This window comes from Arthrobacter mangrovi, from assembly GCF_026011795.1.
Classification (GTDB): domain Bacteria; phylum Actinomycetota; class Actinomycetes; order Actinomycetales; family Micrococcaceae; genus Crystallibacter; species Crystallibacter mangrovi.
This window is the reverse complement of sequence record NZ_BRVS01000026.1, coordinates 1-111,334: the sequence shown is the minus strand read 5'-3', so window position 1 is coordinate 111,334 and position 111,334 is coordinate 1. Positions and strand designations below refer to the sequence as shown.

General features: G+C 68.3%; 107 protein-coding genes and 1 pseudogene (1 of these 108 cut by a window edge). 53 read left to right on the top strand and 55 right to left on the bottom strand.

The annotated features are described in order from the left end of the window. Positions 1-438, bottom strand: the beginning of a protein-coding gene (locus AHIS1636_RS17335) for a thiamine pyrophosphate-binding protein (RefSeq protein ID WP_264797095.1). 1,308 nt of this gene lie to the left of the window's left edge; 438 of the gene's 1,746 nt are visible here — the first part of the coding sequence; it begins with the start codon at positions 436-438; the stop codon falls past the left edge of the window. 71 nt (positions 439-509) lie between these two features. Beyond that, positions 510-959, bottom strand: coding sequence for an acyl-CoA thioesterase (locus AHIS1636_RS17330; protein ID WP_264797094.1), 450 nt, complete (start codon positions 957-959; stop codon positions 510-512). 211 nt (positions 960-1,170) lie between these two features. Between AHIS1636_RS17330 and AHIS1636_RS17325 the strand changes: the two genes are divergently transcribed. Beyond that, the gene (locus AHIS1636_RS17325) at positions 1,171-1,986 is read left to right on the top strand and encodes a cyclase family protein (protein WP_264797093.1); all 816 of its coding nucleotides are present in this window, start codon (positions 1,171-1,173) and stop codon (positions 1,984-1,986) included. A 141-nt stretch (positions 1,987-2,127) separates the two neighbouring features. Here AHIS1636_RS17325 and AHIS1636_RS17320 read toward each other — a convergent pair whose 3' ends face one another. Together AHIS1636_RS17320 and AHIS1636_RS17315 are read right to left on the bottom strand one after the other, a co-directional pair. Beyond that, positions 2,128-3,582 carry an MFS transporter gene (locus AHIS1636_RS17320; RefSeq protein ID WP_264797092.1) on the bottom strand — a complete coding sequence of 485 codons (1,455 nt, stop codon included), beginning with the start codon at positions 3,580-3,582 and terminating at the stop codon, positions 2,128-2,130. Next, on the bottom strand, positions 3,579-4,634 hold the full coding sequence (locus AHIS1636_RS17315) for an MBL fold metallo-hydrolase (RefSeq protein ID WP_264797091.1): 1,056 nt from the start codon (positions 4,632-4,634) through the stop codon (positions 3,579-3,581). The genes AHIS1636_RS17320 and AHIS1636_RS17315 overlap by 4 nt, the downstream gene beginning before the upstream one ends. A gap of 205 nt (positions 4,635-4,839) precedes the next feature. Between AHIS1636_RS17315 and AHIS1636_RS17310 the strand changes: the two genes are divergently transcribed. Both AHIS1636_RS17310 and AHIS1636_RS17305 read left to right on the top strand, forming a co-directional pair. Then, a complete protein-coding gene (locus AHIS1636_RS17310) occupies positions 4,840-5,325 on the top strand; it encodes a cupin domain-containing protein (protein WP_264797090.1) in 486 nt (161 codons plus the stop codon). A gap of 90 nt (positions 5,326-5,415) precedes the next feature. Next, positions 5,416-6,165 carry an alpha/beta hydrolase family protein gene (locus AHIS1636_RS17305; protein WP_309298629.1) on the top strand — a complete coding sequence of 250 codons (750 nt, stop codon included), beginning with the start codon at positions 5,416-5,418 and terminating at the stop codon, positions 6,163-6,165. On the opposite strand, the gene AHIS1636_RS17300 is transcribed toward AHIS1636_RS17305, so the two are convergent. After that, entirely contained in the window at positions 6,135-6,986 is an 852-nt protein-coding gene (locus tag AHIS1636_RS17300) for a PaaX family transcriptional regulator (RefSeq protein ID WP_264797089.1), read from the bottom strand. The two genes, AHIS1636_RS17305 and AHIS1636_RS17300, sit on opposite strands and share 31 nt — an antisense overlap. 138 nt (positions 6,987-7,124) lie before the next feature. On the opposite strand from AHIS1636_RS17300, the gene AHIS1636_RS17295 reads away from it, so the two are divergent. Continuing rightward, positions 7,125-7,718 (top strand): TMEM175 family protein, encoded by a 594-nt coding sequence (locus AHIS1636_RS17295; RefSeq protein ID WP_264797088.1) that lies wholly within the window; start codon positions 7,125-7,127, stop codon positions 7,716-7,718. 99 nt (positions 7,719-7,817) lie between these two features. On the opposite strand, the gene AHIS1636_RS17290 is transcribed toward AHIS1636_RS17295, so the two are convergent. From AHIS1636_RS17290 to AHIS1636_RS17280, 3 genes are all read right to left on the bottom strand, one after another. Further along, the gene (locus AHIS1636_RS17290) at positions 7,818-8,273 is read right to left on the bottom strand and encodes a DoxX family protein (protein ID WP_264797087.1); all 456 of its coding nucleotides are present in this window, start codon (positions 8,271-8,273) and stop codon (positions 7,818-7,820) included. Between the two features lie 117 nt (positions 8,274-8,390). Then, positions 8,391-9,749, bottom strand: coding sequence for an MFS transporter (locus AHIS1636_RS17285; protein ID WP_264797086.1), 1,359 nt, complete (start codon positions 9,747-9,749; stop codon positions 8,391-8,393). Continuing rightward, positions 9,746-10,711 (bottom strand): zinc-binding dehydrogenase, encoded by a 966-nt coding sequence (locus AHIS1636_RS17280; protein ID WP_264797085.1) that lies wholly within the window; start codon positions 10,709-10,711, stop codon positions 9,746-9,748. The genes AHIS1636_RS17285 and AHIS1636_RS17280 overlap by 4 nt, the downstream gene beginning before the upstream one ends. Positions 10,712-10,834: 123 nt before the next feature. On the opposite strand from AHIS1636_RS17280, the gene soxR reads away from it, so the two are divergent. Then, positions 10,835-11,305, top strand: a complete 471-nt coding sequence (gene soxR, locus AHIS1636_RS17275) for a redox-sensitive transcriptional activator SoxR (RefSeq protein ID WP_264797084.1) — start codon at positions 10,835-10,837, stop codon at positions 11,303-11,305. 75 nt (positions 11,306-11,380) lie between these two features. Next, positions 11,381-11,968: a phosphatase PAP2 family protein gene (locus AHIS1636_RS17270; RefSeq protein WP_264797083.1), complete on the top strand. Its 588-nt coding sequence runs from the start codon at positions 11,381-11,383 to the stop codon at positions 11,966-11,968. A 99-nt stretch (positions 11,969-12,067) separates the two neighbouring features. On the opposite strand, the gene AHIS1636_RS17265 is transcribed toward AHIS1636_RS17270, so the two are convergent. From AHIS1636_RS17265 to AHIS1636_RS17240, 6 genes are all read right to left on the bottom strand, one after another. Further along, positions 12,068-12,211 carry a hypothetical protein gene (locus tag AHIS1636_RS17265; RefSeq protein ID WP_264797082.1) on the bottom strand — a complete coding sequence of 48 codons (144 nt, stop codon included), beginning with the start codon at positions 12,209-12,211 and terminating at the stop codon, positions 12,068-12,070. A gap of 98 nt (positions 12,212-12,309) precedes the next feature. Beyond that, on the bottom strand, positions 12,310-12,771 hold the full coding sequence (locus AHIS1636_RS17260) for a hypothetical protein (RefSeq protein WP_264797081.1): 462 nt from the start codon (positions 12,769-12,771) through the stop codon (positions 12,310-12,312). Continuing rightward, a complete protein-coding gene (locus AHIS1636_RS17255; protein ID WP_264797080.1) occupies positions 12,768-15,203 on the bottom strand; it encodes a molybdopterin oxidoreductase family protein in 2,436 nt (811 codons plus the stop codon). Before AHIS1636_RS17255 ends, AHIS1636_RS17260 begins: the two co-directional genes overlap by 4 nt. A gap of 147 nt (positions 15,204-15,350) precedes the next feature. Continuing rightward, the gene (locus AHIS1636_RS17250) at positions 15,351-16,439 is read right to left on the bottom strand and encodes an ABC transporter substrate-binding protein (RefSeq protein ID WP_264797079.1); all 1,089 of its coding nucleotides are present in this window, start codon (positions 16,437-16,439) and stop codon (positions 15,351-15,353) included. 55 nt (positions 16,440-16,494) lie between these two features. Further along, a complete protein-coding gene (locus AHIS1636_RS17245) occupies positions 16,495-17,343 on the bottom strand; it encodes an ABC transporter permease (RefSeq protein ID WP_264797078.1) in 849 nt (282 codons plus the stop codon). Further along, positions 17,340-18,182 carry an ABC transporter ATP-binding protein gene (locus AHIS1636_RS17240; protein WP_264797077.1) on the bottom strand — a complete coding sequence of 281 codons (843 nt, stop codon included), beginning with the start codon at positions 18,180-18,182 and terminating at the stop codon, positions 17,340-17,342. The genes AHIS1636_RS17245 and AHIS1636_RS17240 overlap by 4 nt, the downstream gene beginning before the upstream one ends. A 243-nt stretch (positions 18,183-18,425) precedes the next feature. Here AHIS1636_RS17240 and AHIS1636_RS17235 point away from each other — a divergent pair, with 243 nt between their 5' ends. Next, positions 18,426-19,223, top strand: coding sequence for an IclR family transcriptional regulator (locus AHIS1636_RS17235; RefSeq protein ID WP_264797076.1), 798 nt, complete (start codon positions 18,426-18,428; stop codon positions 19,221-19,223). An 8-nt stretch (positions 19,224-19,231) separates the two neighbouring features. On the opposite strand, the gene AHIS1636_RS17230 is transcribed toward AHIS1636_RS17235, so the two are convergent. The 3 genes from AHIS1636_RS17230 to AHIS1636_RS17220 are packed head-to-tail and all read right to left on the bottom strand — an operon-like array spanning position 19,232 to position 22,941. Further along, positions 19,232-20,194, bottom strand: coding sequence for a hydroxymethylglutaryl-CoA lyase-like TIM-barrel protein (locus tag AHIS1636_RS17230; RefSeq protein ID WP_264797075.1), 963 nt, complete (start codon positions 20,192-20,194; stop codon positions 19,232-19,234). Continuing rightward, positions 20,191-21,441 carry a CaiB/BaiF CoA transferase family protein gene (locus tag AHIS1636_RS17225; RefSeq protein ID WP_264797074.1) on the bottom strand — a complete coding sequence of 417 codons (1,251 nt, stop codon included), beginning with the start codon at positions 21,439-21,441 and terminating at the stop codon, positions 20,191-20,193. Before AHIS1636_RS17225 ends, AHIS1636_RS17230 begins: the two co-directional genes overlap by 4 nt. Before the next feature lie 39 nt (positions 21,442-21,480). Continuing rightward, on the bottom strand, positions 21,481-22,941 hold the full coding sequence (locus AHIS1636_RS17220) for a GntP family permease (RefSeq protein ID WP_264797073.1): 1,461 nt from the start codon (positions 22,939-22,941) through the stop codon (positions 21,481-21,483). 165 nt (positions 22,942-23,106) lie between these two features. On the opposite strand from AHIS1636_RS17220, the gene AHIS1636_RS17215 reads away from it, so the two are divergent. Next, positions 23,107-23,685 (top strand): hemerythrin domain-containing protein, encoded by a 579-nt coding sequence (locus tag AHIS1636_RS17215; RefSeq protein WP_264797072.1) that lies wholly within the window; start codon positions 23,107-23,109, stop codon positions 23,683-23,685. Between the two features lie 9 nt (positions 23,686-23,694). Here AHIS1636_RS17215 and AHIS1636_RS17210 read toward each other — a convergent pair whose 3' ends face one another. The 5 genes from AHIS1636_RS17210 to AHIS1636_RS17190 all read right to left on the bottom strand — a co-directional run bounded on the left by AHIS1636_RS17210 (position 23,695) and on the right by AHIS1636_RS17190 (position 28,752). After that, entirely contained in the window at positions 23,695-24,819 is a 1,125-nt protein-coding gene (locus tag AHIS1636_RS17210) for a DNA alkylation repair protein (RefSeq protein WP_264797071.1), read from the bottom strand. A 68-nt stretch (positions 24,820-24,887) separates the two neighbouring features. Further along, on the bottom strand, positions 24,888-25,640 hold the full coding sequence (locus AHIS1636_RS17205; RefSeq protein WP_264797070.1) for a nuclear transport factor 2 family protein: 753 nt from the start codon (positions 25,638-25,640) through the stop codon (positions 24,888-24,890). 162 nt (positions 25,641-25,802) lie between these two features. After that, positions 25,803-26,261 (bottom strand): TetR family transcriptional regulator, encoded by a 459-nt coding sequence (locus AHIS1636_RS17200; protein WP_264797069.1) that lies wholly within the window; start codon positions 26,259-26,261, stop codon positions 25,803-25,805. A 299-nt stretch (positions 26,262-26,560) separates the two neighbouring features. Beyond that, positions 26,561-27,658, bottom strand: coding sequence for an MBL fold metallo-hydrolase (locus AHIS1636_RS17195; RefSeq protein WP_264797068.1), 1,098 nt, complete (start codon positions 27,656-27,658; stop codon positions 26,561-26,563). A gap of 80 nt (positions 27,659-27,738) precedes the next feature. Next, complete coding sequence (locus tag AHIS1636_RS17190) at positions 27,739-28,752, bottom strand: alpha/beta hydrolase (RefSeq protein WP_264797067.1); 1,014 nt, start codon at positions 28,750-28,752, stop codon at positions 27,739-27,741. Between the two features lie 244 nt (positions 28,753-28,996). Here AHIS1636_RS17190 and AHIS1636_RS17185 point away from each other — a divergent pair, with 244 nt between their 5' ends. The 4 genes from AHIS1636_RS17185 (at position 28,997) to AHIS1636_RS17170 (ending at position 33,200) form a co-directional block, all read left to right on the top strand. Then, positions 28,997-30,112, top strand: a complete 1,116-nt coding sequence (locus AHIS1636_RS17185; protein WP_264797066.1) for an NAD(P)-dependent alcohol dehydrogenase — start codon at positions 28,997-28,999, stop codon at positions 30,110-30,112. Positions 30,113-30,150: 38 nt separating this feature from the next. Then, positions 30,151-31,608 (top strand): benzaldehyde dehydrogenase, encoded by a 1,458-nt coding sequence (locus AHIS1636_RS17180; protein WP_264797065.1) that lies wholly within the window; start codon positions 30,151-30,153, stop codon positions 31,606-31,608. A gap of 335 nt (positions 31,609-31,943) precedes the next feature. Beyond that, positions 31,944-32,198 (top strand): hypothetical protein, encoded by a 255-nt coding sequence (locus tag AHIS1636_RS17175; protein WP_264797064.1) that lies wholly within the window; start codon positions 31,944-31,946, stop codon positions 32,196-32,198. A gap of 723 nt (positions 32,199-32,921) precedes the next feature. Beyond that, complete coding sequence (locus tag AHIS1636_RS17170) at positions 32,922-33,200, top strand: YciI family protein (protein ID WP_264797063.1); 279 nt, start codon at positions 32,922-32,924, stop codon at positions 33,198-33,200. Between the two features lie 531 nt (positions 33,201-33,731). On the opposite strand, the gene AHIS1636_RS17165 is transcribed toward AHIS1636_RS17170, so the two are convergent. The 3 genes from AHIS1636_RS17165 to AHIS1636_RS17155 form a co-directional block, all read right to left on the bottom strand. Further along, positions 33,732-34,907: a zinc-dependent alcohol dehydrogenase gene (locus tag AHIS1636_RS17165; RefSeq protein WP_264797062.1), complete on the bottom strand. Its 1,176-nt coding sequence runs from the start codon at positions 34,905-34,907 to the stop codon at positions 33,732-33,734. Positions 34,908-35,136: 229 nt separating this feature from the next. Next, positions 35,137-36,873: a coiled-coil domain-containing protein gene (locus tag AHIS1636_RS17160; protein ID WP_264797061.1), complete on the bottom strand. Its 1,737-nt coding sequence runs from the start codon at positions 36,871-36,873 to the stop codon at positions 35,137-35,139. 128 nt (positions 36,874-37,001) lie between these two features. Continuing rightward, entirely contained in the window at positions 37,002-37,289 is a 288-nt protein-coding gene (locus tag AHIS1636_RS17155) for a hypothetical protein (RefSeq protein WP_264797060.1), read from the bottom strand. 235 nt (positions 37,290-37,524) lie between these two features. Here AHIS1636_RS17155 and AHIS1636_RS17150 point away from each other — a divergent pair, with 235 nt between their 5' ends. From AHIS1636_RS17150 to AHIS1636_RS17135, 4 genes are read left to right on the top strand one after another with little or no spacing between them, the layout of a single operon-like run. Beyond that, positions 37,525-38,187 carry a DUF8548 family protein gene (locus AHIS1636_RS17150; RefSeq protein WP_264797059.1) on the top strand — a complete coding sequence of 221 codons (663 nt, stop codon included), beginning with the start codon at positions 37,525-37,527 and terminating at the stop codon, positions 38,185-38,187. 7 nt (positions 38,188-38,194) lie between these two features. Further along, a complete protein-coding gene (locus AHIS1636_RS17145; protein ID WP_264797058.1) occupies positions 38,195-39,406 on the top strand; it encodes a DUF6361 family protein in 1,212 nt (403 codons plus the stop codon). Next, positions 39,399-41,309 (top strand): phospholipase D family protein, encoded by a 1,911-nt coding sequence (locus AHIS1636_RS17140; protein ID WP_264797057.1) that lies wholly within the window; start codon positions 39,399-39,401, stop codon positions 41,307-41,309. Before AHIS1636_RS17145 ends, AHIS1636_RS17140 begins: the two co-directional genes overlap by 8 nt. Then, positions 41,299-44,448 (top strand): helicase-related protein, encoded by a 3,150-nt coding sequence (locus AHIS1636_RS17135; protein WP_264797056.1) that lies wholly within the window; start codon positions 41,299-41,301, stop codon positions 44,446-44,448. The genes AHIS1636_RS17140 and AHIS1636_RS17135 overlap by 11 nt, the downstream gene beginning before the upstream one ends. 19 nt (positions 44,449-44,467) lie before the next feature. Here the strand turns inward: AHIS1636_RS17135 and AHIS1636_RS17130 are convergent, their stop codons facing one another. Continuing rightward, on the bottom strand, positions 44,468-44,902 hold the full coding sequence (locus AHIS1636_RS17130) for a hypothetical protein (protein WP_264797055.1): 435 nt from the start codon (positions 44,900-44,902) through the stop codon (positions 44,468-44,470). A 251-nt stretch (positions 44,903-45,153) separates the two neighbouring features. Between AHIS1636_RS17130 and AHIS1636_RS17125 the strand changes: the two genes are divergently transcribed. Both AHIS1636_RS17125 and AHIS1636_RS17120 read left to right on the top strand, forming a co-directional pair. Further along, positions 45,154-45,993, top strand: a complete 840-nt coding sequence (locus tag AHIS1636_RS17125; protein ID WP_264797054.1) for an EcsC family protein — start codon at positions 45,154-45,156, stop codon at positions 45,991-45,993. Positions 45,994-46,357: 364 nt separating this feature from the next. Continuing rightward, complete coding sequence (locus AHIS1636_RS17120) at positions 46,358-46,600, top strand: hypothetical protein (RefSeq protein WP_264797053.1); 243 nt, start codon at positions 46,358-46,360, stop codon at positions 46,598-46,600. Between the two features lie 238 nt (positions 46,601-46,838). Here the strand turns inward: AHIS1636_RS17120 and AHIS1636_RS17115 are convergent, their stop codons facing one another. From AHIS1636_RS17115 to AHIS1636_RS17100, 4 genes and pseudogenes are all read right to left on the bottom strand, one after another. Next, positions 46,839-47,321, bottom strand: coding sequence for a TspO/MBR family protein (locus tag AHIS1636_RS17115; RefSeq protein ID WP_264797052.1), 483 nt, complete (start codon positions 47,319-47,321; stop codon positions 46,839-46,841). 46 nt (positions 47,322-47,367) lie between these two features. After that, complete coding sequence (locus AHIS1636_RS17110; protein ID WP_264797051.1) at positions 47,368-48,324, bottom strand: EamA family transporter; 957 nt, start codon at positions 48,322-48,324, stop codon at positions 47,368-47,370. Beyond that, a complete protein-coding gene (locus AHIS1636_RS17105; protein WP_264797050.1) occupies positions 48,321-48,926 on the bottom strand; it encodes a TetR/AcrR family transcriptional regulator in 606 nt (201 codons plus the stop codon). The genes AHIS1636_RS17110 and AHIS1636_RS17105 overlap by 4 nt, the downstream gene beginning before the upstream one ends. Before the next feature lie 158 nt (positions 48,927-49,084). Then, positions 49,085-49,225 (bottom strand): annotated as a pseudogene (locus AHIS1636_RS17100) (AI-2E family transporter); the annotation flags it as partial. Between the two features lie 234 nt (positions 49,226-49,459). Between AHIS1636_RS17100 and AHIS1636_RS17095 the strand changes: the two are divergent. Continuing rightward, positions 49,460-49,816: a hypothetical protein gene (locus AHIS1636_RS17095; RefSeq protein WP_264797049.1), complete on the top strand. Its 357-nt coding sequence runs from the start codon at positions 49,460-49,462 to the stop codon at positions 49,814-49,816. A gap of 25 nt (positions 49,817-49,841) precedes the next feature. Here the strand turns inward: AHIS1636_RS17095 and AHIS1636_RS17090 are convergent, their stop codons facing one another. From AHIS1636_RS17090 to AHIS1636_RS17070, 5 genes are read right to left on the bottom strand one after another with little or no spacing between them, the layout of a single operon-like run. Continuing rightward, positions 49,842-50,531, bottom strand: a complete 690-nt coding sequence (locus AHIS1636_RS17090) for a FadR/GntR family transcriptional regulator (protein WP_264797048.1) — start codon at positions 50,529-50,531, stop codon at positions 49,842-49,844. Continuing rightward, entirely contained in the window at positions 50,528-51,775 is a 1,248-nt protein-coding gene (locus AHIS1636_RS17085; protein WP_264797047.1) for an MFS transporter, read from the bottom strand. Before AHIS1636_RS17085 ends, AHIS1636_RS17090 begins: the two co-directional genes overlap by 4 nt. Before the next feature lie 43 nt (positions 51,776-51,818). Further along, positions 51,819-52,685 carry an ABC transporter permease gene (locus AHIS1636_RS17080; protein ID WP_264797046.1) on the bottom strand — a complete coding sequence of 289 codons (867 nt, stop codon included), beginning with the start codon at positions 52,683-52,685 and terminating at the stop codon, positions 51,819-51,821. After that, positions 52,675-53,619 carry an ABC transporter ATP-binding protein gene (locus tag AHIS1636_RS17075; RefSeq protein WP_264797045.1) on the bottom strand — a complete coding sequence of 315 codons (945 nt, stop codon included), beginning with the start codon at positions 53,617-53,619 and terminating at the stop codon, positions 52,675-52,677. Before AHIS1636_RS17075 ends, AHIS1636_RS17080 begins: the two co-directional genes overlap by 11 nt. Then, on the bottom strand, positions 53,616-54,737 hold the full coding sequence (locus AHIS1636_RS17070) for a LolA family protein (RefSeq protein WP_264797044.1): 1,122 nt from the start codon (positions 54,735-54,737) through the stop codon (positions 53,616-53,618). Before AHIS1636_RS17070 ends, AHIS1636_RS17075 begins: the two co-directional genes overlap by 4 nt. On the opposite strand from AHIS1636_RS17070, the gene AHIS1636_RS17065 reads away from it, so the two are divergent. From AHIS1636_RS17065 to AHIS1636_RS17055, 3 genes are all read left to right on the top strand, one after another. Then, positions 54,736-54,933, top strand: a complete 198-nt coding sequence (locus AHIS1636_RS17065; protein WP_264797043.1) for a hypothetical protein — start codon at positions 54,736-54,738, stop codon at positions 54,931-54,933. The two genes, AHIS1636_RS17070 and AHIS1636_RS17065, sit on opposite strands and share 2 nt — an antisense overlap. 60 nt (positions 54,934-54,993) lie before the next feature. Then, a complete protein-coding gene (locus tag AHIS1636_RS17060) occupies positions 54,994-56,136 on the top strand; it encodes an acyl-CoA dehydrogenase family protein (RefSeq protein WP_264797042.1) in 1,143 nt (380 codons plus the stop codon). Positions 56,137-56,238: 102 nt separating this feature from the next. Beyond that, positions 56,239-56,865 carry a uracil-DNA glycosylase family protein gene (locus AHIS1636_RS17055; protein ID WP_264797041.1) on the top strand — a complete coding sequence of 209 codons (627 nt, stop codon included), beginning with the start codon at positions 56,239-56,241 and terminating at the stop codon, positions 56,863-56,865. Between the two features lie 25 nt (positions 56,866-56,890). On the opposite strand, the gene AHIS1636_RS17050 is transcribed toward AHIS1636_RS17055, so the two are convergent. After that, the gene (locus tag AHIS1636_RS17050) at positions 56,891-57,163 is read right to left on the bottom strand and encodes a hypothetical protein (protein ID WP_264797040.1); all 273 of its coding nucleotides are present in this window, start codon (positions 57,161-57,163) and stop codon (positions 56,891-56,893) included. A gap of 190 nt (positions 57,164-57,353) precedes the next feature. Beyond that, positions 57,354-57,740, bottom strand: coding sequence for a winged helix-turn-helix transcriptional regulator (locus AHIS1636_RS17045; protein WP_264797039.1), 387 nt, complete (start codon positions 57,738-57,740; stop codon positions 57,354-57,356). 91 nt (positions 57,741-57,831) lie between these two features. On the opposite strand from AHIS1636_RS17045, the gene AHIS1636_RS17040 reads away from it, so the two are divergent. The 3 genes from AHIS1636_RS17040 to AHIS1636_RS17030 all read left to right on the top strand — a co-directional run bounded on the left by AHIS1636_RS17040 (position 57,832) and on the right by AHIS1636_RS17030 (position 60,174). Continuing rightward, the gene (locus AHIS1636_RS17040; protein WP_264797038.1) at positions 57,832-58,434 is read left to right on the top strand and encodes an NAD(P)-dependent oxidoreductase; all 603 of its coding nucleotides are present in this window, start codon (positions 57,832-57,834) and stop codon (positions 58,432-58,434) included. 197 nt (positions 58,435-58,631) lie between these two features. Beyond that, the gene (locus tag AHIS1636_RS17035) at positions 58,632-59,048 is read left to right on the top strand and encodes a ChaB family protein (protein ID WP_264797037.1); all 417 of its coding nucleotides are present in this window, start codon (positions 58,632-58,634) and stop codon (positions 59,046-59,048) included. A 142-nt stretch (positions 59,049-59,190) separates the two neighbouring features. Beyond that, positions 59,191-60,174, top strand: coding sequence for a S1C family serine protease (locus AHIS1636_RS17030; RefSeq protein ID WP_264797036.1), 984 nt, complete (start codon positions 59,191-59,193; stop codon positions 60,172-60,174). 6 nt (positions 60,175-60,180) lie between these two features. On the opposite strand, the gene AHIS1636_RS17025 is transcribed toward AHIS1636_RS17030, so the two are convergent. Beyond that, positions 60,181-60,966, bottom strand: coding sequence for a DUF2637 domain-containing protein (locus AHIS1636_RS17025; RefSeq protein ID WP_264797035.1), 786 nt, complete (start codon positions 60,964-60,966; stop codon positions 60,181-60,183). Between the two features lie 201 nt (positions 60,967-61,167). On the opposite strand from AHIS1636_RS17025, the gene AHIS1636_RS17020 reads away from it, so the two are divergent. From AHIS1636_RS17020 to AHIS1636_RS17010, 3 genes are all read left to right on the top strand, one after another. Next, the gene (locus AHIS1636_RS17020) at positions 61,168-62,598 is read left to right on the top strand and encodes a DUF5129 domain-containing protein (RefSeq protein ID WP_264797034.1); all 1,431 of its coding nucleotides are present in this window, start codon (positions 61,168-61,170) and stop codon (positions 62,596-62,598) included. A gap of 188 nt (positions 62,599-62,786) precedes the next feature. Next, positions 62,787-63,719 carry a cytochrome b/b6 domain-containing protein gene (locus AHIS1636_RS17015; RefSeq protein WP_264797033.1) on the top strand — a complete coding sequence of 311 codons (933 nt, stop codon included), beginning with the start codon at positions 62,787-62,789 and terminating at the stop codon, positions 63,717-63,719. Positions 63,720-63,741: 22 nt separating this feature from the next. Further along, positions 63,742-64,737, top strand: coding sequence for an adenosine deaminase (locus tag AHIS1636_RS17010; protein ID WP_264797032.1), 996 nt, complete (start codon positions 63,742-63,744; stop codon positions 64,735-64,737). A gap of 80 nt (positions 64,738-64,817) precedes the next feature. On the opposite strand, the gene AHIS1636_RS17005 is transcribed toward AHIS1636_RS17010, so the two are convergent. Beyond that, positions 64,818-65,021 (bottom strand): cold-shock protein, encoded by a 204-nt coding sequence (locus AHIS1636_RS17005; RefSeq protein WP_264797031.1) that lies wholly within the window; start codon positions 65,019-65,021, stop codon positions 64,818-64,820. A 116-nt stretch (positions 65,022-65,137) separates the two neighbouring features. After that, a complete protein-coding gene (locus tag AHIS1636_RS17000) occupies positions 65,138-66,181 on the bottom strand; it encodes an NAD(P)-dependent alcohol dehydrogenase (RefSeq protein ID WP_264797030.1) in 1,044 nt (347 codons plus the stop codon). A 233-nt stretch (positions 66,182-66,414) separates the two neighbouring features. Here AHIS1636_RS17000 and AHIS1636_RS16995 point away from each other — a divergent pair, with 233 nt between their 5' ends. After that, positions 66,415-67,278 (top strand): phosphatidylinositol-specific phospholipase C/glycerophosphodiester phosphodiesterase family protein, encoded by an 864-nt coding sequence (locus tag AHIS1636_RS16995; RefSeq protein WP_264797029.1) that lies wholly within the window; start codon positions 66,415-66,417, stop codon positions 67,276-67,278. 103 nt (positions 67,279-67,381) lie between these two features. Here the strand turns inward: AHIS1636_RS16995 and AHIS1636_RS16990 are convergent, their stop codons facing one another. Then, positions 67,382-67,561: a YegP family protein gene (locus AHIS1636_RS16990; RefSeq protein ID WP_264797028.1), complete on the bottom strand. Its 180-nt coding sequence runs from the start codon at positions 67,559-67,561 to the stop codon at positions 67,382-67,384. Between the two features lie 280 nt (positions 67,562-67,841). Between AHIS1636_RS16990 and AHIS1636_RS16985 the strand changes: the two genes are divergently transcribed. Both AHIS1636_RS16985 and AHIS1636_RS16980 read left to right on the top strand, forming a co-directional pair. Next, positions 67,842-69,035 (top strand): alcohol dehydrogenase catalytic domain-containing protein, encoded by a 1,194-nt coding sequence (locus AHIS1636_RS16985; protein ID WP_264797027.1) that lies wholly within the window; start codon positions 67,842-67,844, stop codon positions 69,033-69,035. 57 nt (positions 69,036-69,092) lie between these two features. Continuing rightward, positions 69,093-69,866 carry an ArsR/SmtB family transcription factor gene (locus tag AHIS1636_RS16980; protein WP_264797026.1) on the top strand — a complete coding sequence of 258 codons (774 nt, stop codon included), beginning with the start codon at positions 69,093-69,095 and terminating at the stop codon, positions 69,864-69,866. An 84-nt stretch (positions 69,867-69,950) separates the two neighbouring features. On the opposite strand, the gene AHIS1636_RS16975 is transcribed toward AHIS1636_RS16980, so the two are convergent. Genes AHIS1636_RS16975 through AHIS1636_RS16965 form a run of 3 tightly spaced genes read right to left on the bottom strand, consistent with a single transcriptional unit; the run spans position 69,951 to position 72,817 of the window. Beyond that, on the bottom strand, positions 69,951-70,637 hold the full coding sequence (locus AHIS1636_RS16975; protein WP_264797025.1) for a uracil-DNA glycosylase: 687 nt from the start codon (positions 70,635-70,637) through the stop codon (positions 69,951-69,953). Between the two features lie 9 nt (positions 70,638-70,646). Then, entirely contained in the window at positions 70,647-72,098 is a 1,452-nt protein-coding gene (locus AHIS1636_RS16970; RefSeq protein ID WP_264797024.1) for an MFS transporter, read from the bottom strand. A gap of 44 nt (positions 72,099-72,142) precedes the next feature. Continuing rightward, positions 72,143-72,817, bottom strand: a complete 675-nt coding sequence (locus tag AHIS1636_RS16965) for a GntR family transcriptional regulator (RefSeq protein WP_264797023.1) — start codon at positions 72,815-72,817, stop codon at positions 72,143-72,145. Between the two features lie 173 nt (positions 72,818-72,990). Here AHIS1636_RS16965 and AHIS1636_RS16960 point away from each other — a divergent pair, with 173 nt between their 5' ends. The 5 genes from AHIS1636_RS16960 to AHIS1636_RS16940 all read left to right on the top strand — a co-directional run bounded on the left by AHIS1636_RS16960 (position 72,991) and on the right by AHIS1636_RS16940 (position 77,348). After that, positions 72,991-73,947 (top strand): alpha/beta hydrolase, encoded by a 957-nt coding sequence (locus tag AHIS1636_RS16960; protein WP_264797022.1) that lies wholly within the window; start codon positions 72,991-72,993, stop codon positions 73,945-73,947. After that, the gene (locus AHIS1636_RS16955) at positions 73,944-75,554 is read left to right on the top strand and encodes a flavin-containing monooxygenase (RefSeq protein WP_264797021.1); all 1,611 of its coding nucleotides are present in this window, start codon (positions 73,944-73,946) and stop codon (positions 75,552-75,554) included. The genes AHIS1636_RS16960 and AHIS1636_RS16955 overlap by 4 nt, the downstream gene beginning before the upstream one ends. A gap of 153 nt (positions 75,555-75,707) precedes the next feature. Next, entirely contained in the window at positions 75,708-75,983 is a 276-nt protein-coding gene (locus tag AHIS1636_RS16950) for a hypothetical protein (protein ID WP_264797020.1), read from the top strand. A 116-nt stretch (positions 75,984-76,099) separates the two neighbouring features. Next, positions 76,100-76,588 (top strand): hypothetical protein, encoded by a 489-nt coding sequence (locus AHIS1636_RS16945; protein ID WP_264797019.1) that lies wholly within the window; start codon positions 76,100-76,102, stop codon positions 76,586-76,588. 121 nt (positions 76,589-76,709) lie between these two features. After that, positions 76,710-77,348, top strand: coding sequence for an NADPH-dependent F420 reductase (locus AHIS1636_RS16940; protein WP_264797018.1), 639 nt, complete (start codon positions 76,710-76,712; stop codon positions 77,346-77,348). Between the two features lie 37 nt (positions 77,349-77,385). Here the strand turns inward: AHIS1636_RS16940 and AHIS1636_RS16935 are convergent, their stop codons facing one another. Then, positions 77,386-77,658: a DUF3040 domain-containing protein gene (locus tag AHIS1636_RS16935; RefSeq protein WP_264797017.1), complete on the bottom strand. Its 273-nt coding sequence runs from the start codon at positions 77,656-77,658 to the stop codon at positions 77,386-77,388. 216 nt (positions 77,659-77,874) lie between these two features. Here AHIS1636_RS16935 and ubiG point away from each other — a divergent pair, with 216 nt between their 5' ends. The 7 genes from ubiG (at position 77,875) to AHIS1636_RS16900 (ending at position 87,104) form a co-directional block, all read left to right on the top strand. Next, positions 77,875-78,654 (top strand): bifunctional 2-polyprenyl-6-hydroxyphenol methylase/3-demethylubiquinol 3-O-methyltransferase UbiG, encoded by a 780-nt coding sequence (ubiG, locus tag AHIS1636_RS16930; protein WP_264797016.1) that lies wholly within the window; start codon positions 77,875-77,877, stop codon positions 78,652-78,654. Positions 78,655-79,038: 384 nt separating this feature from the next. Continuing rightward, the gene (locus AHIS1636_RS16925; protein ID WP_264797015.1) at positions 79,039-80,670 is read left to right on the top strand and encodes an ABC transporter substrate-binding protein; all 1,632 of its coding nucleotides are present in this window, start codon (positions 79,039-79,041) and stop codon (positions 80,668-80,670) included. Next, on the top strand, positions 80,667-81,668 hold the full coding sequence (locus AHIS1636_RS16920) for an ABC transporter permease (protein ID WP_264797014.1): 1,002 nt from the start codon (positions 80,667-80,669) through the stop codon (positions 81,666-81,668). Before AHIS1636_RS16925 ends, AHIS1636_RS16920 begins: the two co-directional genes overlap by 4 nt. Further along, the gene (locus AHIS1636_RS16915) at positions 81,665-82,579 is read left to right on the top strand and encodes an ABC transporter permease (RefSeq protein WP_264797012.1); all 915 of its coding nucleotides are present in this window, start codon (positions 81,665-81,667) and stop codon (positions 82,577-82,579) included. The genes AHIS1636_RS16920 and AHIS1636_RS16915 overlap by 4 nt, the downstream gene beginning before the upstream one ends. Positions 82,580-82,582: 3 nt before the next feature. After that, on the top strand, positions 82,583-84,289 hold the full coding sequence (locus AHIS1636_RS16910) for a dipeptide ABC transporter ATP-binding protein (protein WP_264797011.1): 1,707 nt from the start codon (positions 82,583-82,585) through the stop codon (positions 84,287-84,289). A 44-nt stretch (positions 84,290-84,333) separates the two neighbouring features. Then, the gene (locus AHIS1636_RS16905) at positions 84,334-85,608 is read left to right on the top strand and encodes an acyl-CoA dehydrogenase family protein (RefSeq protein WP_264797010.1); all 1,275 of its coding nucleotides are present in this window, start codon (positions 84,334-84,336) and stop codon (positions 85,606-85,608) included. Positions 85,609-85,700: 92 nt separating this feature from the next. Beyond that, the gene (locus tag AHIS1636_RS16900) at positions 85,701-87,104 is read left to right on the top strand and encodes an LLM class flavin-dependent oxidoreductase (RefSeq protein ID WP_264797009.1); all 1,404 of its coding nucleotides are present in this window, start codon (positions 85,701-85,703) and stop codon (positions 87,102-87,104) included. A 2-nt stretch (positions 87,105-87,106) separates the two neighbouring features. Here AHIS1636_RS16900 and AHIS1636_RS16895 read toward each other — a convergent pair whose 3' ends face one another. The 6 genes from AHIS1636_RS16895 to AHIS1636_RS16870 all read right to left on the bottom strand — a co-directional run bounded on the left by AHIS1636_RS16895 (position 87,107) and on the right by AHIS1636_RS16870 (position 92,372). Next, the gene (locus AHIS1636_RS16895) at positions 87,107-88,282 is read right to left on the bottom strand and encodes a GDSL-type esterase/lipase family protein (RefSeq protein ID WP_264797008.1); all 1,176 of its coding nucleotides are present in this window, start codon (positions 88,280-88,282) and stop codon (positions 87,107-87,109) included. Between the two features lie 10 nt (positions 88,283-88,292). After that, positions 88,293-89,285, bottom strand: a complete 993-nt coding sequence (locus tag AHIS1636_RS16890) for a D-2-hydroxyacid dehydrogenase (protein WP_264797007.1) — start codon at positions 89,283-89,285, stop codon at positions 88,293-88,295. 154 nt (positions 89,286-89,439) lie between these two features. Then, positions 89,440-89,745, bottom strand: coding sequence for an EthD family reductase (locus AHIS1636_RS16885; protein WP_264797006.1), 306 nt, complete (start codon positions 89,743-89,745; stop codon positions 89,440-89,442). Further along, entirely contained in the window at positions 89,738-91,069 is a 1,332-nt protein-coding gene (locus AHIS1636_RS16880; protein WP_264797005.1) for an MFS transporter, read from the bottom strand. Before AHIS1636_RS16880 ends, AHIS1636_RS16885 begins: the two co-directional genes overlap by 8 nt. A 9-nt stretch (positions 91,070-91,078) precedes the next feature. After that, positions 91,079-91,987 (bottom strand): NAD(P)-dependent oxidoreductase, encoded by a 909-nt coding sequence (locus tag AHIS1636_RS16875; protein ID WP_264797004.1) that lies wholly within the window; start codon positions 91,985-91,987, stop codon positions 91,079-91,081. Next, positions 91,980-92,372, bottom strand: coding sequence for a carboxymuconolactone decarboxylase family protein (locus tag AHIS1636_RS16870; protein WP_264797003.1), 393 nt, complete (start codon positions 92,370-92,372; stop codon positions 91,980-91,982). Before AHIS1636_RS16870 ends, AHIS1636_RS16875 begins: the two co-directional genes overlap by 8 nt. Before the next feature lie 283 nt (positions 92,373-92,655). Here AHIS1636_RS16870 and AHIS1636_RS16865 point away from each other — a divergent pair, with 283 nt between their 5' ends. The 9 genes from AHIS1636_RS16865 (at position 92,656) to AHIS1636_RS16825 (ending at position 105,880) form a co-directional block, all read left to right on the top strand. After that, the gene (locus AHIS1636_RS16865; RefSeq protein ID WP_264797002.1) at positions 92,656-93,618 is read left to right on the top strand and encodes an AraC-like ligand-binding domain-containing protein; all 963 of its coding nucleotides are present in this window, start codon (positions 92,656-92,658) and stop codon (positions 93,616-93,618) included. A gap of 129 nt (positions 93,619-93,747) precedes the next feature. Beyond that, the gene (locus AHIS1636_RS16860) at positions 93,748-95,028 is read left to right on the top strand and encodes an aspartate aminotransferase family protein (protein WP_264797001.1); all 1,281 of its coding nucleotides are present in this window, start codon (positions 93,748-93,750) and stop codon (positions 95,026-95,028) included. An 8-nt stretch (positions 95,029-95,036) separates the two neighbouring features. Then, the gene (locus tag AHIS1636_RS16855) at positions 95,037-98,105 is read left to right on the top strand and encodes an FAD-binding and (Fe-S)-binding domain-containing protein (RefSeq protein ID WP_264797000.1); all 3,069 of its coding nucleotides are present in this window, start codon (positions 95,037-95,039) and stop codon (positions 98,103-98,105) included. Beyond that, complete coding sequence (locus AHIS1636_RS16850) at positions 98,102-99,619, top strand: NAD-dependent succinate-semialdehyde dehydrogenase (RefSeq protein ID WP_264796999.1); 1,518 nt, start codon at positions 98,102-98,104, stop codon at positions 99,617-99,619. The genes AHIS1636_RS16855 and AHIS1636_RS16850 overlap by 4 nt, the downstream gene beginning before the upstream one ends. 145 nt (positions 99,620-99,764) lie before the next feature. Continuing rightward, positions 99,765-100,970 carry a M24 family metallopeptidase gene (locus AHIS1636_RS16845; protein WP_373875871.1) on the top strand — a complete coding sequence of 402 codons (1,206 nt, stop codon included), beginning with the start codon at positions 99,765-99,767 and terminating at the stop codon, positions 100,968-100,970. A gap of 8 nt (positions 100,971-100,978) precedes the next feature. After that, a complete protein-coding gene (locus AHIS1636_RS16840) occupies positions 100,979-102,223 on the top strand; it encodes an aminotransferase-like domain-containing protein (protein WP_264796998.1) in 1,245 nt (414 codons plus the stop codon). Then, positions 102,224-103,471: a M20 family metallopeptidase gene (locus tag AHIS1636_RS16835; RefSeq protein ID WP_264796997.1), complete on the top strand. Its 1,248-nt coding sequence runs from the start codon at positions 102,224-102,226 to the stop codon at positions 103,469-103,471. Between the two features lie 116 nt (positions 103,472-103,587). Beyond that, positions 103,588-105,045 carry an MFS transporter gene (locus AHIS1636_RS16830; protein WP_264796996.1) on the top strand — a complete coding sequence of 486 codons (1,458 nt, stop codon included), beginning with the start codon at positions 103,588-103,590 and terminating at the stop codon, positions 105,043-105,045. 262 nt (positions 105,046-105,307) lie between these two features. Then, positions 105,308-105,880, top strand: a complete 573-nt coding sequence (locus tag AHIS1636_RS16825) for an MOSC domain-containing protein (protein ID WP_264796995.1) — start codon at positions 105,308-105,310, stop codon at positions 105,878-105,880. A gap of 118 nt (positions 105,881-105,998) precedes the next feature. On the opposite strand, the gene AHIS1636_RS16820 is transcribed toward AHIS1636_RS16825, so the two are convergent. The 3 genes from AHIS1636_RS16820 to ald all read right to left on the bottom strand — a co-directional run bounded on the left by AHIS1636_RS16820 (position 105,999) and on the right by ald (position 109,026). Then, the gene (locus AHIS1636_RS16820) at positions 105,999-106,604 is read right to left on the bottom strand and encodes a DnaJ family domain-containing protein (RefSeq protein WP_264796994.1); all 606 of its coding nucleotides are present in this window, start codon (positions 106,602-106,604) and stop codon (positions 105,999-106,001) included. Between the two features lie 170 nt (positions 106,605-106,774). After that, the gene (locus tag AHIS1636_RS16815; RefSeq protein ID WP_309298626.1) at positions 106,775-107,635 is read right to left on the bottom strand and encodes a GntR family transcriptional regulator; all 861 of its coding nucleotides are present in this window, start codon (positions 107,633-107,635) and stop codon (positions 106,775-106,777) included. A gap of 272 nt (positions 107,636-107,907) precedes the next feature. Then, a complete protein-coding gene (gene ald, locus AHIS1636_RS16810; protein WP_264796993.1) occupies positions 107,908-109,026 on the bottom strand; it encodes an alanine dehydrogenase in 1,119 nt (372 codons plus the stop codon). Between the two features lie 380 nt (positions 109,027-109,406). Between ald and AHIS1636_RS16805 the strand changes: the two genes are divergently transcribed. Continuing rightward, positions 109,407-110,633: a PucR family transcriptional regulator gene (locus AHIS1636_RS16805; protein ID WP_264796992.1), complete on the top strand. Its 1,227-nt coding sequence runs from the start codon at positions 109,407-109,409 to the stop codon at positions 110,631-110,633. Positions 110,634-111,029: 396 nt separating this feature from the next. Here AHIS1636_RS16805 and AHIS1636_RS16800 read toward each other — a convergent pair. After that, on the bottom strand, positions 111,030-111,334 hold a 305-nt coding region (locus AHIS1636_RS16800; protein WP_264796991.1), incomplete at its 5' end, for an HNH endonuclease signature motif containing protein.

The window sequence follows — 111,334 nt, the reverse complement described above, 5'->3', positions numbered from 1 at the left end:
GCCGTCCTGGTCGATCTTGAAATTCGACCGAATGGCGGAGGCAGCGGTATCCGCCGTCAGTACGATCATCGGCGTGCGGCTCTTGGCCGCCTCCCCGATCCCAGTGGCCGCGTTCGTCAGGCCGCAGCCCTGATGGGTGGAGACGACGCCGACCTTGCCGGACATCCGCCCGTACGCGTCGGCCATGGTCGCCGCACCGCCCTCGTGCCGGGCAGCGGTGAACGGCACCCCGTGCCGCCGCAAGGCGTTAGTCACCACGAAGTTCCCGCTGCCGACGACGCCGAAGACGTGGCCAACCCCGAGCTGCGCCAGGGTGTAACCGACGAGTTCCGCAACGTTGGCGGCCGGGCGGGGCTCCGGGCGGGAGTGCAGAGCCCCTTCGGCAGCTCCGGTCGCGGCTGCGCCGCTCTGCGCGGCTTGGGTGCTGGTAGCAGTCATGAAAGCCTCCTCCTGGGAAAGCGTCTGGAAAACAGTCTGAATCGTCTGTCGACGTGGAACCTGTGGCCCGTTCAGGCCGGGACGGAAGTTCCGCGGGCGAGAGCGGCACGGATGTGTTCCGGCCAGGGCGCTGCCCGGTCGGCACCCTCGGGGACGTAGGCCGTAGTGAAGGTGCCGTACGCCGCGAGCCCGCCGGACGACTTTTCGTGCGGCTGGCCATGCACCTCGAAGGCGAAGGTCAGCGAGGTCCGGCCCACGTTCCGGACATGCAGGGTTGCCGTGACGCGCTGGCCGAACCACAGTTTTGCCTGATAGTTGATGACCTGCTGGACCCGAGGAGCGCAGGGAAAATAGTCCGGCAAGTCCAACCTGCGGAACAGCTCGGCCTCGGCCGCCTCGACCCAGCGCATGATCGCTGAGTTGTGCTGGTGCCCCGCAGCATCGGTATCGGCCCACTCGACGGTCCGCTCGATGCTGGCCCCGGTGCACTCCGCCTGCTGCTCATTCACCTGCGCGTCCATGGTTTCTCCTCTCCCGGGGGCATCCTCCCCGTTCGGGGAAGCCTTCCGGGTTCTGGCTACCATCGTATGTCGAAAAATTGACGATCGTCTAGCCGGAGCAATAGAAGTCGTGCGGGAACCTGGAAACGGCCGCACTTCGGTGATAGACATGGACGACCGCCGTCGCTCTGTGACCGGGGCCATGCCATCCCACGATCCGAAAGCTGGATGAATGTCTTCCGAAACCACCAATACCGTATCCCACCGTACCGGCGGCCCTCTGGTCGGTCTCCTCGACGCTCTGGCGGGCCATGACGTCGAAATCGTCGACCTCACTAACCGCCTCAGCCATGAGACCCCGACACTCCGGCTACCGGAGCCGTTCGCGAACCTCATCGATTTCAGCCTGGAGACCGTGAGCGAGTACGACGAGCCGGGTCCGTTCTGGAAGCACCAGAATATCCACACCGGCGAACATATCGGCACGCACATCGATGCCCCCATCCACTGGGTGACCGGGCGTCACAGCCACGACGTAGCGGACATTCCGCTCCCCCGCCTCATCGGCCCCGCCGTCGTCCTCGATTTCACGGCCGAAGCCGCCGCCGACCCGGACTTCCTGCTCGAGGTCGAACACATCCAGGCCTGGGAAGAACAGCATGGGCCCCTGCCCGAAGGCGGCTGGGTGTTGTACCGCACCGGTTGGGACGCCTTCGCCCGGGACCGCGAAAGGTTCCTCAACGCTGACGAGTCCGGCTCCCACACTCCCGGGGCCTCGGCCGCATGCGCCCAGTGGCTCTCGCGGACCGGCATTGCAGGTTTCGGAGTCGAGACCGTGGGAATCGACGCCGGCAAGGCAGGGACGCTGGAGCCGATCTTCCCCATGCATTACTACCTGCTCGGTGCGGACAAGTACGGCCTAACCTCCCTGCAGAACCTCGCCCAGCTGCCTCCGCGCGGGGCGATGCTGATCGTGGCTCCGCTGCCGATTGTTGGCGGAACCGGCAGCCCCGCGAGGGTGCTCGCCCTCGTGCCGCGCAGTTCCTGAGCCTGTCTGACCCAGAGCGCAGAAGGACCGGCGTCGTAACGACGCCGGTCCTTCTGTTGTCCGCGAAACCCCGTATTCCTCCGGAAGGGGCGGCATCGGAGCTTGCGTAACCCCGATGCCGCACCCCCGGCGGAGGTTCCATCAGCCGTTGTAGACGAACTTTTCCTGCAACCTGCTGGCCGTGCGGTCGGGGTTGAGCAGCAGGACGCTGCCCACTCCGACGACAATCAGGTAGATGCCGATCATCCAGAACGCCGAGTTCATGCCCTCGGCGAGCAGGGCCGCCATCTCGGCGGTTTCCCGCACCCCCTTCGGCGCCGGCACGTACCCGGCGCTGTCCATGAGCGATCCCACCATTGCCGGAGCTATGACCCCTCCCAAAGATGCCAACCCCGTCAGCGTTGCCATGACTGCTGCGCGCTGCTTGGAACAGACGGCGAAGGCCACTGCGGTAGGCGCCAGCGGGTAGGTCATTGCCAGACCGGCACCTAGGGTGACCACGATGACAGCGGGCGTGCCGCCGAGTCCGGGCAGCAGCAGGAAGCAGATTCCGGAGCACAGCAAGGTGGCTCCGAACAACGCACCGAGCGCCCACCGGACCGTAACCCCGCGACGCATCAGGAAGCGGGATCCATATCCTAGGGCCAGTAGAGCCAGAGCCCCGAGGATCCACGGGAAGGTCGAGAAAAGCCCGATCATTTCCGGCGGAAGCGCCACCACCGAGGCCAAATATTTCGGCGACCAGGTGGTCAGGAACCCCTGGGCCCAAAAGCAGCCTGCGCCGGCCAGCACCGCAGCGACGAACATGCGCGTGCCAAGGATTCTGCGGATGGGCACAATCTTTAGCAAGTCGGCTCTGTCGGCGATGCTGTTTCCCGTGCCGGCACGAGCCTCCGAGCCCGGGAGAGGCCCCGGCTTCGTCTCTTCCGCCGCAGGCTCTGCACCCTCCTCCTGCTTCCTGGTGTGGCTGTAGGGCCCGTCCCGTCCGACCACCAGCCAGCACAGGGACCACAGCAGGCCGACAATGCCCAGGAAGCCGAAGGCCCAGCGCCAGCCAAGGGCAGGGTTGGCGATAATCCACGCCAGCACCGGCGCAGCAACAATTGGCCCCAGAGTCGAGCCGATGGCGACCAGGCTGCTCGGCAGGCCCCGCTCCTTGGCGGGGAACCAGCCGTGGACGTGCTGCAGGCTGATCGGCGTCGCCGGCCCTTCCGCTGCTCCCAGCAGGATGCGGGTGACCAGTAGGACAGCGGCACCCCCGCCGAAGAGCATCGGGAACTGCAGGACTGCCCAGGAGATGCCCATCGTGAGGATGATCCAGCGGGTGGGGACCTTGCCGGCCAGGAAACCGACGGCAACGGCAGAAACCGCGAAGAGGAAGAAGAAGGCGCTTCCTATGAAACCGAATTCGCCTGCCGTCAGCCCCAGGTCCCGCATCGCTGGATCTGCGACGAGGCCAATGACCGCTTTGTCGGCGAAATTGATGATCTGGAAGACCACCAGGGCTCCGGTCACCAGCCACGCGCGCCGGTTCATCCGGCCGTGTACGACGGCGGCACGCAGGGTATGTGCCGGGATTTGGCTCTGCGTGGTCATGCCATGACCTCCGCTTCCTCACGCGGGGCGGACAGCGAAGGCGTCGATGCGATGATGAAGCAGTCATTGTCTTCCGCAACCTGCACCGGGCCAGAAAAATCCTTCGCGGCCCCCGCCTTGATCTTCTGCAGGTCTGCAGCACCAGGGGTATTCGGCACAATATGGTGCAGGACCAGCCTTCCCGCACCGGCCGCCTGGGCGACCTTGCCCACTTCCTCGAAAGACGTGTGGGATTCCCTCAGGTGGATCTCGATGCCGTCACGGGTGGGCCCATCAGGGAAGGTAGCCAGGATGGCGTCCAGGTCCATGACTTCGTGCAGGAGCAGATCCGCCCCGCGGGCAAGGCGGATGCAGTTCTCCGAGTAAGCGGTGTCGCCGGAGACCACCACCGAACCGTAGGCGGAATCCACGCGGAAGGCAAAGGCTGGATAACAGAGCCGGTGGTCTACCAGGATCGCCGTGATCGTCACCAGCTCGTCCTTATAGATCTCGAACGGGTCCATTGCCGGGTGGCGCGCTTCGACGGGATCCGCTGGCACTGAATCCGGGATCGCGATGTCGTGGGCTACCACCCAATTGTGCGGCTCTTCACGACCTTCATCTGCCATGCGGATGCAAATATCCGAGGCAAAAACCCGGTCCAGCAGCGCGTCGACCACCTCAACCGTACCCGCCATGGTCCTTCCGGCTGTCCGTTCATCAACCTGCGCGGCATGCTCTTGGTCCAACGCAGGAATCCGCTGCGGCCTGCCCGGCCCGAACACATGGATGGGGCGGCTGAAGGACTCCCCGGGGACTTGCCAGCCTGTGACCAGGAACGAGCCGAGGTCGTAGACGTGGTCTGAGTGGTGGTGGGTGAGGAAAATTCCTCGGAGATCCGACCATGCGCAGCTCGACCGGTAGTTGCGGATGCTGCCCATGCCGCAGTCGATGACATAAGCCGCACCGTCGACGCAAACCACGGTGCTTGTGCCGGCGCGGCTGCTGGAAACGATCGGGCCGCCGCCGGTGCCTAGTGTGTGGACGGACATTCCTGGTGCTGAATTGCTCATAAGTGCCCCTCGTCTTCCTTGATGGGTGGGCGGATACCGCGGCTGTCAGCGCAGCTGGCGGTTTGCAAGATTCACTGAGCCGGACCGGGCCGGCAGGAACGTGACACACATCATATGTAGTACTTTTTGCGATCGCAATAGCCATTGCATATCGATGGATCCTCTGCCATGCTGGCCGCACCGATGCTCGACGAAAGGATCTGTCATGGAAATGCAGCAAGAAACGGAAATTGTGCTGGGCGATCTGCCGAAAGGCATTACGCTCGCAAGCGAGGCCATGGGAAACAAGACCTGGAACGTGCTCGGCCACACGTACTTGGCGAAGGTCGAGAGCGCCTCCAGCTTCGCATGGCTGTCCCTGGATCCGACCGGCACCGGAGTTCCCCCGCATGTCCATCCGACGCAGGACGAGCACATATACGTGATGGAGGGCGTCTATACGCTCTACCTCGACGGCGAGTGGACGACGGCTGGACCTGGTGACACTGTGCGCATGCCCAAGGGCCTTCCCCACGCCTACTACAACAAGGGCGAAACTCCGGGAAAGTCGCTGTTCTGGGTCAGTCCGGCCGGCCGGCTCTCCCAGCTCTTCGACCAGCTGCATGATCTGGACGATCCGGAGGAAGTCGTCCGGCGTTCTGCATTGCACGACGTGGATTTCCTCCCGCCGGGCGCTGTCCCCGGAGCCTGACAGAAACCCGCCTCCGGTGCCCGGCTCGTCTACGTCGGGCACCGGACAACAGCAAAGGACAACATCTTGGAACCAGATCCTGCCACGCCAGTGCTGACGCTCAGCTACGGCCCTCATGCCCCGCAGACTATTCAATGCTGGGATTCTGCCGTACCCGGATCTTCCCGGGGCGTGGTTGTCTTGGTGCACGGCGGCTATTGGCGTGCCAGGTTCGATGCTTCACTCATGGTTCCCCTGGCGCGGGATCTGGTCCGGCAAGGCTGGGCAGTAGCCAACGTCGAATACCGGCGCGGAGGCAACGGCGGCGGCTGGCCCGAGACCGGTCAGGACGTGCGCTCGTCCGTCTCCGCCATCGCTGCTTCTGCCTGGCGCCGAGCCGCACCCGGCCCGCTGGTCGGCGTCGGGCATTCGGTAGGCGGGCAGCTGGCCTTGCTGGCCGCAGACCAACTGGATGCCGTCGTGGCCCTCGCTCCTGTCACCGACGCCGCGCGCACGCACAGGGAAGGCCTCGGCGAGAACGCTGCCGCGGAATTCTTCGGCGCATCGCCGGAGCAGGCCCCTGGGATCTATGCAGGCGCTTCCCCTGTCAGGCAGCTGCCGCTGGGTACGCCGGCGTTGGTGGTCCATGGCGCCGTGGACCAGCGGGTGCCGGTTGAGCACTCATTGGACTTCATTGCCCGGGCCCGGATGGCAGGCGACCGCATCGACTTCGTCTCTCCCTATGGCCTGGACCACTTGGACGCAATCGATCCGGCCTCGCCTACATGGCCATTCGTGCGCGGATGGATGGACAAGGTACCGGCCCAGGTTCACCGCGTCCGAAGCAGCTCATCTGCATGATCCTCCGCCGGCGCCCGAAGGATGCCGTGCAGCGTCAGGAACGCCTGCTTCGCGCGTGGCGCCTGCCAGCCCGCGGGCAGATATTCCAGAGGCAAGTTCGGATCCCGGTAGGGAAACTTCCGCCACAGGGTCAGCATCGGCACATAGGTTTGGAAGGCTTCCAACCGGTCAGCGCCGGACGGCAATTTCCCCGCTTGGACACGTTCCTGCCAAAGTCGGGCCAGGGATTCGTAGCTGTCGATGAAGGCCGAGTACTGCCTGTCGAGCAACTCCAGGTCCCACCATCGCGGGACCTGCGCCCTGATATCCCCGCCCTTCAGATAATCGCCCGAGAAATACTCCGTATATCGGTCCAGCCCCCGCGCGGCGAGCCGTTCCATGGCCTGGTCCATCACCATACTTGGCGCGATCGCGACACCTGCGGCCACGAATCCGAAGCCCAAGCTGGTCAGCTCCGACCGGAGTTCATAACGCCGGTTACGTTCTGCCTCCGGCACCGAGAAAACCACCAACGCCCATGGATCTTCAGGCCTGGACCGCTCCGGGGCGAAAATGCGCTGGTCGTCGGCATTGAATATGTCCAAGACATCGCCTGACAGGACGTAGCGTGCCACGCCGTCATCACGCCGGCTGAGCAGAGTACCTTTGGCCTTCAGCCTGGAGACCGTGGATCGCGCTGACTGTTCATCCACGCCCAAATCGGCGAGCATCGCGACAAGCGCTGCGACCCGGAAGGACCCTCCTGCCTTCCCTGCATACAACCCGTACAGCGTGACGACCAGCTGCTGGTGGAGTGGCCGCTGGGTGCGGGGCGGCGGCATGGCGTATGGCTCCTCGGTGTCGACTGCGGGGTTACGGCCATCATATGGGCATTCGCTGGAGCCGTTGGTGACCGTTCCAAGTGCCTGCTTCCCAAACGGGCCGGGCGGTGACCATGATTCATGCATGAAGGACCAAACATGAACAGGAACCGGCTGGAGGCCTTCAGCGACGGCGTCCTGGCCATCATCATCACGATCATGGTGCTCGAACTCCGTGTGCCTGAGGAGCCCACATGGACCGGCCTGGCGCAGGAGTTGCCGGGCTTTTACAGCTATTTGCTGAGCTTCGTGTACGTGGGCATCTACTGGAACAACCACCACCACATGCTCCATCTGGCGGGGAAGATCAACGGCACGATCCTGTGGGCGAACCTGCACCTGTTGTTTTGGCTCTCGCTCTTTCCGTTCACCACGCGCTGGATGGACGAATCCGGCTTTCCGCAGGTCCCCGTGCTCGTGTACGGGATCAACCTGCTGCTGGCGGCGGTTGCCTATTACCTGCTGGAATCGGCGCTCATCCGGCAGCAGGGGCGGGACGGTCCGCTGGCACGGGCCACGGGGCGGGACTGGAAGGGGAAGGTCTCGCCGGCCATCTACCTCGTCGGGATCGGGCTGTCGTTCGTCAATCCCCTGCTGGCCGTGGCCGCCTACACCGTGGTCGCCGCGATCTGGCTGATTCCGGACCGCCGGGTGGAGCGGTTCCTGGCCGCCGAGGCGGACCGGAAGGGCTGAAGACGGCAGAAGCGGGAGCCTGGAACCAGGCTCCCGCCATCCACCCGGGCTCCGCCGGCGTTATGGCCATGACCGGTATTTTCCGGCCATGGCCGGCATTCAGGCCAGGACCGAGGCCCTGGATTCCGTCCGGCCGAAGAGGTAGCGGTCCACCGAGTACGGGCCGGGCCCGATCAGCGCGATGGCCAGCGATGCGGTGCCGAGGAGCAGCACCTGCGAGTAGCCGCCGTTCTCCACATAGAAGCCGGAGGGCAGGTGGGCGAAGATCGCCGCGCCGATCATGTCGCAGACGAACAACAGCGCCAGCGGCCGGGTGAGCAGGCCAAGGATCAGTGCGGCGCCGCCGAGCAACTCAAGGTAGGCAATGAAGGGAGCCATCAGCTCGGGCAGGGGCACGCCGATCGAGGTGAAGTAGCCGGTGACGCCGGCGATCGTATTGGTGCTGATCTTCTGCCAGCCGTAGGCGACGAAGACCAGGCCAACGACGACGCGCAGCAGGGTAATGGCAATGTTCGAAACGGATCTGGTGGTGCTGGTGCTGGTAGGGATGGACATGGGACTCTCCTTATGGACAGAGCGGACCAGCGTCGTCAAAAGTTGACGCGTCCAGCATCTTCCGGAGGGTTGCAGAAACCTTGGGTCCCGGGAAGAGCTCCGGCACCTGTCCCCGGATCACCCCCGCCCAGGCGCTCCTGCCAGCCGGCGGGTCAGCAGCAGCGCCAGCAGGGCGATCGCGAAGGAGCCGCCGAAGGCCGTGATGAAGCCCCAGAGCGGCGCCACCGGCAGGAGGGCGGCAAAGGCGATGCTGCCCAGCGCCAGGTAGAGCGACTGCACCACCGCATCGTTGATCTGCAGCGCCGAACTGTTGCTGCCTTCTTCGCCGTCCGCCGAGTGGTCCAGCAGCAGCACCGACAGCGTGGAGAACGCCATGCCGATGCCCAGGCCTGCCATCGCCCAGCCAACAACAACGACGGCGACCGGCACCTGGGCGTCCAGGCTAAGGACCGCGAGGCCTACTCCGGCCGTGACCAGCCCGGTGCCCAGCCGCACCCGCATGACCTTGCCGGCGAGGAACGGCAGGTTGGCCGCCAGCCAGGACCCCGAGAACCAGGCGACCGCCGAGGTAGTCAGCAGCAGGCCGGCTTCGGTGGGCGTGAAGCCCCGGTGTTCCACCAGCGCCAGCGGCAGGTAGACCTCTGCACCGAAAAAGCCGGCTCCGATCAAACCGCGGACCGAGATCACCGCGGGCAGGCCGCGCCGGAACAGCCACGTTCCTTTGGGGAGCAGCCGGGGTGCGGCCAGCAGCACGGCCGCCACCGCCGCGACGGCGAGCACGATCCACCAGTCCAGGCTGCGCTGCCCGGCGAACCCCACGCCGAGGATCCCGGCGGCGACTATCGCCGCCCATGCCGTGCGCCCGCCGTCGTTCTTCCACACCCCTTCCTGCCGGGTGGTGCTCAGGGCCGGGGCGAGGGCAAGATAGGCGACGACGGCGAACAGCGGGGCGCCGCCGAAGACCCACCGCCAGCCCGCCAAGTGGTTGATCAGCCCCGCGATCGCCGGCCCCGCAAGCGCCGGCAGCACCCAGCCGCTGGTCAGCACGGTGAAGGCGCGGGCGCGCATGCCCTCGGGGTACGCCTTCGCGATCAGCACGTACAGCCCCACGCCCGCCAGCCCGGAGCCGAAGCCCTGGACCCCGCGGCCCACCAGGAAGACCGGCATGCTGGGCGCGAACGCCGCGGCGATGAGCCCGGCGACGAAGAGCCCCACGCCCGTGCGCAGCGCCGGGCCGGGGCCGCGCGCGTCGATCCAGCCGCCGGCCATCGCGGTGGCGATGACGCCGACGGCCAGGGGCGCGGAAAAGGCAATGGCGTACAGCGACAGGCCGTCCAGTTCGCGGCCGACCACCGGCATGACGGTCGCGACGGCGATCGCCTCGAAGGCGAAGAGGAAGGCGAGCGCGAAGATTCCGGCGGTGGTGGCGCGGTAGGTTTTGGACAGCAGCGGCGCCGGCGCCAGCTCCACGGTCATGCCAGGTCTCCTTCGGTCAGAAGCACTATTTTGCCGTATGTTTCCCTAGCCTCGAGCGCGCGGTGGGCCTCGGCGGCCGAGGCCAGCGGAAAGCTGCTGCCGACCAGCGGAACCCGCGATCCGTCCGCCGCGCGGGCCAGGGCCTCCGCCTCCAGTGCGCGGAGCCGCTCTGCGTTGACCGGCCCCAGCAGGCTGGCCGTGGTCTTGGCCGGATGCGAGTAGTCGTTCCGTCCACCCGAGGACCAGCCGAACACCAGTTGCCGCCCGCCCTCTGCCAGCAACTCGAAGGCAACCCGGCCCACGTGCCCGCCCACGCCGTCGAACACCAGCGTAGGCCGCGGCAGCCGTTCCAATTCTTCCGCCCAGCCGGGGCTGCGGTAGTTAACAACGACGTCGGCGCCTGCATTCCGCGCGATACGCACCTTTTCGTCCGACCCCGCGAGGCCCGCTATCCATGCGCCGGCGGCCTTGGCTGCCTGGACCAGCAGCACGCCCAGTCCCCCGGCGGCAGAGGGCACCAGCACGATGTCATCGGGCCGGATCTCCACCTGTTCCACGATGAGCGCGGCCGTCCGGCCGGTACCAATCGCCGCAACCGCCGTTGCCGCGTCCAACCCCTCCGGTACGGCGTGCAGCGAGGCCGCGGCGGCTAGGGCCTGCTCCGCATAACCGCCGCTGGCGGCGCCCAGATGCGCCACCACCGGGCGGCCCAGCCAGGCCGGGTCCACGCCCCCACCCACGGCATCCACGCGGCCGGCCACCTCGCGGCCGGGGACCATGGGCAGCTCCGGCTTGGGCAGCGCGCCGAAGCTGGTGCCGCTGCGGATACCGGCGTCCAGCAGGTGCACGCCGCTGGCCAGCACGGCGATCCGGGCCTGGCCCGGTGCGGACTGCAGCTCCGGCCGCTCCTCGAAGCGCAGGACGTCCGGACCGCCGAAGGCCCGCTGGATGATTCCGTGCATATTCTGCTCCGCTGTATCGATGGAACCGGGCCTTTAGCCGGCCGGTGGCCCGGCCGGATTCGGCCGCGTCTTGACCAGCCAACAACCTCAAGTACGCTTGAGGTCAAGCAGGAAGGGGCCGCGGTGGAGAAACCCGATTCCGGGCACAAGGAGCTCACCCCGGGAGAATTGTCCGAACGCACCGGCGCGGCGGTGTCCGCCCTGCACTTCTACGAGAAGGAAGGCCTCATCTCCAGCCGCCGCACGGGCGGAAACCAGCGGCGCTACCGGCGGGACATGCTGCGCCGGGTGTCCTTTATCCGGGTCTCCCAACAGCTCGGCATACCGCTGCGGGACATTAAGGCCGCGCTGGACACCCTGCCGCAGGACAAGGCGCCGACCAAGGCGGACTGGAAGCGGCTCTCCGCCGGCTGGCGCGAGCAGCTGGACGCCAGGATCGACCAGCTCCAGCGGCTGCGCGACGATCTCACCGGCTGCATCGGCTGCGGCTGCCTCTCGCTCCGGAGCTGCAAGCTCTACAATCCGTCCGACATCCTCGGCGACGCCGGGCCCGGCCCGCGGCGGCTGCTGCCCCCGGCCCGTCCAGCCGACTGAGCAGGGAAGCACAAGCACCGGCGTCGGCCGGCTCCGTCCGGCTCCATCCGGCGGCCGCGGCGCTACGCTGGAAAAGTGCCAGAGCAGCCGACGCGGCGCCACAGGACGGCGCGCTTCATCACCGAGGCCTTCGCGCCCACGGTGCTGGTCACACTCGTGCTGGCCGCGTCGCCGCTGATCCTGCCGGAGGTCACCCTGGCCGAGGTGGCCGTGGCCATCCTCTTCGTCACCGCGCTGCCCTTCGCCACCGTCTACGTGCTGGCGCGGCACGGGACGCTCAGCGACCACCATATTGGCAACCGGAGCCAGCGCGGACCGGTCATGGCCTTCACCGGCGTCTCGATCATCGTGGGCCTCTGGATCCTGTCCCTGATGGACGCGGCGCTGGCCTTCCACCGGCTGATCTTCACGGTGCTGCTCGGGCTCGCGCTCTCGATGGCGGTCAACCTGGTCTGGAAACTCTCGGTCCACGCCGCCGTCGCCGCGTTCTTCGCCGCCGTGCTCGCCTCCGCCTCCATGCCGCTGGGGGTGCTCTGGAGCGTGCTGCCGCTTGCCGTCGGCTGGTCCCGGGTCCAGCTCGGGGACCACTCGTGGGCGCAGGTGCTGGCCGGCTGGGCCTCAGGCCTGGCCATCTTCGCGGTGTACATGCTGTTCCTGCGCTGAGCTGTTCCTGCGCTGAGCCGCCGGGGCGCGCGACGGCTACGGACTAAGAAACAAGCATGGAAACGGCCGGCCCCGCCGCCGGGACCGGCCGCCTGCGCGTCAGCCGCGCTTCTTGATGTGGGCCACGGGATCCGCGGGACCTTCGACAATATGTTTAGCCCGCTTCTCGGCGCGCTTCTGCTTGATCGTTGCGCCCTTGGCCTGCTTCTTGGGTTCGTGCTTATGCGGTGACTTGTCCGGCATGGTCTCCTCCTCGAGTACCGACAGACCGGTGATCTGCTCCCCCAATCGGAAGGATACGCCCGCGCACGGCGGTTGGAAACGCCGTCGTTAGCGCAATTTCAGGACGCGGCGATCAGGGCTTGCGGAGCCGCCTGCTTCATCCGGGTTTTCAGCCAGTGCAGCTGGACCTCGGTCTCGCCGTCGCACCGGGCGATCACGTCCAGCAGTTCCGCGTCCTGCAGCCCCTGCGCGGCCTGCTTCACCATGGTCCAGGTGATATCCACGAGGTTGGCCATCAGGTACAGGTCCTGCAGGTCCCGCAGCAGTCCCACCGGGCCGGAGCGGGTTTTGGAGAGGCCCTCGTGGTGCAGCCGCTCGGGCTCGTCGTCTTCGGTGCATTCGCCGTAGCGCCCGATGATGGGCGCCAGCGCGTCCTGGTGGGCGTCGCACTGGCGGGCCAGCGTCAGGCAGAGGAAGTGGACATCGGGCTCTTCCCCGTGGCCTTCCGCCACCTGCCGGTAGGACTCGGCCAGGGTTGCTTCGGACTGGTGCAGCAGGCCGAGGTAGACGGGCAGTTTCATGCTGGTTCCTCCCTCGCCTCGGCGGCGGCCCCGCCGATCGTGGCGGGCACCGTCCCGGGCTGCGCCGGCCGCGACGCGGTGGTGGTCGGGGCCGGCGCCGGCCCGCTCCCGGCCGCAGCCTTTTCCAGCCGGACGGCGGCGGTCTTGAAGATCGGCTGCTTCGACACCGCGTCCCATTCGGTCATGGTCAGCTCGTTGGCCGCGCGGGGGTGGTCGTCCGGCGAGCCGCCCGTGTCCCAGTAGCCGAAGTGGAACGGCGCGAACACCGTGCCCTCGCGGACGTCGCCGATCCGCACCGGGGCGGTGATCCGTCCGCGGGCGGAACTCACGACGGCGATGTCGCCTTCGCCGATCCCGTACCGCTGGGCGTCGGCGGCGGAGAGCTCGATCCACATGCCCGGCGCGGCCGCGTTCAGCTGGGGTGCCCGGCCCGTCTTGGTGCGCGTGTGGAAGTGGTAGGCCGTCCGGCCGGTGGTGTAGCGCAGCGGGTACTCATCGCTGGGTTCCTCCGGCGGCGGCGAGTACGGCGCCGTCTTGAACAGCGCCCGGCCCGCCGGAGCCATCGCCCGGTAGGCGGTCGGTCCGACCGTGGCCCCGGTGGTCAGGTCATGGCCGTAGGTTTCGCAGTAAGCCGCATCGGTGGAGAAGGTCCCGTCCGTGTAGAGCCGATCCAGTCCGTCCGGGTGCTCGTCGTTGCAGGGCCACTGGATGCCGCCGCGTTCCCGGAGCATGGCGTAGGACATGCCGGAGTAGTCGCAGGGACGGCCGCGGCTGCATTCCTGCCATGCCCGGAAGGCGTCCTCGGGGCCGGTCCAGTCCAGCAGCGGAGAGCCGTCGTTGCGGGCGAAGCCCATGCGGCGCGAGTAGTCGAGGAAGATGTCCAGGTCGCTGCGGGCCTGCCCCGGCGGCTCGACGGCCTGGTCCGAGAGGTGCACGGTGCGGTCGACGTTGGTGAAGGTGCCGGTCTTCTCGCCCCACGCCGCCGCCGGCAGCACTACGTCCGCGTACTGCGCCGTCTCCGTCAGGTACAGGTCCTGCACCACCAGGAACAGCTCGGGCTTGGCCAGGATCCGGCGCATCCGCGGCAGCTCGGGCATGGACACCGCCGGATTGGTCGCCGAGATCCATAGGAACCCGATGGACCCCTGCTCGGCGTAGCGGAAGATCTGGGCCGCGTGGGTCGGCGACGCCCAGTGCGGGATCTTCAGCTCGTCGACGCCCCACAGCTCCGCCAGCTCGCGGACATGCTTCGGGTTTTCCCAGTTGCGGAAGCCCGGCAGGTCGCCGTCGGCCCCGCATTCGCGGTTGTTCTGCGCCGTCGGCTGGCCGTTCATCTGCAGCAGGCCGCAGCCGGGCCGGCCCAGCATGCCGCGCAGCAGGTGCAGGTTGTTGACCTGGCAGGAGGACGCCGTCGCCTGCCACGACTGGTAGAAGCCCTGCAGCACGGTCGAGAGCACCCGCTGCGAGGTGCCGAAAATTTCCGCCGCCCGGCGCACGTCCGCCGCCGCCACTCCGCAGGTTTCGGCCACGGCCTCGGGTGTCCACGGTTCCACCGCGGCGAGCAGGTCGCCGAACCGCTGCGTGTGCCCGGCGACGTAGTCCTCGTCGACCCAGCCGTTCGCGACCACCTCGCGGACCAGGCCGTGCATCAGCGCGAGGTTGGTCCCGGGCCGCACCGGCAGGTGGACGTCGGCGTGCCGGGCAACCTCGGTGTCGCGGGGATCCACGCACACGACCCGCGGCCGGTCCGGCCCGGCGATCCGGTCCAGCACCCGGGCCCACAGCACCGTCTGGGTCTCGGCCATGTTGTGCCCGTACAGGAAGATGGCGTCGCACTCGTCGATGTCGGTGTAGCTGCCGGGCTGCCCGTCCGCGCCGAAGGACTCCTTGAGCGATGCCGCCGCCGTCGCGGTGCAGAGCCGGGTGTTGCCGTCCATGTGCGGCGTGCCGATTCCGGCCTTGCCCAGCACGGCGAGCGCGTAGTACTCCTCGAGGAACAGCTGGCCGCTGGTGTAGAAGCCGTGCGACAGCGGCCCCTTCTCCTCCAGCAGCGCGCGGCTGCGCTCGGCGATCCGCCCCATCGCGGTGTCCCAGTCCGCCTCCACGAGGCGCCCGTCCTCGCGGACCAGGGGCACGGTAAGCCGGTCCCGGTTGTCCACCCCCTGCCAGCTGGCGAACAGCCCCTTGGGTCCCAGCCGCCCGTGGTTGACCCGGTCCTCCGCGCGGCCCCGGATGCCGACCATGCGGCCGTCCTTGACCGCGATGTCGCAGCCGCAGCCGTTGCTGCAGAGCAGGCAGGCGGACTTCACCCAGCGGTCGACGTCCGCCTTGGCGACGCCGTCGGCCAGCTTCGTGTCCACCCTCACCGGCCAGTTCCCGCCCTGTCCATAAGGGGTGCGGGTTCCCCAGATATCCGCGATTCGATCCGGCACGGGACACCTCACTGCACTCGGGAAACGGCGGCCACGCTCAGGCTATACCTGCCTATTTGTGCTGGCCAGAGGCAGGGCAGCCTTGTTTTCCTTAACGACGCCGACCGCCCCCTCGGGCGGGAGCGGCCGGCGTGCGGGCGGGGAGGATTACTGCACGAACTCGTTGGTGTAGGTCGTCGACAGGTCGATCTCCTTGTCGCCCACCTCGGGGTTGGCGATCCGCTGCGTCTTGAGCACGGCCTCGGCGCCCTCTTCGGTGAAGGCCCCGTCCTTGCTGAGGGTTGCCTTCAGCTCCTCGATCACCGCGGCGTACTGGTCGACGTCGCCGCCGGCGTACTTCTCCGGCATTTCGGCCGCGATCTCCTTGCCGGAGTGCGTCTGGATGTACTCCAGCGTGCGCTTGATCGCGCTGGCCAGCTTCTTGGCGTCCTCCGGATTCTGCTCGAGCCAGTCGGTCTTCGCGTAGAGGCTGGAGGACGGCCAGGCTTCGGTGCCGAAGACGGCCTTCAGGCCGTCCAGGGTGCGGACGTCCTGGATGATGACCGGGTCCTTGCCCAGGCGCTTGGCCAGCACGGTGACATCCGGTTCGAGCATGACGGCGGCGTCCACCTGCCCGTTTTCGACGGCGGCAACCGCGGAGGAGCCGGCGCCGATCGCAGAGACGGAAGCGTCCTCCTTCTTCATGCCGTTCTCCGCCAGCAGGTACTTGACGAACATGTCTGTCGAGGAGCCCGGCGAGGTGACGCCGACGTTCTTGCCCTTCAGGTCCGCGATGGACTTGATGCTGCCTTCCTGGTCCGGCGCCACCACGAGGGCGAGGCCGGAGGACAGGCCCATGTCGACGAAGGCCTTGATCGGCTGGTTCTTGGCCTGCATCTGGATGGTGTGCTCGTAGTAGCCGCTGGTCACGTCGGTGCTGCCGCCGAGCATGGCGGTCAGGGCCTTGGAGCCGCCCTGCAGGTCCTGCAGCTCGACATTAAGGCCCTCGTCCTCGTAGTAGCCGAGTTCCTGCGCGAGCGTGGTCGGCATGTAGGTCAGCAGGGTCTGCCCGCCGACGCCGATGACGATCTTGTCGCCGCCGGCGGCCCCGTCCTGGGCCTCGCCGCTGCCCTGCTGCCCGGGCGGAGCCGAGGCCGGCGCGCCGCAGGCGGCCAGCGCGAGGACGAGGGCCGCGGCGGCGGCCAGGGGCTTGAAACGGCGGAGCCGGCGGCTGCGGCGGTTCTCCGGATGGTTCATGGGATAGGTCCCTTCAGGAATGCGTGAGCGGAATGGTAGGGAATGCTAGGGATGGTCAGGAAGACTGGACCGGGCGCCACCGGAGCAGGTACCTCTCCAGCCGGTTGACCAGCAGGTCGATGATCAGCACCACGATCATGAGGATGAACATGCCGGCGAACACGCCCTGGGTGTCGAAGACGCCCTGGGCCTGGGCGATCGCGTAGCCCACGCCCGCCGAGGCGCCGAGGTATTCCCCGACCACCGCGCCGGTGATGGCGAAGCCGACGCTGATGTGCAGGCTTGAGAAGATCCAGGTCAGGGCGCTGGGAATGAAAACGTGGCGCAGCAGCTGCTTCTCCGAGGCGCCGAGCATCCTGGCATTGTCCACCAGCACGCGGTCCACGTTCTTCACGCCCTCGAGGGTGTTGAAGAAGACGATGAAGAACACCAGGGTGAAGCCGAAGGCCACCTTGGACCAGATGCCGAGGCCGAACCAGAGCAGGAAAATCGGCGCCAGCACCACGCGCGGCAGCGCATTGAACATCTGCAGGAACGGGTCGAAGAGCCGCTCCAGGAAGCGCACCCGCGCGAGCAGGAAGCCCAGGAACAACCCGGCGGCGGTACCGACCGCGAAGGCCAGCAGCGCTTCCTGCATCGTGATCCACAGGTGCGGGAAGACGTAGCCGGTGGAGATCCAGGACCAGACGGTGGCCAGGATGTCCGAGGGTAGCGGGAAGAAGAACTCGTCGATGATCCCCGCACGGCCGAGCAGTTCCCAGGCGCCGAGCACGACGGCGGCCAGGACCAGCTGGTACACCCGCATCATGCCGTCGGAGGTGCCGTTGCGCCGCCGCGCGCGGGCGGCAGTGGTGCCCTCGCCGGGAGCAGGCTTGAGGGCCTTGCGGCTGTTCAGGACGGTCACGCCACTTCACCTTCTTCCGCACGGGCGGCCTCGTAGGTCTTGGAAACTTCGATCTTCAGCCGGCCCCAGATTTCGCGGTGCAGTTCCACGAACTTCGGGTCGTCCCGGATGTCGAGCAGGTCGCGGGGGCGCGGGATCGTGATCTCGTAATTGCCGACGACGGTGCTCCCCGGCCCTGCGCCCAGGATGACCACTTCGTCGGAGAGCGCGATTGCCTCGTCCAGGTCATGGGTGATGAAGACCACCGCCTTGCCGGATTCCTGCCAGAGCGCCAGCAGCTCGTTCTCCATGATCTGGCGCGTCTGCACGTCCAGCGCTGAGAACGGCTCGTCCATCAGGAGGATGTCCGGATTGACGATCCAGGCCTGGGCCACCGCGGTGCGCTTGCGCATCCCGCCGCTGAGCTGGTGCGGATACCGGTCCGCGAAGTTCTTCAGGCCGACCTTCTCCAGCCAGCGCTGCGCCTCGGAATGGGCTTCGGCCTTGCCGACGCCGGCCATGGTCAGCCCGAGGCTGACGTTCTCGATCACGGTCTTCCACGGCAGCAGGGCATCCTGCTGGAACATGTAGGAGGCGCGGCGGTTGACCCCGTGCACGGGTGCGCCGAAGCTGCTCGCCGTCCCCGAGGACGGCTTGAGCAGGCCGGCGGCCATGTTCAGGATGGTCGACTTGCCGGATCCGGTCGGCCCGACGATCGAGACGAAGCGGCCCGGTTCGACCTTCAGGTCGATGTCCCGCACGGCGAAATAGGTGCCGCCGCCCGGCGTCGAAAATTGCTTGGTGCAGCCCTGCAGCTCCACCGCATACTGCGTCGGCGTTCCAGCCGAAGATAGCGTCATGATCTCTCCCGAGCCCCCAAGGACCCACGTTCCATTCAGGTTGAAGCGGTGCGGAAACCGCCTTCAGAGCTGTACCGGTCGGGGCCGGTCCGCGGCTCCGCAAGCGAACCTTGTGGGTTCACATTGTGGGTTCGCCGCCATAATGTGGACTCATGCTAACAGTAACCTTCGTCACATTCCAAGCCCGCCGCCGTCGTCCGTTACGTGTTGCCGCATCGGCCCGCCGGGGCTAGCCTGACTGCCATGCCCGCCCCGCAATCGCCCGCCAAGCCGGGAAACAATCCCCTGCTTGTGCTCGCCAAGATCAGCGCCATTCTGGACGCCTTTTCGCTCACCCGGCCCGTGCTGACGCTGGCCGGCATCCGCGAGGCCACCGGAATGCCGACGTCCACCGTGCAGCGGCTGGTCACCAACCTCACCGCCCAGGGCTTCCTGGACCGGGAGGACGACGCCTACCGGATCGGCCTGAAGATGGCGTACTGGGCGGCGCCGGCCACGCGTGGCAAGGAAATCCTCGACGTGCTCAACCCGCTGCTGAAGGACCTGCGCGATGCCACCGGCGAGACCGCATGCTTCTTCAAGGCCGAACAGCGGTACCGGGTATGTGTCGGGATCGCCGAGACCCGGCACGCGCTGCGGCGGGAAATGCACCTGGGCAAGATCATGCCGCTGCACGCCGGTTCCGCCGGCCGCGTCCTGCTCGCGTGGGACGCGGAACTGCTGGACCGCGTCCTGAAGGAGCCGCTGGAGTCCATTACGGAATCCACCATCACCAGCTCCGAGGACCTGCAGGCCGTGGTCAAGCAGACCCGCACCGACGGCTTCGCGATCACCACCGACGAGCGCGAGACCGGCGCCTCCGGCCTGTCGGCGCCGGTCTTCGACTCCTCGGCCGGATTGGTTGGGGCCGTGACGATCAGCGGCCCCACCCTGCGGATGCCCCGGGAGGTGTGCGAGGGCTGGGTGGAGACTCTGCTGCAGACCGCCGAGCGCATGACCAGGATCATCGGCGGCCGTTTCCCCGGCGAAGCCGCCTCCTGACTCCGTGGTTAGCTGCTCCGGTCGCAGGCGGGGTCGGGGCCGCCGGCGATGACCCATTCGAAGGCCTCGGCCTTGGAACGGGCCCCCTGCGCGGACTTGGACCGGTTCGGTTCGCCCAGTTCGGCCAGCAGCTTCTCCGACAGCTCCACCATCGCGCCGAAGGATTCCGGGGTCAGCCACCCGGGCCGGGTCGCGAACAGGATGTCCTCCGATGAGGTGTTGCCGCTCGCCCCGGGGGCAAACGGGCAGCCGCCGAGCCCGCCGAGGGCTCCGTCCACCAGCTCGGCGCCGGCCGAAATCGCGGCCAGTGTGTTGGCCACGCCCAGCCCCCAGGTGTCGTGCCCGTGGTAGACGATCCGCCGCGCCGGAGTTTCCTCCCTGACCCGCCGGATCAGCGACGCCACCTGGGCTGGAACCGCCTGGCCCAGGGTGTCGCAGATGACGATGTCGCAGGTGCCCTCGGCGCGCGGATCGTTGGCGATCGCCAGCACGCGGTCCTCGGGAACCAGCCCTTCGAAGGGGCAGGTGAAGGACGTGGCGATGCACAGCTGGATCCGCCCGCCGGCGGCCCGGGCATACTCGACCGCTTGCGGCAGCGCTGCCAGGCTGGCCTCGGTGCTGCGGCCGATGTTGGCCTGGTTGTGCGAGTCAGAGGCGGAGAAGCAGTACTGGAAATTGCGCGCGCCGGCCGCCGCTGCCTTGGCCACGTGGCCCGGGGTAGCGACCCAGATCCAGCAGCGCTCCAGTTCCTCCGGCGTCAGCTGCTCCACCACCTCCAGCGTGTTGGCCATGGGCGGTACCAGGTCCTCCCGGGCCATCGATCCGAGCTCGATCTCCGGTACCCCGAGGCGCACGAGTTCCCGCACGATCTCCACCTTCCGGGCGGTGGAGAGCATCTTCCCGGTCAGCTGCAGGCCGTCCCGCAGCGTCACATCCCGCAGCGCGGCCCGCGGTTCAAAGGTGAAGCTCATCCCTGCATTGCCTCCTCGCGGCCGGCGGCCGCATCGATTGCCTTCGCATCCATGCCCAGCAGCCCGCCGAGCACCTCGTCCGTGTGCTCGCCCAGGTCCGGCCCCAGGTTGCGGATCGGCAGCGATTCTCCGCCGATGACCGGCACCACGCCCGGGAAACCGACATCGCGCAGCACCTCCTCGCCGGTGGAGACGTCGAACTTCTGGACCATCCGGCGGGCGGCATACTGCTCATCCTCGACGATATCCGCCGCGGTGTAGATCGGACCGGCGGGCACCCCGGCAGCGTCCAGGGCCGCCAGCGCTTCCGCGACGCTGCGGCCCGCGGCCCACTCCCCGATCGCCTCATCCAGCTCCTCGCGGCGTGCCCAGCGGCCGTCGTTGGACTGCAGCCCGGGATCGATGCCCAGGTCCGGCCGCCCGATGGTGTCCATGTAGCGCTTGTAGATGCCATCGCCGTTGCCGGCCACGACGATGCTGCCCCCGTCCGCGCAGACATAGGCGTTCGACGGCGCAATTCCCTCCATCCGCCCGCCGACCCGTTCGCGGCGGACGCCGTAGCCCTCGTAGTCCGGGATCAGCGACTCCATCATGGAGAACATGGCCTCGTGCAGCGCCACGTCGACCACCCGCTCGCGCAGCGGCACCGCGGAAGTCCCCTGCCGCCGTCGTCCTTCCCGCTGGAACAGGCTCATCACCGAACCGAAAGCCGCGTACAGCCCAGCGATCGAGTCCCCGATGGACACGCCCACCCGCACCGGGGCCCGGTCAGGATCGCCTACCAGGTTGCGGAAACCGCTGTAGGCCTCGGCGACCGCGGCGAAGCCCGGCCGCTCCGACAGCGGGCCGGTCTGCCCGAAGGCGGAAATCCGCGTGATCACCAGCTCCGGATTGGCCTCGTTCAGCACCTCGGGGCCCAGCCCCCACTTCTCCAACGTGCCCGGGCGGAAGTTCTCCAGCAGGATGTCACACTCGGCCACCAGCGCCAGCACCGCCTTGCGGCCGGCCTCGGTGCGCAGGTCCAGCACCACCGACTTCTTGTTCCGGTTGATTGTCCGGTACAGCATGGACGTCTTGCCCCGGTAGAGCCGCCAGTTGCGCAGCTCGTCGCCGGTGCCCGGCCGCTCCACCTTGATCACCTCGGCGCCGAAGTCCGCCAGCAGCCTTCCGGCCGTCGGCGCCGCGATGTAATTGCCCAGCTCCAGCACGCGCACGCCCGCGAGCGGCGCAATCTCGTTCTCACTCATCGTTTTCCTTTGGTACTTATGTCTGGCTTGCAGCGGCGTCTAGAGGAACAGGCTCATCGGCAGGATCAGCAGGATAGCGACGACGGACGCCACCGAAACGCCGACCGTCACCGACTTCAGCGCGCCGCGGACGCTCTGGCCCAGCAGCGACTGCAGCAGCCAGAAGGTGTTGCTGGTGACGTGCACCATGAACAGCGAGCCGGCGCCGGCGGCGAGGGCGATCAGCACCGGATCGATGCCGAGTGCCGGGGCGATGGGCGCGAGCAGGCCCGCCGCCGTGATGGCGGACAGCGTGACGCTGCCGACGGCGATGTGCAGCACGGCGGCGATGCCCCACACCACGAGGAGCGGCGCCACGGTGCTGGCGGAGAAGAAGCCGCCGAGGATGTCGCCCAGCCCGGCGGCGGCGACCGTGGCCGCGAGCGAGCCGCCCACACCGGTCAGGATCAGGATCTGGCCGCTCTCCTTGAAGCCCGTGGTGATGGCGTTCTCCACCCGCGCCTGGCCGACGGTGAAGCGGCCCACCACGCCGGTGCCGATCAAGCCGATCAGCAGGGCGATCACCGGGTTGCCGAGCAGCTGCAGCCAGGCGATCTCGAGCTCGAGGATCTCCACGACGGCGCCGGCTCCGATCAGCAGCAAGGCGGTCAGCAGCGGGGCAAAGAGCACCAGCAGGGGCGCTTCCTTCTCCTCCGGGCGCTCCGCGACGGCCACCGCCGCGGGGGCGGGCTCGAGCCCTTCGGCACCGGAACCGCCCGACGGAGAACTAGCCCTGCCGGGGTTCGCGCCGCCAGAGGAGTTCCCACCGGCGGCTGCACCGGCGCCGGATGCTTCGCCGTCGTCCTCGATGAAGGTCGAATCCTCGTCCTTGGCCTCGTTCCAGAAGCCCTTATGGAACAGGAAGGACATGATCGCGATCGAGATGATGATGGTCGGAATAATCAGCACCAGGCCGAACACCAGCATCTTGCCCAGCGGCACGCCGAGCAGGCCGGCCAGGGCCAGCGCCGCGACGCCGGGGACCATGAACACAATGCCGCACTCCAGCGCGATCGCCATCGCCGTGGCCATCCGGGCCGTGCCGAGCTTGCCGATCTTCGGCGCCAGCCGGCGGGCCAGCGGAGCCGAAATCACCAGCAGCACGTCCAGGAAGATGGACTGCAGCGCCGTCCCGATGGCCAGGCCCATGGTGTAGGGCAGCCGCTTGGGCCCGAAGACCCGCAGGAGGTGCTCGACCAGGCGGCGGATGGCCCCGGTCTCGTTGAGGATGGAGCCCATCAGCACGCCGAAGGCGATCAGCAGGCCGACCTCCACCATGATCTCGCCGAACCCGCCGGTGATGGTCTCCACCGTTTTGGCCACGCCCAGCCCGGTGGAGAGCCCGAGGTAGACGGAGCCGATCACGAGCGAGATAACGGGATTCACCCTGAACCTGACGATCAGCACCACGGTGGCGAGGACGGCCACCGCGGTGTTGACCAGAACGGCAATGTCGGACATAGAGAAGGATTCCAATCGGACGGGCCCTCAGCGGTGAAGGCGTCGGCAACGTTGGCACTGTGACTGCGGCCACAAGACTGCAACCCATATTATGGGATTCGACTCACATTGCAAGCACCGGGAAGGGGCCGACGGCTCTGGACGGGCGCCGCCCGTGCTGGAAGCATGGGGACGTACCCCGCCGGAGCCGTTGAAGGGAATGCGGGCATGGTCAATGAAGGCAAGGACGCAGCGAGCGATCGGCACGCACTGGCCGCCGTCGAACACCACCACGCGCAGATGCTCCAGCGCATGCAGCACCTGACGGCCCTCCTGGCGGAAGCCGTGCAGGAGCGCGACGCTTCGGCCGCGCACGACGCCAAGGACACGCTGGTGGAGTGGTGCGAGAACGAGCTGCTGCCGCACGCCCTGGCGGAGGAGAAGTTCCTCTACGAGATGGCCCGGGAGCGGCCCGAGGCCTCGATGCTCGTCACCGGCATGCTGGTGGAGCACCGCACCATCGTCAACACCCTCGAGGAGCTGCGCGGCCTGTCCGATGTCCGCGCGGCGGCCGTGGCCACCGCATTGGAGCGGCTCTTCGCGCTGCATCTCGAGAAGGAGAACCGGCTCCTGCTGCCGTTCATCGTCGAGCAGCCGGATCTTTCCCTGGTCGCGGCGGTGCAGGGCCTGCACGAACTGACCGGCGAACTGCAGGCCGAGGGCAGCGGCCACGCGCACACCACCACCGAAACCAGCCTGGACTGACGGCGGACGTCAGCTAACGACGTCGAACTCCGCCTTGGCGGACAACGTTCCGTTTGCCTGGACCTGGATTCCGTGCCGTCCCGTGTAGTGGACGCGCGTGGTCATCTGCCGGAAAGCGTGGGTCTTGCTCAGCTGCCGGGACTCCCCCGGCGCCAGCTCCGCGACCGCCAGTTTGAACACCTTCGGCGCGAGCGAACCGTTGGCTTTCACGTAATGGACCAGGTAGTCCACGGCGACGCGCGCCGGCTCCCCGGAGTTATTAGTGACAACGACGGCGAAGCCGAGTTCCCCGGGCAGGTGCACGGTGCCGCGGTCCAGCTCCGGGATCGACACCGACACGCTGCCGGCGGTGAAACCGAGAAGGGCGAGCGCCCCGGGATGGGCCTTCTTCACCAGGGTCCGCAGCCCGTGCCGCACCACCCAGGCAGTGTTCGCCCCAGGATCCGCGCTCCAGCGTCCGGCCGCCGCCACCACCTCGTCCGGCGCGTGCCGGGCCACGTCGTTCAGATGGTTGGCCACCGAGCGCCTGACATCGCCGGACTTGTCGCCGTGCAGCGCGTCCAGGAGCGGGAGCGTTGCAGCAGGCCTGGCGATGATCTCCGGGACGCGCACGGCCCAGGGCAGGTAGGGCCGGGTTCCCTCGCTCGCCAGCCGCCGCACGTGCCCGTCCGGATGGCGCGTCCAGTCCGCGATGATGGCCAGCGAGCGGTCGAGATCCCCGATGAGCAGCCGCCGGATGGCGAACTCGCTGGTGAGCCGCGGGGTCAGCTCCGCCAGCAGTGCCAGCGCGTCGTCGAAGGACCGCGCGCTCCCGTCCCGCAGCGCCAGGGTCACCGCCGCCTCGCTGACCGGCCAGATCGGCCAGCCCGTGAACTGCGGATCCTCCAGCGCCGCCCGGAAGACGGACGCCGCCCGCCGGTAGCCGGCCCCGTCTCCGCCGCCGCTGATTTGGCCGGAAAGGTCGGACAGGAGCGCCGCCGCCAGCAGGTCCGCGCGGGCACGCAGCGCGAGCGGTTCGAGCCGCTCCGCCGCAGCGGCGAGCGCGGGCCAGTCCGGCCGGCCCGCTGCCCGGGCCAGGACGTCGCGCAGGCCCGCGACGGCAGGCGGACCCAGCAGGTCGTTCATCACGCCCATCGGGCCTCCGGATCTCCAGGCAACGCTTCGTCATCCAGAGTAGGCGGCCCCACCGTCAATTTCGCGGCTCAGAAGAACCCGTTGCCGTGCGGCATCTCGAACGGCACGGGCTGGATCACGTCCCAGTGCTCCACAATCAGGCTGTCTTCCAGGCGCCACAGGTCGTACAGCGCCACCGGGACGCCGAACTCGCCCTCGGCAACAGTCAGCACGAAATTCCCCTGCCCGACAATCCTGTGGATCATCCGGTGCGTCAGCGGGCGGCCCTGCGTCGCCCAGACCGCCAGCGCGGCTTCAATGCCTTCCAGCCCGTCGCCGGCCTCGGGATTGTGCTGGGCGAAGTCGCGGGCGACGTAGTTCTCCACGACCGCGTAGTCCCGCTCCATCAGGACCTTCTGCGCGAACTCGCCCACGAGGGCCTTGTTGGCGAGCGTCTTGTCCAGATCGGTGACCTCGGTCGGACCGTCCACCTGGGAGTGTCCGCTGACGGAGTCCTGGGCCAGCGGCGCCAGCACCTCCCAGTGCTCGGCCAGCCGGTCGCCGAGCACACGGAAGACGTTGAACGCGACCATCGGCGTCGGTCCGAGGCCGTGGTAGACGCAGTGGATGACCACCATGTCGCCGTCCTCGAGAATGCGCAGCGGTTCGAACCGGAAGTCCAGCGGCAGGTGCCCGACGAAGCGCCGCAGCGCCTCCGGCCCGTCCGGCGCCAGCGGGGAATGCTGGCGGTAGTTGGGCGCATAGTAGCGGTCCACGGCTTCGGGATCGCGGTTGACGAATAGCTCCGTTCCGGCTGAGCGGACGACGTCTGCACTGGTCATGACAGCACTCCCGAAAGAAGCGGGCCAACCGTTGATTAGCCCTCAGCGTACCGCCGGGAAGGCCGGTCAGGAAGGGCCGGAAGCACCGGATTTTCGTAGCTCCGGGCACGGTTCCAGGGCCTGGCCGCGGCGTGCCGCGGCCAGGCCCCTTGCGCGCCGGCCTTAGCGCCGTGCCGCCTGGGCTTCCAGCTTCTCCAGGTGGCTGTCCGTCAGGTAGGTCATGCCGGTCAGGATGTCCGTGATCTTCCGGCGTTCCGCCGGACTGAACCGCGTGTCGTCGAGGATGTCGCTGACCCACAGCCCGTCCATTGCCAGCCGCACGATGATGCCGATGATGCCCGCCGGGTCCTGCGGATCCAGGTCCATCCGGTCCAGCCGGCGGTTCAGGTAGATGAGCGCCTCGGCGAGGTTCGGCCGCCCGATGGCCGTGGCCAGCAGTCCAGCCTGGTCGCCGGCGCTGTTGGCGCGGGCGTCGGAGAAGGCCTTGATGTATGCCCGTTCCTCCGCCCCCGCGGGTTCCGGGTCCGCCTCCGCGGTCCTGCCCAGCTCGTGCACCAGCTCCGTGATTATCGATTCGACGTCCTCTTCGATTTCTTCGAGGGGCGCCCCCGGCCTGAACATCGTTCCTCCAGCTCTTCGGCATCGGTCGGTCAACGAGGCCAGTGTAGCCAACGCCGCCCGGAGAAAGCCCTCGGCGGCAAACCGGAGCCGAAAAGGAGCGGACAAACGAAATGGCCCGAAGTCAGGCCTCCCCAAGCCAACTCACTTCAAGCCATTTCGCGGGCTGCGATTCTCGGGTGTTGCCACCCCGGCCGTTACCAGCCGCCCCCAAGGAAGACGCTGCAACCACCTTCAGTCTGGTCGCTTGTAGAGCGTTTGACCACTGCCAAAGGACCCTAGTTTCGTTTACTGGGGTGGTTCTAGGATGACCCCGCCGCCGGCACCCCGATGCCCGACGCCGCCTCCGGCACGGCCGGCCCGCCCGAAGCAGCCGGCACGGCGGGCAGCCCCGGGACGCCGGAGTGGAGCCCCGACGTCGCGAGGTACTGGATGTGCGCGGCCGTCTCGCTCAGCGCTATCCGCAGCTGGAAGCCGCCGAGTGATTCCCAGCCGCGCGACCACCCGATCCGGCCCGCGACGCTGTAGACGGTCGGATCGGCCTGGGCTTCGAGGGCGGCAAGGACTTCGTCGAGCCGCTCCATCGAGTGCGCCCGCAGGGCACGGGCCCGGGCGCCGATGCCCCTGAACCGGTACTCGTGGGCCGGCAGCACCTCGTGGTCCTCCGCCTCCGCCGTGCGCTCAAGCGACGTCAGGTAACTGCGCAGCGGGTCGGGATGCTCGTGCGGAACCAGCGAGACGTTCGGCGTGATGCGCGGGAGGATGTGGTCGCCGCTGAGCACCAGCCGGGCGGCGTCGTCCCAGAGCATCAGGTGCCCGGGGGTATGCCCCGGCGTCGACTCCGTCCGCAGGACGCGGGACCCGACCGGCAGCTCCTCGCCGCCGTCCAGCACCAGGTCAACCGCCGCCTCCTCGCGGATCCGTTCGAACGCGCGCGGCGGCAGCAGTACCTCAGCCAGCTTTTCCGCTGGCACGCCCCATCCGCGGTACTGCAACCGGTCTTCCTCCATCGCCCCGCCCGGCTCCCCGTAGCCACGCAGGACGTCGCGGTCCAGCCGACCCACTGCAACCCATGTGCCGGCGGCGTCCGCCACCCTCCGCGCCATCCCCAGATGGTCCGCATGGTAGTGCGTCGCGAAGACCCCGGTGACTCCGGAGATCCCGGGACCGATCCGTTCCAGCGCCGCGCCGAGCTGGGCATAACCCGCATCCGAATCGAAGCCCGGATCGATGACCAGGCAGTCGCCGCCGTCGACCATCACATAGCTCAGCGTGTAGCGCATGGGATTGTTCGGGAAGACCACCGGCACGGACCACAGCCCGCCGTCCAGCTGCTCGACCGGCGGCAGCCGCTTGTCCATCCATGCCTGCCGCTGCAGGGCGCCCGTGATCTCGATCATGCACGCGACGCTACCAGCGCCCGCCGCAGCGCTACGCACCCGCACCGCGCATTGTGGCGCCCCGCCAGTCCGGGACCCCCTCAGTCCGTCCTGCGGCGGAGGAACTCCACGCTGAGCCGCAGCACCTCCCACGCCGCCTCCAGGCGCAGGTCGAACTGGTACTGGTGTCCCGGCCCCTTCTCCGTCCCGGGGAAAAACTCCTCCACCTCGGCACCCTTCGCCTTGAGCGCGGTCACCAGCCCCAGCGAGTGCGGCAGCAGCGGGTCGGCCTTGCCGGCGGAGACGAAGGCCGGCGGGAACCTCCCGTCCACGTGCTGGGCGACCGACGCCAGCGCGATGTACGGCCGCTCCAGGTAGTCCCTGGCCCCGGTGTAGGACCAGAGCACGGTGCGCAGATAGTTCTGGTTCCCGGCCTGGTCGGCCCCGGCGAGCGAGAGGTCGTAGGCCCCGCAGTGCAGCAGCACGGCGCGCAGCTTCTCCGCACCGATGGGCGACGCGATGCCCAGCTTCCCGGCATAGTCCGCGTCGGCGACCACCAGCGCCAGCTGCGCCGCGATCTGCGCGCCGGCCGAATCCCCGGCCAGCACGATCCGTTCCGTGTCGATGTGCAGCCGGCCGGCGTGCTGCTCGAGGTAGCGCAGCGCAGCGGCACTCTGGCGGACCGGGGCCGGATAGCGCCGCGTGTGGGCCAGCGAATAATCGACCCCGACGGTAGTGAAACCGTAGGAGGCCAGGATCCTGAGGTAATTGGCGACGTCGTTCTTGTTGCCTGAAATCCACGCGCCGCCATGGATCCAGACCACCGTCGGCAGGCGCAGCGACTCCTCCGCCGCTTCCCGGGGAAAGAACACGTCCAGGTAAGTGTGCACCCGGTGGCCGAGATAGTGCTGGTCCAGCAGTTCGGCGATCCCGTCCGGCACGTGCTGCGCCATTGCCTCCGCTGTGCGCCGCCCGTCGCGGTCCGCGAGGACCCGCAGCAGCACCGCCAGCGGAAGCGGGCTGAACCGCAGCCAGAGCAGCAGGCCCCCGGCCAGAGCCGCCAGGAGGGAGGCCGCCACGGCCGCGGCCCGCAGTGTCCGGTAACCGACCCGCATGGGTGCCTCCTGAGGCTAGGAAACAATCGTCCGCCCCCGCAGCCCGCCGGGCAAGCAAACAACGACGGCGGTTTCTCGCGAATGTTTGTCCACGTCACCGGGCGGAGGTTCTGGCTTCGGGCCGGATTCTGGGGAAGTATGGCCGCAGGAAGTGGATACGGCTCTTTCCCTCCCGGAGGATCTTTGACTCGGCGCAGCCAAAGGGAAATGATTGACGCATCAACAACTTGACGAGGAGCGTGGCATGAAGATCAATGCGCTGGTGGTCGAGGGCAAGGATGCCCCGTTTGTTAGCGAGGAGCTCGAGCTGGGGGCACCCGGGCCGGGCGAAGTGCTGGTGAAGGTCGCCGCCGTCGGACTCTGCCACACCGACCTGATCACCCAGGCGGGCGACATGCCGCTGCCGCTGCCGGGCGTGCTGGGCCACGAGGGCGCCGGCGTGGTCGAGGCGGTCGGCCCGGGCGTGTCCAACGTGGCCGTGGGCGACCACGTCATTATGGGCTGGCCGTACTGCGGCGAGTGCAAAAACTGCCTGCGCGGCGAACACCGGTACTGCCTGCGCCTGGGCGAGGCGCTGGTCAGCGGCGCGCGGTTCAAGGGACCCGACGCCGGCACGTCCGCGTACACCCGGGCCGACGGCAGCAGGATCTCCGGCCACTTCTTCGGCCAGTCGTCGTTCGCGGACTACTCACTGGCCCTGGCGTCGTCGCTGGTGAAGGTGGACCGGGACATCCCGCTGGAACTCGTCGGCCCGCTGGCCTGCGGCATCACTACCGGCGCCGGCGCCGTATTCAACACCGCAAAGCCGGAACCCGGCCAGTCCCTGGTGGTGTACGGAGCCGGTGCCGTCGGCCTCGCCGCCGTGATGGCCGCGAAGAACACGCCGGCCGCCACGATCATCGCCATCGACCTGCACGATTCGCGGCTGGAGCTGGCCCGCGAATTCGGCGCCACCCACACGATCAACTCCGGAAAGGTCAACGCCCTCGAGGAGATCCAGCGGATCTGCGGCGGACCGGCCGATTACGTGCTGGAGTGCACCGGCAACATCAAGGTGCTCGAAGAGGCGGCCGATGCGGTCGGAATGCTGGGAACGCTGATCCTGATCGGCGGCGCCCCCGCCGAGGCCCGGTTCTCCGTGGACCACCTGCGCACGCTGTGGGGCAAGCGGATCATCGGCACCCTCGGCGGCTCCACCACGTCCCAGCAGCTGATTCCCGGACTGATCGCGCTCTACAAGGCCGGCCGCTTCCCCTTCGACAAGCTGGTCAAGTACTACGGCTTTGACGAGATCGACCAGGCCGTGGCGGACTCCACCTCCGGCGGCACCATCAAGGCCGTGCTGAAGACGGCCGGCTAGCTCCAGAACGAACCAGCAAAACACCGAAAGGACGGCAAATGTCCCTGCTTGAAACCTCCCTGTGGGATGGCAAGATCTACGTCAACGGCTGGCGCGAGGGCGGCAGCGGAGCCGCAGACAGCATCGAACCGGCCACCGGCGATGTGCTGGGCCGCTACGGCGTGGCCTCCGTCGAAGACGTCAAAGAGGCGGCCGCGGCCGCCGCGGCGGCGCAGAAAGAATGGGCCGCTCGCAAGCCCGAGGAACGCGCCGCCGTGCTGCGCCGTGCCGGCCAGCTCTGGGAAGAGCACGCCGAGGAAATCCAGTCTTGGCTCGTCCGCGAGTCCGGTGGCATCGGTCCCAAGGCAGGGCTGGAGACCCACGTCGCGGCCAACGAATGCTACGAAGCCTCGGCGCTGCCCTCGCTGCCCGCCGGCGACGTCCTCACTACCAACGAGAACCGCTGGTCCTTCGCCCGCCGCCGTCCGGTCGGCGTCGTCTCCGTGATCGCACCGTTCAACTTCCCGCTGATCCTCTCGATCCGCGCAGTCGCCCCGGCCCTCGCGCTGGGCAACGCCGTGCTGCTCAAACCGGACCCCCGCACCGCCGTCAGCGGAGGCGTCACCCTGATGCGCATCTTCGAGGAAGCCGGACTGCCCGCCGGACTGCTGGCCCTCCTGCCCGGCGGCGCGGACATAGGCGCCGCCGTCGTCGAGGCCCCCGAGGTCCGCGTCATCGCCTTCACCGGTTCCACCGCCGCCGGCCGCAAGATCGGCGAATCCGCGGCCCGGAACCTCAAACGCGTGCATCTGGAACTCGGCGGCAACAACGCCATGATCGTGCTTCCGGGCGCCGACCTGGCCAAGGCCGCCTCCGCCGCCGCCTTCGGCTCCTTCATGCACCAGGGCCAGATCTGCATGACCACCGGCCGGCACATCGTCCACGAAGACATCTACGAGGACTACGTCGCCGCGCTGGCCGAGAAGGCGAAGAACCTGCCCGTCGGCGACCCGAAGACCGGCGCCGTCGCCATTGGCCCGATCATCGACGAGCGCCAGCTCAAGCGCATCGACTCGATCGTCCAGGACGCCGTGTCCGCCGGGGCCCGGCTCGCCGCCGGCGGCACCAACAACGGCCCGTTCTACCAGCCCACCGTGCTGGCCGACCTCGACGCGAACAACGCCGCGTGGAAGGACGAGATCTTCGGCCCGGTCGCCCCGGTGACGAAGTTCGCCACCATCGACGAAGCGGTGGAACTGGCCAACAACAACGAGTACGGCCTCTCCCTGTCGATCCTCGGCGACGTCGGCCTCGCTATGCAGATCGCCGACCGCGTCGACTCCGGCAAGGTCCACATCAACGAGCAGACCGTCTCCGACGAGGCCAACTCCCCCTTCGGCGGCACGAAGAACTCCGGCAACGGCTCCCGCATCGGCGGCCACCAGGCCAACATGGAGTCCTTCACCGAGCTCCAGTGGCTCACCGTGCGCCCGGAAATCGCCGACTACCCCTTCTAGCAAGCGCACATAACGACGGCGGTGCGGTGCGGCTGAGGAGCCGCACCGCACCGCCGTCGCGCCCTCCCGCCGTCGCGGGCTGGCGGCAGCCCCACGACCGTGCATTCCCGGTCCTGCCGGAGGGGTGTAGTGTTGGGCGGGAGCGAGACCGGCCGGTCTCGTTCCCGTATGAGGCTTTCTTTCGCTTAGCGACCGTAAGTATCGCTTCCTGTTTGGAAGGGCCCCCATGGAGCCATCCACAGAAACGCACGTTGTTTTTTTCTCACCCGGTTGCCACAAATGAGGCTGTAGAGCCCGCCGTACCGGATAACCCCCAAACCATCATCCAGCCCCGCATGCCCGAGGCCCTTTCTGCTCCGGCGGTCCTGCAAGTCTGGCTGGCCGCAGCCGACGTCGAAAGCACGCAATGGGCGCTGGACCAGGCGGAATATGACCTGTCCGAGAGCGTCCAGGCACTCATCGCCAAAGGCTATGAACCGGAAGCAATCGCGGTCGCCGCCGGCTTGACCCTTGCGGAGACACACGGCTTCCTCCAAGCGCCGGGGGGACAACACTCCCCTGAAGAGGAGCCAGGCACCGTCCTGCTCTGACCCGTCGGCCGCGCTGCCTTGCCTGCCTTGCTCCCTTCAAGGCTGGGGCGCATCAATTACCGGATTCTTCACCATCCGGGCGGGAGCAGAAGGGACCATGGACACGGCGTCGGGGTCAAGCAGCCGGCTTCGGCGTCCATACCCGTCCGTACCGCTGTGCGCGCCGCGGACCAAGCGCCGGCCCTTCATGCCTCGAATCTTCCCATGATTCTCTCAGGTCTTCCCAAGGTGGCGATGCTACGTTGGCCGTTCCCTATCAGTGAGTGGTAGGACGACCGGCCGGCTGCCTCTTCGCGGATTGCAGCCGGCCGTGTCGCACCACAGGGAAGAAGCCCGGTCCCGGCATCTGCACGGTCCTTCTTCCGCCCGGGCATGAGTGACGCGTCGCCCGGATCCCCGGTCAGGATCCGAGGGCTGTGCTGATTTGGCCGGCAGTACGCCTTACAGCATCGAGGACCAGCGCGGCTCTGTCGCTATCTACCCGGAAGATCGGGCACGGTGCGGACAACGTGCCGATTGGCCTGCCCTCGCTGCGGATCACCGCCGCCGCACTCCAGACGCCCTCGTCGATTTCCGCAACTGACTCTCGTGCCTGCACAAGGTCCTGACGCGCCGTATGGATCTTCAGGCGGTGGAACCGGTTTCGCTTCCACCGCCCTGTCCCGAATCGCAGCCTGGAGGCAGCCCTCCCGCTCCCCCACCAGCGCCGCTAGGATCGCCCACATGGAATTCGTTGTGATGTACCGGCTAAATCAGGGCGTCGACCGTTCGCGCATCTTCGAGACGTTTCCCCGCCACAAGGCTTACTACGAGGCATTCCAGGCCGACGGCGGGGGGCTCATCGCGCTCGGACCGTTCCAGGCCTCCGATCCCGCCGGCTCGTCGATGGGCATCTTCACTTCCCGCGAGGACGCCGAACGATTTATCGCGGGCGACCCGTTCACCACCGAGGGACTCGCGGACGCACGGATCCTTGAGTGGGACGTCGTGCGGTTCAAGTAACGGCTCGACGCAGTGCGGCAGGGAAGGTTATGACTCTGCCATGACCTTCCGCGGTTCCCGGCCGGCGGGTTCCCGGATCTCGCTCTGCCACTGGCACCAAGACCAAATCCGGCCCGCTTGTTCCGCCGCGCTCGCCCCATTGACTCTCAAGGATTGCCCGCGGTAGCGCAGTTCTACGTCGTTCCTCCCGGCCGGCCCGGAACCCGAGCAGTGCAGCATGGCAGTGAGTGCCGCGAAACGCAGGGTCACGGCCATGGAGCCGCCGCTTCGCTCGATGTGGGCAATTCTTACCGGAGTGTGGTTGCGGAGCTGGTCCAGCAGGTCGTGCATGAGCATGTTCCTCAAGATGCGCAGGAGAAGAGGTTGCGGGCGCCGTAGGTGCCCTACCAAAAGATATTCAACCGCGCGGCGGAAGGCTCTGTATCCAAAAGACCGGGTTTGTGGCGAAGTACACGGCATCGGGCAGGAACAATCGGGGCGGAGGCTTTGGACCCCGGCCCCTCGGGGACCGGGATCCAACAGCGTTCCGGGTTACGGCTTGAGCACCACCTTGATGCAACCGTCCTCCTTCTTCTGGAACTTCTCGTACATCTCCGGAGCCTCATCCAGGGATGCGGTGTGCGTTTTGAGGTCGAGAACACCGAGCGGATCAGAGGGGTCGTCGACCAGCGGCAGCAGGTCGTCGGTCCAGGACCTCACGTTGCACTGTCCCATACGCAGCTGGATCTGCTTGTCGAACATCGTCAGCATCGGCAGCGGGTCTTTCATGCCGCCATACACGCCGCTAAGCGAGATCGTGCCGCCGCGCCGGACGGCGTCGATGGCGGTGTAAAGGGCGCTGAGCTTGTCCACTCCGGCGGTCTCCATCGCCTTGCGGCCCAACGCAGACGGCAGCAGTCCCACTGCCTGGTGCGCCACCCCGGCAACGTGTGAGCCGTGGGCCTCCATCCCGACCGCATCCAACACGGAGTCCGGACCGCGACCGTCGGTGAGATCCCTCAACCGCTCGACCACGTCGTCCGAAGACTCCAACGTCTCGATGCCGTGGCGCTCCGCCATGGCCCGGCGCTCTGCGACCGGGTCGACCGCCAGCACCCGGTAACCCAGGTGCCGGCCGATCCGGGCGGACATCTGGCCGACGGGGCCCAAACCGAGCACGGCCAGGGAGCCGCCCGCTGGCGGAGCGGCGTACTGGACGCCCTGCCATGCAGTGGGCACGACATCGGAGAGGTAAAGGTAGCGCTCGTCCTCGCCGGTGTTCGGCACCTTGATCGGACCATAGTCGGCGTGCGGAACACGCAGGTACTCGGCCTGTCCGCCGGGCACCGAGCCATAGAGACGGGAATAGCCCAGGAAAACCGCGCCGCTGTTGTACTCACGGACCTGGGTAGTCTCGCACTGTGACTGCAGTCCCTGCTTGCACATGAAGCAGTTGCCGCAGGACACGTTGAACGGAATGACCACGCGGTCGCCGACCTTGATGTGGGTGACAGCCGAGCCTACCTCTTTGACAATCCCCATCGGCTCATGGCCGATGATGTCGCCCTTGTCCATGAACGGAGCGAGCACCTCGTAAAGGTGCAGATCCGATCCGCAGATCGCGGTCGAGGTGATGCGGACTATCGCATCCGTCGGCTCCTCGATCCGGGGATCCGGTACCTCCTCGACGCTTACCGAACGCTTTCCCTGCCATGTCAGTGCCTTCATACGTCCTCCTCCTCAAGGGCCGCCGCCCCGGCCGGAACGGCTGCTTACCGGCCTGCTCGGTGAACCGAACTCCCTATCGATCCCACCACAAACGGAGCAAATTAGTAAGTAAACTTGGCATTTGTGCACCAAGACACCCTCGCCATGACAGCACGCAAAAGTTCCCGGAAATCGGAGGAGTACGACGCCGCCCGGCGGGCTGAGTGCGCCAGGCGCCGTCGTCGGTGCATCAGACCGTTGTCACCTCGTGCGGCACGAGTTCGTGGAGTTCGATACCCCCACCCGGAATGCACCAGAAATGGATGCGGCGGGCGGCCGGGGCGTTGGACTCGACCGACATGCGCCAGCACCTGGCGCCATCCTCTGCACGGACAATCGGCGCATCTTCTCCGCCTTCGCCGATGCGCAGCTGGTGGAGCTGCCGGCCTTGCACCTTAGCCGCACGTCCGACGAGCAAATCAACCAACGCCTTGAGCGCCTTCCTTCGGTGCTCTTCAGAATGTACGTAGAACGACGTCAAGAGCTTGGGCCCAACGGCGAAGTCCTGAAGCCAAAGCGCGGATTTCTCCGCCGCGGACACCCGCTCCACCCAGGCCAGGTACAGCTCGTGCCGGAATTGCTCCTCTTGGGAAGCAAAATGCCCGGAACGATCCTGTACCCGGCGTAGCTTCCGTTCGGCTTTTTGTGCCCGCGACCTGCTTGCCATCAACTCAGCAGTCTTTTGCCGCGTCTCCGTGCGCAGCTTGTCCAGCTCCTCCGATTGTTTGTCCAGCTCACGCTCCAACTGGTCCACCTGCGCCAGCAGCCCGGCCATCTCCAGGACCGCAGACCCATGCTTCTCGGCGTCATCGCGCAGGCGCCGCATCTGCGCCTGGAGAGTCGCGAGCTGCAGCTGAACCTGCTTGAGCGCAGGACCGGCCACTGGCTGAGCATCTCCAGCAGGCAAAGGCTGCGCCGCTTCTTCGGCGGCCGACGCCTTGGCCGCCTCAGCCCGTTGATCCAGTTCGGCCGTTGTCGGCGGCAGAAGGTCTCGACCCAGTTCCAACCATGGCGTTCCACCTGCAATCAGCACCGGTGCGCGCACCGGGTCCTCGTCGTCGTCAACGTCAATGAGAGATAGCTTCGGGCGGCCGCACTGCTGTCGCAGCCGTGCAACGACGATCTGGCCGGGGGTCACCAAGTCGTCGGCCTGGTCCAGCGGGTTTGAGCTGATGTCCGCAAGCGGAACGGTTATCGTCTGGCCGGGCAGGACTGCCAGCTTCGCAGCCTCCGGTGTGGCCTCTTCCACGAGGCAAAGTACCAGCGAGTTCCACTGGTAAGCCTGCCCTAGTCTCGGGATATGGACAGCCGCTTCGAGGTGCAGGACCTTCGATTCCGGGTCGAGGCGGCCGCTGACCTCCTGGCCGGCGGCCAGCAGCCAATCCAACCGCACGTTCGGAACCAGGTCCTCCTGTCTGATGGCTCCGGTCACTCCGAAGGGAAACGAAACTATCGCGCGTTCCCCTCCGCCCAGGAAGCCAGTGATGGTGCCGGTGCGGATCGCCGGTTGGGCAGGTGTCTGCCGCTGAACCGAGCAATGCCGAAGCGCCGCGGGCGGCACCGGAAAGCCATTAACGAGGTCGATGAGTTCGTCCGCCTTGCTCCGGCGTTCGGCGGTTCTGAATGCTTTTACGAAGATGGAGGGGCGTCCAATTCCGGCGGACAGTTCGGCTGGATACGCGCGCGCCGAGTCACCGTAAACCCGCCAGTCCTCCGGGACCGATTCGGAGAGCCCATAGGTTATGGGACCTTGCTTCACCACGACGACGTCGGCGAGTCCCTCGAGTTCGGCGCCGACGTACTCGGCGTCCAGGTGCAGCAGGTCCGAGTCCGTCCGCTGCGAGATCACTACAAGATGCTTGTCCCGCCGGGCACGGATATGTTCAGCCAGTTCCGCACCGCTTCGTTCCCACGTTTCTACCGCCATGATCCGGTCCCCCAACCTGTTCCTTCGAGCCACCCGGAGAGACAGCCCGCCCATGCTTTCAAGGTACTTCCCGGGTCTGACAAAATTGCTGGGCGGCCGAAGCCGCCCAGCAACCGAGCCCAAGAGACCTACTTCATCTCCTCGATCGTCACGGTCCACGAGTCGATGTTCGCGGCCCGGACGTCCAGGAAGTACTCGCCGCCCGACTTGTGCACGGCCGTCTCCCCGCGCTCCGGCTTGTCCAGCATGAGCAGCGGGATACCGCCGTCCTGGGTCAGGTCCGTGCCCGCTTCTTCCAGGTAGGCCGCGACCACCACGAAGTCCTCGTTGCCCTCGAAGCTGTACTTCAGGCGCGTCTCGCCGCCGGTCAGTTCAAACGTCGGGCTGGCAGAATTCGCGCTTCCGGACAGCGTCACAACTCCGGTCCATTCCGTGGCCGCTCGGCTTCCTCCGCCGGGGTAGAACCGGCTGGTTCACGTCTTTGCGCGAAAGCAAACCTGTGAAACACTAGAGGCATCATCCATCCTGTCCCCACTGGGGGCAGGTCTTTTTTTGCATATCCCTCTCGCATAGCCGCGAAAGCGAAAGAAACGCAGCCCGGAGGCTCATCGGCCAGCCCACACTGTCAGAGTCCAGTGCGATACTCGCTGCATGGGGAATGAAACGATGAGTCTCGACAATTCAATCGCACGGTTGGTTGCGGCAATAGAAACCCAACTACCTACGCCACTGATGGACCGGCCTACTGGCTGGCCGGGGCAGATCGAGTCCGCGTTGATCGACGCGGTCTTGTCGATCAGAGCGAATTATGGCTCGCCGACAACAGGTGTACGCGCGGCCGTCCGCCGCTATAAGGACGACGTCCAGGATGACAAGCCGAATGACTTGCGACGCCTGGCCGAATTCGATCCCGATAAGCTCGCACAAGTTCTCGGGAACCGGCAGGTCATTTCTGGATCGCTTAAGGCCAAGTGCATCATTCAAGCTGCGGCCAACCTTGCCCGAATCGGTGTACAGAATTCTGACGACCTCGATGCACGCGATAAGGAGCACAAGCTTGCATATGTCTCGGTACATGGGCTGGGCTGGGTGACCTGGGAGTACTTCACCATGCTTCTTGGGCTTCCAGGCATCAAGGCGGATACGTGGATCGTCAGGTTCGTCAGCCAAGCGCTGGCAAGAACGGTGACGCCGGCGGAAGCCCGCTCATTGCTCGTTGCTTCCGCGGAGGTTCTCAGAATAGACGCTACGCAGTTGGACCACGCGATCTGGGACCACGTGCGCCGGAGGGCATCGTCGACCCGGGAAGGGTGACTAGGTCATGACGTCCCTGATCTCTTGGCTCGATGCCTCCACGGACGAGAACCAACGCATGCGCGAGCTGGTCAAGCTGTTCGGCTCGCCGGAGACGACCGATGATCTTGGGACTGGACAGTTGCGCGACGCCATCAGCAACAGCCTCTTCCCTGGAACGTCGGTACTGCATGTCGGCGCCCGCTACATGATCCTCGTGCCGTGGGCTTACCTCACCAGCAGGCACGGAGTGGCTCAGCCGGACCATTTACGGCTCCGCGTCGAAGAGTCGGAGCGGAGGCTGGTCGACCGGTTCAAGGAGATCGGCGTCCAGAGCTTCATCGGTCGTGACGCAGGCAGGACCGTGCAGCAGTTGCCTTCCGCCGCGTACTGGTCCGCCCTGAGGCGGTTCGGGATCGTGAATCCAGAGGTGGATCGGGCAACGGCGGCCCAGCTGATGTGTTCGGACCCGCCGGTTGCCGAGGAGGGGCAGGACGCTTTCTCAGTCTGGCACCCGAGCCTGCCCAAGCCACCGGAGGGATTTCCGGCTACGGAGGACCGGGGCCTGGAACTGACAAACCCTGAAGCCGAATGGCTGCAGGAACGGATCCTGAGTACCTGCTCGGGGACGATGCTGGCCCACCTGGTGACGGCCGGGAACCGCCCGGCTACAGCATTCTGGGCCCCGTGGCTGGATCCCGCCTGCCGCAGCGCGGAGGACGAGCCGAGCACCTGGCTGCGGGATGCCGAAGCCTTTTCGTTCGTCCATAACGGTGCCAGCATTCTCTACCAGCGGCTACTGGCCGAGCACGTCCCCGGCCATATTCCGAGCCGCGCCGACTTCCTTGAGAAGATGGAGGCCCTGCTGGACAACTGGGAAGGCGAACGGCCTTTCAAGCAGGAGCTTCTCGCAGCCTGGGACCTGGAGGACTTCCTGTCCCGGGCCCGGACCCTCAACCGCGGCATTAGTTCGAGCACCCTCGAGTTCGCCCGCGCCATCACCGAGTCAGCGCAGAACCCTTCCAAACTGATCGACAACACCGAGGTGCGCACCGCCGTCGAACGCCGGGAGCGGTTGATGAAGAAGGCGAACTCCCGGTTCAAGAATGAACGAAGGCTGCGGGCCTGGACACCACCGGGTTCCGTCAGCGCCCTGACCTTTCGCTGGCAGCAGGTCCGCCGAACAGTCCTCGACGTCCATGACGGCCTTGAGAAGGCACCGGAGGTCTCCCATGCTTGATCCAGGGAACCGTCAAGCGCTGACCGAGCAGCTGCGCCCACCTACCGGATTCCGGCTCTCACACGCCGTGGGCACCACTTTCACGCTGGACATGATCAGCGCCCTGTCGGTCCCGCTGAGTTTTGTTGCCGGTTCCGGCGAGGAATTCACCAACCCGGTGGCGGTGCTGAGCGCGCTGCGCAAGGTGTCGGACAGGATCGATATCTTCTGCCAAGCAGGCCACATCAAGGCCCCGAAGGACGCGTCGGACCTGCTCGCGCTGCTCGAGCCGATGGTGCACCAGGTGTCCGCGCCGCGTGGCGGGCTTTTCCACCCGAAGGTCTGGTTCCTGGAGTTCGAGAATGATGAGGAGCGCCAGTACCGCTTCCTCTGCAGCAGCCGGAACCTCACCCCCGACGCCAGCTGGGACCTGTTGGTCCGGCTCGATGGAGCACCGGCGGAGAATCCTGCAGCGACGGGGCCCAGCAGCGCAACACTGTCCCGGTTCCTTCTGCGGCTTCCGGCGCTGTGCACGGTAGATTACGACGGCGACCGGTTGGCCCGCCTGCGCGGGCTCGCTTCCCGCTTAGGATCCGTCCGGTGGGACCTGCCGGACGGCATCGACCAGCTGGCCTTCCGCCCCCTTGGCACGGGTGAGCAGCCGGAGACCGGATCCGTTGTGGCCCATATTGGTTCTCCCGACGCCTACCCCGGGTTGAACGGCAAGACGGGCAAGGAAGCCTTCCTCGGCGGGGAGAAACTGATCATCTCCCCCTTCCTGGACGACACCATAATCGGGCGTTTCCATGACCGCTGGACGGAGAAGGTCTATGTCTACTCACGCGCCGACCAGCTTGACCTGCTGGGCACGGAGACGGTCGAGGACGAGCGAACCGAGTTCAGCGCCTTCGACGAGCTCGGGATTCCCGAATCTTCCGCCACCGGCGTGGCAGATCCGGGCGCGTCCGGTCAGCAGGCCACTGCCGAGGACCTATCCGGCCTGCACGCGAAGGCGTACTTCTGCGACTACTCGCACTGGACCTATGCCCTGCTCGGCTCCTCGAATGCGACGCTGGCCGGATTCACCCGGAACATTGAGTTTCTCGTGGAGCTGCGTGGGAAGAAGAGCCGTCTCGGCGTCCAAACGATCCGTGAAAACCTCAAGAGCGTGCCCTTCGAGGACTACCTGGGCGACGGCGGTGCGGCAAGGCCGGACGAAAATGAGGCAGCCTTCCGCCTCGAGTCGGCATTGCGTGATGCCGCGGGCCGACTGTTCCTGCTGGACGCGCTCCCGGACGAGTGCCTCGGCGGCAAGCCCACCTACACGGTAACCGTCACGCATGACTGGTCGCCCGATCCCCGGTTCCAGGCCCAGCTCCGGCTGCTGTCCGTACCCCAGGCGAGCACCGCCGTCGTCCCCGCCGCCGGCCGGCAGGAACACGCCTTCCCAGGCATTCCTCTCGCGGACGTAACACCGTACCTGATCCTGACGCTGGAAGACCCCGAAAGCGGGATCAGCAAGAGCACGGTCGTGCAGGGCAGCCTCCGCACGGACCCGCAAGGCCGGCTGGAGGAAATCATTGCCCGCCAGCTCGACGATCCGGACAAGCTGCGCCAGTTCCTCTTGCTCTTCCTCACCCCGGAAACGGCTCCACCCGGCAGCGGCACCGGCGCCGCTTGGTCGTTTGCGTCAGGATTCGGTGGCAGCGGCACCGCGGGCCTCTTCGAAGCACTTGTCGGCGCTGTCGCGAACGCGGACGCGCCGGCGGTCTTCGCCGACTTGAAGATTGTCATCGATCGCCTGCTGGAGCTGCGTGGCGAAGAGGAAGAGATCCATTACCTGCACTCACTCTGGATGGCCGCGGTCGAGGCGACCGGAGCTGATCTTGGCAGTGCCCCGGAAGGAGCGAGCCGTGGGATTTGAAGCCGAACCTGTGCTGGCCGGACTGCGTGGCTTCCAGCGCAGAACCGTGGAGCACGTCTTCCGGCGCTTATACCTGGATAAGCAGTCCGCGGAGGCCTTCCTCGTCGCGGACGAAACCGGCCTCGGGAAGTCCCTGATCGCCCGCGGGGTCATTGCCAAGACGACGGAGCTGCTGGACCGCCCGGATTCGGGGGTGGACCGGATCGACATCATCTATGTCTGTTCCAACGCCGACCTGGCCAAGCAGAATCTCGGCAGACTCAATGTCACCGGACAGGCGGACATCATTGAGTCCGGCCGGCTGACGCTGCTGCCCTTGGCACTGAGCAAACTGGATGCTCAGCCGGCCCCGGGGACGCGCAAGCGGGTCAACTTCATCTCGCTCACGCCGGGCACGTCGTTCAACGTGGGCGGGGCGACCGGCCGCGCGGACGAGCGGGCGGTGCTGTTCCATATGCTGGCCGGGCTCAGGCTCTTTGAGCTGGAGGACCGCGGTGCGCCGATCGAGCTGCTGCGGGCCGGTTCGCAGCCCGGGAACTTTGCCTGGCGTGTCTACCGCGCTGGAATAAGCCTGCCGGCCGGTCCGCCCGCGGACGTCCTCAAGCGCTTTGAAGCCCTGGCCGACGCGAGCGGCAGCCTGGAGAAAATGCGCAGCGCACTGCGTCTGGCCGAAGAACGCGGACCGGAGGCTGCACGGGCCGGAATGCGGGAGATCATCGGCGGGCTGCGCGGCGATCTGGCCCAAGCCGGCCTCGAATGCCTTGAACCGGACCTGATCATCCTCGACGAATTCCAGCGGTTCCGGGACCTGCTCTATAAACCGGACAACGCCGAGGAGGACGCGGCCGCCGAACTGGCCCGCCAGTTCCTCAATTACGACGGCGCCAAGCTCCTTCTCCTGTCGGCCACCCCTTACAAGGCGCACACCTCGGCAAGCGACGCCGAGGGGGATGACCATGCCTCGGACTTCCGCCAGCTGCTCAAGTTCCTCGCCCGTGGACGCCCCGGGTACATCGAAGACCTGGTAAGCGACCTGGACAAACGGCGCGGACAGTTGATGGGGCACGTCGAAGATCACGGGCTGACCGGACGGATTGAAGAATCCCTGAAGCAATTCATGTGCCGGACAGAGCGGCCGCAGCTCGGCGACGACGACATGCTCGAAGTCATTCCCATGGCGCCGGTTGACGTGCGGGCGCGGGACCTCGGCAGTTTCAAAGCGCTGTCCGCCGTCTTCCGCGCCGGTAAAAGCGGCAGCGCGATGGAGTACTGGAAATCGGTGCCGATGTTCGCCCATTTCCTGACCGACTACAAAATCGGTCGGGTCATAGACGAACGTGTCCAGGGCGACGTGCAAGCCGTCAGGCCGCTGCTTCCACAGCTTTGCACCATTGATGCCGAAGCCTACCGCCGCTACGGCGAGATTGAGACGGACAGCGCCAAGTTCCGGGCAGTCCGGGACCACACCACAGGCCAGGGCTGGTGGCAATTACTGTGGATTCCGCCGTCGTTCCCCTACCTGGCTCCCGCCGGCCCGTTCTCCGAAGCAGGCAATGCTGTGACAAAACAACTGGTGTTCTCAGCGTGGAACGCAACCCCGAGCGCCCTGACCACCGTGCTCTCCTACGAAGCCGAGCGGCAGATTATGAAAGGCTCCGAGCTGCACGGCGAGAACACGGCGGAGGCCCGCAAGCGGTTCCGGGGACGCCTGCGCTACCGGGTCAGCGAGGGCGAGCCGCGCGCTATGTCGGCGCTCTCGCTGTTCGTACCCCACGCCGCGCTCGCCCTGGCCGGGGATCCGCTCGCCGCCGCAGCTTCCTCCGGTTCCGTCATTTCCGGCGAAGCCGCCCGCGTTGCAGTTGCTGCCGCAGGGCGGGCGATGGTTGGCTCGGCTGCAGTGGATGACTCGGCGCGAATGGGTCTCTGGGCCTCCTATTTCGCGATTCCCGGAGCCCTGCCGGCTCAGTGGAACGGACGGGTGGCCGTCATGCGCAGGCAGATCAAGGGCGTGGCCGACTACCTCATGTCACTCGGTCACGACAAGGACACCGAGGCCGGGCCGACTGACGGTCGCGATAGTGAAGCCAAGCTCTATCTCGCACATGTCGACCGAATGCTCGAGACCATCTGTTGTGACGTTCCGAAGTGGGAGGACGGGCTTGAGCAGTTGGCGCTGAATTCGCCCGGCAACTGCATGTACCGGGCGCTGGGCCGCATCCTGCCGGAGGACTTCGACCGAGCCGAGCTCTGGAAGGCCGCGCTCTTCGCAGCCACGGGCCTTCGCACGCTCTTTAACCGGCTCGACGCCACTGAGCTCCTGGACAGGCTCTATCCCGAGGGCGACTACTGGCAGAAGGTGCTCCGCTACTGCGAGGACGGCAACCTGCAGGCCGTTCTGGACGAGTACGTGTTCCAGCTCCGCAGCCAGCAGCCGCCAGGCGGGATCAGCAATGAACAGCTCTGGTCCATAGCCGACGAGATGCGAAGGGCGCTGTCGCTAAAGCCGGCCCAGCTGCTTGCCAAGTACCCAGACAAATCCCACGAAGACCTGCGCATGGGCGTGCGCTTCGCGGTCAGGTACAGTAACGCGAAAACGGACGACGGCGACACGAGCCGCATGCCGGACGTGCGGCGTGCTTTCAACAGCCCGTTCTGGCCCTTCGTCCTGGCCTCAACCTCAGTGGGCCAGGAAGGCATCGACTTCCACTGGTGGACGCACTCCGTCATCCACTGGAATGTTCCAGGAAGCCCGGTCGACTTCGAGCAGCGTGAAGGCCGCGTACACCGCTACCTCGGCCACGCGGTCCGCAAGAACGTGGCAGCGGCGCACTCCGACGCCGTACTGAAGCCCGGTGTCGGCAATCCCTGGGAGGCGCTGTTCCAAGCAGCATCAGACCACATCGCTGCCCAGCCGGATGGTCCCACCAAGGAATTCGCCCCGCACTGGATCCACTGCGGCCCGCACAAGATCGAACGTCGGCTCCTGGATCACCCCCTCAGCCGCGATGTCTCCCGCACCAACCACATGCTCTCCGGCCTGGCCAAGTACAGGCTCACCCTCGGCCAAGCCCGGCAGGATGACCTGCTCGGCCTAATCAGGGACGGCATCGATGTGAAGCCGCTGAACCTCCGGCCCTAGCAGGGCTCAACGTGTTTCGTCACAGCCCGCAGCTCCCGGATGCGTCGGCTGGCAGCTCCAGCTGCTGCCTAAGTTTCTGCGACAGCATCCCCAGTCGCTTGGTATCCGGCCAGCTGGACCACGTCGCCAGAAAATCGTCAGCACTAGCTGAATCTGCGAGAGCGTTGAAATGGGAGACTTCGACGAAATATTCGTCGGTGAAATCGAGCATCGTTTCCTTGGGTCGGCCGCTCCACATCTCCTCCTCCGCGACAAGCTGTTCAATCATTCTCCGGCCGTGATCCCGTGCGGCCGCAGCTGCTTCTCGCGAGGCTTGCAGGTCAAGCAAGCCCGGAAGATAGCCTCCTGCTGCCGCATCATAAGACTGCTCGACTACATCGCTGGCTGCTTGTTTGCTCTTATTTAGAGGGCAGATCGCACCTAGGTAGGATTCCCCGGCTTCTTCAATTGTCAATAACTGCGGAGTCGGGGCAACGCTTGCCTCGATCGTTGTCCTAACTGGTGATGGAACGGGCGAGGATCCCGGTATAGCGCTCGTTTCTGCGCCGCACGCGCTAACCCCCAACAACAAGCCCACAAGCGGCAACAAGGCTCTCTTCATATCCCCCAACCATCCTTCTATTCCTGCTATCTCAAATCGACGGTGAAGCCATTTCATCAGTCGCAGGACTGTCGGCGTAAGCCGGCCCCGACATACGCGCTGCCATGTCCGTCTCATTGCCTTCTTTCCCCTCTAAACAAATAGAATTCGCTGGACCAATCACAGTTGAAACAAGGGGCGGATCGATGGGGAGTCCAGAGGGCGATCAGACCAGTGTCATAGCTGGCGACATACTAGACAAAGCAATTGCGAAGGCGAGCTCACTATCCATTAAGAGAGTGAACCAGCTACGGAGAAAGTACCCTGAGGCCACAGAAGCGGATTTGATTCACATCCTCGACAAGGACTTCAAAGCGGCCTTGACTGGGCAGGGAGCTGCTGTTGGTTCTACAGCAGCCATACCTGGATTCGGTACAGCCGCAGGACTTGCGGTTGCGGGTGGAGAAGCAGTGCTCACTCTAAACGTCACTGCGTTCTACGTTTTGGCCTTGGCCGAAGTTCACGGGGTGACATTTGAGGATGTCGAGCGGAAACGAACACTCCTACTGACCGTGCTCCTTGGCAACGGAGCCAATCAAGCTGCCGCCAAAGTTGCCGGGCGCACAGGAAAGCACTGGTCAAACAAACTAGTTCAAAAAGTTCCCTTGAAGGCGATTAAGGCGATCAACGGCGTGATGGGCAGAAACTTTGTCACCCGATACGGAACCAAGCAAGGCATTATCGTGCTTGGCAAAGTCATCCCGTTCGGGGTGGGAATCGCAATTGGATCCGGCATGAACTACGCCCTTGCCGTGGGACTCGTCAAAAGTGCCCATCACGCATTCGGCGACCCCTACAACTTCGACAGCGATGCCGAAGACACCCTCATCGATGCTGAAGTCATTGACACTGACGATGACCTAGTTGGAGAAAAACAGACCGCAACTCCAGGTGACAACCTCTAGGCGTGCTCTCACGGCAGAGTACTTGCGCTCCGATACGTGGGAAACAGTTGTCCTTCGGGTTCAGCACGTCTCCCGGAATCTCAAGTGGGTTGCCGGCGTCGTTGGATTCGGCAACAGTTAAGGGCATGAACCGGGACGGCACGCGGTATCCGAGCTTTCGGACGATGATGCCGCAGCGCTACCGTCTGAGCCTGGGCGTGCTGGGGTTGGTGGTAACGGCGGGCCTGTTGGCGGGTGGGATCGATGGGCATCCCGCCCTGTTGTTCGCCGCGGCGGTGGTTGCTGCCCTCTTCGCGGCGATTGGAATGATGACCGCCCGCCTGCAACTGCGCGAGCACGACGTTCGAATCTCGGTCGCCGGGGGGTGTTCTCCACGGAAGTCCTGTACCGGGACATCACGGAGATCTCGGCCGGGCCGACTACCGGGCTACTGCAGGGAATGGGGTTGCGCATCCTCCCAAGGCAGGGCACGGGCTATCTGGTCGGCGGCCCCACCGTGCAAATCCGGACGGGCAACTCCACCCTGCTGGTGTCCTGCACGAGGCCCGAGGAGTTCATCGAGTGCCTGGGCAGCGCCTGTGCCGGGGGACACGCCACGAGGGGCTAGTGCCCGCCCGAGAACCCGAAGCTCAAGATTTCCTCAAGATTGCCTCAAGAGGCTGTTTCCGGGCCAAACCCGACTCCCTATTGGCATAGTGTCCTTGGAAGTGCCACGGCATCCCCCTGCCGAGTGGCACATCCGACGCCGGTGACGTGCCTTGGCTTTCCGCCGGGATGAGGTCGGAGCGCTGTCCTGTCCACGTCCCCCCGAGGACAGGACAGCGCCTTGGGATTCCGTTCCCTGGTCAGGCCCGCGGATTCCGCCGGGCAATGGCCGCAGTGAGCACGGTCGCGAAGGTGCACCACAGCGCGTAGGGTGCCAGCGCGGTGCCTGCGGCCCGGGAGGCGCGGCCTGTCCGGCGCACGAGGTCGGCGCTGCTCGCGGCCAGCAGGGCGCATTCGGCTGCCGCGATCCATGGCTTGCGGCTGCGCCAGAAGAGCCAGCTCCAGGCCGCGTTCAGCGCCAGGTTGGCGGTGAACGCGCGGAGGTACCGCCGTCGTTCTGCCTCCTGGACCCGCTCCTCCAGCCCGTCCAGCGCAGCGGCACCGGAGAGCGCGATGTCAGCGTAGAGCGCGGTCCAGACCACCGGAAACACAGCGGACGGCGGCTGGAACGGCGGCTTCCGCAGGCTGCGGTACCAAGCGCTGGACGGGTCGGTGGCAACCGAGCCGGATACCGCCGTGGCGGCGACGCCGGCGGCGGTCTTGGCGAGGGTGGATGCACGCATGGGATGCCTCCCGGCGGTCGGATTCGGGCTGTCCTTGCCTGAAAGGCTAGGCCCGGACCGCCGACGGCACCAGTGCCGCATGGCTTTCCGCCTCGACAGTGGCCGGCGCCAATGCCAGGACCACCAGCGCGGCGCCGATGACGGAAAGCCCGGCCCAGCCAAGGACCGACAGCCGCTCCCCGACGACGAGGACCGCAAGCACCGCGGCGACGGCGGGTTCGGCCAGCGTGAGGGTGGTCGCCGTGCTGGGCCGCACCCGCGCGAGCCCGAAGCCGAAGAGGAAGTACCCGGCGAACATGGGGATGAGCGCCATGTAGGCGGCCACCATGAACGACGACGGCGAGGCCACCAACGGCGCGCCCGTCACCGCGAGCACGGGGACCAGGAGCGCTCCGCCCGCGCCGAAGACGGCCCCCATGGAGGCGGCCCGGCCCACCCCTTGCTGCATCAGCCGGTGCACGATCCACGAATAGACCGCATAGGTAATGCCGGCGACCAGGCCGAGGCCGATGCTGGCGATGGTGCCCGGCACCGAGGCCGACGCCTCGCCGGCGCGCGACGTGCAGAGCAGCGCGCTGCCGGCGATGCCCAGGAAGGCGGCGAGCATCCACCAGCGGCTGAGGGCCCGGCGCTCCAGCAGCCGCTCCAGCAGTCCGGAGGCCAGCGGCGCCGAGGCCAGCGACACGACCGTGCCGATGGCGACGCCGCCCAGGTGCATCGAGCTGTAGAAGGCCAGCGGATAGATGGCCACGGCCAGGGCGCCCACGGCGACCAGACCCGCGTTCGCGCGCAATCGGCCCCGCTCGCTGCGAAGAGCGGGGACGGCGATGGCGGCCTGCAACAGCCCGCCGATACCGAGCGCGGCCGCCCCGATGGCCAGCGGGCCGGCGCCGGGCGCGAACGTGGCCGCCGTCCCCGTGGTGCCCCACAGGAACGACGTGACCAGGATGGCGGCGGCGCCGGCCGCTGCGCCCTTCGCAGCGCGGTTTGCGGTGCCGCTCACAGCGCGGCCAGCATTCCGGCGGCGAACTCCTTGGCGTCGAGCAGCCGGCGCGGTCCGCCCTCCAGGCCCGCCCTCGCCATCGCCCCCTCCAGCAGGAAGCAAAAGTGTTCGGCCAGCTGTTCGGCGCGGCGCTCCTCGGTCAGTCCACGCAGATGCCCGGCGAGGATTTCCTCGACCTGCTCCTTGTGCCGGCGCACCGCGGCGCGGGCGGGATCGTCGGCGGCAAGTTCGGCGGCGGCGTTCAACAGCCCGCAGCCGCGGAACCCGTGCTCGTAGCCGGACTCGGCGTGATCGATGTAGGCGTCGAACACGGCCAGGACTCGCTCCTGCGGTGTGGCCTTGTCCGCCACGCGCGCCCCGTAAAGTCCCAGCCACTCCTCGTGCCGCGCCTCGATGTAGGCCTCCACCAGCGCAGCCTTGGACGGGAAGTTGTTGTAAAGGCTCATCTTCGCCACGCCCGCGGAAGCCGTGATCGTATCGATTCCAGTGGCGGCGATGCCGTTCGCGTAGAAGCGGTCCGCCGCCGCCTGCAGGATCTTGGCGCGCGCGGAACCGCTCCTGCGCGTCGCGCCCTGCACTGAGCCGCTCTTTGCCGTCGCCATCCTGCGTTTCCTCCTCGACGCGATCGATTAGGTAGGCCAGTCTACCTAATCGAGACCAGCACGGCTACGGTCATTGACGGATGGGTGCTGGCGCAGAGGTAGTGCTCGCTGCAGCCGCGTGCGGGCAGCAGCCCGTCGAGGCGCGGCCCGGGCCAGGTCGGTTCGGATAAGGGATGCGGCAGGTCGGGGTTCAGGTCCTCAACCCGCGGGTCCTCAGCGGTCCAGACCTGGAGCACTACCCAGGCAACAGCGGCCAGCGTAACCGCTAGCACGGCACCCACAATGCCGGCCAAAATCGTGCGTCACAGTGTATTGCCCGGTTCCGGCTGCCTCGGCGCCTGCGGCCCGCATTTCCAGCGAAAATTGTTTCCCGCCTGCCGCTCCCCCGGACGTCTTCGACCGATTGTGCGCCTTACAGAGTAAGCGTACGCTTGACCGTTGAAGGGTAGGCCAGCTGGCCTGCCCTACGCCGAGGCCCTTCTTACGCTTAGCGACCGTAGTTTCGCTTCATTACCCCCGGCAAGGCGGCACTCATGCAGCCCTTCGACAACGTCACCCTCCCCCTTTCCGTTGCAGAGGCGGACCCCACCGTCCTTCGTAAACCCAACTCGACCCGACAGGCGCCTACGGGCGGTCCATCACAAGCATTAGTCCCTGATTCCTGGGAGGTGCACATGCTGGAGGCGCTTTCCGCCCGTTCCGCCGAAGTGGAAACAGCCGAATGGGCACTGGACCAGAACATGTCCGTTCGCAACGAACAGATCAAAGCAGCCCTTACCGCCGGTATACCGGTTCATGAAGTTTCCGCGGCGACCGGCCTGTCCATTGTGGAACTGGAGCAGATCGCCGACGCCCGGACGCCGAAACGCAGCAGCCCCATCGCCAGCTAGCACTGCGGCAAATCCTTGCGACGGCCTACCTCTGGCGCGGCGGCATCCACTGCAGGCAGTAGCCGAGGTTGGCGTTAACGGTTGCCGCCGCCGCGTCCGCGTCCCCTACCGCGATGGCGTCCGCCAGATCCTCGTGGCCGGCCCGCAGGCACCCGTCGAACCCGTCGCGCAGGCGCTGGGCCATCTTGGTCCCGTGGAAGACGTCGCCGAAACTCGAGTACAGCTCGTGCAGCAGCGGGTTGCCGGACGCCGCCGCTACGGCTTCGTGGAAGTCCCAGTCCGCGGCGATCCACTCGGCCAGGTCCTGCCGGTCCCACGCCCGCCGCCGCCTGGCGAGCATGTCCCGCAAAGCCGCCACGGCGCCGTCGTCCGCGGCCTGCGCGGCAAGCCTGGCCGCCTGTGTGTCCAGGGCGAAGCGGACCTGGAGCACGTCCTCGTCGTCGTACGCGCGGTAGGCGCGGCGGGCGGTGCCGCTGATCTCGCTCGTGGCGCGCACATATGTGCCGTCCCCGCGGCGGACCTCCAGCATCCCGGCATGGGCCAGCGCCTTGATCGCCTCGCGCAGCGTCCCGCGGGAGACGCCCAGGCGCTCCATCAGCTCCGGCTCGGACGGGATGCGCTGCTGCAGCGGCCACTCCCCCGAGGCGATCGCCTCGCGCAGCCGGGCGGTGACCTCCTCGGCCAGCGGCAGCCGGGCCAGCGGACCCCCGCTCACGGCTGCGCCGTCCGTTCCCGCGCGGTGATCCAGAAGCACAGCAGCAGCTGCAGGACCGAGCCGGCCAGCATCAGCACCAGGGGCGGGGTCCAGGAACCGACCGCGTCGTGCAGCAGGCCGAGGCCGAACGGACCGGCGGCGGCGAAGAGGTAGCCGACGGACTGGGCCAGCGTGGACAGCGCCGTGGTCTCCGCCGCGCTGGAGCCGCTGCGGCTGATCACCAGCATCAGCAGCGGGAACACCCCGAACCCGAGGCCCAGCAGCACCGCCGGGACCAGGCCCAGTTGCGCCGGCAGCACCAGCAAGGCCACATAGCCCGCCAGCGCACAGCTTGCCGTCAGCATGAACGCCGGGCGCAGCAGGCGCGGACGGGTGGCCATGGCCAGCAACACGATCACCGCGGGAATTGAGAGCACCTGGACCACGGCAAGGATCAGCCCGCCCGCGGCCGCATCAAGTCCGCGCGAGACCATGATGAACGGCAGCCAGCTCATCAGCGCGTACACCAGCAGCGCCTGGGTGGCGAACAGCGCGGTCGCCAGCAGGCCCTTGCGGGTCCGCAGCAGCGGCCAGGGGGACACGTGCCGCCGCCCGCCGGCCAGCGGGCGCGGGCGGGACACGGCGGCCAGCGGCAGGAACGCGGCCAGCGCCACCGCGCCCAGGAGCGCCCAGACCGCCAGCCCCCGCGTCGGGGAATCCAGCTGGGCGGCCAGCGGAACACTCACCGCCGCGGCCACGGTCGCCCCGGAGGCCATCGTGATCGTGAAGGTCCCGGTCATGGCCGACGTCCGGTGCGCGAAGTGCTCGCGGATGAAGGAGGGCATCGCGACATTGCAGATCGCCAGGCCGGACATCGCGACCACGGTGCCGGCCAGCAGCAGCCCCACCGAGTCGACGCCGCGCAGCGCCAGCCCGGCGGTCAGCAGGACGAGGGCAAGCGCGATCGACCGCTCCAGCCCGATCCTCCCGCTGAGCCATGCCGTGGCCGCCCCGGCCACGGCAAAGCAAAGGACCGGGATGGTCGGCAGCAGGGACGCCACCAGCGGCCCGTAACCCAGCAGCTGCTGGAGGCCGTGGAACAGCGCCGAAGCGCTGGTAATCCCGGCGCGGAGGTTCAGCCCGATAAGGACGACGGCGGCAACCGCCAGCCAGGTCGTCCACTGCCGGCGCGGAGCGGGGACGTGTTCATCAAGTTCGGGGGCAAGCGTCTCTTCGAGAGCCGCGCCCAGGGTTTCGGAAGCCACCCCCAAACATTAGACGTCTGATGTTTGAGATGCCAGCCCCCGGCTACGCCAGGACGTCCTTGGTGGCGAAGCGGCTGCCCGCGAGCGCGCAAAAGACGGCGATATAGCCGCCCTGCAGCAGCGCATTCGCGCCGAAGGAGTCCCAGGAGATGGGCTGGCGGATCAGGTCGGCGAATCCGACCCAGTGCTCGGTGAAGAGCCAGGGGTGCAGCCAGTCGAGCTGCGGCAGCGCGCCGAGGATCTGGGCGACCACGGCGAGGACGGCGGTGGCGGCCATGGCGCCGACGGGCACTTCGGTGAGGGTGGAGATGAACAGGCCGATGGCGGCGAGCCCGGCCAGCGACAGGCTGACGTAGGCGGCGACCAGCAGCAGCCGCAGCACCGATTCGCCCACGCCGATGGTGTCCCCGGAGAGCAACGTCACCGGCCCGACGGGGAAGAGCACGACGCCGACCAGCATGCCGGCGGCGACGAGGGTCAGGGCGGCGGCGATGCAGAAGGCGACGGCGGCCGCGTACTTGACCGCGAGCAGCCTGATCCTGCCGGCCGGGGCGGCCAGCAGGTAGCGCAGCGTGCCGAGGTTGGCCTCGCCCGCGATAGTGTCCCCGGCGGCCACGCTGACGGTCAGCGGCAGGAACAGCGGGATAGAAACGACCGTCCCGGTCAATGCGATGAACAGGCCGTTCTGGGTGACCCGGTCAAGGAACGGCGGGCCGTCCCCGGGTTCGATGTCCTCGGAGGTCAGCCGGACGGCGAGCCCGATCAGCACGGGGACGGCGGCCAGCGCCGCGAGCATCGCCCAGGTCCGCCAGCGCCGGAAGAGCACGCCGAGCTCGGAGCCGAGCAGCGCCCAGCCGGCCGCGGAGCGTCGCCGGACGGCCGGGGCCGAGTCCGCCTGCTTACTGGACAACGTCGAACCCCTCCCCGGTCAGGGCGACGAACCGCTCCTCGAGCGTGCTGTTTTCCACTGCGAACCCGCGGACCCGGACGCCCTCGGCGACCAGCGCCGCCACGATCTGCTCCGGCAGCAGGCCGTCGACCAAAGGCGCGGTCAGCTGCTCCCCGTCCCCTTCCAGACCCAGCCCCAATCCCCGCAGCACCCGCCCCGCGTCGGCGGGGTCCGGCGTCGTTAGCTTCATCCGTGCGCGGCCGGAACGCCGCATGCTCTCCAGGGTCCCCTGCGCCACCAGGCGGCCGGCGCTCATGATGGCCGCGTGCGTGCAGATCTGCTCGACCTCGGCCAGCAGGTGGCTGGAGACGAAGACCGTGGTCCCTTCGGCGGCCAGCGAGCGGACCAGGTGGCGCACCTCGCGGGTGCCCTGCGGGTCCAGGCCGTTGGTCGGCTCGTCCAGCACCAGCAGGTCCCGCGGCATCAGCAGAGCGTTGGCGATGCCGAGCCGCTGCTTCATGCCGAGCGAGTAGGCGCGCACCTTCTTGCCGGCGGCGTGCGAGAGCCCGACCCGCTCCAGCGCGTCGGCGACCCGGGCGCGGCGGGTCCTGGTCGGGGCATGCCGGTCCGCAGTGTCGAAGCGGCGCAGGTTGTCGGCGCCGGAGAGGAACGGGTAGAACGCGGGTCCCTCGACCAGGGCGCCCACCCGCGGCAGCACCTCGCGCAGCCGGGCCGGCATCTCCTCCCCCAGCACGCGCACGCTCCCGGCGGTGGCACCGGCCAGCCCCAGCATCACGCGGATGGTGGTGGTCTTGCCGGAGCCGTTGGGCCCCAGGAAGCCGAACACGGCACCGCGCGGGACGGCCAGGTCAATATTGTCGACGGCGGCCTGCCGGCCGAAGCGCTTGGTCAGGCCGCGGGTTTCGATCGCGGGTTCCTCGGAGGCGCCGCTCACCGGCCCTCCGCCGCAGCCTGCAGCCGCTCCGGGGTGACGGAGCCGGCGAACACACGGCCGTCGTCGGTCAGCAGGACGTTCACCAGCGCCGTGGACAACAGCCGCCCGCCGTCGACTTTCCGCAGGGCTTGGGCCATGGCGGGCGAGTCCGCCCAACCCTCCGGCAAACTCGTTGCAGAAAGTTCGACGACGGTGTCCCAACCGTCTCCGGTCTTTGTCGCCTTGCCATCCGGGTGCTGGGCGTCCGCGCCGTCGTCCCGTGCGTTCCGCTCGGCGCGCTGCGCGGCCTGGTCCGGCACGGTGTGTTCGGTGACGCTGGCGCCGGCCGGCGGCGTGAAGTCGAAGACCCCCGGGTCCGGGGCGCCGAGGCTCAGCTTCGTGTAGGCCAGCTCGAACGCCGGCTCCTGCTGCCCGCGCGCCTGCACGTCGACGCTGAGCGGCAGGCCGGTTTCGGCATCCACGGCGATGGCGACGGAATCGACCAGCGTGTCGGCGCTGTCCGGATCCAGCAGCAGCCGGTAGGCGTCCCGCCCGGCGACGCGGACGTCCTCGCCCACGGTCACGCGGGTGCTCGGCTCAGCCGCTTCGAGGAAACGGCTGGCCAGGCTCTCCGGCGTGTACCCGGCGTCGTCCCCGGACTTGTCCTGCACAGATTCCTTGGCTTCCTTGGCCGTCCGCTCCGGCAGCAGCGCGTGGACCGCCTCGTTCTGCCGGGAGCTGTAGAACCAGACGTCCCGGCCGTTGCGGACCACGTCCCGCTCGGCCAGCCGGTCCAGCACCTGCAGTCGGGCCTTGTCGTGTCCGTCGAGGTAGACGCGGGCGCTGTGCGAGCCGGCCAGCAGGTCCAGCATGGCGGCCGCGGAGGGGCCGGAGTCCGTTTCCTCGGTCTCGGGCAGCTGCGGCAGGCCCAGCTGCGAGGTCTGCTCCACCGTGCCGGAGAGCTGGCGGACGTCGGTGCCGGCGGCCAGCGCCAGCACCTCCTGGGGCGACTTGTCCGGCAGGTCCGTCGCGGCCCCGGCCTGGACGGTGCCGACGACGACACCGCCGGCGATCACGGCGGGAACCACCGCGGCGGGCAGCCAGCGCTTGGATGAACCCGGCTTTGATGAACGTGCCATGGCGATCGACCTTTCGACCTTGCAAGCCTTCTTCCAGCCTACGCCGGATCGGCCGCGGGCTCACCTGTTGATCCTGCGGCCGGCGCTCCTGCTGCCCTGGCGATTGCCCGCCTCGGTGGCGCCTCCTGCCCGCCTGTTTCCACAGCCGCCGGTCCGCCTGTTGTCTGTGCTGCCCGGGCGTGCTGTAGTGGTGTGAAGCAGACATTTCCGGTTTCCGCGGCTGCCGCCGCGGGGCCGGTCATGCAAGGGGGCACGGATGGGCGCAACACGGCTGCTGCCGTCGGAGGAGGCTCAGGACCTTCTGGACCTGGCCCGCGAGCTGGCCGCGAAGGAGCTGGCCCCGCGGGCGGCCGCGGCCGAGCGGGCCGGGGAATTTCCCCGCGAGGTCTATCGGACGCTGGGCCGGGCGGGCCTGCTGAGCCTGCCGTACGCGGAAGAATATGGCGGCGGCGGACAGCCGGCCGAGGTTTACCTGCAGGTGTTCGAGGAGATCGCCGCGGCCTGGGCGAGCGTCGGCGTGGGCGCGAGCGTGCACGCGCTGTGCTGCTTCCCGCTGGCCGCATTCGGCACGGACGTGCAGCGCAAGACGTGGCTGGCGGACATGCTGTCCGGCGAAACGCTGGGCGCCTATTGCCTGTCCGAAGCGCATGCCGGTTCCGACCCCTCGGCGCTTCGCACCCGGGCGGTGCGCAGCGGCGAGGGATACGTCATCAGCGGGGCCAAGGCGTGGACGACGCACGGCGGCGCCGCGGACTTCTACGTCGTTTTCGCCCGCACGTCCGAGGACCCGCGCCACGGCATCTCCTGTTTCCTGGTCCCCGGCGACGCGGCGGGCCTGACCGCGGCACCGCCGGAGCACAAGATGGGCCTCACCGGATCGGTCACGGCCACCATGAATTTCGACGCCGTTTACGTGCCGGCCGAGCGGCTCATCGGGCGGGAGGGGCAGGGCCTGTCGATCGCCTTCGCCGCGTTGGATTCCGGACGGCTCGGCATCGCGGCCGTGGCCACCGGACTGACCCAAGCCGCCCTCGACCTCGCCGTCTCCTATGCAAAGGAGCGCGAGGTCTTCGGCAAGCTGCTGATCGAGCATGAGGGCCTGGCCTTCCTGCTGGCGGACATGGCGGTCGGGGTGGAGACGGCCCGGGCCATGTACCTGTCCGCGGCCCGGCTGCGGGATGCGGGCCGCCGGTACAGCAGGGAGGCGTCGATCGCGAAGCTGGTGGCCACGGACAACGCCATGGCGGTCACGACCAACGCGGTGCAGGTCCTCGGCGGCGCCGGCTACACCCAGGACTTTCCCGCCGAACGGTACATGCGCGAGGCCAAGGTCATGCAGATCTTCGAGGGCACCAACCAGATCCAGCGCCTGGTGATTTCCCGGCAGCTGGGCCGCTGACCCCGATGCCAATTCGGCCGACGCCGGTTTTCCGCGCGTTAAAGAGCTTAGGGTGGAAGAAGAAGCGGCGGCTTGGATCCAGGGGGTTTGATGTCACGGCGTATGGCTGAAGAACAGTACCGGTCACAGCAATGGGAACGGCGGTTCGACGCCAACGTCGAAGCCGTCAACCTCCTCTGTGACGAACTGAGCCAAGGCCCCGGGGAACGGCCGGTCCCGTATGTCGACCCGATGCACGACACGGACGAGTGCCGCATCGTCAGCCTTTCGTCGAACCCGGGACCGGGCACCGAATCGGGCTTCATCTCCTGCGAGAACGACGACGACAGCGCCGCGCGCCTGGCGGCGGTGTACGAAGACGTCGGTCTCGACACCCGGTTCGTCATGCCCTGGAACGTCTACCCCTGGCACGTCCCCGACAAGCAGGACGGCAAGCTGACGAAGGCGCAGATTACCGAGGGCCTGCAGCCCTTCCGCCGCTTCCTCAAGACGGTCGAGCGGGCATCCGCCGTCGTCGCGCACGGCGTCGAAGCCCACAAGCTCGCCGGCATGCTGGACCGGACGGCGGACCGGCAGATCTTCGCCCGCGGCTTCAAGGTCTACCGCGTCCGGTCAACCGGCGGCCGGGCGTTCATCGGCAATCCTGAACAGCAGCAGGCGTGGCTGCTGGAGATGCGCGAAGCCTACTGGGACGCCATGGGCCGCGCGGGCATCCGGCCGGCCCGCTGATGCATGCCGGGTACCGCCGGCAGGATCAGGCGGCGCCTTTCAGCTTGGCCGGTTCCTCGTCGGCGGCGAGCAGGCGCCGGGCCTCGTTCAAGGCGGACTGCGAGTCCTTCTTGCCGAGCTGGGCAAGGGTCAGCAGGTTGGCGATGCGCTGCTCGCGGCGCATTCCGGAGACCTCGTCGGCGAATTCGATCATCGCGATGACCCGCGCGTGCGCACGGCGTCCGCGCGCTTCCGTGCTTGCATCGTCGGCGTCGATATCCCCCAAGATAGCGATCGCCTCGTGCAGACGTGCATTCATTTGTTGTGTTCCTCCAACACCCCATCGGTGGAAGCATTTGTGAGACAAATTGCTTTAATTGCTCCACCGAACCATATGCGAGTTCCATCACATTGGGAACACCTGGGCGCAAATTGAGCCGCAGATTACCGCTTGTTTGCTTTCATTGCCCGCGGTTTCCCGCGTATTACAGACCGCAGCCAGCGGCGACCTAGCCGACCTGCCCCTCGGGCTGGCCATCGTAGTCCTGGCGGGCCTGGAGGATCTTGCCGGCGTGCTCCTCGGACCAGATCCGGACGGCATCCAACGGGCCCAGCAGCGTCTCGCCCAGCGGCGTCAGTCGGTATTCGACCCGGGGCGGAACCTGCGCGTAGACGGTCCGGGCAACCAGTCCGTCCCGCTCCAGCGTGCGCAGCGTCTGCGTCAGCACCTTTGGAGTGACGCCTTGGATGGACGTCCGGATGGCGGAAAAGCGCCGAGGTCCATCCTTGAGCACCTGGAAGACCAGCGGCGTCCACTTGTCCCCAATCCGCTGCAGCACGACCCGCGACGGGCAGTCCGGCTCCATCACGTCGAACGGACGCTCCTCAGTATGCATAGGGTAACTGTATTACCTTGAGGTACTGGGTTTCCAATAGATACCATGAGCGCCAAGCCGGAAACGCCGGCGGGATGTCGAAAGGAACGCCATGAAGATCGCACTCTACGGAGCCTCGGGAATGGTCGGATCGGAAATCGCCGCGGAGGCCCTGCACCGCGGGCACGACGTCACGGCGGTTACCCGCAGTGGCTCCGCCATGGAAGGAGCGTCAGTGCGCGCCGCGGAGCTGGCCGATCTGGACACCTTCCACGAGTTGGCAGCCGCGCATGACGCCGTCGTCCTCTCTGTCTCGCCGGACCACACGGGCGGCCCGCACGAACCCCTCCTGGCCGCGCACCGCGCCATCGCCGCGAGCAACGTGCCCGCCCGTGTCTTCGTGGTCGGCGGAGCCGGGGCGCTTGAGGTCGACGGCGTGCAACTCAAGGACCAGCCCGGTTTCCCGGACGCCTACCTGGCAGAAGCCACGACCTTCGCCCAGGTCTTGGAGTCCTACAGGGAGGCCGCCGGACTGGACTGGACGATGCTGGCGCCGGCTCCCGTGATCGCGCCGGGCCAGCGCACGGGAGATTTCAAGCTGGGCCTGGACTCCCCGGTCGGAGACTCGATCTCCACGCAGGACTTCGCCGTCGCCGTCCTCGACGAACTTGAGGAGCCGAAGCACCGCAACCGGCGCTTCACCGTCGCCAACTGACCGCCGGGCGAACCACCCCCGCTCAGCGAGTGCGCCGCTGATGCCCTTTTCCGCCGCTGAAGGGCATCAGCGGCGCAGTCATTTCGGGAGCGGCGGCAGAGGCACGAGGTCCGGCCGCGGCCTTGGCGCCCGGCGGCAACTGTGCAACCGTGGAAGATGAACGTTCAAACCGCACAGTGTGAAAGGACGTGGTCCGCATGCCGAAGACGGACAAGGGCGGCAAGCCGAAGAAGAGCGAGCTGCCGAGCACGCTGAAGAAGTCCGGCAAGAAGGCCCAGGAGACGTTCGCCAAGGCCCACGATTCCGCCGCCAAAACCTACGGCGACGAGGGACGCGCGCACCCGGTCGGCTACAGCGCGCTGAAGCACACGCATGAGAAGGTCGGGGACCATTGGGAGCCCAAGGACCACCCCGGCCCCTCCGACCAGCAGGCCAGGGGCGGCAAGGACACCGCGCGTCCGACCAAGGGCGGTGTCGACGCGAACGCCTCCAAGGAGCACCTCTACGACCTGGCCAAGAAGCTCGACGTGCCCGGCCGGTCCAAAATGAACAAGTCCGAACTCGTGGACGCCGTCAAGAAGGCGAACGACCGCGAAACCCGCAAAAACCGCTGACCGGGCCGCCGCCGTCGTCCGTTCCTGCCCTAGCTGCCTGATGCTACAACGCCGCGGCGGTTCACTGAAGGCGTAGCGCCGGCGGGGATCAAACCCGCCCGATCTGCTGTTCCATGGAGAACAAGCAGTGCCGGAGGTACCCGTGAACGCGATCCCAGAACCACGGATTGAACCGTCCCGCGATGCCGTAGACCCGCTGGATTCATACTCCGAGTCGGTGGTCCGGATCGCGGAGACCGTGACGCCGCACGTCGCGGCCGTGCAGATGGAGGTACGACGCCGGGACAAGACTTTCCCGACCGGCGCGGGCTCCGCGGTGGTCTTCACGGAGGACGGCTATCTGCTCACCAACGCGCATGTCGTGGCGAATGCCGACGGCGGGCATGCGGCCTTCGCGGACGGAACCCGCACCGAGGTCGATGTGATCGGCGCGGATCCGCTGTCCGACCTGGCCGTGCTGCGCGGGCGGCTCACCGTGCCGCAGCCGGTCGAGCTGGGCGACGCGGCACGTTTGCGCGTCGGGCAGCTGGTGGTCGCGGTAGGCAATCCGCTGGGCCTGGCCGGCTCCGTTACAGCCGGCGTGGTCAGCGCGCTCGGCCGCTCCATTCCGGTTGCCGCCGGCCGGAACCGGCGCGTGATCGAGGACGTGATCCAGACCGACGCCGCGCTGAACCCGGGCAGCTCGGGCGGCGCGCTGGCCGACGTCGCCGGGCGGGTGGTGGGGATCAACACCGCCGTCGCCGGGATCGGGCTGGGCCTGGCCGTGCCGATCAACAGCACCACCCGGCGCATCATCTCCGCCCTCCTGGCCGACGGGCGTGTGCGGCGCGCCTACCTCGGACTGGTGAGCACTCCGGTGCCTTTGTCCACGCGGGACGGCCTGCGGACCGGCGAACGGCGGGGGCTGCGCGTGGTCGAAGTCCTGCCGGGCTCTCCTGCCGAACGGGCCGGGCTGCGGGCGGGCGATGTGGTGGTCCGGGCCGGCGGCCAGCCGCTGGCGAACGCGCAGAGCCTCCAGCGGCTGCTCTTCGCCGACGCGATCGGCGCCGAGTTCCCGCTGGCCGTGCTCCGCGACGGCGGCCTTCGCGAACTCATCGCCGTGCCGCAGGAGATGTCCGCCGGATAAGTGCCGTCAGGCCCGCGCGTCCTCCCGTACTGGTTCCTGCTCGAGCCCGGCCGGGGCCAGCGCCTGGACCGTCTCGTCGTAGAGGGGCGCGGGTCCGTCCGAAGGCAGGGGACGCCCGGCACCATCGCCGGCTCCGGCAGCAGGCCGGGCCTGGGGCCTGCGGGCCGGCGCGGGCGGCATGGCCGGCCCGAAGTCTTGGGGCATTTCATAGGCGGGCACTTCATGGGCCGCGTCCGCGCGGCGCGCCTCGTCCACCTCGGCGAGCTGCCAGTCCTCTTCATACTCATGCGCGTAGTAGCCGCTCGCCGCCAGCTCCGCCTCCGCGAGCGCCTGCTCCTCCGCGCGCAGCTGGGCCACCTCGGCCTGCTTCTGGTACATGTGCACGGTCAGGTGGGTGATCGCCAGCAGCACCACGGGAGGCATCGCCGCCACCAACGCGGACACCAGCGGCGGAATGTCCGTTGCCATCTTGTCCACCGTCAGGATGGCGTGCACCGAGTTCGCCGCCGTCGAAACGATCGCCCCGAAAAACAGCAGCGCCCACGGATAGATCATCGCCCGGCGGTCGTGCCCGTTCAGCGCGACGATGGCCACCGTCGCCGCCACGATCATGCCGTCCACAATGATCGGCCAGATCCACGCGAGCTGGGCGTCAATCCCCGAACGCTGGGCCAGGTCCGTCAGCGCCGCGAAGGAGAGCACGAAAGCGCCGACGGCGATGACCACCGTGGCACCAACGGCGGTCCACAGCACCGCCCTGTGAGGTTCGTTCGGAATCTTCCCGCTGCTCATCGAAGTCCATGCCTTGCTGTTGTCCGGCGGCGCTCCGGCCGCAGGCGGTGATTGCGCCCCCAAGAAGAATACCGAGCCATGGAACGTTTCCGCCCCGGCCGACCCCGGCCCGCAGTTCCCTGCGCAGACGCACTTAGCCGCTGCCCGCCGTCGTTCGTTTTGGGTAGGGTGCTGGAAGGGCGCGCAGCGAAACGGGGGAACATGAGGAGATTGCTCGGCATCTTGGTACTCGCTGTGGCGGCGCTGCTGGCGCCCGCGGCGACGGCGCTGGCGGACACGCCGACGGACGTCGTCGTCGAGGACAAGGCGGGCGTACTGGACCTCAGTACGCTCCGGCCCGCCATTGAAGGCACGGAGTTCTACGAACCGACCAAAGTCGCTATCTATACCTACCGCGGTTCGGCCTCGGACAACCTCAACGAGGAAGTCCTGCGCTTCGCACGCTCCGAGCATCCCGAGTGGATCAGCCAGGACGGGCAGAAGTGGGCAGACGGCCTCTACATCTTCGCGCTGGACCCGGAGGGGCGGCACGTCGGCACCTACTTCGGCGAGGACCGCAAGGTCTCCCCCGGGCAGCAGGCGGACATCCAGGACGCCACGAAGGACCTGTTCCGCCAGGCCCAGTGGACCGACGGAACCATCGCCGGAGTCCGGCGCGCCGCCGAACTGATCAACAGGCCGTGGTACCGCTCCGGCTGGTTCGTCGGCGGGAGCATCGCGGCCGGGGTCGTGGCACTTGGGGGCGCCGGCACCTGGATCGCAGTACGACGCCGGAACCGGGCGCGCGGACGCAGCGAACGTGAGCGCGGCGACCGAAGCTATGCCAACGTCACCATGGACCTCGAGGCGACGGAGGTCAACGCCCGCACCATCCCGCCGTCGTCCGAGTTCGGTTCGCTGGTCCTGGAGAAATACCGGGGGTTCATAACCCGGTACAACGACGTCAGCAAGCTCAACCAGCAGGTCCATTCCCTGGCCGACAAGGACTTTTCGTCCGGCAAGAACGTCACGCTGGCCGCCAAGTACGCCGACGCCGCCGCGGAGCTGGACACACTGGACGACGTCATCGCCGACTCCAACACCTTCCTGAACCTTGCATCCGGCTGGCCCAGGGCCTGGGACCGGCAGCTCTACCCGCTCCGCGAGGATCTGGACGGCCTGGACGAGATGCTCAAGGAGCCCAAACGTGCCGGAGAGTCCGCTACCGCCGCCGCGCTGCGATCCTTCCGCGACGCCACTCGGGACGACTTCCAGCGCTGGGCCGCGGAGCTCGAATCCGGAACCACGACGCCGGACACCGCCCTTCGCGGTCTTCGCACGCTCCGCGAGGAGTTCACCGACCTGCTCCGGCAGCACTCCAGGACGGTCATCGACGAATCCGCCAGGAACAAGAAGGAGGCGGACCTGATGCGGCATGACATGGACGAAGAATTCAGCCGGGGCGGCCGCAGCCGCTCGAGCATCCTGGACTCCGTCTACCCCGCCTCGCTCTTTTACTCGGTTGGTTCCTTCCACACCGGCTTCACCGCCGGGCAAAGCAGCATCGAGTCGGCCCGCGGCGGATCCAGCAGCACCGGCTACGGCAGCAGCGGGGGGAGCTTCTCCGGATCCGGAAGCTCATCGGGCTTCTGACCGACGCCCCTGCACAGACGCACTTAGCCGCTGCCCGCCGTCGGCGTGTTACGTCATCAAGGCGGCCGGCGCCGTCGTATTTCGCCACTCTTCGACTTCCTCGGCGGCGGAGTATTCTCGGTTCATACCCTTGACCGAGTAGACCTGCACGGACGCACCCGTCCTTACCAGAGAGACAATCTATCCCCATGTCCCCCTCCACGAAGACCAAGTCCGCCGCCTCCCGGAGCAAGTGGTCAAAACTGCTCTGGGTCATCCCCGCCATCCTGGTGGGGTTGTTCCTGGTGGTCCTTGCCGCCAAGGGACTGCGCGAACTGCCGGCCGTCCAGCAATTCGTCACCGACTACCCGGGCCACTCCGACCTTCCCGAGGGAGCCCCGGTGGGCTTCCCCGCCTGGCTGGCCTGGCAGCACTTCCTGAACACCCTGCTGATCCTGCTGATCATCCGCTCCGGCTGGCAGGTCCGCACCGTCACCCGGCCGCCAGGCTACTGGACGCGCAACAACCGCGGCTTCATCAAGACCAAGAATCCGCCGACCAAGATGAGCCTGCACCTCTGGTTCCACCTGAGCCTCGACGCGCTCTGGGTGCTCAACGGGCTCGTCTTCTACGTCCTGCTCTTCGCCACCGGCCAGTGGACGCGCGTGGTCCCCACGAGCTGGGACGTCTTCCCCAACGCTGCCTCCGCCGCCCTGCAGTACGCGTCGCTGGACTGGCCGCTGGAGAACGGCTGGGTCAACTACAACGCGCTGCAGCTGCTGACCTACTTCGCCACGATCTTCATCGCCGCTCCGCTTGCCATCATCACGGGACTGCGGATGTCCTCGGCGTGGCCGAAGCAGGCGGGGATCAACAAGGCCTATCCGATCGAGCTGGCCCGTGCGGTGCACCTGCCGGTGATGTTCTACTTTGTCGCCTTCATCATCGTCCACGTCACGCTGGTGCTCACGACCGGCGCCCTGCGCAACCTGAACCACATGTATGCGGCAAAGGACGACGACGGGTGGCTGGGCTTCTGGATCTTCGCGGCGTCCCTCGTGGTCATGGCAGGGGCCTGGATCGCCGCCCGGCCCATCCTCCTGCGGTCCGTCGCCGCCCTGACGGGCAAGCTCAGCCGCTGACACTCCGAACGGAAGGACACCCATGGCCGGCCCACCCTGCGCCGAACTGCACCTCCACATCGAGGGCACGCTAGAGCCCGAGCTGATCTTCGACCTCGCGGAACGCAATGGCATTTCGCTGCCCTACTCGGACCTCGACGAACTCCGGGCCCGGTACGAGTTCACGGACCTGCAGTCCTTCCTCGACCTGTACTACCGCAACATGGATGTGCTGCGGACCGAGGCGGACTTCGCGGACATGACCCGTGCGTACCTGCGGCGGGCCGCTGCCGCAGGGGTCAGGCATTCCGAAATCATGATGGACCCGCAGGCCCACTTGGCGCGCGGCGTCGCGTTGGAGACCTGCGTCAACGGGGTTGCCTCAGCCTTAGCGGACAGCGAGTCCGAGTTCGGCATCAGCACCGGACTGATCGCGGCGTTCCTCCGGGACCGTCCCGCCGAGGAAGCCCTGGAGGTCCTGGAACAGCTGCTCGATATGGAGGCGCCGATCATCGGCATCGGGCTGGATTCGGCCGAGGTCGGCCATCCGCCCAGCGGCTTCGTGGACCTGTACGAGCGTGCCCGGGCGGCAGGACTGCGCCGCATCGCGCATGCCGGCGAAGAGGGCCCTCCCGGGTACATCACCGAGGCCTTGGACCTGCTCGGCGCGGAACGGATCGACCACGGCATCCGCTGCATGGAGGATGACGCGCTGGTGCAGCGCCTCGCCGCAGAGCAGGTGCCGCTGACCGTCTGCCCGCTCTCGAATGTCCGGCTCCGCGCCGTGGACACCCTCAAGGACCACCCGCTGCCGGCCATGCTCGCCCGTGGCCTGAATGTCTGCGTGAACTCGGACGATCCGGCCTATTTCGGCGGCTACGTGGACGAGAACTTCGCCCAGCTGGGCCGGACCTTCACGTTCACCGCGGACGATCTCGCGCGGCTGGCGGTCAATTCCGTCCGGTCGGCGTTCATCGGCGCGGAGCGCCGTTCCGCCCTGCTGGCCGAAGTCGATTCCTGGCGCTCCGCCCAGGGGTAGGCCGCCGAAAACACAACGGCGGGGCTTGCGCAGGCTTTTCAGCCCGCCCAAGCCCCGCCGTTGGCTAGTCGCTTGTTTGCCTAGAGCGGGCGGATGTTCTCCGCCTGCGGGCCCTTCTGGCCCTGCACGACTTCGAATTCCACCTTCTGGTTTTCCTCGAGAGACCGGTATCCACTGGTCGCGATTGCGGAGAAGTGCGCGAACACGTCCGCCGACCCGTCGTCAGGCTGAATGAAGCCGAAGCCCTTTTCAGCGTTGAACCACTTGACGGTTCCTGTTGCCATTATTTTTTTCCTCTGCGTTTCTTCAACCGACGACAGCCAGGTCGGCTCCCCGGTCTTATCAACCTAGGGGCAGATGGCTGAACTGACAAGGGGCGGAGTGAAGGATGGCGTAATCATCAGAAACCGTGCGGGACGATGACCGCGCGTCCGGAGAGCTGGCCGGCCTCGAGCCGGCGGTAGGCCTCCAGCCCGTCGTCCAGGGAGAAGCGCTCGATCTCCGGCGTGATCTGGCCGGCCTTGTACATGTCGACGACCTCGTGCAGGTCTTCGATGGTGCCCCAGTACGTGTTGGTGAGCTGCGACTCGTAGGGCGTGGTGAAGAAGCTCCACTCGTAGCTGCCGCCGGCGATACCGACGATGGTGAGCTTGGACTGCCTGGCCATCACGGCTGCCGCGGTCTTGATGGTGGGGGCGACGCCGACGAAGTCGAAGGCGGCGTCGACCCCGCGGCCGCCCGTCAGTTCGCGGATCCGCTCCGCCTGGCCGTCGCCCCCGGGCACCGTGATGGCCCCGGCCGCTTCCGCCGTGCGCATAGCCTCCTCTTTCGTGTCGGTGGCGATGACCGTGGCGCCGGTGAGCGCCTTCAGGATCTGCACCGCGATCTGGCCGAGGCCGCCGAGCCCGATCACCAAGGCGTACTTGCCGCCGCCGTTGAGGTGCGGCAGCGCCTGCTTGATGGCGTGGTACGGGGTCAGCCCGGCGTCGGCAAGCGGGGCGGCGGCAATCGGGTCGGCGTCCCCGAGCGGCACCAGGTTCCGGACCGGCACGGTAACGTACTCGGCCATCCCGCCGTCGCGTCCCAGACCGACGCCGAGGTAGGGCATGCTGGCGGCGTTCTCGCAGTAGGTGTCCTGGCCCCGCGAGCAGGCCTTGCAGCGGCCGCAACCGATCGGCCCGTAAACCAGGCAGGCGTCGCCGGGCCTGACGCCGGTCACTCCGTCGCCGAGTTCCTCGACCCAGCCGGAGTTTTCGTGGCCCAGGGTAAACGACGGCGGGACGGCTCCCCGGGTGTCCTTTTCGAAGTTGTAGATGGCCACATCCGAGTGGCAGGCGCCGGCGCCGGCCACCTTGAGCAGGACCTCACCCGGCCCGGGCGTGGGCACCTCGACGTCCTTGAGTATGGGGAACTTCTGCCAGTCTTCGAACACGATCGCGCGCATGAATGCCTCTTCCGTTCCGGGGTCTTTCGGCTGATGCACTTCCGACGGTATTAGCCCGCCGGCGTGCATGTCAGCCTCCGGAGCACATCCGCTCCGGCACCGGCCGTCGAGCGTGGGGCGGCGTCCCGCCGTTCACTTCGGCGCTACCGCCCGTCAGGCTGCTCGTCAACCTCCAGAAACGGTTGTCCGACACAGTGATCCCTGCATTCCGCCCCTTCAACAAAGGACTTCCCGTGTTCAAGCACACCGCAGCGGCCCTCCTGGCCACCGCAGCCGCCTTCTCCGGCACCGCCCTGCCCGCCACCGCCGCCCCGCAGGAGGAAACTGCAACCGCGCCCGCCGTCGTCCTCGGCACACCGCAGGACCAGGCGCACGCACACAACGACTACGAGCATGACCGCCCGCTTCTCGACGCGCTCGAGCATGGTTTCACCTCGGTGGAGGCGGACGTCTGGCTGGTGGACGGCGAGCTGCTGGTGGCGCACGACCGCGAGGACGTCGAAGCCGGCGTGACGCTGGAAAGCCTTTACCTGGATCCGCTGACGGAGCTGGTCAAAGGCAACGGCCGCAGCGTCTACCCGGGCTGGGACGGCGAGTTCCAGCTGCTGATCGATATCAAGAGCGAGGGCGAGGCAACATACGCCGCCATCGAGGAGGAACTGGCCGAACACCGCCAGATCCTCACCCGCTACACCCACGGAGAGACCAAGACCGGCCCCGTCGCGGCCGTGATCAGCGGTAACCGGCCGCTGGAGACCATGCAGTCCGCGCAGCAGCGCTTTGGTTTCTACGACGGCCGTGCCTCCGACCTGGACTCGGGCGTATCCGCGGACCTGATGCCGTTGGTCAGCAATAACTGGACGCAGCTGTTCACCTGGCAGGGCGTCGGCCCGATGCCGGAGGCCGAGCGCACACGGCTCCAGGAGTACGTCGCCACCGCCCACGAGCAGGGCTTCCGGGTCCGCTTCTGGGCCACGCCGGACCAGGCGGGAGCGGCCCGCGACGCTGTCTGGACCGAGCTCTACGACGCCGGCGTCGACCACATCAACACGGACGACCTCGCCGGGCTGGAAGAATTCCTCGCCGCACGCGGCTGACCTGGGGATCCGGACCGGGAAATAGACGACGGCGGGAAAGGAAGGCCTTTTGGCCCGCCTTTCCCGCCGCCGTCGTTGCCTGCACCCCCCGTGCAGCCCTTGCTCAGCCGACCGGTACGGACTTGTCCGCAATCCGGGCGGTCGCCGCGACTTCGCGCGCATCGCGGATGGCCGCGACCACGCTGGCCTTCTCCTCAAACCCCTCGGAGACGGCGATGACGCGGTCCTTCTCCATCATCCGGAACCGGTACTTCTTGTTGGCATCCCGGTAGATTTCGAACATGTGCATTCCCCCTGATCTTTGTGTTGATCCCCCCGCGGCCCCCTTTTGTGCGGCCGGCGTACGGCAGGCTTGTGCGGCCAGGGCGCCATTGCCATGGCCGTAACACAAGGGTAGGGCCAATCATGGTTACTCCCGAGTACGGTTCTGTAATGTTTGTCACATCCGGTAAAACGCTGAATTCCTGCTGGTAAAACCCTCTGAATGACGGCGGAAGGCTTGTCACTCCGTCTCCCGCGCGCTGCGCCGCCTACGATCAAAAGGACGGGGAGGAGGTGCAGGAGTGGCGGATGGGCAGGCGGGCGCCGGGCCCGATAACGCGTCCCACAACGACGGCAGGCCGGATGACGCCGCGACGAACCGCAGCAGCCATGACGGCTCCGCGGGCAACGGCGGCGGGCAGCGCGGCGCGCGGGATCCGGGCCGGGACAACCTTGCGCTGGCCCGTGTCTCGCCGGACCCCGGGGGCGTCGGTTTGGTTGATCATCCGGTGCGGCTGCCGGGGCCGGAGGAAGTGGAGTTCCGGGTCGCGCTGTGCGGGCTGTGCGGTTCGGACGTGGTGGTTTACGACGCCGATCCCCACTTCGGGTGGGTGCGCCCGGGGACTGTACTGGGCCACGAATCGGTGGGCACGGTGGGCCGCGTCGGCCTGCTGGTTCCGGAGGAAATAGCCCCGGGGATGCGCGCGGTGCCCGTTTCGAAGGTCCGCTGCGGCCGGTGCAGCGAGTGCGCCGCGGGGCGGGTGGAGCAATGCCGGCGTCCCGCCACCCTGGGCCTGGGCCGGCACGGAACGGCGTGCGGCAGGACCATCATTCCCTGGCACTGCCTGGTCCCGGTGCCGGACGGGCTGCCGGACACGACGGCGGTACTCGTCGAACCGACGTCTGTCGCCTGGCGCGCGGTGGTCGAAGTGGCGCAGGTCAGGGCCGGCGAGCGCGTCGCCGTTTCGACCACCCGGGCGATCGGCCTGCTGGCGGCCCTGATCGCGAAGGCCCGCGGCGCCGACGTCACCATGGTCGGCCGCTCGGGCCCGGAATACGAGGCCAAGCGGGAGCTCGCGGTCCGGCTGGGACTGCGGAGCACCACGGCCCCGGATCCCGGCCTGTTCGACACTTGGGTGGAGGCCTCCGGCTCCGGCAAGCAGCTGGCCACCGCCATGGCATCGGTCCGCTCCGGCGGCAAGCTGGTGCTGGTTGCGATGTACGCGAGCGGCACCCGGCAGCCCGTGAACGCCCGGGCCCGCAAAGATGTAGACATCCTGACCAGCTACTCGTCGGTCCGCGCCGATTTCGAGGAGGCCGTCGGCTTCCTGCTCACCGTGCCCCAGGTCGGGGAGCAGCTCATCACGCTCTTCCCCATGGACCGTGCGGTGGAGGCACTGCGCCTGACGGCCCGCGCCGCGGCCACCGAGGACGGGCGGCCGCTCATCAAGGCCGTCCTGCAGCCCGGTGCATGGAATCGGGACAGCGGCGCCTAGTACTTGCGGCAGCCTTAACCCTCGACATGTGACCATATGGTCACCTATCATGGAGGCGTGGACGAGGTGTTCAAGGCGCTGGCCGATCCCACCCGCCGGGAGTTGCTCGACGAGCTCTTCCGCCGGGACGGGCAAAGCCTGAGCGCGCTTGGTGAACGCTTCGAGATGTCCCGCTTCGGAGTGATGAAGCACCTGAAGCTGCTGGAGGAAGCAGGCCTGGTGGTGACCCGGCGCCGCGGCCGCGAGAAGCTGCACTTCCTCAATCCGGTGCCCATCCGGCTCATTCACGACCGGTGGGTCAGCAAGTACGCCGAGCCATGGGCCGCTGGCCTCAGCGACCTCAAAGCCACATTGGAGAGTCCCGTGGAGAACACCGCACAGATCGCGAAGATCTTCGAAATCTACATCCGCACCAGCCCGGAACGCCTGTGGGAAGCCATCACCGACAGCGAGACCCGGAGCAAGTACATGTTCGGCAACCGGATCGAGACAGACTGGCAGCCCGGCTCTACCTTCCGGATGACGAACCCGCGTGCCGACGGCCCGCTGGGCGAGGGCGAGATCCTCGAGGTGGATCCGCCCCGCCGCCTGGTGCAGACCATGCGCGCCCTCTGGGGCGAGGATGTCAAGGCCGAGGGAACGTCCCGCGTCACGTGGGAGATCGAGCAGGTCGAGGACTCCTGCCGGCTCACTGTCACCCATGACCAGCTGCGCCCGGGTGCCAACGAGCAGCTCTACGGCGGCTGGCCCATGATCCTCTCCGGCCTGAAGACGTGGCTGGAAACCGGCGAGACCCTGACCACGCCGGGCTCGATCATGTATACCCGCTGAGCAGAGCCGGAAGGGTACTGGCTCCCGGGTCGGCCCGGGCCCGGACTACGACGGCGGAACCTGGCGTTCGCCGTCGTCCTGGCTTTAGACGGTGGAGCGGGTTTGCGGCCGGGCAGCGGGTTCATCGATGCCGGCGGCGAGCAGCTCGCGCAGGCCCTCGCGGAATTTGACCTTGCCGCCGTGGGCCGGATGCCGGACCTTCGGGGCGCTGTGGCCCCCGGCGAGGACGCTGCGGTGGCCGATGTTGCCGACGGCGACGACGTTTCCGATCCCGAAGATCCGGGCCAGTTCCTGCCACAGCGGCAGCCCGGCCCTGATCTCGGCGGCCGAGGGCGTTCGGTTGGAGAGCGGCCGGCCCGGCTGGTGCGGGTGCAGCGGATAGGCGCTCCAGAGCAGCGGCAGGAATCCGAGCTCCGCGAGCACGTCCCACATCACCGTCGCGGTCGGTTCGGCGGCCACGATGCCGGCGTCGGGCGGCAGGACGAAGCCCCTGCCCGGGCCGAACAGGCCGAACGGGTCCGCCCGGCCCTCGATGATGGCCGGGTTGCTGAAGGGGACGCCGGTCATGCGCATGCCGCGGTAGCCGGGCGCCTCCCCGACCAGCAGGACCGAGGGCCGGCGCTCCAGCATCTCAAGCAGGTACAGCTCGAGGTTCCGGCGCCGCAGGGCATTGCCGGCGTCGCTGTAGTCGAAGAAATTGGTGCTGGCGGGACCGGCTTCCGTGCGGGCCAGCAGTTCGACGAACGCCCGGACCGGCTTTTTCGCTGACATGCCTTGACGTTATCGCTTTCCGCCCCGCAGCTCCCGGGGATCGGCGTCCGGGCCGGTGGCGGACGGTCCGGAAGCAGGAGGGTTGCGGATCCCCAAGGCCGAGACGAGTCCTCCCGCGAAGGCCAGGAGCGCCACGACCACCAGCATCCGGCGGAACCCGTCGGCGTCGAGCGCTCCGCCGAGGATCACGCCGGCGAACGCCACGGCGATCAGCCCGGCGATGCGGGAGACGGCGTTATTGATGGCGGAACCGATCCCGCTCTCCCCCGGCCCCACGGCGGCGAGGATGCCGGCGGTCAGCGGCGCGACGGTGATGGCGAGACCCAGTCCGCACACCAGCAGGCCGGGCAGCACTTCGGCCGGGAAATCCAGCGGCGTGCCCGCCGCCGTCATCAGTAGGTAGCCGGCGCCGAGCACCATCGGGCCGGCCGCCATGAAGAGCCGCGGGCCGTACTTTCCGGCCAGGCCGCCAAAGGTGCCGGAGAGCAGCAGCATCAGCACGGCGACGGGAATCGTGGCCAAGCCTGCCTGCGTCGCCGAGAATCCTCCGACCTGCTGCAGGAACAGCACGATCATCAGCATGCCCAGCGACAGCGCGGCGTAGATGAACGCGGTCGCGATGTTCCCCACCCCGAAGTTGCGGACCCTGAACAGCCGCAGCGGCATCATTGGATGGGCCGTGCGGCCTTCCCACCACAGGAAGGCGGCGAAGGACGCGAGCCCCAGGGCCAGCGAGCCGGCTATGACAGGATGGGCCCAGCCGAACCGCTGCTGCTCGATCAACGCGAAGACCACCCCGGCCAGGCCGAAGGCGGCCAGCACGGCGCCGACCAGGTCCACCGGCGGACGGCTCCGGACGGAGGGCCCGGCCTTGAGGCGCCCGAGGATCAGGAGCGTGACGGCGATCGGAAGCACGTTGATAGCGAAGATCCAGCGCCAGCTGGACAGGTCGACCAGGAGCCCGCCGAGCAGCGGGCCGGCGACGGCCGAGGTTCCGGTCCACCCGGTCCAGATCCCGATGGCGCGCGCCTGGGCCGCTCCCCGGTAGGACGACATGATGAGCGCCAGCGAGCTGGGCACCAGCAGGGCGCCGCCGGCTCCCTGCACCGCGCGCGACGCGACCAGCACCGCCCCGGTCGGCGCCAGCGCGCAGGCCAGCGACGCCGCCCCGAACAGGACCAGGCCCAGCCGAAGGATCCGGACGCGGCCGAAGCCGTCGGACAGGGACCCCGCGATCAGGATCAGGGCGCCGAGGGTCAGGAGGTAGGCATCGACGACCCACTGCTGCAGGGCCAGGCCGCCGCCCAGATCCTCGCCGATCGCAGGCAGCGCGACGTTCACGATCGCCCCGTCCAGGAAGGCGATGAACGAGGCCAAAATCGCCACCCAGAGCACCGGCCGGAGCGCCGGATCGAGCCGGTCGGCTGCAGCCGGCCGGTGATTCCCGCGGACCCGTTTCATCAGTGCCTCCTCCTGCCTCCCCGTGCCTCCCCGCCGGCCGGCTCCTAGTGCGGCCGCGGGGCGACGACGGCGTCGTCCGAGCGGTCGCGGTGCATGGCGGCAACCAGGTCGCTGAAGAAGGAGCGCAGCCGCTGGACGGCGGCAGCGTGGTCGCCGCCGTCCAGCAGTCCGGCGGTATCGCCGAAGGCCTCGCCCCACAGCGGCAGCAGGTGGTTGGAGGGATAGAGCTGGATGCGGTTCAGCGAACGGAGCAGCACATGGTCCGTCACCGCCCGCAGTTCGTCGTTGTCCGCGGCGTCGCAGATCAGTTCCGCGATCCGCCGGAAGGCCTCCCCCGATCGCTGCAGCATGTCCGGTTTCAGTTCTGCCTGGAACGCGCGCACGGCGGCGGCGAACCCGTCCAGCCACTCCCGGTCCAGGCGGCCCTCGGCCCGTTCCAGCCCGGCGACCAGCACGGCACCCAGCACGTCCATCAGGTCGATCGCCTGCTTCTGCGTCAACACGGCTACCCGGCGGCGCTTGTTCGGCAGCGCCTCGATGAAGCCCTCGCTGATCAGCTGCGTGATTGCTTCGCGCACCGGCGTCACGCTGAGCCCCAGCCGGGCCGCGAGCTCGGCGTCCTTCACGGGCGCGCCCGGTGCCAGCTCACCGGAGAGCATCTCGCCGCGCAGGCGCTGCACCACGGCATCCTTGCGGGACAGGGGCAGCTCGAAGGCCATGCCGTTCCCCTTTCCCCTCGGATTTCCTCGCTGCGAGGGCATATCCAACTCTACCGAGGGTTCGCAAAACAGAGGCCTCGGACCTCTTCCTCCGCAAAACAATGCATTCTATAGTGATGTGACCTGCATCACTGGTGCGGGTTCGACAATCCGCTCAACGAAGAGAGATTGACATGGCGCTTGATGAAGCCACCATCCAGTTCCTGGCCGCCGCAGCAGAAGCAGCGGGCCCCGATGCCAAGCCGATGTGGGAGATGGAGCCCGCGCAGGCCCGGGCCACTTCGGCGGCAATGAATGAAATGTTCGGCAAGGGCCCGGACATGCACCGCACCGAAGACCACACCCTGACCGGCTACGACGGCGGCACCTTCGCCGTCCGCGTCCACGTGCCGACGAAGCGCCCCGCCGGCCTCTTCCTCTACCTCCACGGCGGCGGCTGGGTCGTCGGCGATATCGACGGCTACGACACGCTGGGCCGCCAGTTGGCGGAAAAGACGGGCAACGCCGTCGTTCTGGTCAACTACCGCAAGGCGCCGGAGAAGCGCTTCCCCGCCGCCGTCGAGGACTCCTGGACCGCCCTGCAGTGGGCGGCCGCGCACCTCGAGGACATCGCCGGCTCCCGGGTGCCGCTGTTCGTCGGCGGCGACAGCGCGGGCGGCAACCTCTCGGCCGTGATGGCCCTGCGTGCCCGCGACGAGGGCGGCCCGCAGCTCGCCGGCCAGATGCTGATCTACCCGGTCACCGACGCCGATTTCAGCCGGCTGTCCTACGATGAGCCGGAGAACCAGACCCTGCTGACCAAGGAATTCATGATCTGGTTCTGGGACCATTACGCCCCGACCCCGGAGGACCGCGCCCACCCGCACGCCTCGCCGCTGCGGGCCGACAGCCTGGAGAACCTGCCGCCGGCCCTGGTCGTGACCGCGGCCCACGATGTGCTCCGCGACGAGGGCGAGGCCTACGCGCAGCGGCTCCAGGAGGCCGGCGTGGACGTCGAGTTCCACCGGTGGCCAGGCCAAATGCACGGCTTCTTCTCGATGGTCAACGTGCTGCCGGCGAGCGCCGAGGTGATGGACCTCGTGGCCCGCCGCGTCCGGGACCTCTCCGCCGAGCCAGCCCTGGAGGCATGATGGCACGCGTGCGCGAGGTGGACGCCGTCATCGTCGGCGCGGGCTTCTCCGGCCTGTACATGCTGCACAAGCTGCGCGGCCAGGGGCTGTCCGCCGTAGTGTTCGAGAAGGGCGACGGCGTCGGCGGCACCTGGTACTGGAACCGCTACCCGGGAGCCCGCTGCGACGTGGAGAGCCCGTACTACTCCTACTCGTTCGACCCTGAACTGGAGCAGGAGTGGGAGTGGACGGAGCGCTACCCGGCCCAGCCGGAGCTGATGCGCTACCTGAACTTCGTGGCGGACCGCTACGACCTGCGGCGGGACCTGCAGCTCGAGACCACCGTGACAGCGGCGGAGTACGACGGCGGGACGAACCGGTGGCGGGTGTCGACCAGTTCCGCCCGGGGCGACGAGGTGACGCAGGCCCGGTTCTGCATCATGGCCACGGGCTGCCTGTCGACCAGCCGCATCCCGGATTTCCGCGGGCTCGAGTCGTTCCGCGGGGAGGTCTACCACACCGGCGCCTGGCCGCACGAGGACGTGGACTTCACCGGCAAGCGCGTCGGCGTGGTCGGCACCGGCTCCTCCGGCATCCAGTCCATTCCGGTGATCGCGGCGCAGGCCGAGCAGCTGACCGTGTTCCAGCGGACGCCCAACTTCAGCGTCCCGGCCAAGAACGGCCCGCTGGACCAGGAATTCTGGCGCCAGGTCAAGGCCGACTACCGCCGGATCCGGGAGGACGCGAAGCACACCCCCACCGGCCTGCCGTTCCCGCCCGGGGCCGACGCCGCGCTGGAGGCCGCCCCCGAGGAACGCCAGCGCGTCTTCGACGAGCACTGGACGCTCGGCGGATTCCGGCTGGCCCAGTGCTTCTCGGACCTGGCCGTCAGCAACGAGGCCAACGAGACCGTCGCCGAATATATCCGGACCAAGATCGACGAGATCGTGGATGACCCGGAGACGGCGCGGCTGCTCAAGCCGTACGACCATCCCGTGGGCACCAAGCGCATCTGCGTCGACACGGAGTACTACGCCACCTACAACCGGCCGAATGTGCAGCTGGTCGACGTGCGCTCGGCTCCGATCGAGGAGATCACCCCGACGGGCCTGCGCACCGCGGAGCAGGAGTACGAGTTCGACGCGATCGTCTTCGCCACCGGCTTCGACGCCATGACCGGGGCCCTGCTGGCCATCGACATCCGCGGGCGCGACGGCGTCGCCCTGCGGGAGAAGTGGGAGGCCGGCCCGCGGGCGTACCTGGGCGTGTCCATGGCCGGGTTCCCCAACCTGTTCACGGTCACCGGCCCGGGCAGCCCGTCCGTGCTGAGCAACATGGTCACCTCCATCGAGCAGCACGTGGACTGGATCGCGGCGCACATCGAGTACCTGGACGCCAACGGGCTGCAGTCCTCGGAGCCGCTGGCGGAGGCGGAGGATGCCTGGGTCGAGCACGTCAACGCCCTGGCGGACATGACGCTCTTCCCGCAGGCGAACTCCTGGTACCTCGGCGCCAACGTGCCCGGCAAGCCGCGCGTCTTCATGCCGTACGTCGGCGGCGTGGGCGCCTACCGCGCCAAGTGCGACGAGGTCGCGGCGAAATCCTACGAAGGGTTCGCGCTCGCCTAGCACCGGCAGGGGGAGGACGACGGCGGGAGGCAGCTTCCGCCGTCGTCCTCCCCCGTGCACGATGCACAGGAGGCACGACGCACAGGAGATTCGTAGGTCCGATTCCTTGCCCGTTCCAAGATTGCACTGGTAAACCCGGGTGCTATGGACAAGATGCCGGTTCGTCTCGCCTCTCTTTCGCTCGTCTTCGCGGCCGCCCTGGCGGGTTGTTCGAGTCCGGGGGCAGGCTCTCCCGCGGCCGCCCCGACGACTGCCGCGCCGCCGGCCGCCTCGGCGCCCGCTTCGCCCGACACCGCCAGTCCGTCTGCCGCCAGCCCGTCCGTGCAGACCGTCGACCCGAACACGGCGACGACCGAGGAGCTCACGGCGGCATTGGCCTCGGCCGGCGTCGACAATCCGGAGCGCTGGGCCGAGGAGGTCCAGGAGTAAGGCCCCTACACGGCCGAGAACCTCGAGCCCACACTGACCGAGGAGCTCGGGAAGTACGGCATCTCCGACGACCAGCTGAGCAGGGTGCTCAGCGCACTCAAGGTGGAGTGAGCGCCATGGCCAGCACCGTAGAGACAAAGACCGACTCTGTTGCCCTGGTCGCCGCCTACCGCCGCATCCTGACCTGGCTGGGCATCGGCACCGCCCTCGGCGCCTGCGTCGAGCTCGCGATGCTCCGCCACTGGCAGGACATATTCCAGCTTGTGCCGTGGGCGGTCCTGGCCGTCCTCCTCGCTGCCGCGGCGGCCTGGCTGGTGCGGCGCGCGGTGGCGACGGCGCGGATCCTGCAGGGGACCGCGATCGTTGCCGTCCTGGGCAGCGCGTTCGGCGTGTACGAACATGTCAGCGCGAATTTGGAGGCCGGCCCGCTGAGCGGACGGTACTCCGCCGTCTGGGATTCGATGTCCGCGGTGTCGCAGCTCTGGGCGGCAGCCACCGGCTCGGTCGGCGCTTCCCCGGTGCTCGCTCCCGGCATGGTGGGGCTGGCCGGCGTGCTGCTGTGGCTTGCCGCGTTCCGCTGGGGCCCCGCGCGAGAGCTGCCTTAGCTCTGGCCTTGGGCGCCCGCACCCCCTAGTCTGGCGACGGCGGGCGCCAAGTTCCGCCGTCGCCTTCGGCGAGGGCTGCGTGCGTGCCACGGACCTGCACATTCCTGCGGAAGGAAGCATCATGACGGACATCACCATCATCGGCACCGGCAACATGGGCTCCGCGATCGCCAAGCGCGCCGCGGCCGCCGGCCGCTCCCTCCAGATCCTGGACCGCACACCGGAAAACGCCGCCCGCCTCGCCGGCGAACTCGGCTCAGGGGTGATCAGCGGCGGACTCGCCGAACCGGCCCTGGGAGACATCGTCGTGCTCGCCCTGTACTACGGGCCCGCCCAGGAGGTCGTCACCAGGCTCCGCGGCTCCCTGACCGGGAAGACCGTGGTGGATATCAGCAACCCCATCGACGTGGAAACCTTCGATTCCCTCGTCGTCGGGCCGGGCACGTCGGCCGCCGAAGAACTGGCGAAACTGGCGCCGGAGGCCAGCTTCGTCAAGGCCTTCAACACGACCTTCGCCGGACCGCTGTCCGAGGGCTCGGTCGACGGCCAGCCGCTGGACGTCTTCATAGCCGCGGATTCGGAGGAAGCGCGGAAGCAGGTCGCGGACTTCGCGAGCGCCGCGGGCCTGCGGCCGCTGGAGGTCGGCGGGCTGCGCCACGCGCGCGAGCTCGAGGGCTTCCAGCTCCTCGTCATGGCGCTGCAGGCCAACCCCGCCTATGAAAACTTCAACTGGGGCACGGCGCTGAAGATCCTCGGCTGACGGTCTTCTTGCGGCAGCCTGGTCCGGTGCCGGACGTTCACCGGTTCCGGCGCTGGAACAGGCGCAGTGCCCAGTAAGCGGAGGCACCCATCAGCAGGAAGCCGAGGATCCCCACGACGGCCACCTGGGCGGCGACTCCAACTATCAGCAGCACAAGGCCCGCTATCCAGACCAGGGTGGCCAGCAGCCCGCGGGACTGCCGGGGCCACAGCGAACCGGACTCCAGTTCCCGGGCCAGCCTGGGATCCTCCGCGGCCAGCTCTTCCTCCAGCTCCCGCAGCTGTTTCCGTTCTTCATCCGACAGTGGCATCGCGCGGTCCCTCCCGCCAGCCCGGCAGTACTCTAAGACGTCTGCCGCCCGGAGCGGTTCCCGGCAGTGCAGGTCCGATAGAGCCATGATGCTCCTCGAACGCGGGACACGCCAGCCTTGGAAAAACCGGCTCCGTGCCCGTGTTCCCGGCCCCTGCCCGGCCCGCCCGTGCCGTCTGCCCCCGGCGTATGATCGACGCCAAAGCGAGGAGCAGCGATGCCGATCGACAACGAGCTGTACGACCGCCTAGGCGGGTCATGGTGGGACGAGGACAACCCGCTCAACCTGCTGCACGGCAGCCTCACGCCGGCGCGGATGGACTATTTCCGGACCGTGCTCCGGCACCGGCTTGGCGGCGCGCCGGCCAGGCTGAAAGCTCTGGACATTGGCTGCGGCGCCGGCCTGCTGGCCGAGGAGTTCGCGCGGTTCGGCTGCGAGGTGACGGGCGTGGACCCGTCCGGGCCGGCGCTGGCCGCGGCTCGGCGGCATGCCGCCGAGGGCGGCTTGGACATCCGCTACCTGGCCGGTAGCGGCGAGGTACTGCCGCTCGAAGACCGAAGCTTCGACGTCGTTCTCTGCTGCGACGTGCTGGAGCACGTCGCCGACCTGCCGCGGGTCATCGCCGAGACCGCCCGGGTCATGAAGCCGGGCGGCCTGTACCTCTTCGACACGGTCAACCGGACCGCCGCCAGCTGGCTGCTGGCCATCAAGATCCTGCAGGACTGGCCGCAGACCCGGATCATCGATGCGCAGCTGCACAGCTGGGAGATGTTCATCAAGCCCCGCGAGCTCGCGCACTTGCTGCAGCGCAGCGGGCTGGAGCCCGGCGGGCTGGCCGGCCTGGCCCCGCGGGCGAATCCGCTGGCGGCCCTCTCTGCTCTCCGCTCCGCCCGCCGCGGCGCGATCAGCTACGGGGAACTCGGCCGCCGGCTGGACTTCGGCCAGGTCCGGACGACGGCCTTGTCCTACATGGGCTACGCGGTGAAGCCCGGCTAACCAACCATCGACTGTGCAGCAGATGCCCTTTCGGCGCGAAAAAAGGGCATCTGCTGCACAGTGGGCGGGGTGGGTAGCCAGCCGGGCCGTTGCGCGGCGCCGCGGGACGTAACCCTGGGTCATGCGGCGTCATTGTGACGTCATGTCCGGCCGCGGGAAAGTCATATGAATTCACTGCGCTCCACAAAGATTCCGGCCGCAGCCGAGGATGCGTAGATTCTTCCCTACCTCCTGCGGGGCGGCCGCCGGGCCGGACATTTCCCGCCGGAATTGAACTGCCGCGAGGCTTGAGAAGCCTCGTTGAACACTAGCCGGTGATTGCAGAGCCCGAGTCTTCGGGTGCGCCCGGCGCCGTGTGCAACGGGCCGAACGGAAGACCGGAACATGAACCATCGCAACGCCCCTTGGGCGCCCACGGCCGCAGCCGCCGTCGTGCTTCTGGCGCTCACCGGATGCGGCGGCAGCGCCAGCGCGCAGCCGGCGGACGACACCTTCGTTTTCGCCACGGGCAAGGACATTTCCTGCCTGGACCCGCACGTGGACGGCGACATGCCGCAGGCCTCGATCGCCGCCAACTACCTTGACTCGCTGGTCTCGCAGGACAAGGACGGCAGGATCCACCCGTGGCTGGCCGAGTCGTGGAAGGTCTCAGAGGACGGGCTGACCTACACGTTCAAGGTCCGCGACGATGTCACCTTCACGGACGGCACCAGGTTCACGGCGGAGGCGGTCAAGGCGAACCTGGACCACATGGTGGATCCGGACACCCAGTCCGGCACCGCCGGCGGCTACCTCAAGCCCTACGAGAGCACCGAGGTGGTCGATGACGCCACCGCGGTGGTCACCCTGAACCGACCGTACGCGGCGTTCCTCGAGGTGCTCGCCCAGCCGTTCCTCGGGATGGAATCGCCGACGGCGCTGAAGCGGCCGCAGGCGGAGAACTGCAACTCCCCGGTCGGCACGGGGCCGTACAAGATCGTCGACTACGTTCCGCAGTCCAAGGTCTCGCTGGTGCGCAACGAGGACTACAACTCGGCGCCGCCGTTCGCGCAGCACCAGGGGCCCGCCTACATCAAGAACCTCGAATGGCAGATCGTTCCGGAGGACTCCACCCGCTACGGCCTGCTCCGCGCCGGCCAGGTGGACGCGCTGGACCTCATGCCGTCGGTCCACTTCGCCGAGGCGGAGGCGGACAAGAACGTCGCACTGGTGCTGCAGGACCGGCCGGGCAACCCGACCAACCTGATGCTCAACACCACCCGCGCGCCGTTCAACGACCTCCGCGTGCGCCAGGCCTTCCTGCGCAGCGCCTACGTGGAGGCCGGCATCAACAGCGTCTACTTCGGCACGGTGACCCAGGCCGGCGGCCCGCTGGCCAGCACGACCAAGTTCTATTCGCCGGACTTCGAGGACGCGTACCGGCCGGATCCCGCCGAGGCCGCGCGGCTGCTCGACGAAGCAGGCTGGACCGGACGGGACAAGGAGGGTTACCGGACCAAGGACGGCAAGCGGCTCATCGTGCACTTCCCGTACACCCCGGCCGTCTGGCCCACGGCCCACCAGGCCCTGGTGACCCAGCTGCAGGCGAGCGCGAAGCAGGCCGGGATCGACGTGCGGATCGAGACGGGCGACTTCGCCTCCGTGAGCGAGCAGGGCAACAACTTCGACTACGACCTGCGCGCCGACTACTGGAACACCAACACGGCGGACGTGCTGCGGATCGTCTTCTCCTCCGAGTACACCGAGTCGGCCGGCTTCGTGCCGAACGGCTCCGGCTTCCGGAACAAGGAATTCGACAAGATCGTCAACGACGCGCTGGCCACCGACGATCCGGCGGTGCGCGAAAAGCTCTACTACCAGGCGCAGCGGATCGTCAGCGACAACGCCCTGCAACTGCCCCTCTACAACCAAGCCAGCCAGCTGGCCGTCCGGACGGACCGCTTCGCCGACCTCACGCTGGAGCCCAGCCTGTCCCTGCCTTATATCTACGACGTCTCGGCGGTGAAGCAATCATGAGTGCTGCAGCAACAACCTCCCACACAGGGCTCCCAAGGACGACGGCGACCGCCGGGTCCGCGGGGCGGGTCATCCTCAAGCGCGCGGCCGGCAGCGTGTTCGTGCTCTGGGCGGCCGTGACCCTCACGTTCTTCGTGCTCCGCCTGACGCCCGGGGACCCGATCACGGCGATCCTCGGCGGCGCCGGATCCTCGCCCTCGCCGGAAACGGTGGCCGCGGTCAAGGCCCAGTACGGGCTGGACCAGCCGGTCTTCGTCCAGTACCTGGACTACCTGGCCGGCCTGGCCACCGGGAACTTCGGCACCTCGTACATCTTCAAGGTGCCGGTGCTGGACATCCTCGGGCCGCAGATCCTGCCCACCTTCCAGCTCGCCGGACTGGCGATGGTCTTCTCGTGGGCCATCGCGCTCGCCTTCACCCTGCTGACCGTCGGCCGCGGCCGGGTGCTGGATGGAATCGGCCGCGGCACGGAGGTCCTCTTCGCCGCGCTGCCGCCGTTCTGGGTCGGCATCATGCTCGCCGTGGTGTTCGCCGTCATCCTGGGCTGGTTCCCGGTGGCGGGCGACGACGGCTTCAAGTCGCTGGTGCTCCCGGCGCTGGCCCTGGCCATCCCGCTGGCCGGTTTCATCGCCCAGGTCACCCGGTCCTCCTTCGAAGAGGCGCTGGCGCAGCCGTTCGTGCTCTCCGCCCGGGCCCGCGGGCTGTCCGAGCTGGCCGTGAGGCTGGGCCACGCCCTGCGGCACGCGATCCTGCCCGGCCTGACCCTGTCCGCCTGGGCGGTCGGCTCGCTGGTCAGCTCCGCGGTGGTCGCCGAGATCATCTTCGCCCGCCCCGGCCTGGGCCGCTCCCTCGTGGACGCGATCATCAACCGGGACCTGCCCATCACCCTGGCCGTGGTGGTCATCATCGCCGCCGTCTACATCATCGTGACCCTGCTGGTCGACGTGCTCTACCGCGTCATCGACCCGCGCATCAGCGAGAAGGGAGCCACCGCATGAGCGTGGCGCTTGAACCCAGCACCGCCCGGGACAACCGGCCCGGCACCCCCGATCCCGGACCCCTGTCCACCCGGCGCAGCACGGCGGCGAAGGCCGCAGCGGCGCTGCGGAAGACACCGATCGGCGTGTGGATCGCGGCGGCCCTGCTCGCCTTCCTGGTGATTGCCGCCGTCGTACCATCCCTGCTGATCCGGCAGGACCCGTACGTCATCGACCCGGCCACCGCCTTCACGGCGCCCGGCGCGGAGCACTGGTTCGGCACGGACCAGAACGGCCGCGATGTGTTCTCGCGGGTGGTCGCCGGCACCGGGCAGTCGCTGCTGCTCGGCCTGGCCGCCACCGCCATCGGCCTGGTCCTCGGCGGCCTGCTCGGCATAACCGCCGGCGTTTCCGGCAAGTGGCTGGACTCGGCGATCTGCCGCTTCGTCGAAGTCCTCTTCGCCTTCCCTGGCCTGCTGCTGGCCCTGATCGTCATCGCGGTCTCCGGCACCGGCATCGTCACCGCGGCCGTCGCAGTCGGCGTCGGCACCGCCCCCGGCTACGCACGGATGCTGCGGACGCAGACGCTGCAGGTCATCGCCTCGCCGTACGTGGAAACCGCCCTGTCGCTGGGCCGCTCGCGCCCGCACATCCTGTGGCACACCATCGTGCCGAACGTCGTCCGGCCGCTGTTCGTGCTGGCGACCCTCGGCGTCGGGCAGGCGATCGTGTGGGCCTCCTCGCTCAGCTTCCTCGGCCTGGGCGCGCAGCCGCCGGCCGCCGAGTGGGGCGCGATGCTCGCGGACGGCCGCAACTACATCCAGCTGGCTTGGTGGATCGCGGCGTTCCCCGGCATCTTCATCACCCTCGCCGCGCTGACCACCACCGTGGTGGGCCGGCACCTGCAGCAGCGTCTCGAAGCGGAGGTCTAGGACATGACTGTCACCAATAACGACGGCGGAACGCCCGTCCCGCAGGAGGCTCCCGCTTCGCTGCTGCTGGGCATCGAAGGACTCAATGTCTCCTTCTCGACGCCGCGCGGACGGGTGGACGTGGTCCGCGACGTCTCGCTGGCGCTGGCACCGGGCAAGGCCCTGGCGCTGGTCGGCGAATCGGGCTCCGGCAAGACCGTCACGGCGCGGACCCTCGTGGGACTGAACGCGGCCAATGCGAAGGTCACCGCGGACCGGCTCGAGGTCCTCGGGCGGGACGCGCTGGCGTTGTCCGAGCGGCAGTGGCGCGGCGTCCGCGGCAAGGAGATCGGCTACGTCCTGCAGGACGCGCTGGTCTCGCTCGACCCGCTGAACACCGTGGGCCAGGAGATCGACGAGGCGCTGCGGGCGCACGGCGTGCGGGGCAAGGCGGAGCGGCTGGAGCGCGTGCACCAGGCGCTGCGCGACGCCGGCATCCCCGACCCCGAACTGCGGGCGCGCCAACGCTCCGGCGAGCTCTCCGGCGGCCTGCGGCAGCGGGCCCTCATCGCGCAGGCTACGGTGCTGAATCCGCAGCTCGTGATCGCCGACGAGCCGACCACCGCGCTGGATGCCACGGTGCAGGCGCAGATCCTTGAGCTGCTCGAAGGGCTGAAGGAGCAGGGCCGCGGGCTGATCTTTATCTCGCACGACCTGGCCGTGGTGGGTCGGCTGGCGGACGAGATCGCCGTCATGCAGGGCGGGCGGATCGTCGAGTCCGGCCGTGCCGCGGAGGTCCTCGCGGACCCGCGGCACGAGTACACGAAGGCCCTGATCGACGCGATCCCGTCCGGTGCGGCCAAGGGCACCCGGCTCTCCGCCGCCACGCGGGTCCGGGCCGCCGCCGAGCCCGACCGTGCCACGGAGTTCTCGGAAACGGCCCCCGCCGTGGAAGCCCGCGGGCTGTCCAAGTCCTACCCCGGCCCGGGCGGCACCCGCCGGACCGTGGTCGACGACGTGTCCTTCACCCTGGAACGCGGGAAGACCCTCGGCATCGTCGGCGAATCCGGCTCCGGCAAGTCCACCACGGCCCGGATCGCCCTGGGCCTGACCCGCCCCGACGCCGGCACCGTCACCCTAGGTGGCTTCGCCTGGGCCGGCGCCGGCGCGGACGAGGTGGGCGAAGAGCAGCGGCGCCGGCACCGCCCGGACATCCAGCTGGTCAACCAGGACCCGCTGAGCTCCTTCGACCCGCGGTTCAGTGTCGGCCGGGTCATTACGGACGCCCTCGAGGCCGGCTCGATCGGCACGCCGCGCGACCGGACCCAACGCGCCCTGGACCTGCTCGCCCGGGTCGGCCTCCCGGCGTCGTTGTTCGACCGCCGCCCGCTCACGCTCTCCGGCGGACAGCGCCAGCGCGTCGCGATCGCCCGGGCCCTGGCCCTGCAGCCGCGGGTGCTGCTGCTCGACGAACCCGTCTCGGCGCTCGATGTGTCCATCCAGGCCCAGGTCCTCGACCTGCTCGCCGACCTGCAGGAACAGCTCGGCCTCAGCTACCTCTTCATCAGCCACGACCTCGGCGTCATCCACCACGTGAGCGACGACGTGCTGGTCATGAAGGATGGCCACGTGGTGGAAAGCGGCACCGCGGCGGAGCTGTTCGTCAACCCGCAGACCGACTACACCCGGCAGCTGCTCGCCGCCGTGCCCGAACTCCCCGCCCGCGCCTGACCCGGCGGGCTGACCTCACCTTTCCCATCCCTCCAGGAGGAACCATGACCATCACCGCAGACCCGACAACTGCAGGTCCCGCCGCCGCGTCCCCCGCCGCCGCGCACTTCGCGCCGGCCACCGGCGCTTCGGCCCCGAGCTATGCCGAGCTGGCGGCCAAGTACCGCCCGATCTTCGAGGGCATTGCCGCCGGCGCCGCCGAGCGCGAGGCCAACCGCGAACTGCTGCACCGGCAGGTCGGCGAGCTGGCGGCCGCCGGCTTCGGCGCCGTCCGGGTGCCGCGCGAGTTCGGGGGCGACGGGGCCACGGCGGCCCAGTTCTTCCGCCTGCTGGTCGAACTGGCCGCGGCGGAGTCGAACATCGCGCAGGCGCTGCGCTCGCACGTCGCGTTCGTGGAGGGCCGGCTGTACGCGAACGACGCCGAGTGGCTGCGGAAGGTGGGCGAGGGCCGGATCCTGGGCAACGCGTGGACCGAGACCGGCCCGGTGGCGGTGGGCGGCGTCTCGACCAGCATCGCGCCGGACGGCGACGGCTACCGGATCAACGGCACGAAGTACTACACCACCGGCAGCCTCTACGCGGACTGGATCCAGACCGGGGCGCGCGACGCCGCCGGCCGGGACATCATCGCGATCGTCGATGCGGACGCGGCCGGGGTGTCGATCAGCGACGACTGGGACGGCTTCGGCCAGCGGCTTACCGCCTCCGGCACGACCGTCTTCGACAACGTCTACGTGCCGGCGTCGCACCTGGTCGTGGAGGCCGAGCAGGCCCCCTACACCACCGGCGTCTACCAGCTGATCCACGTGGCGACGCTGGCTGGCATCACCCGGCGCGTGGTCCGGGATGCCGCGGCTGCGGTGCGGGGACGCTCCCGCGTGTTCAGCCACGGCAACGGGGTTCCGCCGCGCGAGGACATCCAGGTCCAGCAGATCGTCGGCGAACTCTCGGCCAAGGCCTTCACCGCCGAGGCCGCCGTGGAGCGTGTGGCCAACCTGCTGCAGGACGCCATCGAGCTGCGTGCGGCCGGGGCCGACCCGGCGGCGTTCGAAGAGGCCGTGCACCTGGTGGAGTTCGGCTCCTCCCAGGCGCAGATCGTGGTGACGGACCTGGCCCAGCGGGCCTCGTCGTCGTTGTTCGATGCCCTCGGCGCCTCCGCCACGAAGACGGAACTGCAGCTCGACCGGCACTGGCGCAACGCCCGCGTCATCTCCTCGCACAACCCCGTGGTTTACAAGTCGCGGATCGTCGGCGACTGGGAGATCAACGGCACCGTGCCCGAGTTCGTCTGGCGCTCCGGCACGGCCGCCGGCTCCTAGTCCGGGTCTCCAGAGACGCTCCAGCCACCATCCAACGTCCGGCACACCCGCCGTCGCCCATTCCCGTCCCATCCTTCGAACAGGAGCCTCCCATGGGAAAGCCGCTGCACTTCAACGCCTTCGTCATGAACACCGCCTCGCACATCCACCACGGCCAGTGGCGCCGGCCGGACGCGGGACAGACCGAGTTCAATGACATCGGCACCTGGGTCGACCTGGCCCAGAAGCTGGAGGCCGCGAAGTTCGACGCCATGTTCTTCGCGGACGTCTCCGGGCTTTACGGCGACGCGGACGCCGACTTCGACGTCTACGCGCACGAGGGGCTGCAGATCCCGTCCAACGACCCGACCGTGCTGCTGGGCGCGCTGGCGGTCAAGACGGAGCACATCGGGCTGGCGCTGACCTCCAACGTGGTCCAGAACCACCCGTTCAATTTCGCCCGCCAGGTTTCCACCCTCGACCACATCTCGCGCGGCCGCATCGCGTGGAACGTCGTGACGGGGATGCAGGACAACGGCGCGCGGAACTTCGGGCTGTCGCGGCTGACGGACCACGCGGAGCGGTACGAGTGGGCCGAGGAGTACGTCGACGTGGCCTACAAGCTCTGGGAAGGCTCGTGGGACGAGGGCGCGCTGCTGAAGGACAAGGAGCGCGGCGTCTTTTCCGACCCGTCGAAGATCCACAAGATCTACCACCAGGGGCCGCGCTACCGGGTGGAGGGCCCGCACCTGCCCTCGCCGTCGCCGCAGCGCACGCCGCTGCTCTACCAGGCCGGCTCCTCCGCGTCGGGCCGCGCGTTCGCCGCCCGGAACGCCGAGGCGGTCTTCATCATGGCGCCCTCGCCGGAAATCGCGGCCCTGCAGATCGCGGACACGCGGCGCCAGGCGGCGGAGGCCGGCCGGCGTCCCGAGGACATCAAGTTCTTCCAAGGCCTGTCCTTCATCATTGGCGGCACCGAGGAAGAGGCCCGGGCGAAGGAGGAGTACTACGACGGGTTCGTCAGCATCGACGGCTACCTGGCCCACGCCGCGATCGTGGACAAGACCGGCCGGGTCTACCCCGCCGCGACCCCGCTGTCCGAGGTCGATACCAACACGAGGAAGGGCACCGAGTGGGTGTCCCGGCACATCACGGACCGCGAGCCGGTGGTCGGCGACCTCGCCTGGCTGCAGGCCCGCAACTCCCGCCTCGTGGGGACGCCGGAGCAGATCGCGGACCGGCTCGAGCAGTGGCAGGCCGCCGGCGTGGACGGCATCAACGTGATCAATTGGGTCGTCCCCGGCTCCTTCGAGGAGTTCGCCGACCAGGTCCTGCCCGTGCTGCGCGCCCGCGGCCTCGCGCAGAGAGAGTACGCCGATGGCCCGCTGCGGCAGAAGCTCTTCGGCGCTCCGCTGCTCAACGAGCGCCACCCCGCGGCCCGCTACCGCGGCGCCTTCACCGACGGCCCGGCCAGCTGGGAGGAGGCCGCAGCCGCAGTCCCCGCGGCGCGCCCCTAGCGTCAGGCGCTTGCCGGGAAGAACCCCTCGGGCCCGAAGGCCAGCCGGGCGAACCGTTCCCCGATCAGCTGGTGGGTCGCGGCGTCCGGGTGCAGCGCATCGGGGAGGGGAAGCTCGACGGCGTCCCGCTCCCCGTACAGCTCCGTGCCGTCCAGGAGATACAGGTTGGGATCGTCGGCCGCGCGCTGGCGGACGATGCGGTCCAGCTCCTCCCGGATCGCGCCGAGAGTGAGCTTCCCGGCCGCGCGCTCCCCGGGATCCCCGGTGGCACGGAACCGGACCTGGCCGGCAGCGATGGCTTCGAGGTCGAAGGCCCCGGGACCCGGCGTGTCCTCGTGGATCCCGCAGTAGATCGGCGAGACCACGAGCAGCGGGATGTCCGGGTGCCCGTCGCGGATGGTGTCGAGGAAGCCGTGGACTGCCGAACCGAACGCGCGGCGACGCATGACGTCGGAGTTGACGAGGTTGATGCCGATCTTCACGCTGATCAGGTCCGCCGGGGTGTCCCGCATGGCCCGGGCCGTGAACTGGTCGAGCAGCGCGCTCCCGCCGAACCCGCGGTTGACCAGTTCGACGCCGCCCAGGCGTGCGGCTGCGGCCGGCCAGGTCCCCGTCGGACTGGCCGCGTTGGATCCCTGGCTGATCGAGCTTCCGTGATGCAGCCACACCGGCCGGCCGGTGTCCGGCGCCGGCTCGACCGGGGCATCCGTGCGCAGCTCGAGGAGCTCCGTGACCTCATTGTGCGGCAGCCACAACTCGATGGTCTTTGGGCCCTCCGGGAGGTCCGCGAACCTCGTGGTGCACACCGGGCCCTGCGCCTGCTCGACGGCGCCCGTGGCCATGTCGATCGTGACGGTGTTCCCGCCGCTCGTCGCGGCACCGCCGGCGACGCGGCCGTCCACCACCAGGTCGATCACGCCGTCGGGCCGCGGCGGGACGCCGGCGTACGTGGTCCTCGTGCGCAGCGTGTCCAGCTCGAGCCCGGTGGCCGAGGTGCGGACGGCGATCCGCACGCCCGAGGGCTGCGATTCGGCCATCAGCACCTGCGGATCATTGGACTGGGCGCGCGCGGTTGCCGGAAGACGGTGGGGCAGCACGCCCCGCGCGGTGCGTTCCAGCTCCTCGGCGCCCCGGACGAGGGACATGTCGATAGGCGTGGTGATAATCCGGTTTTCCATAGTCCTGTCTTTACAGCCCGGAGCGGACGTAGCCGCGCTGCTTGTCCACCTGGTTGGCGAGCGGTTCGCCGGCGAGCCAGCGGTCCAGGTTGGCGAGGAACTGTTCGGCGAGGGCGTCGCGCCAGCCGACGACGTCGCCGCTCATGTGCGCCGAGATGTGCACGTTCTCCATGGCCCAGAAGGGGTGGTCGGCCGGCAGCGGCTCCTGCTCGAAGACATCCAGCGAGGCGGCGGCGATCCGGCCGGCCCGCAGCGCCTCGACGAGCGCGGGCTCGTCCACCAGTGCGCCGCGGCCGACGTTGACCAGGTGCGCCGTCGGCTTCATCGCGGCGAGCACCTCGGCGTTGAGCATCTGCCGGGTCTGGTCCGTCAGCGGAGCGATCAGCACGACGTGGTCCGCCCACGCGACGTGTTCGGCGAGTTCGGCGCTGGGGACCACGGAGCCGAAATCGTCGTCGTACTCCCTCGCCGTCCGTCCGGCGCCGCGCACCGTCAACCCGACGGCGCGCAGCAACCGGGCGGTGGCACGGCCGATCCCGCCGGTGCCCACCACCAGCGCCTGGGAGCCCGCCGTCGGCGTGAGCTCGCGGTGCTGCCACGTGGCCTCGCGCTGCAGGGCCTTGCTGCGGTGCAGTTGTTTATCGTGCGCCAGGATGGACGCGAGCACGAACTCCGCGATCGGCGTATCGAACGTGCCGTGCGCATTGGTCACCGCCACCTCGGATTCGCGCAGTCCGTCGAACAGCATCGCGTCCACGCCCGCGGCCGCCACGTGCACCCATTTCAGCGCGTCCGCCTGCGGCCACGCCTCGCGCAGCGCCGAGGAGAAGAAGTCCCACAGGAACAGTGCCTCCGCACCGCGGATCGCCTGCGGCAGGTCCGCGGCAGGCGCGATAACGACGTCGGCGCGCGCCTTGATCGCGTCCAGATTGTAGGGGCGGGGCTGGCCGTCCTCAGCCAGGATCACCAGGCTGGGACGGGGTTCCGAAGCTCGATTGGTCACCCCGCCACGCTACGCGCTCCAGCGATTGTTGACAATAGACAGACTGGTGCCACCATGTTGCAGGCGCCGGATCCCGGCCATGATCACGTCCGGACGGAAGAAAAAGCGGGTCCTGCCGTTTCAGGCAGGACCCGCTTACGTCCTTTTGCGGCAGCTATCCCACCAGGGGCTCCACGGGGTAGTCGACAACGACGGCGCCCTGCGGGGCATAGTTGGGCACATCGGCAGCGACTGCCTGGCCTTCCGGCGAAGACATGGCTGCTACGAGGTCGTCGTGGCTGTCGAATTCGGCCTCGAAGACGGCGAAGTAAGGCGATTCCGCGCCCGCGACGCCGAAGGAGTACCGGGACGCTTTCAGTCCAGGCAGCTTGGCGGCCAGTGGCAAGTGCTTATTCACGTAATAGTCTTCGAAGGCTGAACGGTCGGCCGGTTCGGGATACAGGACCAGGAGCTTATGCATTGACGTTCCTTTCTGACGGAGAAACTGCGAATGAATTCGGGATCCGCCGCAAGGCTGCGATCGCAACGAAACTGATGACGCTGAAGGCGATCATAAAGGCGGAGACCGCATAGACGGTCCCGGTCGCACCAAACAGGGCGGTAGCGATCAGCGGGGAGAACCCTCCGCCCAGGCACGCGCCCACCGCGTAGGCGAGCGAGACGCCGCTGGCCCGCACCCTGGCCGGGAAGAGCTCGGCGAACAATGCCGCCTGCGGACCATAGGTGGCGGCCAGGCCGAAGGTCAGGACCATCACGGCCAGCAGGATCAGGCCGACGTTGGCGGTGTTGAACAGTGCGAAGAAGGGGATCGCCCAGACAGCCAGGATGCCGTAGCCCAGGAAGTAGACCTTATGCCTGCCGATCCGGTCGCTGAGGTTGGCGAAGTAGATCATTGAGGCGAACCAGGTCACGCAGCCCGCGAGCATCACGTTCAGCATGGTGTTCCGTGCCAGGCCAAGGGTGGTGGTGCCGTAGGCGGTCATAAAGGCCAGGAAGATGTAGCCGACTGCGTTGTTGCCGATGAAGGACAGCACCGCAAGGACGACCCGCGTCTTATGGCTGCGCAACAGTTCGGCCAGCGGAATCTTCTCCAAGGTCGAGTTTTTCTCGAGCGCTTGGAAGACCGGGCTTTCGTCGACTTTCGCGCGGATGACGAAGCCGATGACGACCATGACGGCGCTGAGCAGGAAGGGGACCCGCCAGCCCCAGGCCTCGAACTGGTCCTCAGCCAGCATGAACGTTGCTCCCAGAATGACCACGTTCGCCAGGAACATACCGGCGGGCGTGCCGAGCTGCACGTAGTTGCCGAAGCGGCCGCGCTGGTTGGCAGGAGCATGCTCCACCGCCATCAGCGATGCACTGCCCCACTCGCCGCCGGCGCTGAGTCCTTGCAGGAGCCTCAGGACGACAAGCAGGACGGGTGCTGCTGCCCCGATCTGCGCGTACGTAGGGAGCATGCCGATCAGCATGGTGGCCGCCCCCATAAGGGTCAGGGTGATCACCATGACCCTCTTGCGGCCGATCCTGTCCGCGAGATGCCCGGCAAGGATGCCGCCTAAGGGCCTGGCGATGAAGCCGACCGCGAAGGTAGCGAAGGCCGCCATGGTGCCTGCGAGCGGAGAGATCTCCGGGAAGAACAGCTTGCCGATCACCAGCGCGGAAGCGATGGAGTAGACGTGGTAGTCATACCACTCCACACTGGTTCCGACAGCACTGGCCAGGGCGACTCGCTTCTTCTGACGGTTGTCGATGCCTGCAGCAGTTGTGTTTGTTTGGGTCTGCATATCAGTTCCTCACGATTCCGAATGGACCGCGGATGCACCGGCCCGAAGCTGCTCCCAATAGGTCATCGCTGCCGCGTGGTCCACATTGCCCAAGTCCGCGAGCGCGTCATTGAGCGTGGCCGAGACGGCGTGGCACACCGGCGCGGGCTGGTCCAAAGCCTCCGTCAAGTGCCGGGCGATTCCCACGTCCTTGGCGTAGAGCCCGAGCGCGAAGCCGGTATTGAAAGTGCGGCTGACCACGTGCTGGCCCAGGACATTCGTCGTCACCCAGCTCTGCCCGGTGGAGGCATTGAAGATGTCGACCATCGTCTGCTGGTCCAGGCCAAACCGTTCGCCGGCAATCAGCGCTTCGCAGGCCGCCGTGGTGGCCGCTGCAGCCACATAGTTGTTCAGCGCCTTCATCGCGTGGCCGCTGCCCAACTTGCCGGTGCGGAAGACCGTCTCGCTCATGGCCTCGATCACGGGCAGCGCCCGCTCGAGCGCTTCCTCGCTGTCGCCGCCGAGCATGATGGCCAGGCTTCCCGCCTCGGCCTTCAGCACGCCCCCGGAGACCGGTGCGTCCACAAGGGCGACACCGGCTTCTGCCAGCCGCTCGCCGAGGTCGACTGTTTCAGTCGGGTCCGAGGAGCTCATGTCGATGACCACCGCGCCGGCGTCCAGATGCGCGGGAATGCCGCCATCCCAGTCCAACAGTGCCGATGCAACGATCCGGCTGGTCGGCAGCATGGTGACAATGGCATGAGCCCCCGCGAAATCCGCGGGAGTCACGGCCGCTTGTCCGCCAATATCCTCGGCAAGCCGCTCGCGAACGGAGGCATCGACGTCGTAAACAACGACCTCATAGCCGGCTTTGGCTAGATTTCGTGCCATCGGTGCGCCCATGGTTCCCAGCCCGATGAACCCGACTATTTCACGCATTGGCTGTCTCCCTGGACTCCGCCAGGATTTCTTCGGCGGCACGGAACCCGTCCATCGCCGCGGGAATCCCGCAGTACAGGAAGGAGTGAAGCATCAGCTCGCGGATCTCTTCCTCAGTCAATCCGTTGGCGATCCCGCCCCGCAGGTGGATGCGGATTTCATGCGAGCGGCCCGTCGCCACCAGCATTGCCAGCGTGACCAGGCTCCGGGTCTTCCGGTCCAGGCCTTCACGCTGCCAGATATCCCCAAAGCAGTACCTGGTCACAACCTCCTGCATCTTGTCGTTGAGGTCGGTCGTGTTTTCCACCTGGTCCTCGGCGCCGGCGGCGCCGAACATGTGCCGGCGCAGTTCCAGGCCGGCATCATATTGGCTGTCTTTAATCATGTTGATTCCTTTGATCCTTCGACCTGCAGCCGGGGTGGCCGGCTGCCTTGTTGACCAGTATGGAGAGAGGCACGCCGCGGCTGCTTGCCCGAGCGCGCAGGCCGTTTGCCCTCCGCTGCAAAGCGATGATCCGTTGTGCCCCGCAGTGCAAAAGGGTTGACCGGGAGTGCAAATCAGCCTGCCGTGACCAACGCGGCGGGCGTTCGCGCATGCACCTCGCTAGACTGGCTGCTGCTATGACGTACCTCACAGACGCGAGTGGCGTCCCGGAACAAGGAGCACCGTGGCCAGCGAAAGAATGACCGTCTCCACCCTCGGCGGAGCCAACGTGTTTGAGGCGAACAGCTTTGAGGAATGGCAGGAACGGATGTCCAACCGTTTCGTACGCCTGCAGGTGAGCACGAACCGGCCCGAAAATTTCCATGCCCTGCTGCACGGACGCAGTTTCGATGACATCTCGCTGTCCCGCATTGAGTCCGACGCCCACCAGGTGGACCGGCTGCAGGACTTCATCTGCCAAGGCGAGTCGAAATATTTCAAGCTCAGCATGCTGCTGGGCGGCGCAGGCCTGGTCGTGCAGGATGGCCGTGAGGCCGTGCTTGGCCCCGGCGACATTGCCATCTATGACACCAGCCGGCCTTACAGCGCCGTGTTCGAGGACGGCGCCGAGAGCCTTGTGATGGTTTTCCCGCAGGAGGCCCTGAGCGTCTCCAGTGAAGGCGTCGCAGCCCTCACGGCGACAACCTTGTCCCGGGGCAGCAGCATGGGCAGGCTAATCGGGCCGTTCCTCGGTGAGTTAGCCGCCAACCTCGATGGCTTTTCCGGCCACGCAGGCATCATGCTGGCCCACAATACGCTCGACCTCATCAATACCTTGATCTACACCGAGCTCGGCTTGGGGGCCAAGCGGGCAGACCACAAGGCCGACTCCCTGGCCGAGGTCAAGGAATACATAGAGCGGAATTTGGGCAGCCCCGGCCTCGGCCCCGCGGCCATCGCCGCAGCCCACTTCATGTCCACCCGAAGGCTCCACTACCTCTTCGAAGGGGCCGGAACCACCGTGACCAGCTGGATCAAGTCCCGACGGCTGGAGCGCTGCCGGCTGGACCTGCTGGACCCCGCCCTGGGGTCCGCGACCATCACCCAGATCGCGATGCGCTGGGGCTTCCTCGACTCCGCGCATTTCAGCCGCACCTTCAAGGCGGCTTTTGGAGCCACGCCCAGTGAGTACCGCCGGATTCATTGAGAATGACGGGCCTGACGCGCTGGTTCGGGCCGGCGGTCGCGAGGTCCGGAGGTCCATTTGGCCACGCCACCACGCTACGCGATCAACAGATTGTTGACAATAAACAGATGTGACCTACACCATGGGTGCATGACTTCACTCAGCCCCGCGCTCAAGCAGGCCACCCCCGTCGTCGTCGACCACGCCCTCGGCAGCTGGATCTACGGTACGGACGGCAAGGACTACCTGGATTTCACCACCGGTATCGGCGTCACCAGCACCGGCCACTGCCACCCGAAGGTGGTCGCCGCGGCGCGGGAGCAGGTCGGCAAGATCATCCATGCGCAGTACACCACGGTGATGCACCAGCCGCTGCTGCAGCTGACCGAGAAGCTGGGCGAAGTGCTGCCGGCCGGGCTGGACTCCGTCTTCTACGCCAACTCCGGCTCCGAAGCGGTCGAGGCCGCGATCCGCCTGGCGCGGATGGCCACCGGGCGTCCGAACATCGTGGTCTTCCAGGGCGGCTTCCACGGCCGCACCGTCGCGGCGGCGTCGCTGACCACGGCGGGCACCAAGTTCTCCGCCGGCTTCGCTCCGCTCATGGCCGGCGTGCACATGTCCGCCTTCCCCTACGCCTACCGCTACGGCTGGGACGAGGCCACCGCCGTCGAATTCGCCCTAAAGGAACTGGACTACCTGCTGCAGACCCGCACCGCGCCGAACGACACCGCGGCGTTCCTGATCGAACCGGCCTTGGGCGACGGCGGCTACTTGCCCACCCCTCCGGCCTTCATGGAGGGGCTGCGCGAGCGCGCGGACCGGCACGGCATCACGCTGATTTTCGACGAGGTGCAGGCCGGCGTCGGGCGCACCGGCAGGTTCTGGGGCCACCAGCACTCGGCCGCGTCGCCGGACATCCTGATCACGGCCAAGGGCATCGCCTCCGGCTTCCCGATCTCCGCGATCGCCGCGTCCACCGAGACCATGTCGAAGGCGTGGCCGGGTTCGCAGGGCGGCACCTACGGCGGCAACGCCGTTTCCGCGGCGGCAGGCGTCGCCACGCTGGAAGTAGTGGAGGAAGAGGGACTGGTGGAGAATTCCCGGCTGCGCGGCGAGCAGCTGCAGGCCGGCCTGCTCGAGATCCAGGGCAGGTTCCCGCAAATCGGCAACGTCCGCGGCCTGGGCCTGATGCAGGGCATCGAGTTCACCGGAGCCGACGGCGCCCCGGACGCCGCGACGGCCGCCGCGGTCCAGCAGGCCACCACCGAGCAGGGCCTGCTGACACTGACCTGCGGTCCGGCCGGCAACGTGGTCCGGCTGATCCCGGCGCTCGTGGTCACGCCCGAGGAAATCACCACCGGCCTGGAACGCTTCGAGGCGGCCGTCGCCGTCGCCACCGGAGCCGTCCCCGCGGCAGCGACGGGAGCCTGAAACACCACATGAGCGAAGCCGTCCTCCCCGACACCACCCGCACTCCGGACCGTCCCGCCGGCACCCCCGGCGCGGACCGGCCCGCCGTCCTCTCCGCGCTGGCCGCAGCCGGCATCCCCGCCGATGCCTCGCCGCGGCGGCGCGCCGAGTATTCCTTCGACGCGTCCAATTACCGCATTCCGCCGCTCGCCGTGGTTTTCCCGCAGAGCGTCGAGGACGTCGTCGCCGCCGTGCAGGCCTGCCGCGCCACGGGCACCCCGCTGATCGGCCGCGGCGGCGGCACCTCGATGGCCGGCAACGCGATCGGCCCCGGGGTCGTGCTGGATTTCTCCCGCTACCTGAACCGGATCCACCGCGTCGACGAGGCGGCCGGGACGGTTTCGGTGGAGCCCGGCGTGGTGCTGGCGGCGCTCTCCGCCGAGGTGGAGCGCGCCACGGACGGCCGCTTCACCTACGCCCCTGACCCGTCCTCGAAGAACCGGGCCACGGTGGGCGGGGCACTGGGCAACGATGCGTGCGGCAACCACTCGGTCCGCTACGGCCGAACCTCCGACCATGTGGAGGAGATCGACGTCGTGACGTCCGACGGCGCGCGGCTCACCGCGGATGCGGAGGGGCTGCGGGCGACGGATCCGGAGGACACCGCCGCGGCCCTGCGCGCCGCGCAGCTCACCGCGGAGCTCAAGGAACTGGCGCACGCCAACCTCGCCGGGTTCCGCACGGAGCTCGGCCGGATCCAGCGGCAGGTCTCCGGCTACCACCTGGCCAACCTGCTGCCGGAAAAGGGCTTCAATGTGGCCCGTGCACTGGTGGGTTCCGAGGGCACCTGCGCGGTCATCGTCGGGGCGCGGATGAAGCTGGTGCCGAAGCCGGCGAGCGCGCTGCTGGTCTGCATCGGCTACCAGGACGTGGTCGAGGCCTCGCGCGACATTGGCACCATCCTGGAGTTCTCCCCCTCGGCGGTCGAAGGGATCGACGAGGCGATCGTGGACACCATGCGCTTCCGCCGCGGCGACGGCTCGGTGCAGGGCCTGCCGGAGGGCAGGGCCTGGCTGTACGTCGACCTCGACGGCGACGACCCGGACGAGGTCGCGGCCGAGGCCGAGCGGCTGCTCGCCCGGCTCAGGGAGAACGGCCGCATGATGGACGGCCGCCCGGTGCCGGATCCGGTGGAGCGTGCCTCGCTCTGGCGCGTCCGGGAAGTCGGCGCCGGCCTGTCCTCGCGGCTGTCCACCGGCGGCGAATCTTGGCCCGGCTGGGAGGATTCCGCCGTCGCGCCCGGGAAGCTGCCGGAGTACCTGGCGGACTTCCGCGACCTGCTGGCCAAGCACAGCCTGACCGGTGTGATGTACGGGCACCTCGGCGCCGGCTGCATGCACATCCGGATCACCTACGACCTGCGCAGCGACGCCGGCCGGGCCGTCTTCCGGACCTTCTCGCGCGAGGCCGCGGAGCTGGTGGTCCGGCACGGCGGCTCGCTCTCCGGCGAACACGGGGACGGCCGCGCCCGCTCCGAGCTGCTCCCGATCATGTACTCCGCCGCGATGCTGAGGGCCTTCTCCGACTACCGCCGGATCTGGGACCCCGCGGGCATCCTCAACCCCGGCTCGCTCACCGAACCGGACCCGCTGGACGGGCACTTGGCACTGGCCGGCGTGCCCGAGCGGGCGTGGCGCACCAGCTTCGACCTCCGCCCGATCGGAGCGGGCGGCAGCGCCAGCGCCGAGACCGACGACCCGTCGGACGAGTCCGCCGCCGGGAGCAACCCGTGGGTGCACGCCGTCCAAGGCTGCATCGGCGTGGGCAAGTGCCGCTCGGACACCGCCGGCGTCATGTGCCCCAGCTACCGCGCCACCCGGGACGAGAAGGACTCCACCCGCGGCCGCGCCCGCGTCCTGCAGGACATGGTCCGCGGTGCCCGCAGCATCGAGGAAGGCTGGCGCTCAGAGGAAGTCCGCGAGGTGCTGGATCTCTGCCTGTCCTGCAAGGCCTGCTCGAGCGACTGCCCCACCGGCACCGATATGGCCACCTACAAGTCCGAGTTCTTCGACCACTACTACCGGGGCCGGCGGCGTCCGCTCTCGCACTATTCGCTCGGCTGGCTGCCGCGTTGGCTCAAGCTCACCGGCCGCATCGCTCCGCTGGTCAACGCCGCGCTGGCCACCCCGCTGGGCAAGCTGGCGGCGGCCGCGGGCGGCATGACCACGAAGCGCGCGCTGCCGAAGTTCGCGGGTGCGAGCGAGTGGCGCAAGCAAGTGGCCGCGGCAGGGCTCCAGCCCGGCGAGCACGACGGCGGCGCCCGCCACCGCGCGGACCGCACTTCCGGCGTCGTTCTCTTCGTGGACACTTTCACCCGCGGCTTCCGCCCGGAGGTCGCCGGTGCCGCCGCGCGCGTGCTTGCGGGCGCCGGGCAGCCGGTCGAATGCTCGGCGGATGGGTGCTGCGGCCTGACCTGGATCTCCACCGGCCAGCTGGACACCGCGAAGAAGCTGCTCCGCGGGGCTGCAGAGGCGCTCGACGACGGGACGGACCGTCCGATCGTCGTCGTGGAACCCAGCTGCGCCGCGGCCCTGCGCAAGGACCTGCCGGAGCTCGTGCATACCGAGCAGGCCCGCCGGGTCGCGGCCCGGGTGCGCAGCTTCGCCGCCCACGTCGGCGAGCTGGCCGCGGGCGGCTGGAAGCCGGCGCCGGCGGAGCCGCTGCCGGAGCAGGTGGTGCTGCAGACGCACTGCCACGAGTACGCCGTCTTCGGCGCCGCAACCCAGCGGCAGGCCCTGGCCGCCGTCGGCATCGAAGGCGTCACGGACGCCACCGGATGCTGCGGCGTCGCCGGCAACTTCGGCTTCGAGAAGCAGCACTACGACGTGAGCATGCAGGTGGCCGAGCATGCCCTGGCCCCCGCGCTGCGCGGCAGCGGCCCGGTCGTGCCGGTGCTGACGGACGGCTTCTCCTGCGCCATGCAGGTCAACCAGCTCGCCCCGGACAGACCCGGCCGGCATCTCGCCCAACTGCTGGATCCCGGACCCGACCAGACCACCGAGAAGCAGACCACCGACCAGAAGGACTCTCCCGCATGACCACCGATACCACCGTGACCACCAGGACCGCCGACCGCACCGACGCAGCCACCTCGCAGGCGGCGCGCGACGCCGTCGCCAAGGTCAGCACCGGCGTCTTCATCGACGGCGAATGGAGCGAATCCGCCTCCGGCGCCCGCTTCGACGTCGTCAATCCCGCCACCGAGGAAGTCATCGCCACCGTGGCCGACGGCGGCCCGGAGGACGCCCGCCGCGCCATCGAAACCGCCGGCCGGGTGCAGAAGGAGTGGGCGAAGACCGCGCCGCGGGAGCGCAGCGAGATTCTGCGCCGGGCCTACGACCTGATCATGGCGCGGCAGGACGAACTGGCGCTGGTGATGACCACGGAGATGGGCAAGCCGTTCGCGGAGGCCAAGGGCGAGGTGGCCTACGCCGCCGAGTTCTTCCGCTGGTTCTCCGAAGAGGCCGTGCGGATCGGCGGAGACGTGACCACCACCGGCGACGGCAAGAACCGCATCCTGGTCTCCAAGGAACCCGTAGGCCCGTGCGTGCTGGTCACCCCGTGGAACTTCCCGCTGGCCATGGGCACCCGCAAGATCGGCCCGGCCATCGCCGCCGGCTGCACCATCGTGTTCAAGCCGGCCAACCTGACCCCGCTGTCCTCGCTGGCGCTGGCGGACATCCTCGTCGAGGCCGGCCTGCCCAAGGGCGTGCTCAACGTCGTCTGCACGTCGAAGGCCTCCTCCGTGGTCACGCCGTGGATGGAGAGCGGCATTGCCCGCAAGGTCAGCTTCACCGGTTCCACCGAGGTCGGCGTGAAGCTGCTCGAGCAGGCGGCCAGGCACGTCATGCGCTCCTCGATGGAGCTCGGCGGCAACGCACCCTTCATCGTGTTCGAGGACGCCGACCTGGACCGCGCCGTCGAGGGCGCGGTCGCCGCCAAGATGCGCAACATGGGTGAGGCCTGCACCGCGGCGAACCGCCTGTTCGTGCAGCGGCCGGTCGCCGAGGAGTTCGCCCGCCGGCTGGCCGCGCGGCTTGGCGCACTCACGGTGGGCGACGGCGCCAAGGATGGCACCGACGTCGGACCTTTGGTGGAGGAGAAGGCCCTGGTGAAGGTGCAGGAACTGGTGGACGACGCCGTCGCCAAGGGCGCCACCGTGGTCTGCGGCGGCTCCCGTCCGGAACGCCCCGGCTACTTCTACTCCCCCACGGTGCTTTCCGATGTCGATCCGGCCGCGGACCTGATGAGCGAGGAGATCTTCGGCCCGGTGGCGCCCGTCATCCCCTTCGACACCGAGGAGGAAGTCACCCGGCTGGCCAACGACACCCCGTGGGGGCTGGTCGGCTACCTGTTCACGCAGGACGTGGACCGGGGCTTCCGGATGGGTGAGGCTCTGGAGGTCGGCATGGTCGGGCTGAACACCGGCATCGTCTCCAACCCGGCCGCGCCGTTCGGCGGCATCAAGGCCTCCGGGCTGGGGCGCGAGGGCGGGCGCGTGGGAATCGAGGAGTTCCTCGAGTACAAGTACATGGCCGTTCCGCGCGGCTGACCGGCCGTCCTTTGCGGCGCAACTGAAGGGCTGGAACAAGGGACCGGCCGGCCACCCTTGTTCCAGCCCGTTTTCTCCCTGTACATTGTTTACAATCTACTATTTTCCGTGATGCACATCACGGAAAGCATGTTGAGGAGTCCATGTGGAACCAAACGGCATCGCCCCGATGCTCTTCTCCATCGAGGAGTACGAGGCGCGGCTCGCAGCGGTCCGGCTGCGCATGGAGGACCAGGGCCTGAGCGCCCTGGTTGTCACCGATCCGGCCAACATCTACTACCTGACCGGCTACAACGCCTGGTCCTTCTACACCCCGCAGATGGTGTTCGTGCCGGCGCAGGGCGACATGATCCTCTTCACCCGGCAGATGGACGCGAACGGTGCCTTCCGGACGGCGTGGCTGCCCGAGGAGTGCATCGTCGGCTACCCGGAGAGCTACATCCACCGGCCGCACATCCACCCCTTCGACTGGGTCGCGTTCGCGCTGCGCGAGAGGCACCTGATCGCGCCGGCGGCCAAGGGCTGCGTGGGCCTGGAGATGGACTCTCACTTCTTCGCCCCGAAGGCCTACCGGGCCCTGGTCAACGCCATCCCGGAGTGGACGCTGGTGGACAGCTTCGAGCTGGTGAACTGGGTGCGGTCCGTCAAGTCGCCGGCGGAAATCCAGCTGATGCACAAGGCCGCGGTGATCACCAACAACGCGATGGCCGCCGCCGAGGAGGCCATCCGTCCGGGGGCCAGGCAGTGCGACATCGCGGCTGCAATCACCGAGGCGCAGATCTCCGGCACCGAGGAATTCGGCGGCGATTACACGGCCATCGTGCCGCTGCTGCCGACGGCGGAATCCGCCGACACCCCGCACCTGACCTGGAGCGAGCGTCGGCTGCGCGGGGACGAGGCGGTCGTCGTCGAACTCGCCGGCGCCTACCGGCGCTACCACGTCCCGCTGAACCGCACCTTCCTGCTCGGCCAGCCGTCCGCTGAACTGAGCCGCGTTGCCGAAGCCACGGACGCAGGCCTCAACGCCATGCTGGACGTGGTCGCCGCCGGAGTGCCCGTGCGCGAGGTCGCCGCCGTGTGGAACCGGACGATCTTCGAGTACGGCTACGAAAAGGACTCGCGGCTGGGCTACTCGATCGGCATCGGCTACCCGCCGGACTGGGGCGAGCGCACCATCAGCATCCGCAGCGAGGACGAGCGGATCCTGGCCGAGAACATGACCTTCCACCTGATCTGCGGGATGTGGATGGACAACTACGGCTACGGCCTCTCCGAATCCATCCGCGTCACCGCCACGGGCGTCGAAACGTTCACCACCTACAAGCGGGGCCTGCTCCCCATCAACAGCTAGGACTTCCCATGACCCTGCGCAACCTTCCCCTCGCGGCCCGGGCCGGCGACCTGGTCGGCTCCGTCATCGACTCCAGCACATCGCTGCTGGCCAAGCAGACCCACGACATCGTGCGCTTCGCGATGGGCGCCCCTGCGGAGGAAGCCGTGCCCGTGGAGCTGTTCAACAGCGTGCCGGCCGCGGTCTACGACGCCTCCTCCTACACCTACGGCGCCACGGAGGGCGAGCCGCACCTCATCGACGCGCTCACCGAGTATTTGTCGACGACGGCGGATCCCACTGCCCGCGAACGCATCACCATCACTTCGGGCGGCATGCAGGGGCTGGACCTGGCCTTCAAGATCTTCGTCGACCCCGGCGACCTGGTGGTCGTGGAGAGCCCGACGTACACCAACGGCTCGGCCACCGCGCTCAGCTACGGCGCGGAGCTGCTGGAGGTCCCGGTCGACGAGGACGGCATGGACGTGGACCAGTTGGAGGCGCTGGTGGCGGCCCGAGGGAAGACGCCCAAGGCCATCTACACCATCCCCAACTTCCAGAACCCCTCGGGGACGACGCTTTCGCTGCCGCGCCGCAAGCGGCTGCTGGAGCTGGCGCATCAGTGGAACGCCGTGATTGTCGACGACGACCCGTACGGCCTGCTGCGGTTCGAAGGCGCGGAAATGCCCACCTTCAACCAGCTCAGCCCGGACGATCCGCTGATCTTCTCGGTGCGCACCTTCTCCAAGATCCTCGCCCCCGGCCTGCGCGTCGGCTGGGTGGAGACGGACCCGGAGCTGCAGCACCTGGTCATCAACGCCAAGCAGGCCATGGACACCTGCACCAACGTGCCGGCCCAGCACCTGGTGGCCGAGTTCATCCTGCGCGGCGGCCTGGACGACCACCTGGCCTGGCTGCGCCGCGAGTACCAGGGCCGCAAGCACGCCATGCTGGAGAGCATCGAACGGCATCTCGGGGACCGCGTGCGCACCACGGACCCCGACGGCGGCTTCTTCCTCTGGGTGACGCTGCAGGGCGAGGACGCGAAGATCAATACCCAGCGGCTGTTCGAAGTCGCGCTGGCCGAGGGCGTGGCGTTCATCCCCGGACCGGCGCTCTCGCCGACCGGCCGCTTCGCCGACGCCTTCCGGCTCTGCTTCGCGTCCTCGTCGCCGGAGCGGACCGAGACCGGCATCGTCCGCCTCGCCGCGGCCATCGACAAGGCCCGCGCCGAGGTGTCCTTCGGCACCGCCGCCTCCTCGGGAGCGCGGTAGGTGGCGCCGGCACCCGGCGAGGCAGCCCAGCGCGCGCTGACCGCCACCGAGCGGGCCATCCTCGACGCCGTCGACCTGGACCGGATCGTCGGTCTCGCCGCCCGGCTGATCGGGGCCGGCGGCGAGAACCCCGGGGATACCGAGGCAGCCACCGTCGCCGTGCTGGAAGCGGCCGCCCGGGAACTCCGGCTGGACATCGCCGTCCAGCCCGCGGCCCCCGACCGCCCGAACATCCTGGTCACGTTGCTGCCCGCCGGCCCCGCCGGCGACGCGCCCGGCCTGATGTTCCTCGGACACTCCGACGTCGTCCCGGCCGGGCCCGGCTGGAGCCGCCAGCCCTTCCAGGCTGCCGTCGACAACGGCCGGCTCTACGGGCGGGGCGCCACGGACATGAAGGGCGGGCTGGCCGCGGTCCTCGGCGCCATGGCGGCGCTCCAGCAGTCGGACGCCCCGCTCTCCGGTCCCGTCACGCTGGTCTGCACCGTGGACGAAGAGGACCTCGGCCTCGGCATCCGCACGCTGGCTGCCTCCAGCCTCCCGCATGACTACCTCGGCTGCGTCGTGGCCGAACCGACGGACCTGGAAACCGTCGTCGGCTGCCGCGGCGACAGCTACCTGGAACTGGAAATCACCGGCCGCCCCGCACACTCCGGCCGGCCGGCGGACGGGCGCAACGCCATCGCCGCCGCCGCGCGGATCTGCGAACTCATCCGCGCGGACCACGAGCGGCTGCAGCGGGACCAGGACGAGCTCCTCGGAGCCGGCAGCTGGAACGTCGGACTGATCGAAGGCGGCCAGGGCACCTCGGTGGTGGCGCCGTCGTGCTCCCTCTCCCTGGACCGCCGCCTGATGCCGGACGACGACCCGGACCGTATCCTCGCGGACCTGCTGGCCCGGATCCGCGAAGCCGGCATCGACACGGACGGGATCTCCGTCGCCGGCCGCGTCAGCATGCAGATGCCGGGCTTCCGCACTCCGGCGGACCACCCGCTGGTCGCGGCGGCCGTGGCCAGCGTGGAAGCCGCCGGGGGCAGCACCCGGATTGGCGGCTGGACGGCAGCGTGCGACGGCGGCTTCATCGTCCGCGATTTCGGCGTGCCTGCCATTGTGCTCGGCCCGGGCGGCCTGAACGACCAGGCCCACCAGGCGGACGAATCGGTCGGTCTGGACGAACTGGCCATTGCCGCGCGCGCCTACGCCCTCCTCTGCCTGCGGACCCTCAACCACCACGCGGCGCCAAGCCCGTAACCCGCACCAGCCACCATCCAACCCGAGCCACCGTCCAAAGGGGCTCCCATCAGCTGCCTAGCCAGCTACCCGGCCCGGACAACGCCGTCCGGACCGCTTGAGTGAAGGAGCACTTCATGAGCACCTCCGAATCCCTGCGCAACAACCGGCCGGAGCCGAAAACGGCGCCGGGCGCCGAACCAGGCACGCCCGAAGGCAAGCGCACGCTCAACCGCGCTATCCTCGGCTCCGCCCTGGGCAACGCCGTCGAATGGTTCGACTACGGCGTGTACGGCTACCTGACCATCTTCATGGCCGTGAACTTCTTCGGTTCCCAGGAGGGCGACGGAGGCCTCGGCGTCACCCTGACCCTCGCTACCCTCGCGCTGTCCTTCCTGGTCCGCCCGCTCGGCGGCATCATCCTCGGCCCGCTCGGCGACAAGGTGGGCCGGCAGAAGGTCATGGTGCTGACCGTGATGATGATGACCCTGGCCACCGGCGCCATCGGCCTGCTGCCCACGCTGCAGACCGTCGGGGCGCTGGCGCCGGTCCTGCTGCTGCTCTGCCGGCTGGTCCAGGGCTTCTCCGCCGGCGGCGAGTACGGCGGCGCCGCGGTCTACATGGCCGAATCCGCCCCGGACCGCCGCCGCGGCTTCCTCGGCTCCTTCCTGGAGTTCGGCACCACCGTCGGCTTCATGCTGGCCGCCGTCGTCTGCACCACGCTCATCACCGTCGCCGGCGAGCAGGCCGTCCAAGACGGCCTCTGGCGCATTCCGTTCCTGCTGACGATCCCGCTCGGCCTGACGGCACTCTGGATCCGCACCCGGCTGGGCGAAGCCCCGGTTTTCTCCGAGGCTTCCGCACAGCACGAAACCACCCGTTCCCCGCTGCGCCACGTGATCGTCCACAACTGGCGCCAGATCCTGGTCCTCGCCGGGTTCGTGGTGCTGCTGAATGTGGCGTTCTACCTGATCCTCGGTTACATGCCGACGTACCTCAGCGGCCAGCTGGGCCACAGCACGGCCCAGGGCAACTGGATGCTCGTAGGCATCATGGCCCTGATGCTGGTGGCGATCCCGCCCATGGGCGCGCTGTCCGACCGGGTCGGCCGCAAACCCCTGCTGCTGGCAGCCGCCGGCGGGTATGCACTGCTCTCGGTCCCCGCCATCATGCTCCTCGGCGTGCCCAACCTGCTGCTGCAGTTCCTCGGCCTCGCTGTCCTTGGCCTGCTGCTGGTGGTCCTGGTCTCTTCTGTCTCCTCCACCCTGCCGGCGCTGTTCCCCACGGCCGTGCGCTACAGCGGCTTCGCCATCGGCTACAACTTCTCGACGGCGTTCTTCGCCGGCCCGTCCCAGACCGTCGCCAACCAGCTGATCGAAAGCACCGGCAACCAGCTCGTGCCGGGCTGGTACATGGCCATCGCCGGCGTCATCGGCTTCATCAGCATCCTCTGCATGCGCGAGACCTCCCAAGCCACCCTGCGCGGCGAGGAACTCCCCGGCCTCCCGGAATCCACCGGGCTGCCCAGCCTTCGCCACGTCGAGCTCAACCGCGAGGACGCCCGCGCCCGCCGCGAGGCCTTCCACAACGCCTAGGCCGGCAGCCGGGCGCGAGGCCTTCCACACGCCCGAGGCCGGCAGTCGGGCGCGAGGCCTTCCACACGCCCGAGGCCGACAGCCCGCCCCCCGAGCCTTCCACGACGACGACGCATAGGCATTCAGCCCGCCGCCAATCCCGACACGGATCGGCGGCGGGCTTCGCCGTGCCCGTCGCGCCGGACGTTTTCGCCGAGCCCGCAGCGCCGCACGTTCCGCCAGGCCGACCTACCCACAGTCAGCCCGTCCTAAGCTGGATAGCATGACGGCGACGTTCGCATATCCCGTGGAGATCCTGCACCTGTTGGTCTCCCCGGGCCATGCCTATTTCGGCCGCGCCCGCGACGGCGCCGCCGACGTTCCCACCTCGGACCTCGAGCAGGTCGAGGTGGTCGCGGGGAAAGGCATCGTCGGCGACCGCTCCTTCGGCAAAGCCGCGCACATGGACGCCGCGATCACGCTCATGGCCGTCGAGGCCCTCGAATCCATCGCCGCGGAGCTGGAGACGTCGCCCTTCGACCCGCTCCTGGCCCGGCGCAATGTGGTCCTCAGGGGCGCCCAGCTCGCCCCGCTGGTCGGCGAGGAATTCACCCTGGAATCCGGCGGCGGCTCCGTCACCCTGCGCGGCGGCCGGCAGGCCCACCCCTGCGCCTGGATGGACCGGATGCTCGCCCCGGGAGCCCACGCCGCCATGCGCGGACGAGGCGGCATCCGCTGCCAGCCCCTGACCGGCGGCATCCTGCGCCGCGGCCCGGCCACCCTGCTAAGCCCGGTCCCGCTGGAACCCGATCACGCCGGCACCCAAGCCCTGCTCCGGAAGACGCGCCTGCCCTAACCCGAGCCCGGCGCGCGCCGCAGCCCGGGTCCTGCGCCAGTCCCCGCCCTATCAGCCGCGCGCCGTCCTTCCCCGCGCCACTCCCCCCCGTCAGCAGTGCGCTGTCAGCCGTGCACCGTCAGTCCCCGCGCCGGTCCCCGCGCCGCAGCCGCCGCCACCAAGGACGCTTGGGCTCCGGCTCGGGTTCCGGCGGCAGCGCCGCCCGGCGGGCCTCGCGGCGCTCCTGCCAGCGCCGGACCTCGCCGTCCACGTCGCGCGTCTTGGTGATGACCGGCGGCCCGCCCTGGAGCTGGCGCCGGGCATCGATGACCCGCGCGTTGAAGTCCTCGACGATCTCGCGGACCTGCTTCTCCGTGTAAACGCGGTCCAAGGTGCCGTCGAGTTCGGCATCCTCGGTCCGCAGCAGGATCGCCTTGGGTCCCAGCCCGGTCAGGTTCTCGCGCTGGATCAGTCCCTTGACCCACCAGTCCGGATCGTTTCCCTGCCCCAGCCCCGGGATCGGCTTGCCCGCGTACTTCAGGTTGTCGAACTCGCCGCGGGCCATCGCGTCGCGGATCAGGTAGTCGGCCCTCGCAGCGCTGCCAAGCTTGCGGCGCTTCTCCTCGAGCTCCTCCTCCGCCGCCGCGGCCTGCGCTTCCGCAGCGCTACCGCCCGAGGCACGCACGGAACGCACCTCGGCAGCCCGTTCCAGCCGTCGCTTGTATTCGTCAGACGCCCTGCCCATCAGGCCCACCGCCTCCGGTTGTTCCAGCTCCGGTTGATTCCAGCCCCGGTGACTCCAAGGTTCCGGTTCACACGGAGCTTACGCCTTCCAGCTGCCCGGAGCCCGCCTTCCGGTTCACCCGGGACCAGGGCCTTGGCTTCGTCGGCTCCGCCCGACCTCGGCCCCGGCCGTTACGCTACCGGCTCCGGCGCCGCCCCTTTGGCGGCCGCCGCCGGCACCACGCCGCCGTCGTTCTCCCCCGCGGTCCCCGGCGCATTCTCTCCTGCGCTCTCCGGCGCGTTCTCCTCTGCGTTGCCCGGCGCCTTCTTTCCGGCGGTCTGCGGCGCGTTCTCCCCGGCGCTCTCCGGCGCGCTCTCGAGCGCCCGCATGCTGCTGGAAATCTTCTCCACCGCATCGTCCATGTGATGTGCCAGCAGCTTGTGGAACAGCGGCACATTCGCCGCTCCGATCGCGTCCGCGATGGCCTCGTGCTCGGCCAGCCGGTCCTCCGGGGTGTAGCCGGTGTCCTCGAGTGCCGCCATGCACATCCGGGTCTCCGTCATCAGCGTCTGATGCATGCGCGAGAGCCGGCCGCTGTCGGCCATCCTGACCAGCAGTTCGTGGAACTCGATGTCCAGGTCGCTCAGGACGCTGCCCCGCTCGCCGGCGGCGACGGCCTGCGCCATCTTGTCCGTCACGGTCCTCAACGCGGCGGCCACCTTCTCGTGGATGCCGACGACCTCGATGACCTTCAAGCCGGCGGCACGTTCGACGGCGGTGCGCGCCAGGTACATGTCGGCGATATCGTCCGGGCCGAGTTCCGTGACGAAAATGCCGCGGTTCCGGATGCTGACCAGCAGGCCTTCCTGGGTCAGCCGCTGCATCGCCTCGCGGAGCGGCCCCCGGCTGACACCCAGCTCGCGGGCCAGGTCCGCCTCCCCCAGCTGCTGCCCCGGCTGGAGCTCGCCGTGCCCGATGGCGTAGCGCAGCTTGCGCGCGATGATGGCCGGTGTGGACTCCTGGACCAGCGGCTCGATGAATCGGTGTGCCATGGGCTTCCTTGCTCTCGGCATTGGCTGCTTAGCAGGCGTCGGAGTACCGCCGCCTGTCCATTGCAGACAATCTTACAACTGCTTCCGGGAGCCGGGCTAGAAAGCCAATAGGAAAAGCCGCGGGGGCGGATGCACCGGATTCGGTGCACCCGCCCCGCGGCGTGATGTTTCTATTGAGATGTCAGCCCAGGGAGGCTGTCGACCCAGGACGTTGCGGGCCCATGGTTGTGGGCCTATTTGAAGGAACCGGGTCCTCGCGAGGGCACTGGGTCCTACGCGTTGACCAGCTCGCCCGCCTCCGCCAGCTCGAGGCCGAAGGCTTCGGCGACCGAGCGGTGCCGGACCTGGCCCGCCGAGACGTTCAGGCCGGCGGCAAGCGCCGGATCCTTGGCCAGCGCCGCGTCCACGCCGAGGTCGGCCAGCAGGGCCGCGTAGCGCAGCGTGACGTTGGTCAGCGCGTAGGTGGAGGTGTTTGCGACGGCGCCCGGCATATTGGCCACGCAATAGAAGAGCGAGTTGTGCACGGTGAAGGTCGGATCCTCGTGCGTGGTGGGCCGGCTGTCGGCGAAGCAGCCGCCCTGGTCCACCGCGATGTCCACCAGGACGCTGCCCGGCTTCATCTTCGCGACCAGTTCATTGCTGACCAGCTTCGGAGCCTTGGCGCCCGGGATCAGGACGGACCCGATCACCAGGTCGGACTCAACCACGGAGCGCTCGACCTCGAGGCTGTTGGAGGCCACGGTCTTCAGGCGCCCGGAGTACTGGGCGTCCAGCTCGCGCAGCCGGTTGACGTTGATGTCCAGGATGGTCACATCCGCGCCGAGGCCCAGCGCCATGGCGGCCGCGTTGGTGCCGGCCACGCCCGCACCCAGCACGGTGACCTTGGCCGGGCGGACGCCCGGCACGCCGCCGAGCAGCACGCCGGGGCCGCCGGCGGGCTTCGTCAGCGCAGTGGCACCGACCTGTACGGAGAGCCGTCCGGCCACCTCGCTCATCGGGGCGAGCAGCGGCAGCGCACCGTTGGCAGTCTGCACTGTCTCGTAGGCGATGGCAGTGACGCCGGAGTCGAGCAGCGCACGGGTCAACTCCGGCTCGGCGGCCAGGTGCAGGTAGGTGAAGAGCACCAGCCCGTCACGGAAGTGGCGGTACTCGGAGGCGATCGGCTCCTTGACCTTCATGACCATCTCGGCCCGGGCCCAGACCTCGTCCGCGCCGGCCACGATCTCGGCGCCGGCAGCGACGTACTCGGCGTCCTCGATGCTGGAGCCGACGCCGGCACCGGCCTCGATCAGCACCTGGTGGCCGCGGCCGCGCAGTTCGTGCACGCCGGAGGCCGTGATGGCCACGCGGAATTCGTTGTTCTTGATTTCCTTGGGAACGCCGATGATCATCGGGGTGCCTCCGTTTTCGTGGGTGGGATTCTGTGCCGGAACCGGCCGTGCATCAACTGTAGGGCCGGAAATTACGACGCCGGCCGGCCCCTCCCGCGGGCACCGCGGCACCGGTTGCGGCAGCGCGAGGCAACCGGCCGCCGTCGTCCGCTTCCAAAAACGGCCGCGACGCGCGGATCCGCGCGGCGAATCGGACCCCGCCCGGTCCGGGCAGTCCTGTACTCGCTGTGACGGCTACCACAGCTATGCTGGAAGCTGCAATCGACAATTGTCGAGTCGCGGCGCAGCAACTGTCGCCCGTTGTCTACGTGGTCCGGGCCACTCCCAGCCAGCCGCCGGCCGGCATTTGTCGGCCGGCGCCGTTTCTACCAGGAGAATGCGTGCAGAACCCCACCACCGAGCAGGCCGTCGAGTCGATCGCCCGGACCCTGGACCACGGCGTCTCCGTCGAGGACCTGGACGGAGACCTCATCGCGTACAGCAGCCACCGCGCGTCGGCGGACCCGGTGCGGGTGAACTTCCTGCTCACCAAGAAGGTGCCCGAAGACGTCAGCGCCTGGCAGCTCAGCCACGGCATCGCCACTGCCGTGCGACCCGTGGTGGTCGGCGCCAATGAATCGCTTGGCATGCTCGGCCGCGTCTGCGTGCCGCTGCTGGTGCGCGGGTTCCGCGTTGGCTACCTGTGGGTCCTGCAGGAACCCGGCGAAGCACCGGACTCCATTCTGGCCGCGCTGCCGCAGGTCCGGCCGCTTCTGGACGGCCTGGCCGAGGAACTGCTGGACACTAATACCCCCGAGTCCGAAGCCCGGCGGCGCCGCGAAGCGCAGTTCCTCGCCGCCTGCGCAGGCGACAGCGCGGCCATCGAGGACGTGGGCGGCTGGCCGGAAGTGGGCGGCCGGGAGCCGTGGGCACTCGGCGTGGTCATGGAGCGCATCGATGACCCGGACGTGGCAATGGCCGAGCTCGCGGACCCGGAGGCAGCGGTGCTGCTCCAGCGCGTATCCGCCCTGCAGGCCACCGTCGGTATACGTCCCGCACTCTTCAGCGCCGGCGCCCGGCAGCACGCCGTGCTGCTGTTCCGGGACCTTGCCGGGCGCTCCGAACACCAAGAGGTGCTGCAGCGCTACGGCCATGAAATCTCGCTGCGCGGCGGGCACCCCGAGCGGCCTGACATGCTGGGCCTCAGCGAACCCTTCACCGACTTGCGCCGGCTGCCGACCGCCTATCGGGAAGCGACGACGGCGGTGCAGGCGGCTTCCGTGGATCCGCGCGTTGGGCAACTGGTCGACTACCGCGACACCGGCGTCTACCAGTTCCTCGCCGAAGCCCGCGGGCTCCTGCCGGCCGGCTCCGTGCATTTCCGCGAACTCGCCGAGCGGGACCGGAACGGCGAACTGCTGCCCGTCCTCGAGCTGCTCTACGACACCGACGGCTCGGTCGCCGACGTCGCCGCGGGTTTGCACCTCCATCGCAGCAGCGTCTACAACCGGCTGGCCAAGGTCCGCTCCATCATCGGCGCAGACCCTCTCAAAGGCCATACCCGGCTGGAGCTGCACCTCGCCCTCAAAGCCGCCCGGTGGTCCCGCCGCCCGCGCCTCACGGATTGAGCGGCTGCCTTACGGCCTAGTGCGCCCGACGTCAGACCAGCATGCGCCGCGGCCCGTGAAAGCGCGACAGATGCGTACCTCTAGGAGGCCTGTTCGCGCCTCACGGACTCGAGTTTGTCCGCACCTCCCGGACTTGGGTTTGTGCGCGCCTCCCAGCTAGCGATTTGTCCGCGCCTTCGCCCGACTCGGGATCTGCATGCGCCTCCGCGCGCCTCGAGATTTGCGCATGCCTCCCGGCGAGCGGCCTATACTGCGCCTTCCGGCGAGGCGCTGAGCCGCCCGCGTTCCGCTCATGAATCTGTTCGCGCAAGGTCCCGCTGTTGAGCGTTCGCCCCCGGAGACCTCCTGCCCGCTTACCCGCGACATCCCGCCTGCTGGCCCCGACATCCCGCGCTCCTAGAAGGGTGGTGGGGTGGTGTCGTTGAAGGGGTCCGGTGGCGGGGGCGGGGGTGGTTGGAGGCCGTTGCTGATCCAGGAGCCGTCGGGGTAGCTGGTGTAGGTTTGGCCGGTCCTGGTCTGGTGGCGGATGACGCCGTGGGGTTGCTGGGTGGTGTGCCAGTCGTCGTTGTGTTTGGCCAGATGGTCCGGCTTGCAGCGCAGGGCGAGGTTATCCAGTTCGGTTTTGCCGCCGTGTTCCCAGGCCAGGGTGTGGTCGAGTTCGCAGTGCTTCCAGTGGGTCCTGCAGCCCAGCCCGCGGCAGG

What these genes read in the sequence shown, in the direction of transcription:
- AHIS1636_RS16815 (WP_309298626.1), bottom strand. Translation starts at nt 107,635, where the DNA reads ATGGCACACCGATTCATCGAGCCGCTGGTCCAGGAGTCCACACCGGCC.
- AHIS1636_RS17170 (WP_264797063.1), top strand. Translation starts at nt 32,922, where the DNA reads ATGGAATTCGTTGTGATGTACCGGCTAAATCAGGGCGTCGACCGTTCG.
- AHIS1636_RS17190 (WP_264797067.1), bottom strand. Translation starts at nt 28,752, where the DNA reads ATGCGGGTCGGTTACCGGACACTGCGGGCCGCGGCCGTGGCGGCCTCC.
- AHIS1636_RS17070 (WP_264797044.1), bottom strand. Translation starts at nt 54,737, where the DNA reads ATGGCACGTTCATCAAAGCCGGGTTCATCCAAGCGCTGGCTGCCCGCC.
- AHIS1636_RS16900 (WP_264797009.1), top strand. Translation starts at nt 85,701, where the DNA reads ATGGGAAAGCCGCTGCACTTCAACGCCTTCGTCATGAACACCGCCTCG.
- AHIS1636_RS17040 (WP_264797038.1), top strand. Translation starts at nt 57,832, where the DNA reads ATGAAGATCGCACTCTACGGAGCCTCGGGAATGGTCGGATCGGAAATC.
- AHIS1636_RS17240 (WP_264797077.1), bottom strand. Translation starts at nt 18,182, where the DNA reads ATGACGCTATCTTCGGCTGGAACGCCGACGCAGTATGCGGTGGAGCTG.
- AHIS1636_RS16895 (WP_264797008.1), bottom strand. Translation starts at nt 88,282, where the DNA reads ATGGAAAACCGGATTATCACCACGCCTATCGACATGTCCCTCGTCCGG.
- AHIS1636_RS16925 (WP_264797015.1), top strand. Translation starts at nt 79,039, where the DNA reads ATGAACCATCGCAACGCCCCTTGGGCGCCCACGGCCGCAGCCGCCGTC.
- AHIS1636_RS17235 (WP_264797076.1), top strand. Translation starts at nt 18,426, where the DNA reads ATGCCCGCCCCGCAATCGCCCGCCAAGCCGGGAAACAATCCCCTGCTT.
- AHIS1636_RS17065 (WP_264797043.1), top strand. Translation starts at nt 54,736, where the DNA reads ATGGCGATCGACCTTTCGACCTTGCAAGCCTTCTTCCAGCCTACGCCG.
- AHIS1636_RS17055 (WP_264797041.1), top strand. Translation starts at nt 56,239, where the DNA reads ATGGCTGAAGAACAGTACCGGTCACAGCAATGGGAACGGCGGTTCGAC.
- AHIS1636_RS17265 (WP_264797082.1), bottom strand. Translation starts at nt 12,211, where the DNA reads ATGCCGGACAAGTCACCGCATAAGCACGAACCCAAGAAGCAGGCCAAG.
- AHIS1636_RS17225 (WP_264797074.1), bottom strand. Translation starts at nt 21,441, where the DNA reads ATGAGTGAGAACGAGATTGCGCCGCTCGCGGGCGTGCGCGTGCTGGAG.
- AHIS1636_RS17195 (WP_264797068.1), bottom strand. Translation starts at nt 27,658, where the DNA reads ATGATCGAGATCACGGGCGCCCTGCAGCGGCAGGCATGGATGGACAAG.
- AHIS1636_RS16950 (WP_264797020.1), top strand. Translation starts at nt 75,708, where the DNA reads ATGCCGGTTCGTCTCGCCTCTCTTTCGCTCGTCTTCGCGGCCGCCCTG.
- AHIS1636_RS16965 (WP_264797023.1), bottom strand. Translation starts at nt 72,817, where the DNA reads ATGGCCTTCGAGCTGCCCCTGTCCCGCAAGGATGCCGTGGTGCAGCGC.
- AHIS1636_RS17020 (WP_264797034.1), top strand. Translation starts at nt 61,168, where the DNA reads ATGAGGAGATTGCTCGGCATCTTGGTACTCGCTGTGGCGGCGCTGCTG.
- AHIS1636_RS17290 (WP_264797087.1), bottom strand. Translation starts at nt 8,273, where the DNA reads ATGTCCATCCCTACCAGCACCAGCACCACCAGATCCGTTTCGAACATT.
- AHIS1636_RS17125 (WP_264797054.1), top strand. Translation starts at nt 45,154, where the DNA reads ATGTCCGTCTCATTGCCTTCTTTCCCCTCTAAACAAATAGAATTCGCT.
- AHIS1636_RS17310 (WP_264797090.1), top strand. Translation starts at nt 4,840, where the DNA reads ATGGAAATGCAGCAAGAAACGGAAATTGTGCTGGGCGATCTGCCGAAA.
- AHIS1636_RS17000 (WP_264797030.1), bottom strand. Translation starts at nt 66,181, where the DNA reads ATGCGCGCGATCGTGTTCGAAGACTGGCAGAAGTTCCCCATACTCAAG.
- AHIS1636_RS17185 (WP_264797066.1), top strand. Translation starts at nt 28,997, where the DNA reads ATGAAGATCAATGCGCTGGTGGTCGAGGGCAAGGATGCCCCGTTTGTT.
- ald (WP_264796993.1), bottom strand. Translation starts at nt 109,026, where the DNA reads ATGATCATCGGCGTTCCCAAGGAAATCAAGAACAACGAATTCCGCGTG.
- AHIS1636_RS17220 (WP_264797073.1), bottom strand. Translation starts at nt 22,941, where the DNA reads ATGTCCGACATTGCCGTTCTGGTCAACACCGCGGTGGCCGTCCTCGCC.
- AHIS1636_RS17215 (WP_264797072.1), top strand. Translation starts at nt 23,107, where the DNA reads ATGGGGACGTACCCCGCCGGAGCCGTTGAAGGGAATGCGGGCATGGTC.
- AHIS1636_RS16915 (WP_264797012.1), top strand. Translation starts at nt 81,665, where the DNA reads ATGAGCGTGGCGCTTGAACCCAGCACCGCCCGGGACAACCGGCCCGGC.
- AHIS1636_RS16885 (WP_264797006.1), bottom strand. Translation starts at nt 89,745, where the DNA reads ATGCATAAGCTCCTGGTCCTGTATCCCGAACCGGCCGACCGTTCAGCC.
- AHIS1636_RS17015 (WP_264797033.1), top strand. Translation starts at nt 62,787, where the DNA reads ATGTCCCCCTCCACGAAGACCAAGTCCGCCGCCTCCCGGAGCAAGTGG.
- AHIS1636_RS17200 (WP_264797069.1), bottom strand. Translation starts at nt 26,261, where the DNA reads ATGTTCAGGCCGGGGGCGCCCCTCGAAGAAATCGAAGAGGACGTCGAA.
- AHIS1636_RS17160 (WP_264797061.1), bottom strand. Translation starts at nt 36,873, where the DNA reads ATGGCGGTAGAAACGTGGGAACGAAGCGGTGCGGAACTGGCTGAACAT.
- AHIS1636_RS17145 (WP_264797058.1), top strand. Translation starts at nt 38,195, where the DNA reads ATGACGTCCCTGATCTCTTGGCTCGATGCCTCCACGGACGAGAACCAA.
- AHIS1636_RS17005 (WP_264797031.1), bottom strand. Translation starts at nt 65,021, where the DNA reads ATGGCAACAGGAACCGTCAAGTGGTTCAACGCTGAAAAGGGCTTCGGC.
- AHIS1636_RS17300 (WP_264797089.1), bottom strand. Translation starts at nt 6,986, where the DNA reads ATGCCGCCGCCCCGCACCCAGCGGCCACTCCACCAGCAGCTGGTCGTC.
- AHIS1636_RS16940 (WP_264797018.1), top strand. Translation starts at nt 76,710, where the DNA reads ATGACGGACATCACCATCATCGGCACCGGCAACATGGGCTCCGCGATC.
- AHIS1636_RS17165 (WP_264797062.1), bottom strand. Translation starts at nt 34,907, where the DNA reads ATGAAGGCACTGACATGGCAGGGAAAGCGTTCGGTAAGCGTCGAGGAG.
- AHIS1636_RS16970 (WP_264797024.1), bottom strand. Translation starts at nt 72,098, where the DNA reads ATGAAACGGGTCCGCGGGAATCACCGGCCGGCTGCAGCCGACCGGCTC.
- AHIS1636_RS16820 (WP_264796994.1), bottom strand. Translation starts at nt 106,604, where the DNA reads ATGGGCAGGGCGTCTGACGAATACAAGCGACGGCTGGAACGGGCTGCC.
- AHIS1636_RS16855 (WP_264797000.1), top strand. Translation starts at nt 95,037, where the DNA reads ATGAGCGAAGCCGTCCTCCCCGACACCACCCGCACTCCGGACCGTCCC.
- AHIS1636_RS17050 (WP_264797040.1), bottom strand. Translation starts at nt 57,163, where the DNA reads ATGAATGCACGTCTGCACGAGGCGATCGCTATCTTGGGGGATATCGAC.
- AHIS1636_RS17025 (WP_264797035.1), bottom strand. Translation starts at nt 60,966, where the DNA reads ATGAGCAGCGGGAAGATTCCGAACGAACCTCACAGGGCGGTGCTGTGG.
- AHIS1636_RS16830 (WP_264796996.1), top strand. Translation starts at nt 103,588, where the DNA reads ATGAGCACCTCCGAATCCCTGCGCAACAACCGGCCGGAGCCGAAAACG.
- AHIS1636_RS17115 (WP_264797052.1), bottom strand. Translation starts at nt 47,321, where the DNA reads ATGCGTGCATCCACCCTCGCCAAGACCGCCGCCGGCGTCGCCGCCACG.
- AHIS1636_RS16905 (WP_264797010.1), top strand. Translation starts at nt 84,334, where the DNA reads ATGACCATCACCGCAGACCCGACAACTGCAGGTCCCGCCGCCGCGTCC.
- AHIS1636_RS17285 (WP_264797086.1), bottom strand. Translation starts at nt 9,749, where the DNA reads ATGACCGTGGAGCTGGCGCCGGCGCCGCTGCTGTCCAAAACCTACCGC.
- AHIS1636_RS17095 (WP_264797049.1), top strand. Translation starts at nt 49,460, where the DNA reads ATGCAGCCCTTCGACAACGTCACCCTCCCCCTTTCCGTTGCAGAGGCG.
- AHIS1636_RS17010 (WP_264797032.1), top strand. Translation starts at nt 63,742, where the DNA reads ATGGCCGGCCCACCCTGCGCCGAACTGCACCTCCACATCGAGGGCACG.
- AHIS1636_RS16860 (WP_264797001.1), top strand. Translation starts at nt 93,748, where the DNA reads ATGACTTCACTCAGCCCCGCGCTCAAGCAGGCCACCCCCGTCGTCGTC.
- AHIS1636_RS16960 (WP_264797022.1), top strand. Translation starts at nt 72,991, where the DNA reads ATGGCGCTTGATGAAGCCACCATCCAGTTCCTGGCCGCCGCAGCAGAA.
- AHIS1636_RS17205 (WP_264797070.1), bottom strand. Translation starts at nt 25,640, where the DNA reads ATGACCAGTGCAGACGTCGTCCGCTCAGCCGGAACGGAGCTATTCGTC.
- AHIS1636_RS17150 (WP_264797059.1), top strand. Translation starts at nt 37,525, where the DNA reads ATGGGGAATGAAACGATGAGTCTCGACAATTCAATCGCACGGTTGGTT.
- AHIS1636_RS16910 (WP_264797011.1), top strand. Translation starts at nt 82,583, where the DNA reads ATGACTGTCACCAATAACGACGGCGGAACGCCCGTCCCGCAGGAGGCT.
- AHIS1636_RS16825 (WP_264796995.1), top strand. Translation starts at nt 105,308, where the DNA reads ATGACGGCGACGTTCGCATATCCCGTGGAGATCCTGCACCTGTTGGTC.
- AHIS1636_RS16875 (WP_264797004.1), bottom strand. Translation starts at nt 91,987, where the DNA reads ATGCGTGAAATAGTCGGGTTCATCGGGCTGGGAACCATGGGCGCACCG.
- AHIS1636_RS17105 (WP_264797050.1), bottom strand. Translation starts at nt 48,926, where the DNA reads ATGGCGACGGCAAAGAGCGGCTCAGTGCAGGGCGCGACGCGCAGGAGC.
- AHIS1636_RS16990 (WP_264797028.1), bottom strand. Translation starts at nt 67,561, where the DNA reads ATGTTCGAAATCTACCGGGATGCCAACAAGAAGTACCGGTTCCGGATG.
- AHIS1636_RS16935 (WP_264797017.1), bottom strand. Translation starts at nt 77,658, where the DNA reads ATGCCACTGTCGGATGAAGAACGGAAACAGCTGCGGGAGCTGGAGGAA.
- AHIS1636_RS17175 (WP_264797064.1), top strand. Translation starts at nt 31,944, where the DNA reads ATGCCCGAGGCCCTTTCTGCTCCGGCGGTCCTGCAAGTCTGGCTGGCC.
- AHIS1636_RS17260 (WP_264797081.1), bottom strand. Translation starts at nt 12,771, where the DNA reads ATGAAACTGCCCGTCTACCTCGGCCTGCTGCACCAGTCCGAAGCAACC.
- AHIS1636_RS17325 (WP_264797093.1), top strand. Translation starts at nt 1,171, where the DNA reads ATGTCTTCCGAAACCACCAATACCGTATCCCACCGTACCGGCGGCCCT.
- AHIS1636_RS16880 (WP_264797005.1), bottom strand. Translation starts at nt 91,069, where the DNA reads ATGCAGACCCAAACAAACACAACTGCTGCAGGCATCGACAACCGTCAG.
- ubiG (WP_264797016.1), top strand. Translation starts at nt 77,875, where the DNA reads ATGCCGATCGACAACGAGCTGTACGACCGCCTAGGCGGGTCATGGTGG.
- AHIS1636_RS16850 (WP_264796999.1), top strand. Translation starts at nt 98,102, where the DNA reads ATGACCACCGATACCACCGTGACCACCAGGACCGCCGACCGCACCGAC.
- AHIS1636_RS17320 (WP_264797092.1), bottom strand. Translation starts at nt 3,582, where the DNA reads ATGACCACGCAGAGCCAAATCCCGGCACATACCCTGCGTGCCGCCGTC.
- AHIS1636_RS16920 (WP_264797014.1), top strand. Translation starts at nt 80,667, where the DNA reads ATGAGTGCTGCAGCAACAACCTCCCACACAGGGCTCCCAAGGACGACG.
- AHIS1636_RS17295 (WP_264797088.1), top strand. Translation starts at nt 7,125, where the DNA reads ATGAACAGGAACCGGCTGGAGGCCTTCAGCGACGGCGTCCTGGCCATC.
- AHIS1636_RS16945 (WP_264797019.1), top strand. Translation starts at nt 76,100, where the DNA reads ATGGCCAGCACCGTAGAGACAAAGACCGACTCTGTTGCCCTGGTCGCC.
- AHIS1636_RS16840 (WP_264796998.1), top strand. Translation starts at nt 100,979, where the DNA reads ATGACCCTGCGCAACCTTCCCCTCGCGGCCCGGGCCGGCGACCTGGTC.
- AHIS1636_RS16975 (WP_264797025.1), bottom strand. Translation starts at nt 70,637, where the DNA reads ATGTCAGCGAAAAAGCCGGTCCGGGCGTTCGTCGAACTGCTGGCCCGC.
- AHIS1636_RS17035 (WP_264797037.1), top strand. Translation starts at nt 58,632, where the DNA reads ATGCCGAAGACGGACAAGGGCGGCAAGCCGAAGAAGAGCGAGCTGCCG.
- AHIS1636_RS17315 (WP_264797091.1), bottom strand. Translation starts at nt 4,634, where the DNA reads ATGAGCAATTCAGCACCAGGAATGTCCGTCCACACACTAGGCACCGGC.
- AHIS1636_RS16870 (WP_264797003.1), bottom strand. Translation starts at nt 92,372, where the DNA reads ATGATTAAAGACAGCCAATATGATGCCGGCCTGGAACTGCGCCGGCAC.
- AHIS1636_RS17180 (WP_264797065.1), top strand. Translation starts at nt 30,151, where the DNA reads ATGTCCCTGCTTGAAACCTCCCTGTGGGATGGCAAGATCTACGTCAAC.
- AHIS1636_RS17060 (WP_264797042.1), top strand. Translation starts at nt 54,994, where the DNA reads ATGGGCGCAACACGGCTGCTGCCGTCGGAGGAGGCTCAGGACCTTCTG.
- AHIS1636_RS17140 (WP_264797057.1), top strand. Translation starts at nt 39,399, where the DNA reads ATGCTTGATCCAGGGAACCGTCAAGCGCTGACCGAGCAGCTGCGCCCA.
- AHIS1636_RS17045 (WP_264797039.1), bottom strand. Translation starts at nt 57,740, where the DNA reads ATGCATACTGAGGAGCGTCCGTTCGACGTGATGGAGCCGGACTGCCCG.
- AHIS1636_RS17250 (WP_264797079.1), bottom strand. Translation starts at nt 16,439, where the DNA reads ATGAACCATCCGGAGAACCGCCGCAGCCGCCGGCTCCGCCGTTTCAAG.
- AHIS1636_RS17330 (WP_264797094.1), bottom strand. Translation starts at nt 959, where the DNA reads ATGGACGCGCAGGTGAATGAGCAGCAGGCGGAGTGCACCGGGGCCAGC.
- AHIS1636_RS17280 (WP_264797085.1), bottom strand. Translation starts at nt 10,711, where the DNA reads ATGCACGGAATCATCCAGCGGGCCTTCGGCGGTCCGGACGTCCTGCGC.
- AHIS1636_RS17210 (WP_264797071.1), bottom strand. Translation starts at nt 24,819, where the DNA reads ATGGGCGTGATGAACGACCTGCTGGGTCCGCCTGCCGTCGCGGGCCTG.
- AHIS1636_RS16955 (WP_264797021.1), top strand. Translation starts at nt 73,944, where the DNA reads ATGATGGCACGCGTGCGCGAGGTGGACGCCGTCATCGTCGGCGCGGGC.
- AHIS1636_RS17230 (WP_264797075.1), bottom strand. Translation starts at nt 20,194, where the DNA reads ATGAGCTTCACCTTTGAACCGCGGGCCGCGCTGCGGGATGTGACGCTG.